The sequence below is a fragment of the Thalassobacter sp. 16PALIMAR09 genome (genome assembly GCF_000765485.1).
In the GTDB taxonomy this organism is placed as follows: domain Bacteria; phylum Pseudomonadota; class Alphaproteobacteria; order Rhodobacterales; family Rhodobacteraceae; genus Thalassobacter; species Thalassobacter stenotrophicus.
Map to the genome: position 1 here is coordinate 57,176 of NZ_JHAK01000006.1, position 112,980 is coordinate 170,155.

Here is a 112,980-nt window from a genome sequence, read left to right on the forward strand (position 1 = left end):
TCCGTTGAGGGCAGAGATACCAACACCGTAAATATCATGCTTCGTCGAAACCACGATATCACCTTCACAAGGTGGCATTATAGGATCAGCATCAGGCCTTTCCAAAAGAATAACACGCAGCTCAGCAGCTTGTGCACGCTCTACAGCCCGAGCAACGCCAAGTTTCTCAATAGGATCATCCGTCTCGCGAACACCTGCTGTATCCAGAAAAGTTACAGGTAGACCTTGAATGTCCATCCTAACCTCAACGATATCTCGTGTTGTCCCTGCAATCTCGGATGTAATCGCGGCTTCGCGACCAGCTAACGTATTGAGAAGTGTAGATTTTCCAACATTTGGTGGCCCAATGATTGCCACCTCAAATCCCTTACGAACAGATTGAGCTGCACCCGATCGAGATATTTCAGACGAGATTGTCTTAGTCGCATCCTTAAGAAGGTTCTCTACCTCAGGATACACATTTTCAGGTACTTCCTCATCGGCAAAATCAATTGTGGCTTCAAGCAAAGCTGCTGCTCGGATCAGGTTTGCCCGCAAACCTTCAATCATATCACGTAGAGCACCATCAAAACTGCGCATCGCCTCGCGGCGCTGGACTTCAGTTTCTGCTTCAATAAGGTCAGATAGCCCTTCGACTTGCGTTAAGTCTAAACGTTCATTCAATAGGGCTCGACGCGTGAATTCGCCGGGCTCAGCCACACGCGCCAAACCTGTATCAGATATGGCCGCCAAAACAGCGCGAACAACAGCAATGCTACCGTGTAGCTGCAGCTCAACAGTCGCCTCGCCAGTAAAACTTTGACCTTCTGGAAACAGTAGAACAAGCGCTTGATCCAAGAGCGTTCCGTCATTTGCACGGATGGAACGCACCCCCATCTTGCGATCTAGGGGAAGTTCACCACACAATATAGTAGACAACTCAAACGACTGCGGGCCGGAAATCCGAATTACCGCAACCCCAGCTTTTCCTTGAGCCGTCGCCAGTGCAAAGATCGTGTCCATAACGCCCCGCTCTAGCGGACCAAACAATTATGAGTTCATGGAATCGAAGAACTCGGAATTTGTTTTGGTCTGTTTCAACTTTGAAATCAGGAATTCGATAGCGTCTGTTGTGCCCATAGGATTGAGAATTCGACGCAACACAAAGGTCTTTTGCAGGTCTTTCTGGTCGACCAACAACTCCTCTTTACGTGTGCCGGACTTCAGGATGTCCATCGCTGGGAAGACGCGCTTATCCGCAACCTTACGGTCGAGCACGATCTCGGAGTTACCAGTCCCTTTGAACTCTTCAAAGATGACTTCATCCATGCGCGAACCTGTGTCGATCAAGGCAGTTGCAATGATCGTTAACGATCCGCCTTCTTCGATATTCCGAGCTGCACCAAAGAAACGCTTTGGACGCTGAAGTGCGTTAGCATCTACACCACCAGTAAGAACCTTACCAGACGACGGAACTACAGTGTTAAACGCGCGGCCTAGACGGGTGATCGAGTCGAGCAGAATGACGACGTCACGCTTATGCTCAACCAAACGTTTAGCTTTCTCAATGACCATTTCCGACACAGCAACGTGGCGTGTTGCAGGCTCATCAAACGTCGAAGAAATGACCTCTCCCTTCACTGAACGCTGCATGTCCGTCACCTCTTCGGGACGTTCATCAATCAGCAAAACCATAAGGTAGCATTCTGGATGGTTGGTCTCGATCGACTTCGCAATATTTTGTAAAAGAACAGTTTTGCCAGTACGCGGCGGTGCCACGATCAAAGACCGCTGGCCTTTACCGATGGGAGCAACAAGATCGATGATACGCGCAGAACGATCCTTAATCGTTGGATCTTCGATCTCCATGTTCAGTCGATCATCAGGATAGAGCGGCGTCAGGTTGTCAAAGCTGATCTTATGACGCGCCTTCTCTGGGTCCTCAAAGTTAATGATCGCAACAGACGTTAACGCAAAATACCGCTCATTCTCATCTGGGGCCTGAATAACGCCCTCAACAGTGTCGCCAGTCCGCAGCGAATACTGTCGGATCATGTCAGGAGAAACATAGATATCATCCGGTCCCGACAGGTAGTTTGCTTCGGGTGAACGAAGAAACCCGAAGCCGTCTTGCAAAACTTCAAGAACACCTACGCCAGAAATTTCCCACCCATCTTCGGCGCGCTCCTTTAGGATCGAGAACATCATCTCGCCCTTGCGCATCGTGGAGGCGTTTTCAATCTCAAGCTCTTCAGCCATCTTCAGCAAATCTTTGGGTGAATTTGCTTTGAGATCGGAAAGATTCAGTTTTTCTTCGGACATACGCGCTCCAACAGCCTGAAAAGGCTGAGGTTGATAGTAGAAATGGGAAGCGGTTCTTGGATCAGGACGATCCTCCGCAGGTGCCCAGTATTGCTTAGGCACCGAAAAGTCAATCAGAACGGGCGAGCGATCACAGAAATGACGATTACGATCAGCAGAACTGTCGGAACTTCATTCATCAATCGATAGTGGCGGCCAGAACGTTGAATTCCCTCTACCATCAAATCCTTGCGTCGCGCACCGCACCACATGTGAAACCATGTCATCCCGATGATTGCTGCAAACTTTGCATAGGGCCATGCAGCAGCCCAATCAACAACACCCGGCGTAGAGATCAACGCGATCCCAAACACCCAAGACGCTATCATTGCAGGATTCATGATCGCTTTTAGCAACCGTCGTTCCATTATTTGGAATAACTCTGCTGTTTCACCATTTTGTCCAACTTTTTCAACATGATAAACGAAAAGTCTTGGAAGATAAAACAATCCAGCCATCCAAGCGATAATTGAGATCACATGTAAGCTTTTCGTCCACGGATAGGCTGCTGCTAAGAAGTCGATCATTATGGTTTTTCCCTCAGTTCGCGGTCTGCCTAACACTAATAAATAATATTAAGAAAGAAGATTGTTGTTGTAGGTTGTACTGGGGAAAACGGGGATAAGTAGACCTGTCCACATGCAGAGTTTTCGTACTGTAAGTTTTTCTTAACGTGTGGAGAAGATCTTGGGTAATCTCTAAAGTCACATGTTTTTCAAGGCCTTGTCTTGTGGATAGCCATTCTGACAACTTTGGGCGGTTTTTTGGGAGCAAAAATCTTATCCCGCCGTTAAGAACTTGTTAGGGGTTGTGAATAGCCACTTTGAAAATATCCTTCAAAGTACCAACTTACCCACGGATAGTGTTATCCCGTACTTATGCCGGGCGCTGCCCACCGGGTTATGCGCCCGCTTTTGCAAAGGGTTTTCCACATGTCTCAGCCACTGATTTTGGCTTCTGGTTCGACGATTCGTCAGCAACTTCTCGAAAATGCGGGCGTGCCCGTAGAGGTTATGAAGGCGGCCATTGATGAGCAAATGATAACAGCCGCTCTTCTCAGTGAAGATGCAAAGCCAAGAGACATTGCCGATACATTGGCTGAGATGAAGGCCCGGCGCGTGGCAGATAAAGGCGTTGCAGGAATGGTTCTAGGCTGTGACCAAGTACTTGAGGTGGATCGCAAGCTTCTTTCCAAGCCAAGAACACTAGAAGAGGCCCTCTCTCAGCTTAAGGATATGTGCGGAAAAACGCATAAGTTGCTCTCAGCGGCTGTCTTGGTTGAAGATGGACAGCCAGTTTGGCGCTTTGTCGGTGAGGTAAAGCTAACGATGGCTCAACGATCTGAGGCTTATCTAGCTGACTATGTTGATCGCAATTGGGACAGTATTCGCGAAGCAGTAGGTGCCTATAAACTCGAAGAAGAAGGCGCGCGACTGTTTCACCGTGTCGATGGGGACTACTTTACGGTTCTAGGTTTGCCCTTGTTGCCGCTTTTGGGCTACCTAACCACACGGGGGATAATCGACGGATGACGGATAAAGTGAAACTCGCAGGTGTTATTGGTCAACCGATTGCACATAGCCGGTCCCCGCATCTGCATGGTCATTGGCTGAAAAGATACGGCATATCGGGCCATTATATCCCGATGGAGGTTGCTCAGTCCGACCTGAAATCGGTGTTGGAAACACTTCCTAAGATGGGGTTCCAAGGGGTTAACGTCACCCTACCGCACAAGGAAGCAGCACTTGAGCTTGCCGATAGTGTGACTGACCGTGCTGCTTTGATTGGTGCTGCTAATACCCTGACGTTCACGGCTGATGGTCGTATCCAAGCGGATAACACGGATGGCGTCGGTTTTTTGGCAAACATCCAAGACTATGTTCCAGAATGGTCGGCAAAGTCCGGTCCATGTGTAGTGTTTGGTGCGGGAGGCGCATCACGGGCGATCATCGCAGCTCTTAGTCAGGCAGGCGCGCCTTTGATCCGGGTGACCAATCGGACGCGCGCACGATCGGACGCGCTCAAGGATCACTTTGGCGCCAAGATTGAGGTCGTTGATTGGGTTCAAGCGGGCAATGTTTTGGGTGACGCGTCCCTATTGGTAAACACCACATCATTGGGCATGCAGGGGAAATCGGCACTGCGCGTCCCTTTGGATGACTTGCGCCCTGAAACCGTTGTGACGGATATCGTCTATACACCGTTAGAGACAGAATTGCTGCGCACAGCAAAGGCGGCAGGCTGCCGGACAGTCGATGGCCTAGGCATGCTATTACACCAAGCATCGCCTGGATTTGAGCGCTGGTTCGGCACTGCGCCCGAGGTGGATATGAATTTGCGCAAGGCTGTCCTAGTCTCATGATCGTTCTGGGGCTCACGGGCGGCATCGGTATGGGCAAAAGCACAACAGCGAACATGTTTCGCGCGCGCGGGGTGCCCGTGTGGGATGCAGATAGCACCGTCCATAGGTTGTATGACGGTGGCGCTGCGGTTGGCCCGATTGGCGCTGCATTTCCGCAAGCAATCCGCGACGGTCGCGTTGACCGAGATGCTTTGCGCACAATTGCGATGAACCCTGATGATCTAAAGCGTATTGAAACGATAGTTCATCCGCTGGTTGCAGCAGATCGGGCCGCTTTTTTGAATGACAGCAAATCGCCTGTTGTTGTGCTCGATATTCCACTGTTGTTTGAAGTTGGTTCAGACGCCGGGGTAGATAAAATCATCGTCGTCTCCGCGCCCGACAGCGTCCAAAAACAGCGTGTGTTAAAGCGTGGCACCATGACAGAGGTTCAATTCGAAGTTATCCGTGCCAAACAGATGCCTGATGCTGAAAAACGAGCCCGTGCGGATTATGTGATTGAGACCACAACCCTCGCCGCAGCCGAGGAACAAGTGGACCGAATTTTAGCAGAGGTAACCCATGCGTGAGATCGTTCTAGACACCGAAACAACTGGGTTTTCGCCGGAAGAAGGCGACCGGATCGTTGAAATCGGCGCTGTAGAGCTGATGAACCAGCTGCCGACGGGCCGCACGTACCACCAATACATTAACCCCATGCGTGACATGCCCAAGGGCGCTTTTGAAGTGCATGGTCTTAGCGAAGAATTCCTGCGTGACTTCCCCGTGTTTGAGGCCATCGCAGATGCGTTTCTCGACTTTGTTGGTGACGCAAAGATGGTCATCCACAACGCGGCTTTCGATATGAAGTTTCTGAATGCCGAGTTGGGTTGGTGCAAACGGCGCATTTTGCCGATGGATCAAGCCATTGATACGCTGATGATTGCCCGCACCAAGTTTCCCGGATCACCTGCATCGCTGGATGCACTGTGCCGCCGGTTCGGGGTCGACAACTCAGCACGTGAAAAACACGGCGCCTTGTTGGACAGTGAAATTCTCGCCGAAGTGTATCTAGAGTTAACGGGTGGGGTGCAGCCCGACTTTGGTCTTTCGACGGCGAGCGGAACGAACACACAGGCAGCCCGTACCGCTGGAAAGCGTCCGCGCCCGTTGGCGTCTAGGATCACCGAAGAAGAGCGCGCCGCCCATGACGCATTTGTGGGCAAAATGGGCGACGCTGCATTGTGGCATAAGCTGGCCTAACAGCCGCTTAGGAAACCGTTGCCTGAGCGGCCTCAGCTTGGGCCCGGCGTGTGATTTCGCTGCGATAAAGGGCTACGAAATCAATGGTTTCTAGGTTCAGCGGCGGATAGCCACCGTCACGTGTGATGTCCGACACAATGCGGCGTACAAACGGGAACAGCATCCGAGGGCATTCGATCAACAAGAAGGGGTGCAACTGGTTGTCTGGCACGTTTTCGATGTGGAAAATGCCGTTGTAATCCAGCTCAAGAACGAAAATCTTGGCGTCGTCCGCTTTGGACTTGGCTTCGATGTTCAGCTTGATGGTGACATCGTACTGGTTCTCAACCGGGCGCTTTTTAGCGTCTAGGCCGACTTGTACGTTGATATCGGGCTCTGCATTGCCTTGCATGCCCTTTTGGGCTGCGATGTTTTCAAACGACAGATCACGGATGAACTGTGCAAGGACTTTCATTTGCGGCGCTGCCTGCTGTTCGGGCGCTGCTGCGGGGGTTTCGTCGGCCATTGATCGCTCCAAGAAAAGGTTGATACCCAGATATCAGAGGACTCTTGGACCCTCAAGCTAGTCGGGCTTGGCCCAACCAGATGGCCGGTCACGGGGCTCTGCATCCACCGTCAAATCAATGATATCATCCTCAGCGCGCGGCGCGGCCTGCGCCCCATACTGGAAGCTTTGGACACGGACCTTGCTACGAACATATCGCAGGATCACGCTCCGCACGCCCGGCACCAACAGGGCAAAGCCCACTCCATCTGTGAAAAACCCAGGCGTTAGCAACAAAAGCCCGGATGCCAGAACCATCGCCCCGTGGGCTAAGGTCTCGGTTGGATCGCGCATCTCCTGAAAGGAGTTTTGCAGCTTTGCCAACTGAGCAAGTCCTTGTGAGCGTACAAGAACAGTGCCCACCGCCGCCGTTAGGATCACAATCCCGAGAGTTGGCCACATGCCCAACCATCCGCCAACCTGTAGGAAAAGCGCTATTTCTAAGACCGGCACGCCGACAAAAAGCAAAAATAGCCACATTGGGACACCTCCTTGGCTGGGGTTTGTGGACTTGACCCCTTGCCGGCCTTACATAGGGATGAGTAACGAAAAATGAAACGCCTTAGGCCCGAGGATGCAAATGGATAACCCCGTGATTGGTTTACTTATACTTGGCGGGATCGCTTTGTTCCTGATTCTCAGGTTGAAAAGTGTACTTGGCACGCGCGACGGGTTTGAAGCGCCTCCCGCAAATACACCCGCGCCACAGGGCCGGTCTGTGCGTCGTGACTTTGAAGTCATCGATGGCGGCCCGGACCGTGACATTATCGACCATGTGGATGACGGATCTGAATCCGCCCGCGCACTTGCCGGGATGAAGCTTGCAGAACCCGGTTTTTCCGTGACTGAGTTCATTGGCGGCGCACGTGGCGCCTATGAAATGATCCTCATGGCGTTTGAGCGTGGCGATGTCGCTGAGATTGAGGATTTCCTCGCCGAAGACGTCTATGAGACGTTCGTTTCAGTCATTGCCGACCGTGAAGACAAAGGCCTGCGGATTGAAGCTGACTTCGTCGGTGTGCGTGAGGTTGGCCTGGAATCGGCAACCTTTGATCGCGACACGAATGAGGCAGAGGTAACGCTCCGCTTTGTGGGTGAGCTGACCAGCGTTGTTCGCAACGAAGCCGGTGAGATCGTTGAGGGCAACCCCAACGAAATCAAGAAACAGCGCGATGTTTGGACGTTTGCACGGACCATGGGCGAGGATGATCCTAACTGGCGTCTCGTCGCGACGGGTGGATGACCGACGTATCCCTAAAAGACACCGAAAAGGCCGGGTCCGACACCCGGCCTTTGTCGTTTGATGCCCTTCCCGGCTGGTCTAACGATGACCATACAGCCGCGTGGGCGTGTTTTGAAAACACGCGTGACTTTAATTACCCCCTAGTGGAAAAGCCCGGTGATGTTTCGGCGCGTGAATTCTTTGAGACGCATTTTGCGTTGAAGCGCCTAGGTAACGGTCGCGGGCATTTAACCGGCTATTACGAGCCTGAAATTGCTGCGTCCCGAGTGCGTACAAATGAATACCCCTGTCCGATCTATGCCTGCCCTCAGGACGCTGCATCGCAAGCATTGACTCGTGAGGCGATTATTCGGGACGGGGCGCTTGATGGGCTAGGACTAGAAATTGCGTGGCTACGGGACCCGGTAGATGCTTTTTTCCTACAAGTGCAGGGATCAGGGCGATTGATGTTTGCGGATGGTCAAAGCCTTCGCGTGGGTTTTGCCGCAAAAAACGGTCATCCCTATGTCAGTATCGGTGCTGAACTGGTCCGCAAAAAAGTCTTCACTGTAGACGAGGTATCGGCGGATAAGGTTAAGGCGTGGTTCCGCACAAACGGACCCGATCTGTTGCTACTGAACCCCTCTTTCGTGTTCTTCAAAGTCCTCGACCTGCCACAAGACAGTGGCCCACTTGGCGCGATGGACCGGCCGGTGACGACTGATCGTACATTGGCGGTAGATCCAGCACATATTCCGCTTGGCACCCCAGTTTGGATCAAGTTTGAAGGTCATAGCCACCTATGCGTGGCCCAAGATATCGGTAGCGCGATCAAGGGCCCTAATCGGGGCGATCTTTATTGCGGAACTGGCACAGATGCCGGCCTGCGCGCAGGGTCACTGAATGCCGAGGTTACCATGACACTCCTTCTGCCGCGCGAGGTATCGACATGAGCCGCCGTCGCAAGGAGCTTAGTTCAGACGATACCGCCCTCTGGCAGGAGGTCGTCAAAACGGCTGAGCCGCTGCACCCGGCTAAGCGGGCAAGCGCGCCGCCGGAGCAACCAAAACCCAAGCCTAGCCCAAAGCCTGATCATACGATCTCACATTTTCAATTGGGTCAGCAGGCACGTGCCAAGCTGCCTTCGCATGATATTGCCCCCGCCCTGCGGGAGCGTGTGAATAGCGCTCCGCTGCGTATGGACAAAAAGACGTTTACAAAAATGCGGCGCGGTAAGGTTCGTCCCGAGGGGAAGCTGGATTTGCACGGCATGACGCTGGCGGCGGCGCACCCCACGCTGATGCGGTTCGTGATGGACGGGCATGCGGATGGCAAACGGCTTCTGCTGGTCGTGACCGGCAAGGGCAAAAGCACCCGCGATGATGGCCCTATCCCAATCCGCCGGGGGGTTTTGCGACACCAAGTGCCTCAATGGCTGGCTATGCCTCCGATGGGTGCAGTGGTGTCACAGGTGACCCAAGCGCACATCAGTCATGGTGGTGAGGGTGCCTACTACGTCTATCTACGCCGGGCGCGCTGACCTTAGGCCGAGCCACGCCAATAGGCCTGCGCCCACAAAATAGACACTAAACAAGGGAAATTGTGCATTGAACGACAATCCGGTGTCGATGAATGCACCGGTGATCCAGGGTCCCGCGGCTGATCCGGCCACCATGACTGCGGTCGCGAGCGCCTTGATAGATCCGACGAATTGCGTGCCATAGTGCTCTGCCCAAAACGCGCCGGGGACAGCCGCGCTCATACCTTGGGTTGCGCCGATTATCACAAATGCAGCACCGCCCACCCACAATGACGTAGCTGACGCCAGCAACATAAAGCCCAACGCAGCCGGGATCAGATAGGTTGGAACAAGAAGCCGCGTGCCAAATCGATCAATAGCCGCGCCTGCGCAGAGCATCGCAACCACAGACGCCACTGTAAAAACGGGAAACAAGAGGGTGAGGTCCGCATGCGTCCAACCCTTAACTTCGGCCAAGTGGACTTGGTGGAAAAACAGCGCTGTCCCCCAAGCCGATAAGCCAAAGATCGAAGGGCAAAAGGCCCAGAATAGCGGGTGTCGTATAGCCTCAGCGCGGGTCCAATGCCGCGCGCCCATACCTGTCGCACCCTTTTCCTCAGCGTGGGATTGTGGCGTGCGTTCCTTTTGCAAAAGCCAAACCAACAGCGGGATGGCGAGAAATGCGAAGCCGGCTGCAATTGCCCACGAAACACGCCACCCCACTGCGTCTTTGATCATGACAAACAGCATAGGCAGGAACGCCTGCGCCACAGCAAAACCAAGGGCCGCAATGGCCAACGCCCGCCCGCGCGAGGCAACGAACCAGCGGGTCATCGCAACAGCGGGGATATGGCTCAGCATGCCCTGCCCCGTCACCCGTAGCGCAAGGATCAAAAACACTAAGGTTCCCGCAAATGGGTTAACCGCCATCGCAATGCACGACAGTGCTAGCAGGATCAGTGTTATCGCGGAGAGTGTCCGCACCCGGAACCTGTCTGTTAATCCGCCTGCCCATACCATGATCAGGGCCGACACACCTGTGCCGATCCCATAGATCAGACCCCAATCCCCATGGCTTAATCCGAAATCACGGCGAATTTCACCGGCAAAGATCGCGATAAAGAAGGTTTGCCCATAGCTGGATGAAAACGCCAACAGCGCCCCCGCCGCCAGCCAGCGGATGTTAGAGAGGAAAAACCCGATCATGGCCAAGCGTTACGGCCCAAGGGTGCATCACGCTAGTGGTTTAGAGCACGTAGCGGCTTAGATCGGTCGATTTCGCCAAAGCGCCGAGGTGTTTGTCAACAAATGCCGCATCAACAGTAACCGTATCGCCGGTCCGATCGGGCGCGGAAAAGCTAAGATCCTCGAACACGCGTTCCAGCACCGTATAAAGCCGCCGTGCCCCGATATTCTCAACGCTTTCGTTCACCTCAGCGGCGATGCGGGCCAAGGCGCCGATACCCTCGGGCGTGAAATCAACGGTGACTTCTTCGGTCGCCATCAGCGCCGTGTATTGCCGCGTCAGCGCGTTGTCGGTTTCCGTCAGAATGCGCACGAAGTCTTCTTCGGTTAGGCCGCGCAATTCGACGCGGATGGGCAAACGACCCTGAAGTTCGGGCAAAAGGTCCGAGGGTTTTGCGATATGAAACGCACCGGATGCAATGAACAGGACGTGGTCGGTTTTGACGGGTCCGTGCTTGGTCGAAACGGTTGTACCCTCTATCAGAGGCAACAAATCACGCTGCACCCCTTCGCGGGACACGTCGCCACCGCGCGCATCAGAGCGGGCGCAAACCTTGTCGATTTCATCAATGAATACGATGCCAGATTGCTCAACCGCACGGATCGCCTCACGATTGACGGCCTCAGCATCGAGCAGTTTGTCAGCCTCTTCGTCGATCAGCAGATCATAGCTGGCTGCGACGGTTAGGCGTTTCGTAACCGTGCGCTGGAATGCTTTGCCAAACATCGCCCCAAGATCCATGCCGCCGGGCATCTGACCGGGCTGGCCCGGAATCTCAAAGGGCATCGGGTTCGAGGTGTCTTGCACCTCAAGCTCAATGATCTTGTCATCCAATTCACCGGCGCGCAGCTTTTTGCGGAACATATCCCGGGTGCCATCGCGGGCGCCGTCACCGGCCAGCACGTCAATCACCCGCTCCTCTGCGGCAGAATGAGCATTGGCCTTAACCTCATCGCGCATGTGTTCACGGGTCATTAGGATGGCGCTGTCCACCAAATCACGAATGATCTGCTCTACATCGCGACCAACATAACCGACTTCGGTGAATTTCGTGGCTTCAACCTTCAGAAACGGCGCGCGCGCAAGCTTGGCAAGACGACGAGAGATTTCGGTTTTGCCAACGCCTGTGGGGCCGATCATCAGGATGTTTTTGGGATACACTTCATCGCGCAAGTCATCGCCCAACTGCTTGCGGCGCCAACGATTGCGGAGCGCCACGGCAACTGCCCGCTTGGCATCCTTTTGGCCGATGATGAAACGGTCAAGCTCGGATACGATTTCACGCGGGGTCAGGTTGGTCATTGTGGTCTCCTTCTTGGTCCTAACTAAGCGCCCGGTCGAAAATCGCAACCAATCGGTCTAGGGCTGCCCAAGGATGATACGTGTTGTTTGGCGGGCGCGGATGACCGAGCCCGGAATAAGGCCCGGCCTCAGGGCGGCATCGCGGCCCAAGGCATCAGCGGTTTTTGACAGTTGGCGGATCAGGCGAATGGCTTCTGGCGATGAGGCTGCAGTAAAGTGCCGAAGCCTGTCGCCCCCTGATGACAATCCGCTGACATCCAGAAACAACAGATCAAATGCCCCCAACTCATCTGAATCCCCCAAGGAACCAACCCGGCTTACTTGGCCCGTCAGCCGGGCAGAGACGGTTAACGCCCGATCGTTCGGAGAGGCAATTACGATAAACGGATCAGGCAATTTGCCAATCCGCATGGCCTGCGCCTTGAACACATCAAGGTCGATATCCGGGGAAATCAGGACGACGCCATCCAACTTGTCCAACACGTCGCGCCGGCCAGAGATTGCCAAGTCTCGTAGGACCTCCATCAACAGATCCGATCCGACAGAATGGGCGACGACGGTGAATTCTTTGGTTGTTAACCCAGACAGGGCCACGATGAGGTCTTGCAGCCCCGCGCGCGATGCCATGATGGATTCGCGGTCAAACGCATAGGCCAAGGCGTTGCCCGCAGATGGCCATGAGTAATGCGCCGACACGCCGTTGAAATCAAAGTCCTCGGCCATTTGTACGGTCCGCAAAACGCCGTCAGCAAAAGTGTTGTTGTAGCCGTGAATATATAGCTGAACGCGTTTTTCATCGCTTTGGGATAAGGCGCGTTTGATGCCGGTGATCAGCGCGCTCTGCGTGCCAAAAGACGTTACACCGCTGACCAGCATGTCGGTTTCAGGGTCAGGCTTGCGGAAAGGAAAGGCAACTTCTCCCTCCGGCCGATTGGGCGGCAGCGTGATGTCGATCTGCATATGGCGGGATTGTGGACTGCGCGCCGCCGTCAGAACGCGAGTATCAGGGTCAATATCGCGCTGTGTCGTCACAAAGACCGACCGGGTCGGTAGATCAAGTCCAGATGGCGCGCTCATGAGGGCCGCGCGTGGTGCGCAGCCCGCTAATAATCCCAAAACGATGAGCGCGCGCCACATGTGTCAGCCGATCGTTTCAACCGTGAGCTTGCCATTGGTGTAAACGCAAATGTCGGCGGCAATGGCCATGGCTTTGCGTGCCAATGTTTCGGCGTCTAAGTCTGTTTCCATCAGGCCGCGCGCTGCCGCGAGCGCAAAGTTCCCGCCCGACCCAATAGCGGCGATGTCATGCTCTGGTTCCAGCACATCGCCCGCGCCGGTGATCACGAACAGGTCGGTGCCGTCCGTGACGATCAGCATCGCTTCTAGCTTTTGAAGGTACTTGTCGGTGCGCCAGTCTTTGGCCAATTCGACGCTTGCGCGGGCCAGTTGCCCCGGGGTGGCCTCTAGCTTGGTTTCTAACCGTTCAAGCAGAGTGAAGGCATCGGCAGTTGATCCGGCAAAGCCCGCAACAACTTCATGCCCGCCGGGTGAAAGCCTGCGCACTTTGCGCGCTGTGCCCTTGATGACCGTTTGCCCAAGCGACACTTGTCCGTCGCCCGCAACAACGACCTTACCGCCTTTGCGCACACCGATGATTGTTGTGCCGTGCCAACCGGGAAATTCGCTCATCTTTTGACCTCCGTTTGGCCCCTGTATGCCGGGGGTCGTTCAAAATTGCCAGCGGGCGCGGCGGGGCACTTTGACCGCGAGCATCGGCTTGATGAGTTTCGTCCCAAAACGGTTGAGGTCAAGCGCCTCATGCACGCCGATGGTTTCATGTCCATCGATCACGGTTTTGACCGCGCTGCGTGAATAAAACGGGGCGTCGAGCATCATTTTGACCTCACGCGGGGTGGTGCCGGGGTCTGCGCGGGTTTCGCGGCGGACCAACCAGCGGGATCTTGCCATGCGGGTGCGCGGGGGGCCGGGAATTTCCTCAACCGACCCATCATCGCCGAACCGCACCGCGACGGACAGCTCGCTGCCATCACGGCGGTCCGCGTCATAAAACGTGACAGATCCGCCCGGCACCGGATACCGGCCCCACGTCCAATAGCTGAAGTCATCCTCTAGGGCTGCGGTCCCAAAGTTGCTGTCGAAATAACCGTGCCCATTCCACCGCCAACCGGGGCGGTTCAGGTCAACTTCAATGTCGCTCGATGGCGCAAAGGGACGCCAAACATGGCGACCGTCGTCCGTTAAGGGCAGCTCAACGGAGGTGAGCGTTTTGGGTCGGATCGTGACCTTACCCGCAAGCCGCTGTGCGTGGGGCGTGCTGATCTCGTTCAGGTCGATCACTAGCTTTTCGCCGTCCCAATGCAGGGACGATGGGCCAACCGTCATTGTTTCATCCGAGAGCTTTAGGGCCGAACGCCCCCTGTCGGTCATGGTCCAGCGTCCGCCCCGCCCGTAGGTCGCGACGTTGATGCAGCAGTGATTGGCCGGGTCTTTACGTCCCGACCACCGGTACCACGGCGAAAAGACCGACCCTATGAAGGCGATGATCGAGATCGCGCGGCTTCCGTCTTCGCTGATGCCGTCAATGTACCACCACGCATAGCCGTTTTCGGGGACGTCGATGTTGAAGCAAGGTCGTTCAAGATCGCCTCTGCCGCGTGCTTGCCGGAGAGAGCCGCCATTGGAATGCCCGCCCCCGGATGCGCCCCCCCGCCCGCGAGATAAAGCCCGGCCAAGGGTGTCCGCGCGGTCGGGCGCTGGAACGCTGCCATCATTCCATGTGGGGATCGCCCGTAAAGGGATCCGTCCGATGCCGGAAATAGACGATTGAACATCTCTGGTGTCGTGAGTGCGGCTGTTGACGGCTGCGGAGAGAACCTGAGCCCCATGCGCTCTAGCGTCTGAAAGGTCACGTGGTGACATTGATCCATCTCCTTTTGGCTCGGTTCGGTTTGGGGGCGCGGTGGACCGTTCATGATGATCTCAAACCGCTCAGGGCCGTCCGGCTGCGCGCCTGTTCCGCGATCTTGGGCACATACATATAGCGTGGCGTCAGTAGGCATTTGCCCGGCCTCGATTGCGGAAAACTCTTGTTTAGGGTCTTTTGCAAAGAACACATTGTGATGCTCCAGGGCGACACCAGACGGTGTTGCGGCGAACGACCAGACAAAGGCTGAAAGGCTTCGTGGTTCTTGGGGTGGAACGGCTTTTTGTGATGAGGCGCCTAAAAGCCCCGCGTTCAACGCCTTTGGATCACCGTTAAAGACGACCACATCGGCGGGGTAGCGGGCATCTTTGGTGTGAACCGCGACAACCTTATCGCCTTGGGTTTCGATACGGATGACAGGGCTGTGTGTCCGAAGGGTTGCGCCTGCTTGCATGGCAACATTGGCCATCGCTTGGGCCAACATATGCATACCGCCTTCAACGCGCCAAACACCCTGCGCCTCTGCGTGCCATATCAACCCAAGGATCGCGGGCGATTGGTAGGGCGACCCGCCAACATAGGTGGCGTAGCGTCCGAACAATTGCCGCAACCGGGGATCTGAAAACGAAAGCGCGAGCTTGCGCGCAAGCGACAAGCCGGGCGCCATCGCGGGGATAAGGCTGGGGTGCCGCATTACATGCCGGGTTAGCGCGTCTTGGGATGGTGCCGCGCTGTGCATCATGGGGCCCTCAAAGGCGTTGAACAGCTGCGCCGCGGTCTTAGAAAACCGCCGAAATTCGCGCACAGCCTTGGCACCGGCGAATGTGCCCACTGCATCCTCGGATGCGCGTTGATCTGCGAACAGGTCCAGTGTGCTGCCGTCTTGCCAATGATGACGCGCGAGTATCGTTTCGGGCACGAGGGTGACATGGTCATCCAGCCGGGCACCTGCGCTCTGGAACAAGTCCTCAAAAACAGGCCGCATGGTCATGACAGTTGGGCCAGCATCGACAGGGCCAGCGTCCGACGGGACCGTTCGCATCTTGCCGCCGGGCGCGCCGTGCGCCTCAAGAATTGTGACGTCACCATGGGCGCACAGCCGCATGGCGGTGGCGAGGCCACCTACCCCGGCTCCGATGATCACAATCTGTCTTGTCATACACAAACAGTTGACTCGGACGGCTCATATGTCCAGTGTGATTTACATGTATGTGTCAGATAATTATGACACTAACGGTACGGAGATCCGATATGCCATTGAAAACTCGCATCGAAAACGCGATTGACGCGGCTCTTTTGCGGGCGCGGCGCGGTTCTGCTCCGACCCAACTTTCTAATGCATTGTTCTACGCAATGAAGCCCGGAGGGGCGCGCATTCGTCCGACAATCTCACTTTCTGTGGCTTTAGCTTGTGGCGATGATGCGCCTGATGTGTCCAACGCGGCGGCAACCTCGATTGAGTTGATCCACTGCGCGAGCCTCGTTCACGATGACATGCCTTGCTTCGATGACGCCGACACCCGGCGCGGCAAACCGACGGTTCACAAAGAATACGGCGAGGCCTTGGCGCTGCTGACGGGTGATAGCCTCATTGTTCAAGGGTTCGACACACTGGCCCAGGTTGCGCGCAAACACCCTGCCCGTGCTGCTGAGCTGATGTCCGAACTCGCCAACTTTACCGGTATGCCAAATGGAATTTGTGCAGGCCAAGGTTGGGAAAGCGAAGAACATATTGATCTGTCCGCCTACCACCGGGCGAAAACTGGCGCATTGTTTACTGCCGCGACCCGCATGGGCGCCATCGCTGCGGGACAAGAGGCTGAACCTTGGACCGAACTTGGCGCGCGCATTGGTGAGGCGTTCCAAGTGGCCGATGACCTGCTTGATGCGCTGTATGATGCGGACACGATTGGAAAACCCGCTGGACAAGACGCTCTGCACAATCGTCCCAATGCCGTCAGCGAATACGGCGTCGGAGGTGCGGTAAAGCGCCTTGAGGATATTCTTGGTGGGGCGATTTCGTCGATCCCATCGTGTCCGGGCGAAGCCATGCTCGCAGAGATGGTCCGCAAAACGGCTGAGCGTCTGACGCCAGTGATGCCGGCATCCACCGCTGCAGAATGACACTCGCTGATCCACAGATGCCCGTGGCTCGCAAGGGGCCGTGGTTGCCGCGTTTGATTGCGTCGCGCCGTTTCCAAAGCTGGGCGGCGCGTTTTCCGTTGACCCGCCGCATTGCGCGTAAGGATGGTGAAAAGCTGTTCGATCTGGTCTCGGGGTTTGTTTACTCGCAAGTTTTACTGGCTGTGGTTGAGTTGCGGCTATTGCCGACGCTGATGGCTGGACCTCTGTCGGCTGCGGACTTGGCCAAAGGAACCGACCTGACTGCGGACCGGATGGAAATCCTTTGCGATGCCGCCGTGGCATTGGGCCTAATGACGAAGAAGCGCGCGCTTTATCGTCCGGGTCGTTTGGGTGCGGCGATGCAGGGTGTGCCCGGGCTAGAGGCGATGATCCGCCATCACGGCGCATTTTACCGCGACCTGGAGGATCCTGTGGCCTTGCTTGCGCAGCAAAAGGACACGGAGCTTGCGCAGTTCTGGCCCTATGTTTTCGGTGCAGCCCAGGCCGAAGATCCCGAAACCGCGCGCACCTATTCCGACCTCATGGCGCAGAGCCAAGTCCTTGTGGCTGAGGATACACTGGCGCGGGTGGACTTGCGCGACGCGCGGATGGTTTTGGACATTGGCGGCGGCACTGGCGCGTTTTTGCGCGCTGTTGGGGCGCGGCACAAAAAGCCCGCGCTTCATTTGTTCGATCTGGCGGCTGTGGTGCCAGATGCGACTGCGCAATTCGCCCAAGCGGGGCTATCCCAGCGGGTGACAATTACGCCGGGCAGCTTTCGCGATAACCCTCTCCCGCAGGGTGCAGACGTGATTTCACTGGTCCGCGTTCTCTATGATCATGCGGATGAAACGGTGGCAGCACTACTGTCTAAAATATATGACACTCTGCCCGAAGGCGGGCGCCTGATCGTGTCCGAACCTATGGCCGGTGGCGAAAATCCCACGCGTAGTGGGGATGGGTATTTCGCGTTCTATACGCTGGCGATGCAAACTGGGCGCGCCAGAAGTCCTCATAAAATCAAACAGTTGCTGCTTGATGCTGGGTTCTCGACGGTCACGGATCAAGGCAGTTCGCGGGCGTTTGTGACCCACGTGATCGAAGCACGTAAGCACGCTCAGAGCTAATGCAATGCTGAGTGTCAGTTTTAATTGACATTATTAACTGTCAGTTTATTCTTACATCACGACAAATCGACACACCTTGAGTCTCCGAAGGAGAGTCGAGGCGAGTGAAGGAACTCACAGACGTGGACGCGACCGCAGTTATCTTGACCGGCCCGAAGGAGATCGACGTGCAGACCGTTGCGCTGTCCGATCCTGGTGCTGCCGACATTGTGGTCGAAATTGCGCACTCCGGCATTTCCACAGGCACCGAGAAACTGTTTTGGTCCGGCAATATGCCGCCCTTCCCCGGCATGGGGTATCCTCTGATCCCTGGGTATGAGGCCTCTGGCGAGGTCGTCGAAGCGGGCCCAGACGCGTACTTCGCTGTTGGCGATCACGTGTTTGTCCCGGGTGCGAATTGCTACGGCGACGTGAAGGGCCTGTTTGGCGGCGCCTCCAACCGATTGGTGTCCGACAGCGCGCGTGCCGTAAAGGTTGACAGCCAGATGGGGGCCGAAGGCTCCCTCTTGGCGTTGGCCGCCACCGCGCGGCACGCCATCTGCGCCCCTATTGCCGAATTGCCTGACCTAATTGTGGGTCACGGCGTTTTTGGTCGCCTACTGGCTCGTATCTGCATCGCCTCTGGCAAAACACCCACCGTGTGGGAGGTTAACACCGATCGTATGGCCGGGGCTGACGGGTATGATGTGATCCATCCCGACGCCGACCCGCGCCACGACTACGGTTGTGTGATCGACGCATCGGGCAACGGCGACCTTTTGAATACCTTCGTGTCGCGCATCGCCAAGGGTGGTGAGGTCGTTCTGGCCGGGTTTTATCCCGAACCGCTGACCTTTGCTTTCCCCCCTGCATTCATGAAGGAAGCCCGCCTGCGCATCGCCGCAGAGTGGACCTCAGACGACCTGATCGCCACCCGCGATCTTATTGAAACCGGCGCGCTTAGCCTTGCCGGGCTTATTACCCACCAATCTTCACCAGCAGGGGCCGCGAGTGCGTATCAGACCGCGTTCAATGACCCAACCTGCCTGAAGATGATCCTTAATTGGGAGCACTAGAATGACCCTTGATGTACCGAACCTGAAGGAATTCAACGACCGCCTGCGTGACGAAGCGGCCGAAGAACCCACACTGGAAGTGCCCCAGGGCGAACCGACCAAAAAGACCCAGATCATTGCGATCTATGGCAAAGGCGGGATCGGCAAATCCTTTACGCTCGCGAACCTCAGCCACATGATGGCTGAGCAGGGCAAACGGGTTCTGCTCATCGGGTGTGACCCAAAGTCCGACACCACATCGCTGCTGTTTGGCGGCAAAGCCTGCCCCACGATCATTGAAACCTCGACCAAGAAAAAGCTCGCGGGTGAAGAGGTCAAGATCGGTGATGTGTGTTTCAAGCGCGGCGGTGTGTTCGCGATGGAACTGGGCGGCCCCGAAGTGGGTCGTGGCTGTGGCGGCCGCGGGATTATCCACGGGTTTGAACTGCTCGAAAAGCTAGGGTTCCACGATTGGGACTTTGATTACGTTTTGCTCGATTTCCTCGGCGACGTGGTATGCGGCGGCTTTGGTCTGCCAATCGCCCGGGACATGGCGCAAAAGGTGATCTTGGTTGCCTCGAACGACCTGCAATCCTTGTATGTGGCCAATAATGTCTGCTCAGCAGTGGAATACTTCCGCAAGCTGGGTGGCAACGTCGGTGTGGCTGGTCTTGTGATCAACAAGGATGATGGTTCCGGTGAGGCGCAGGCCTTTGCTGAGGCCGTGGATATCCCGATCCTCGCCTCGATCCCGCAAAACGATGATCTACGCAAGAAATCTGCAAACTACCAAATCGTCGGCACCGCCGAGAGCGAGTGGGGCGCCCTGTTCGCGGCCCTTGGCGACAACGTTGCATTGGCCCCTCCTCAGCGGCCTACAGCCCTGAGCCAAGATGGCCTGTTGGAGCTGTTTGACGGCTCCGAAACCGGCGCGGGCGTCAAACTTGAGCCTGCCACAGACACCGACATGCGCGGCAAGAATGCCAAGCCCGTCGAAAGCTTGGAGGTCATTTACGACAATGTTTGATCTTCAAGAACTGTCTCAGTGGGATGAGGCCGAACGCGCCGCAACGCCCATCGCGGAAACGGTCGCAGAGGACCGCTCTATTCGCACGCTTCAACGCATGATCGCCCGTGATGATCAGGTGCAATGTCCCTTCGGCTTCACAAAAGAGGTGCACGATGGACAAGCATGACACGCGCGGCTCAGAGGTCAGCTATGATGACACGGCCGAAGTAGAGGTCACACTCGGCCAAGATCGGGATGAAGCACCTGTGGGTGCTGCACCGGTTGATGGCATGGGGTGTCACGCGGGCGCCGGTGAAATGGAAGCGGCAGCCCGGATGGCGGGTAAATCCGACATTCTGGATCAATACGCCAAAGACTATCCCCAAGGCCCTCACGATAAACCCCAATCCATGTGCCCAGCGTTTGGGTCGCTGCGCGTGGGTCTGCGGATGCGCCGCACGGCTACGGTTTTGTCCGGGTCGGCGTGTTGCGTTTATGGCCTGACATTTGTCAGCCACTTTTATGGGGCGCGCCGCTCGGTCGGATATGTGCCCTTTAATTCCGAAACCCTCGTAACCGGCAAACTGTTCGAGGATATCCGGGACGCCGTTCATGAAATGGCTGATCCCGAACGGTATGACGCTGTTGTCGTGACCAACTTGTGTGTGCCCACCGCGTCCGGTGTGCCGTTGCGGTTGCTTCCCGATGAAATCAACGGAGTGCGGATCGTCGGCATCGACGTCCCCGGCTTTGGTATTCCGACGCACGCGGAGGCCAAGGATGTTTTGGCCGGCGCGATGCTCAACTACGCCCGCAAGGAAGTGGAGGCCGGACCGGTCGCTGCGCCCGTAGCGGGCAAAGCGGATCGTCCGACAGTGACCCTGTTGGGCGAAATGTTCCCTGCAGATCCGATAGGAATTGGAGGGATGCTCGCGCCACTCGGTCTGGCGGCAGGTCCGGTCGTTCCCTGCCGTGAGTGGCGTGAGCTCTATTCAGCCCTGGATTGCGGCGCCGTCGCCGCGATCCACCCGTTCTACACCGCCGCGATACGCGAGTTTCAGGCAGCGGGACGGAAAATCGTGGGCTCAGCCCCGGTTGGGCATGACGGCACCGCCGCGTGGTTGTCGGCCATTGGCGATGCGTTCAACGTAAAACCAGACATGGTTGCGGCGGCACAAAACGCGTTTCTTCCCGCGATCAAAAGCGCGCTGGCCGCGACGCCGGTCAACGGTACGATCACGCTTTCGGGTTACGAAGGTTCAGAGCTGTTGGTCGCCCGCCTATTGATCGAAAGCGGCGCAAACGTGCCCTACGTTGGCACCGCCTGCCCCAAAACGGAATGGTCGCAGTCGGACGTTGAGTGGCTGGAAGCCAAGGGCGTTAAGGTCAAATTCCGAGCCTCGCTTGAGGATGACTGCGCCGCGATGGAAGCGATCAAGCCGGACCTTGCGATCGGCACCACGCCCGTTGTGCAAAAGGCCAAAGAGCTTGCGATCCCCGGCTTGTATTTCACCAACCTGATCTCGGCTCGGCCTTTGATGGGGCCGATGGGTGCAGGCAGCCTGCAACAGGTGGTGAATGCCGCGATGGAAAACAAACATCGCTTTGATCACATGAAAGAGTTCTTTGAGGGCGTTGGCCACGGTGACACTGCTGGTGTCTGGGAAGGCGCGCCAAACCTGCGTCCCGATTTCCGCGCGACGCAGCAAAAGAAGCTCGACAAAGCGGCCCGCGCTGCAAAAGCGCAGGAGATGATCTGATGCTTATTCAAGATCATGACCGCGCTGGCGGATACTGGGGGGCTGTTTACGCGTTTTGCGCCGTAAAGGGCCTGCAAGTGGTGATTGACGGCCCTGTTGGCTGTGAAAACCTGCCCGTGACCTCTGTTTTACACTATACGGATGGCCTGCCGCCCCATGAACTGCCCATCGTAACGACGGGTTTGGGCGAGGAGGAGTTGGGCCGCGACGGCACCGAGGGCGCGATGAAACGCGCGTGGGGCACGTTGGACCCTGCCCTGCCCGCCGTCGTTGTAACAGGCTCCATCGCCGAGATGATCGGCGGCGGCGTGACGCCCATGGGCACCAACATTCAACGGTTCTTGCCGCGCACCATCGATGAGGATCAATGGGAGTGTGCCGACCGTGCGATGACTTGGATCTTTACCGAGTTTGGCATGACCAAGGGCCGGATGCCCCCTGAGAAAAAGCGCGAAGAAGGTGCGGCTCCTCGGGTGAATATCCTTGGGCCGATGTATGGCACGTTCAACATGCCCTCGGATCTGGCTGAAATCCGACGTTTGGTCGAAGGTATCGGCGCCGAAGTGAACATGGTGATGCCGCTTGGTGCGCACCTCGCAGAAATGCGCAATCTGGTGAATGCCGATGTCAACATCTGCATGTACCGTGAATTTGGCCGGGGGCTGTGCGAAGTTCTGGGCAAGCCCTACCTGCAAGCGCCCATCGGGATCGAAAGCACGACGGCGTTCTTGCGTACCTTGGGCGCGCAGTTGGGCCTTGATCCTGAGCCGTTCATTGAGCGGGAAAAGCATTCCACGATCAAACCCGTTTGGGATTTGTGGCGCTCTGTGACGCAGGATTTCTTTGCGACGGCCAGCTTTGGCATTGTGGCGAACGAGACTTACGCGCGTGGTATCAAGAAATTCCTAGATGTTGACCTTGGCCTGCCTTGCGCCTTTGCCGTGGCTCGGACCGCTGGCAAAAAGACGGACAACGACGAAGTGCGCGCAATGATGCATTCAAAGCGCCCACTGATCGTTATGGGGTCGATCAACGAGAAAATGTATATGGCCGAGATGGCTGCGGGACATGGGCCAAAGCCCGCGTTTATTCCCGCCAGCTTCCCCGGTGCCGTCATTCGTCGTGCCACGGGCACGCCCTTTATGGGCTACGCCGGGGCGACGTATATGCTGCAAGAGGTCTGCAACGGCCTATTTGATGCCCTGTTCCACATCCTGCCCTTGGGCAGTGAAATGGACAGCGCCGCAGCCACCCCCACGACCCTGCGCCAAGATTTCCCTTGGGATGCCGACGCGCAGAAACTGTTGGACCGTATCGTAGAAACTCACCCCGTTTTGACCCGGATTTCCGCGGCCAAAACACTGCGCGATGCCGCAGAGAAATCCGCGCTGGAATCCGGCGCAGAGCGGGTTGTGCGCGAAACAGTCGAGGCGCTTGCGCCGAAAGAAATCTTTATCAAGGATGAGGAGAACAGCCATGTCTGATCAAACTTCGAATGCCCCGCATTTGGCGCGCCACTCCAAGGCACCCACTGCGGAATATTGGTTTTATTTCGGGGTTATCCTGATGGCTGCTCTGCCGATCGCCGCCATTGGCACCGCGATCGCCCTGCTGACCTGTAACCGCGAGGCGGTGCGGGAAGGTGTCCTGCGCAAAGCGTGGGCACAGGCGCAGACAGCCACATCCCTTATATTCTCGGCCTAAACCCCGAGTACGTATTTCACCCCTCTGACAGGGGAGAAAGGCCGACAACGCAATGAGGTGTTGTCGGAGCCCGGCCGCAGGGTTTGCGGTGTCAGCTAACCACTGGAGATCTCCATGGCTGATAAATCTGATCTGTCCTTCACAGGTCTCACTGATGAGCAGGCTCAGGAGCTGCACTCGGTCTACATGAGCGGGCTCATCCTGTTCACGATCGTAGCGTGCGTCGCGCACTTCCTGACGTACATCAAGTTCCCTTGGTTCGCAGGTTAAGGATATGGACGTGTCGAAATTTTACAAAATCTGGCTCGTTTTTGACCCCCGTCGCGTTTTCGTGGCTCAGGGCGTCTTCCTTTTCCTCCTGGCTGCGATGATCCACTTGGTTCTTCTCAGCTCAGGCCTGAACTGGTTTGAAACTGCAGCTGGCATGTAAGCCGCTGCCCACGACATCGGTTGCGGGCGGCTTTGGTCGCCCGCACCTATCTATCCAATTTTAAATACGACGGCCCGATGACGATATCGATCAGATGATCGCCTAACGCCGGCATAAAAACGCGGAGAAAGAGTATGGCACTGCTCAGCTTCGAGAGAAAATACCGCGTCCGCGGAGGGACGCTGATCGGTGGCGATCTGTTCGACTTCTGGGTCGGTCCATTCTACGTGGGCTTCTTTGGGGTAACGACGATCTTCTTCGCCGCTCTCGGGACAATTCTAATATTCTGGGGGGCTGCCATGCAGGGCACGTTTAACCCCTGGATCATCAATATCGCCCCCCCCGACTTAAAGTACGGGTTGGGTATGGCACCGCTCATGGAGGGCGGGCTTTGGCAAATTATCACGTTCTGTGCGGTCGGCGCCTTCGTAAGTTGGGGTCTGCGCGAGGTCGAGATTTGCCGCAAACTGGGCATGGGCTACCACGTCCCCGTTGCATTCGGCTTCGCTGTCTTCGCCTACGTGACGCTGGTTGTTTTCCGCCCGTTGCTGATGGGCGCGTGGGGTCATGGCTTCCCGTACGGGATCTTTAGCCACCTCGATTGGGTGTCTAACGTTGGCTATTCCTACCTCCACTTCCACTACAACCCTGCGCACATGTTGGCGGTGACGTTCTTCTTCACCACGACCCTTGCGTTGGCGTTGCACGGCGCGCTGATCTTGTCGGCGGCCAACCCTGAAAAGGGCGAGGAAGCCAAAACGCCCGATCACGAAGACACGTTCTTTCGGGATTTCATCGGGTACTCCGTTGGCACCTTGGGCATTCACCGTGTTGGCCTGTTGTTGGCGCTGAACGCAGGCTTTTGGTCGGCGATCTGTATCATCATCTCTGGCCCGGTCTGGACCAAAGGTTGGCCTGAGTGGTGGAATTGGTGGCTTGATCTGCCGATCTGGCCCTCTGTCCGCGCAGCAGCTGCAGCAGGAGGGATGTAATCATGACCATGTGGCCTGAATATCAAAACATCTTCACGCAAGTGCAGGTGCAAGCCGAGCCCGAAATGGGCATGGATGACAGTGGCGAGATGTCGGCAGAGCGGACCAAATCCGCGACGTTCAGCACTCTTGTCGGTATCCTTGGGAACGCCCAGTTGGGCCCGATCTACCTTGGGTTCTACGGGATTATCTCACTCGCGACTGGTTTGTTGTGGTTCAACATCGTTGGCTTCAACATGCTGTCTCAGGTGGGTTGGTCGATCCCCGAGTTCATCCGTCAGTTGTTCTGGTTGGCGCTTGAGCCGCCCTCGCCGGAATACGGCCTGCGGATGCCGCCGCTGAATGACGGTGGTTGGTACATCATCTCCAGCTTCTTCTTGCTGGTGTCGGTGTCGTGCTGGTGGTTGCGGACCTACTCGCTGGCCGAACAGCACAAGATGGGCAAACACGTCGCTTGGGCATTTGCCGCTGCGATCTGGTTGTTCCTCGTGCTGGGCCTGTTCCGTCCCATCCTGATGGGGTCGTGGTCGGAAGCTGTGCCTTATGGCATCTTCCCGCACCTTGACTGGACCACGGCGTTCTCGATCCGCTACGGCAACTTGTACTATAACCCCTTCCACGGCCTCAGCATCGTGTTCCTCTATGGCTCGGTTCTGTTGTTCGCCATGCACGGCGCGACCATTCTGGCCGTGACCCGCTACGGCGGCGACCGTGAGCTAGAGCAGATCTATGACCGCGGCACTGCCTCGGAACGGGCTGCCTTGTTCTGGCGCTGGACCATGGGTTTCAACGCTACGATGGAAGGTATTCACCGCTGGGCTTGGTGGTTTGCTGTTCTCACCCCGATCACGGGTGGCATCGGTATCCTGCTGACAGGCACGGTCGTGGACAACTGGTTCATCTGGGCACAGGAGCACTACTTCGCCCCTGAATATCTCGAACCCTATGGCTACGAGTCATACGTTGAGGGAGGACAATAAGATGTTTCCCAAGTGGTTTACTGAATGGAACTCTAAAAACCCCACCAACATCTATGGCCCCGCCATTGTTGTTGGGGCCGCAGGGTCCGCCGTTTTCGCGGCAGCCCTTCTGGTGAGCTTCGGCCAACCCTTCGCGACGGACTCGATGCAAACGGGTCCCCGCGGAACGGGGATGCACGTGGCGAAGTACGTGACCGACATCAACACACCTGATCCCACGATCGAGGATTATTACACGGATGAGCCTTATATCCCCGAAGAGGGTGAAGAGCTGGCCGGTGATATCTATGAGAACGTGCAGGTTCTGGGTGATTTGACGGATGCGAACTTCAACCGTCTCATGAACGCGATGACCCAGTGGGTCGCGCCGGATGAGGGGTGTGCGTATTGTCACTCCGGTGCGGATGAGGGGATCTATGCGGACGATGATCTGTATACCAAGGTCGTTGCCCGGAACATGATCCAGATGACGCAAAGCATCAACGAAAACTGGGTTGGACACGTCCAAGCGAACCAAGAGGTCGGTGTGAACTGTTACACCTGCCACCGTGGTGAGGCTGTGCCTTCCGAGGTTTGGTTCCGGATCGACCCTGTGAACGAAAATGCCCAAGGCTGGAGCGCGAACCAGAACCGCGCAACGACCCTGTCGCAGTTCACCTCGCTTCCGTCTGATGCGTTGTACCAATATCTCATCGAGTATGAGACGATTGGCGTGCATGACCTCGAAAGCCGTGTGGCCGGTTCCATCGCAGAAGGCGAAGTTGCCTCGATCCAACAGACCGAGCGTACCTATTCCTTCATGAATTATTTCTCCAACTCGTTGGGCGTGAACTGTGTGTTCTGTCACAACAGCCGTGCCTTCTATGACCCCGGTCAGGTGACGCCCCAATGGGCCACTGCCTCGCTTGGGATCTCGATGGCGCAAGAGATTAATGCCGATTGGATCCTGCCGATCAAAGACGTCCTGCCAGATCACCGGCTTGGACCTCTTTATGCGGATGCACCCAAAGCCGCGTGTAAGACCTGCCACAAGGGGTACCAGAAACCCATGGGCGGCCTGAACGTGATCGCGGATTGGCCCGAACTCGCGACAACCGGCACACCGGTTTACGAGTAAACTATCCCTCCGGCGTCCCCGTATCTTGGGGGCGCCGGTTCCCAAAGCCCTATGGCGTCCCTTTGACTGTAGGCACGACTGACGCGTCGCGAGGGGCACACCCGAGCGGCGCGTTTTTTTACTTACGACACTGGGAGGAACGACCATGTCCAACCCGCGCCCCAACACCCCCTTGTTGGACAAAGTCCATTCACCCGCCGATTTGCGCCGGATGTCCGATGGCGATCTTGCCCGCTTGTCAGATGAGCTTCGTGCCGAGACGATCTGGACCGTATCTGAGACTGGCGGTCACCTTGGATCATCCCTTGGGGTGGTCGAGCTGACGACCGCGATCCACGCTGTGTTTCAGACCCCCCATGACAAGCTGGTCTGGGATGTGGGTCACCAGTGTTATCCGCACAAAATTCTGACTGGACGGCGCGACCGTATGCTGACGCTTCGTCAAAAAGACGGCCTGTCCGGTTTCACCAAACGCTCCGAGAGCGAATATGACCCGTTCGGTGCGGCGCATTCCTCCACCTCGATTTCCGCAGCCCTTGGCTTTGCCACCGCGCGCGATTTGGGTGAGGCAACGGGCGACGCAATCGCCGTCATTGGGGACGGGTCTATCAGCGCGGGCATGGCCTATGAGGCGCTCAACAACGCCGGAAGTGAGGGACGGCGTTTGTTTGTCGTCCTCAACGACAACGAAATGTCCATCGCCCCACCCGTTGGCGCGATGTCTCGCTACCTGAGTGAATTGTCAAAATCCCCGTTTGGCCAAATGGCCGATGAGATCGCCAAACACCTGCCCGGCCCGTTTCGTGAAGGTGCCGAGCGCGCCAAGGCTCTGATGACGGGTGCAACCGGTGATGCGACGCTGTTCGAACAACTTGGCTTTACTTATGTGGGGCCGATTGATGGCCACGATATGGGACAGCTTCTGAGTGTTCTGCGTGCCGCAAAGGCACAGGCCACCGGGCCGGTTCTAATCCATGCGGTGACCGTGAAGGGCAAAGGCTACAACCCTGCGGAATTGTCGGATTGTTGCTATCACGGGGTTGCGAAGTTTGATGTCGCGACCGGTCAACAACAAAAGTCAGCGCCCAATGCCCCCAGCTACACTGGTGTGTTCGGAAAACGTCTTTTGGCGGAGGCGGAAGCCGACCCCAAGATTGTCGCCGTCACGGCCGCCATGCCCGGTGGGACGGGTCTGGATGTGATGCAAAAGGTCTATCCAGATCGGGTGTTTGATGTTGGTATCGCAGAACAACACGCCGTGACGTTTGCGGCCGGGATGGCGGCCAGTGGTCTGAAACCATTCTGCGCTGTCTATTCCAGCTTTCTGCAACGCGGGTACGATCAGATTGCCCACGATGTGGCGCTGCAAAATCTGCCGGTGCGGTTCTGCATCGATCGGGCAGGGCTTGTCGGTGCAGATGGCGCGACACATGCGGGGGCGTTCGATATTTGCTTCCTCGCGACGCTGCCCAACATGACCGTCATGGCCGCCGCCGATGAGGCCGAGTTGGTGCATATGATGGCCACAATGGCCGCGCACGATAGCGGCCCCATTGCTCTGCGGTATCCGCGGGGTGAGGGCGTTGGCTGCGATATGCCCGAACAAGGCGAGGTCCTACCAATCGGCAAGGGCCGTATCGTGAAACAGGGTGACCGCGTGGCGCTGCTCAGCTTTGGTGCTCACTTGAATGAAACGCTTGCCGCCGCAGAAGAACTAGATGCTCGTGGGCTAAGCACGACTGTGGCCGATGCCCGATTTGCCAAGCCGCTGGACACAGATTTGATCGCGCAATTGGTCGAAACACACGATGCGCTGATCACAGTAGAGCAGGGGTGTGAGGGTGGTTTTGGTGCCATGGTTCTGCATTGGCTGGCCAAAACCGGGCGTCTGGACGGGGGCGTTGCCATTCGGACGATGACCTTGCCGGATCGCTTTATTGATCAGGCAAGCCCTGCGGATATGTACGCGGATGCCGGACTGACAGCGCGTGATATCGCAAAGGCTGCGCTTGATGCTGTTGGGGTCCGAATTTCGCCACAAACGGCCAAGGCCACGTCATAGTTTAAACAAAGACCTGTGGGAGGTTGATGCGTCTGCCAACCACGAGGTTATCATGTTTAAGAAAGCATTTGTTGCGGCCCTTATGACGGCCACCGCCTTCGCCCCCGCATTTGCGGATGAAAACGAAGCCGAAGAGATCGAGACGATTTCTGAGATTACGCTGTCCGATGTGGCTGGCGTTCAGCTTCAGATCGTTTGCAACATCGAGATTTGCAAAGTCCACAGCCTGCAACCGGGATCTGAGGTGTGGGACCGCGAAGAGGTGAAGCCTTCGACCGAGGGTGTCTTTACCGAGCTGGTGAACAAATACACGGCCATCGGGTATTCCTGATCTGCGCTAAGCGCGGATCAGATCGCCGAAAATACGCTCTTTGTGTTCCGTCATGTAAATGCGGAGCCATGCGGTAAACTGGTCCGGGTTACGAGCAATATCATCTGTCAGGGCGTCGGTGTGAACCCAACGCACGGCCTCAACCTCATCCGGGTTGAGGTCCCATGTGACGTCAGGCGCATTTGCAACAAACACCTCGACGACCTCATGCTCAATCATGCCGCCGCCAACGGGCGCGCGGTATTCCAACGTCTCGCGTTGATCAAGCGTCAGGCCGGTGATGCCCAGCTCTTCCTTAAGCCGCCGTTGGGCGCAATCCATCCCGCTTTCGTTCCACTCGGGGTGGGTGCAGCAGGTGTTCGCCCATAGACCCGGCGTGTGATATTTGCCCGCCGCGCGTTTTTGGATCAGCAGATGATCCCCATCCATCACAAACACCGAAATGGCCTTGTGCCGGAGCCCTTTGACATGGGCCTCCAGTTTTTCAACGGGGGTCAACGTGCCGTCGACCCAAGCGGGGATCATAATTGTCATGCGCGGGTCGCCGGAATAACACCCATCAGGTGCATAAGGTTTTTGATGCCGATTTTGATATGCGCCATGGGACGGGCTTTCACCAATTCCTTGTTCATATAGGCCTCAAACGTGAGCTTTTGAACGTCGATGTCGTGACAGAGCGACACAAATCGTTCGCGACGCTCGTCGCTCCTATAATAGGCGTTTTGCATTGCGCCAAGGATTTTGAACACCGCCTTGTGGTCCTTCATGAACAGTTTGCGCGCGATCCGAAGGTCTTTGACCTGACCAGACGCAAGGCAGGCAGCCGCCGCTGTGGCGGCGACACGGCCACCGACCATGGCATAGAAAATCCCCTCGCCAGAGGAGGGCGCCACGACACCCGCAGCATCACCCGCAAGTACGACATCCTTGCCATTGTCCCAACGGTCCATTGGTTTTAGCGGGATGGGCGCGCCCTCTTTGCGGATGGTTTCACAGTCCGTCAGGCCCGAGGCGGCACGCAGATCAGCGGTCGCTTGTTTAAGATCAACGTCGGGGTTTTCCGTACCCATGCCGACACTGGCGGAATCGCCGTGCGGGAATACCCAGCCATAGAAATCGGGGCTGATCTTGCCGTCATAAATCACGTCACAGCGGGCTGGGTCGTAACTGCCGATCTTACCGGGGGCTTTAATGATTTCGTGATAGGCGATCACATATGGGATTTTGTCGCCGCCGGGGACCTCCTGTTTGGCCACGTTGGACCGTGCGCCATCTGCGCCGATTACCAGTTTGGTCGAAAGGCGGACTTCGTCGCGCGTTTGTTTGTCGCGATAGATGACGTGGGTACCGTTACTATCGCGGTCAATCCGCAGGAAAGTCCCAGTGTGCCGTTCAGCACCCGCATCCGCGGCGCGCACGCGTAGGAATTCATCGAAATGTTCCCGATCGACCATGCCGACGTAGCCATCCTCAATTGGGATATCGACTTGGCGCAAGGTGGGGGAAATCATCCGAGCGGTGTTGATGCGCGCGACAATCTGGCTGTCGGGAATGTTGAAATCACGCACGGCGCGGGGCGGAATTGCGCCACCACAGGGTTTGATCCGGCCTGCACGGTCGATCATCGCAACCTTGCGGCCTTCGCGCGCTAGGTCTTCGGCGGCTGTGGCGCCCGACGGGCCCCCTCCAATGACAACAACGTCATACATGGTCATTCCCCTGGTTGAAGCGCGGGTGTTTCGCGCCGTTTGTCTAGAATTTGCAGCGCCATAAGCGCGGCCATCAAAAAGAGCACGGCCTCTAGCGTGAAGACGGTGCCATAGGCGGCAGCGTCCGTCATAAAGGCCCGCGCGATGTCGAGGGTGCCGGTGGCAACCAGTCCAGCAAGGCCTGCTGCGATGGCTTGGGCCGCGCCGAACACGCCCATTCGCGTGCCGGTTTCGCGTTCGTGGTTTGAGGCGAGTGTCATCATGGAACCCACGGCCCCCACAACGAACAGGCCGTTACCAAGGCCAAGCATGACCGTCGATGGGATCAAGGCAAAGCCGCCGCCCAAGCCCAAAAGACCGAGCGCCGAGATCACACAACCTGTCACGGCCCAGAACCGCAAAGTTCCGTATCCAAGGGTTGAAAGCAGGCCAGCCGCGATCATGCCCATAAGGGCTGCGCCGTCTTTGCCGCCCGATAGCTTGGTTGAATCCTCGGGGCCAAGGCCGTGGACGTGGCCGGCGAAGGGTTCGAATATCAACTCCGACAGATAGAATGCGAGGATTGAGAGAAAGACAAAGCCGGTAAAGCGGCGCGCCGATGGGTCGGCCCAGACGCTGCGAAGTGCGGCTTTGAAATTGGTGTCTTGCTTGAGTGGGGCAGGGCCAAGCGCTGCCTCCACCCGGAATGTCGCGATAATGCTGAGCGCGAAGGCGACGATTGAGACGACTGTCACTACGGTGATCAGGCGGTCTGGGCTATAGGGTTCCAGCGCGATGCCGGTCCCGATGGATGCCATGATTGCACCTGCGATGAGGAACAGCCAAGCCAGTGTTGCGGCCGCACCTTTGCGCGCGGCTGGTGCCGCGACAGCCAGTAGGGCAAGGAACGAAGTTCCCGCCGCGCCGACGCCGATCCCGATGGTGCAATACGCCACAAACCAGATACCAAGAGCGAGGGGCGTTGAGGTTTCACCCGCTTTGATACCGATTGCAGCGAGCACTACGCCTAGGCCGACAACGGCAATGCCGCCGATGATGAAAGGTGTCCGGCCGCCCTTTGCGTCAGACCTATGGCCCCAGACGGGACGGGTCATTTGCACGCCGTAGTGCAGAGCCACCAGAAGTCCGGGCAGTAGGGCGGGTAGGGCCAGCTCAACAGTCATCAACCGATTGAAAAGATTGACGGGCAGGGCGGCGAGGCCCCCAATCGCCATGTTCACAAGGCACAGCCGTGCAAGGGTGAGCCAGCCGATGTTCATGCCAGCCCCCTAACGGCAACGGCGGCCACCATCATTCCCAACACGTATAGTGTGACGCCTGTGCCATTGTACCAAGGCGCGCGGCCTTTTGGATCCTTGAGCAGGGTTTGCATGGCCATGAATTGCACGATCAATGAGAGGAAGATCGCAAAGGCAAACCATTCGCGGCCCCAGTGCATGAGCAGGCCGATGACGATGCATTGCGGGATCGCCATGATCCAGCATGCTACTCGTGCGGCGCGTTCTGGGCCCAGCGTGACGGGCAGGGAGTTGACGCCCATCTGGCGGTCGCCCTCAAGGGCTTTGAAGTCGTTGAGTGTCATGATGCCATGCGCACCGATCCCATAAAGGAGCGCGAGCAGGATGACCTCGGTCGATGGCAAGCTTGCGGCGACAACGGCTGCACCTGTGAACCACGGCAGGCTTTCGTAGGATAGCCCGACCAATCCGGGCCCCCACCAGCCAGAGCGTTTGAGGCGGATAGGTTCGACCGAATAGGCCCACGCCGCGAGTACACCCACGACGGTTGCGACAAAGCCCCATGTGCCAAGAAAGGCGCCCACAAATAGCGATAGCGCAGACATTGCCAGAGCAATCCATAGGCCCCAGCGCCCGGGAATACGCCCCGAGGGAATGGGGCGATCAGGCTCGTTGATGGCGTCAACATGGCGGTCGCACCAATCATTTGCGGCCTGTGACATCCCGCAAACCACTGGCCCTGCGAGAAAAATTCCTAGGATCACAAGAACTGGATGTGAAAGCGGGGAAACCCCGGATGAGACGACGCCGCACAAATAGGCCCACATCGGCGGAAACCACGTGATCGGTTTGATCAGTCGAAGCATCGCCGCTGGTTCTGGATAGACACGGTCTGAGTGTAAATCTAAACTGACAGTCATGATGTCAGCATAGCTTAACAAATTAGAGTCGGGCAAGTGAAACCAATCACCTGCTGCGCAAAAGTGTCTAGTTTGGTTGACGGGTTTAGGAGTCGGCGTCTTTGTGCAGCAGCCCGTATTTACGGAGCTTCACATAAAGAGACTGGCGTGACAGGCCCAGCATTTCGGCAGCAGCGACGCGGTTGTTGTCGGTCAGCTCAACAGCCGTCTCGATGCACATCTTTTCTACAACGTCTGTTGTTGCGGCAACGATGTCCTTGAGCGGCGCAGAGCCGACCAAATCCATAACGTTGTGCATCGCCTCATCGGACACGCCGGGCACGGGTGGCATTCCGCCAGATTCCCGCACGACCTCAAGCCGCGATGTGTCGCGCAGCACAAAGGCAAAGCCGGGGGACGTGGTGCCCGCAAGGTGCGTGGCTGACACCTCGACCGAGACTTGTGTGCCGAACGTGCTTTCGAGCCGAGTGGAATAGACACGCATCTTGCCGGTGCGCGCCGCGTTGTCGGTCAGCACTTTTAGGTCAACCGAGCCGCGCGCCATGAAGTCGCCAAAGCTTTTGCCGCGCACGTCCGACAGCGCGCCTGCATCGCAAAGCGATAGGAACGCATCGTTTGCATAGCGGATTTGGCCGTGACTGTCGGTGAACACCATCGCATCAGCGCCGTCGCGGTACAGGCCCGACAGCGTCAGCGCGAGGTCTTCGGCGATAAACTCTGCGCTTTCGGCGGTTTCGATCCGGCACAACAACACGCGGTCGCCAGCTGCGCGGAAAAGGGTGGGGTGGATCACAACGGATTTGCCGCCGCGTTTCGTTTCGGCGGAAACGGGGCCTGCGCCAGAAACGCTTGCGCCATTGCTAAGAGCTTCGATGAACTCGCCACGACGACGGCCTTCAAACTCTTGGGTGAATGCGCCGCCCGACAGGCTGTCTTGGTTGCCGCCTAGGACCTGAGCCGCCGCAGAGTTAAGATCAATGATCCGACCTGTGTTCACATCCACTAGCGCAAAGGGATCGCGCACGGCCTCCATGATGACGCGGTAGCGCGTCTCAAAATCACGGTGGGTCTCGTAGTCTTTCTCAAGGGCGAGTTGCGCCTTTACGAGGCGATGCTGCAGCTCTGCTACGGGGCGCAGATCGCGCCCAAGCATCAAAATAACGCCCTCTTGGCCGGTCCGGTGTAGCGTATAGCGAATCGGGAATTCCCAGTTCGCATTGTCGAAATGGTTCACTTCAATGGCGTCGACGGGGTCTGCCGCACCGCCTTTGTGTGCCTCAAGTTGGGCCTCAAGCTTTGAAAGCGAGTCCTCTGCAAGGAATTCACGGATGTCGCGATTGGCCCAGTGATCCAGCCGCCCAAGGGTCGGGTTCAGTGGGTTCACGACCACCGAACGCACCTTGCCGGTGATGTCTAGAATGATTGCCAGGTCGGCTGCCGTCGCAACAATATTATTGAAGTGCTCGGGCGCAATCCGGGGGCCGGAACGCTCATTCCAAAAATCGGTTTCGCGGGTGTTCATCCCTGTACGTCCATCCATGCTTGGCGCAATGTTAAGTGAAGCTCACTACACATTTTGCGCCTCCAAGTTGTACGAAGTTTCAAGTCCGCACAAGTCTATGACTGTTTCGGGATCAGATGAAACGTGGTCTGCGCCCGTAATTTGCTTAATATCCAGCGGTAGATTGGTTACCCCACCACCAATAACAATTGGTGTTATCTTTGGCACGGCTTTTCTGACGGCATCTACTAGCTCCCTTGCGGCACTAAGGCTGCGCCGTCCGGAGGACGTAATCCCAACTGCCGGAAAGCGATATTTTTTAACCATTTGCGCGACTTGAGCGGGGTGCATGCCAACGGCGAGTTGGACATCAACGCCTAGCGCGCGAAATTTGTGTGCGGCAACAAAAACGCCAAGCGTGTGATGTTCGTTGCGCGGTACAACCAAAAGGATGCTGTCTCCGCTCAAGACTTGGTCGTGGGCCACTTTGGCGTTCAGCGCGCGAATGGTTTCCTGCAAGCGGGCGGCGCCAATCGTGACGTCGGCAAAGCTAAGATCGTTCGCGAACCACCGATCACCCAATAGTTGGGCGGTGGTGGGGATAATGTGTTCGATGATGTCTGTGTTCGAAAGGCCGTGTGATTGTAGAGCGGAAATCGCTTCGTGCCGCTCAGCCTCATCGGGTGCAACAAACGCGTCACAAATCGCCTCTAGCTGAGGGCTTTTGTAATCGGGCGCAATTGCGCCGCCCTTCGCCTTGAGTACGGACAACGCCTGCACGGCCAAGCTGTTTACGCCGCCGCGGTGGTTCAGTCCAGAAGATGTCAGGGCCGTAGTTTTCGGTCCGTTGACCATAATTTCACCTCTCCGCAGTCACCCCCTGCGCCACAAACTTGGCGATACCGGGGCCGGGAGACCTTCAATCCCGTAATTACGCTTTTTTAACCCAAATGTCAATGAAAGCTGACACTCTGAGCGGTCCTTTGAATAGGGCTTCGTGGGCGTGAGTGGCGTAAATAGCCGTTAGCACCCCCATTTTTCCCGCTAAGAAACCATAGCGTGATATTTCAAGTGTCAACAAGAGCAGTGTAAGTTTTAGTTGACACTTAGGTCCTGCATGGCGAAGATTGGAGATTACACGAAGAAGGGAGAGTCGCTCGTGATGGACCCACGGACGCCGAACCGCAAAGAGCCTTTTAGGCTCTATACGCCGGAAGAGAGAACGCGCCGCGACAATACCATTTGGACCTTGATCCAAGGGGTTTTGGCGCCTTTGCAGTTCCTCGTGTTCGCAGTTTCCGTGGTGTTGGTGGCGCGCTACCTGTGGACAGGTGAAGGCTATATGGCTGCCACCATCTCCATCGTGGTAAAAACTCTCTTTCTTTATGCGATCATGATCACTGGCGCGATTTGGGAAAAAATCGTTTTCGGCCAGTATCTTTTTGCAAAGGCATTCTTCTGGGAAGACGTGTTTTCCTTTGTCGTGATCGCTTTGCACACTGCCTACATTTGGGCGCTCTTGACGGGCAGTCTGTCGCCAGTGGATCAAATGTGGCTCGCCCTGGCGGCATATGTTGCCTACGTCATCAACGCCGGACAGTTTCTATTGAAGCTGCGCATGGCCCGTCTCGAAGGGGAGGCGGTCGTTTGAACAAACCGTCCAACATTCAATCCGCTAGCTGCGCTGATGCTCCGGTCCTTAAGGAGCGTGGTCAGCGCGAAGTCTTTTGTGGGCTGACAGGTATTATCTGGCTGCACCGCAAAATGCAGGATGCGTTCTTTTTGGTCGTCGGATCACGTACTTGCGCCCATTTGCTGCAATCAGCCGCTGGTGTGATGATCTTTGCAGAACCGCGGTTTGGCACGGCTATTCTTGAGGAAAAAGACCTCGCGGGGATGGCGGATGCGCATCAAGAGCTTGACCGTGAGGTTGCGCGCCTACTGTCAAGGCGGCCTGACATTAAGCAGCTTTTCCTTGTGGGTTCCTGCCCGTCGGAGGTCATCAAGCTCGACCTTCAGCGTGCAGCTGAGCGACTGACCGAAGAGCATGCCCCCCACGTACGGGTTTTGAATTATTCCGGCTCCGGGATTGAGACGACCTTTACCCAAGGCGAAGATGCTTGCCTTGCTTCGATGGTCCCTGGCTTGCCCAAAACGGATGCACGTGAGTTGCTGTTGGTCGGCGCCTTGCCTGACGTTGTTGAAGATCAGGCGATCGGTCTGTTGTCCGATATGGGCATTGGTCCCATTCGGGTTTTGCCTGCCGCCCGTGCCGATGGCGCGCCGGGTGTTGGTGACAACACGGTCTATGCACTGTTGCAGCCGTTCCTAGGTGACACTGACGCAGAGCTGTTAAAGCGTGGGGCCAAGGCCATTCGCGCCCCGTTCCCATTTGGCGAAGAGGGTACGACCGCCTGGCTCAAGGCCATTGCGGATGAATTCGGTGTGGATGAAGCCACGTTCGACCGTGTGACTGCGGCACCACGTGCCCGTGCTCGCAAGGCGATCAGCCAAGCGGCCGAAGCGTTGCGCGGCAAGTCGGTGTTCTTTTTCCCTGACAGTCAGTTGGAAATTCCTCTGGCCCGCTTTCTGACCCGTGAATGCGGGATGGAGGCGATTGAGGTTGGCGCACCGTATATCCACATGGGCCTTGTCCGCCCCGACCTCGAGCTGATGCCCGCCGGCCCCACGATTTCAGAGGGGCAGGACGTTGATCTGCAACTTGATCGTGCCCGAGCCGCGCGCCCGGACCTGACGGTTTGCGGCCTTGGCCTCGCCAATCCGCTAGAGGCCGAGGGCCTGACGACCAAGTGGGCCATCGAGTTGGTTTTCACCCCTGTGCATTTTTACGAACAAGCCGGTGATCTTGCAGGTCTGTTTTCGCGCCCCGTTCGGCGCAAGGAGATCTTGGCCGTATGAAACTGACTGTTTGGACATATGAGGGCCCGCCCCACGTTGGTGCAATGCGCGTTGCAACGGGCATGAAGGGTTTGCACTACGTGCTGCACGCGCCGCAGGGTGACACCTACGCCGACCTCTTGTTTACGATGATTGAGCGGCGCAACCATCGCCCGCCGGTCACCTACACCACGTTTCAGGCGCGCGATCTGGGTGCGGATACGGCTTACTTGTTCAAGGATGCCTGCCGCCAAGCCTATGAGCGGTTCAAGCCCGAGGCTTTGATCGTCGGCGCGTCTTGCACCGCCGAGTTGATCCAAGATGACCCCGGCGGCCTGGCCGAAACCATGGGCTTGCCCGTGCCTGTCATCGCGCTGGACCTGCCGAGTTATTCCCGCAAGGAGAACTTTGGTACAGATGAGACATTTTACCAACTGGTTCGGGCCTTGGCCAAGCCAATGGAGCGTACCGCGCGCCCCACTGCGAATATCATCGGGCCCACCGGTTTGGGCTTTCGCCACCGTGACGATGTCGAGGAACTGACCGGGTTGTTGTCCGAGATGGGTGTCGACGTGAACGTCGTGGCGCCAATGGGTGCCACACCCACGGATTTAACCCGCTTGGGTGCCGCCCATTTCAACGTGCTGCTTTATCCTGAACATGCTGAGACGGCTGCACGGTATATGGAAAAAGAGCTTGGGCAGCCGTTCACGAAAACGGTTCCGATTGGCGTGAATGCCACCCGTGAATTTCTGGCCGAGGTTGGAGAAATCACTGGTCTAGACCCTAAAGTTGACGAAAGCCGTCTACGCCAGCCTTGGTGGAGCAAATCTGTCGATTCAACCTATCTGACCGGCAAACGCGTGTTTGTGTTTGGTGATGCGACCCATGTGAAGGCGTCCGTTCGGATTGCCCGTGAGGAAATGGGTTTCGAGGTTGTGGGGCTAGGCTGCTACAATCGTGAGTTCGCGCGTGACATCCGCGCGCTGGGCAAGGAAATCGGTGTGCCTGCTTTGATCTCGGATGATTATCTTGAGGTTGAAAAGGCGATTGAGGATGCATCACCTGAGATGATCCTTGGCACTCAGATGGAGCGCCACATTGGTAAACGGTTGGGTATTCCCTGTGCCGTAATCTCTGCGCCCGTTCACGTACAAGATTTCCCCGCGCGATATTCCCCGCAGGTGGGGTTTGAGGGCGCGAATGTTATCTTTGATACATGGATCCATCCGCTTGTGATGGGTCTGGAGGAGCATCTTTTGGCGATGTTCCGCGAGGATTTCGAATTTCATGATGAAGCGGGGCCGTCGCACCACGGTGGCCACGCGCCGCGCCCCGAGGAGAAGGTACACACTGGGGGCCAGCCCCCAGCCCCCCGGGATATTGAGGAACCAAAGAGCGACAACCTTGGCTCTGATGTGATGGTTTGGTTGGCGGATGCTGAGAAAGAGTTGAAGAAGATCCCTTTCTTTGTGCGCGGCAAAGCCAAGCGGAACACTGAGAAATATGCCGCTGAAAAGGGGATGACCCAGATCAGCAAAGACACCCTTTATGAAGCGAAAGCGCATTATGCGCGATGACCGGCATATCCCCGGCTACCGCGTTGTGGTGGTTACGTTGGACAGTCACGCGCTGGGCTCTGCGCAGCGTGTATTGGACCGCGTAAGTGATGAGATGCCCGGCCTGACGGTCGAAATTCATGCGGCCGCTGAGTGGGCGGAAAATCCCGAAGCGCTTGAAGAAGCCAAGATCGCGGTGGCGCATGCTGACATCATCGTTGCGAACCTTATCTTTTTTGAGGATCAGGTGAATGCGATCCTGCCCGCGCTAGAGGCGCGTCGCCCTGATTGTGATGCCATGATTGGGGTCATTGCGGACCCGCAGATTGTTGCGTTGACGAAGATGGGGGAGTTGGACATGTCCAAGCCCGCATCCGGCGCGATGAAGTTTATGAAAAAACTTCGGGGATCGAAAAAGCCGTCTGGTGCAAGTGGTGAAAAGCAGATGAAGATGCTGCGCCGCTTGCCGAAGATCCTCAAGTTTATTCCCGGTAAAAGCCAGGATTTGCGCGCCTGGTTCCTGACTATGCAATACTGGTTGGGCGGCAGTGATGAGAACATCGAGCAGATGGTCCGCTTTTTAGTCGGGCGTTATGCGTCGGATGCCACGCTGCGCGGTGGGCGGTCCAATCCGCCGATTGAGTACCCGAATGTTGGGGCCTACCACCCTGATCTTCCGGAGCGTATCACGATCGACGTAGAGGCACTGCCCAAGCCGGACAACTACATTGTAACTGTTGGGCTGTTGCTCATGCGGTCCTATGTTCTGAGCGGTGACACCGCGCATTACGACTACGTGATCCGTACGTTTGAGGCGAAGGGCATTCGCGTCATCCCGACCTTTGCAGGGGGGCTTGATGGTCGCCCTGCAATTGAGGAATTCTTTCTCAATGAGCATGGGGCCACCATTGATGCGATGGTTTCGCTATCGGGTTTCTCGCTTGTTGGGGGGCCTGCATACAACGACAGTTCTGCCGCAGTTGAGACCCTATCAAAGCTGGATGTGCCCTATCTGGCCGCGCATCCGCTAGAGTTTCAGACGCTGGGTCAGTGGGCTTCTGCGCCGCAGGGGCTAGGGCCGGTTGAGACAACCATGCTGATCGCATTGCCCGAACTTGATGGTGCGACCAACCCAACCGTATTTGCGGGGCGTCATGGCGCCGAGGGGTGCAATGGCTGCAACATGGGGTGCGATGGTGGCGACGTCACCAAGGCGATGGCGCCGTGCAAAGAGCGGGTCATCTCGCTTGCGGAAAAGGCACTGCGGTTGGCCCGTTTGCGGCGTAAGGAAAACGCCGAGAAGAAGGTCGGTGTGGTACTATTTGGCTTTCCGCCGAATGCTGGTGCCGTCGGAACCGCTGCGTACCTCAGCGTTTTTGAGAGCCTCTACAATACTCTGCACGCCATGAAGGCGCAGGGCTATAGCGTAGATGTTCCCGAAAGCGTTGATGTTTTGCGCGCCTCGATCCTTGAGGGTAATTCCAAGCAATACGGTCAGCAGGCCAACGTTGCGGCGCATGTGGATGCGGATACGATCGTGCGCACGACCCCGCCGCTTGCCGCAATCGAAAGCGTTTGGGGCCCGGCGCCGGGTAAAGTGCAATCCGATGGACGGGGTGTCTTTGTTCTGGGTGAGCATTTTGGCAATGTCTTTGTCGGGGTGCAGCCCACGTTTGGGTACGAAGGCGATCCGATGCGTCTTTTGTTTGAGGCCGGCTTTGCCCCGACCCACGCGTTCACGACGTTTTATTTGTGGCTGCGCAATCAGTATCAAGCCGATGTGATCTTGCATTTTGGGATGCATGGCGCGCTGGAGTTCATGCCGGGCAAGCAATCGGGCCTAGGGGCCTGTGATTGGCCAGACCGCCTGATTGGTGAGCTGCCGAACGTCTATCTCTATGCGTCCAACAACCCGTCCGAGGCGACCTTGGCTAAGCGTCGGTCCGGGGCTGTGACGGTTACGCATTTGACGCCTCCGTTGGCGTCTGGCGGGTTGTACAAAGGTCTGGCGGAGCTGAAAGACAGCCTGACCCGTTGGCGCGGTCTTGCCCCTGATGCGGCCGAGCGGGCTGAGTTGGAGGACCTGATCCGTGTGCAGGCTGAGGCCGTTGATCTAACCGATTGCGACCCGCAAACGCTGTGGCTGAAGCTGTTGGAAACCGAAGATGCGCTGATCCCTGATGGGCTGCATATTGTGGGCCGTCCGATCACGGATGCGGAGCGGGCCGAACATATCCGCGTCATGCCCGACTTGGATAGCGAGACGCGCGCAAAGATCGACCATCTGCTTCAGCAAGAAACCGAGATTGACGGCCTGATGCGCGCGTTGAGCGGCCAGTATATCAAGCCTGTTCCGGGCGGTGATCTGATCCGGTCGCTGGATGTGTTGCCGACGGGGCGCAATATTCACGCGTTCGACCCGTTCCGGATGCCCACCGCTTTTGCGTGTCAGGATGGGTGGAAACAGGCGGATGCCCTGCTGGCCACCCACGCCGAACTGCCTCGGTCTATTGCGTTGGTGCTTTGGGGTTCTGACAATATTAAATCTGATGGCGGCCCGATTGGTCAGGCGCTTGCGTTGATGGGCGCTAAGCCTCGGTTCGACAGCTTTGGTCGGCTAAGTGGTGCTGACCTGATCCCGCTGGAACAGCTGGGCCGTCCGCGCATTGACGTTGTGATGACCCTATCTGGTATTTTCCGCGACCTGTTGCCGTTGCAAACCCGGATGTTGGCAGATGCTGCCTATCAGGCCGCTGTCGCTGATGAACCAGTTGAGATGAACTTCGTTCGGGCCCATGCGTTAGACTATGCAACCAAGATGGGCTGCAACATGGAACAGGCCGCTCTGCGGGTCTTTTCCAATGCCGAAGGCGCATATGGCGCGAACGTTAACGCATTGGTCGACTCCGGTGCGTGGGACGATGAGGGTGAACTGGCCGACGCTTATGAGAACCGCAAAAGCTTTGCGTATGGTCGCAATGGCAAGGCGTCCAAGGCGACGGATCTCCTCCATAATGTGCTGAGCGACGTTGATATCGCCTATCAGAACCTTGAGTCCGTTGAACTGGGCGTGACGACGGTTGATCATTATTTCGATACGCTTGGCGGGATTTCCCGCGCAGTCAAACGCGCCAAGGGCACAGAGCCGCCAGTGTACATCGGCGACCAAACCCGTGGCGGCAACAAGGTCCGCACTCTGCAAGACCAAGTCGCGCTGGAAACACGTTCGCGCAGCCTGAACCCCAAGTGGTTTGAGGGTCTTTTGAAGCATGGCCACGAAGGCGTGCGCCAGATTGAGGCGCAATTCACCAACACGCTCGGATGGTCTGCGACGACCAACGCAGTGGACCCGTGGGTCTATCAGCGGTTGAGCGAAACATTTGTGCTGGATGAGGACATGCGCCGTCGTCTGGCCGACCTGAACCCACAGGCAAGTGCTCGGATGGCCAACCGCCTGTTGGAAGCAAACGACCGTAATTTCTGGCAGCCGGATGAGGCAACGCTCGCGGCCCTTCAGGACGCGGCGGACGAGCTTGAAGACCGGCTAGAGGGTCTCACGACCATGGCTGCCGAATGAGACAACTGAATCGTAAGGGCGCGCAAAACAATGCGCTTCCAATAGGAGGAAAACACTGATGGCATTGGACAAAGCGCCCCCCATCCTGCGTGGCCAAGACGGCGAAGGCTCCGTACAGGTACACCAGGACGACCAGCTCAAGATCGAAGGCGCCAAGGTGTTTTCTGTCTATGGCAAAGGCGGCATCGGCAAATCGACGACGTCGTCGAACCTGTCTGCGGCGTTTACCAAAATGGGTAAACGGGTTTTGCAGATTGGCTGCGACCCCAAGCATGACAGTACCTTCACCCTGACGGGCAAGCTGCAACCAACGGTGATCGATATCCTCAAGGATGTGGATTTCCACTCTGAGGAACTGCGCCCCGAGGATTTTGTGACCGTGGGTTACGGCGGTGTGCAATGCGTTGAGGCCGGTGGCCCCCCCGCAGGTACAGGTTGTGGCGGCTATGTCGTCGGTCAAACGGTCAAGCTGCTGAAACAACACCATATGTTGGAAAACACCGACGTCGTGATCTTTGACGTGCTGGGCGATGTGGTCTGCGGTGGCTTTGCCGCGCCGCTGCAACACGCCGACCGGGCGCTGATCGTGACCGCGAATGACTTTGACAGCATCTATGCGATGAACCGCATCATCGCCGCCGTCCAAGCAAAATCTGCGAACTACAAGGTCCGGCTTGCGGGCTGTGTGGCCAACCGCTCCAAGGACACGGATGAGGTGGACCGCTATTGCGATACCGTCGGCTTTAAGCGCATCGCGCACATGCCTGACGTGGATGCGATCCGTCGCTCGCGGCTCAAGAAAAAGACGCTGTTTGAGATGGGCGATGATGAAGACATCATCCAGTGCCAAAAAGAATACATCCGCATGGCCGAAACGCTGTGGGCTGGCACTGATCCACTGGCGCCCGCGCCGCTTGAAGACCGTCATATCTTTGAATTGCTGGGGTTCGACTAAGTGGCTGATTACGCATCCACCCGGGCGCGCGTCGAAACGTATTTCGACAAAACCGCCACCAAGACATGGGAGCGTCTGACCTCGGACGCGCCCGTTTCGGGCGTACGCAAAACCGTACGCGCGGGCCGGGACCGGATGCGTGAAATTATGCTATCGCGCCTGCCCCAAGACCTGACGGGCGCGCGTGTGCTGGATGCAGGCTGTGGCGCTGGCCAAGTGACCGAGATCCTTGCGGATCGCGGCGCGGATGTGGTGGCGATTGATATCTCACCCTCGTTGATCGAGATCGCCAAGAAACGCGTGCCACACCATCTGCACCCCAACGTGCAGTTCAAATCCGGCGATATGTTCGCCCCCGAGCTTGGGGCGTTCGACTACATCGTCGCGATGGATTCCATGATCTACTATGAGGCAGGCGACATCGGCCAAAAGCTGGCGGCCTTGGACGCGCGTGTGTCCAAGTCGTTGGTGTTCACGGTGGCCCCGCGCACGCCGTTCCTGATGACATTCTGGACCATGGGCAAGGTTTTCCCCCGCTCAGACCGGTCGCCCATCATGATCCCGCACGCCCCGGCCAAGCTGCAACAGGCGGCATCCCACGCAGGTGCCACCGGCGCCCTAAGCGAGATCGAGCGCGTGACCTCCGGCTTCTACATCTCCACCTGCATGGAGTACGCGACGTGACCAAAGAAGCGCATCCTTTGACCAAGTTCACACTTGAGATGCTGCCCTTCTCGGATGCGGGGTCTGAAGACCTGCCTATGGCAAAACTGCTGCGTTTGTCCCTGTTCCAGATTTCGGTCGGGATGGCGGCGGTGATGCTTCTGGGCACGCTGAACCGGGTGATGATCGTTGAGCTGAATGTGCCTGCGTTGCTGGTCGCGATGATGGTGGCGCTGCCGGTTCTGGTCGCGCCCTTCCGCGCGCTTTTGGGGCACCGCTCCGATAACTACCGCTCCGCGATTGGCTGGAAGCGGTTGCCGTACCTTTGGTTCGGCACGCTTTGGCAGTTTGGTGGGCTGGCGATCATGCCGTCTGCTTTGTTGGTCCTGTCGGGCAACAATGCCTATGACATCCCTTTTGCGGGCGAAATTGCCGTTGGGCTGGCGTTTGTGATGACTGGTTTGGGCATGCACATGACCCAAACAGCGGGCCTTGCGCTGGCGGCGGATCGTGCGACTGATGAAACCCGGCCCCGTGTTGTGGCGTTTTTGTACGTGGCGTTCCTGCTGGGGATGCTCGTATCGGCTGTTATCCTTGGTGCGCTTTTGCGCGACTTTACCCCCGTCAAGCTGATCCAAGTTATCCAAGGCACCGCCGTTGTGACTTTGCTGCTGAACGTCGTGGCCTTGTGGAAACAAGAAAGCGTGCGCCCCATGACCAAGGCCGAGCGCGACGCGCCAATGCCACGGTTCAGTGACGCTTGGAGCGATCTGGCCGCTGGTGGGAGCGCTGGCCGTTTGCTGGCTGTCGTGTTCCTTGGGACTATGGCGTTCAACATGCAGGACGTCCTGCTAGAGCCCTACGGCGGTGAAATCCTTGGCCTGTCGGTGTCGATGACGACGCTTCTGACAGCGTCTTGGGCGGTGGGCGCGCTAGTGGCGTTTGGCATGGCGGCCAAATGGCTGGGCGCAGACATGAACCCCTACCGGCTTGCGGGGCGCGGCTGCCTTGTGGGCCTTGCCGCATTTTCAGCCGTGATTTTTTCGAACCCAATGATGTCGATGCCCCTGTTCTTTACAGGTGCGGCGTTGATCGGCTTTGGCGGCGGGTTGTTTGCAGTTGCGACATTGCACGCAGCCATGACGATGCCGGCGCAGGGTTTGGCGGGGCGTGGCCTCGCACTCGGAGTTTGGGGGGCTGCGCAAGCGACTGCGCAAGGTCTCTCGACAGCTATCGGTGGCGCCACGCGCGACACCGTCAACCAATTCGCAACCTCTGGTGCCTTGGGAGAGGCGTTGGCGAGCCCGGCAACCGGCTATTCCGTGGTGTACCACATGGAAATAGCCCTGCTGTTCGTCACGCTCATCGCCCTAGGCCCGCTGGTGCGGACCATCACTACAGACACAACCCAATCCCTGGAAAGCGGCAAGATCGGACTCGCCGACTTCCCGACATAACGCCCAACAAGGAGGTCATCCCATGGTGGAACCATTCTTCGGCAACTTCGATCTCGCCAGTCTCTCGATCTGGCTATTCTGGGGCTTTTTCGCGCTCCTGATTTACTATCTGCAAACGGAAAACATGCGCGAAGGCTACCCGCTCGAAAACGACGACGGGACCGAATCCGCAAACCAAGGGCCGTTCCCGGTCCCTAACCCCAAGACGTTCAAGCTGCCCCACGGCCGCGGTGACGTCACACTGCCTGGCCCAGATGTGCAGTCCCAGCGTAACGTTGCACTCAAGCAGTCGGCCGTCCCAAACGGTTTCCCGTTTGAGCCTACCGGCGATCCGATGGTTGATGGCGTTGGCCCCGCATCTTGGGCTGCGCGCCGCGATCTGCCCGAACTGGATGGCCACGGCCACACCAAGATCGTGCCTATGGGCGCCTCTGAGACGTTCCGCGTTTCGGCTGGTCGTGACCCCCGTGGTCTGCCGGTTCAGGCAGCCGACGGTTCTATCGTCGGGATGATCAACGACATGTGGATCGACGCCCCCGAACAGCTGGTCCGCTATTTGTCCGTTGAATTGGACGAAGACGGTTCCTCGCGCCTGATGCCCATCCAGCTGACCCGCATTCACGCCGACCGCGTGGAAGTGAAGTCGCTCTATGGCAAGCATTTCACAGGCATTCCTCTGACCAAGTCGCCCAATCAGGTGACCTTGCTCGAGGAAGACAAGATCTGTGGCTACATCGGCGGTGGCAAACTTTACGCGGACCCGGCGCGTCAAGAGCCTCAGATCTAAGACGACGACTTAACGACAAGGACCAGACCCATGTCCCACGACGATTTTGACCAAGAACCCATCCGCGGCCTGCCCGAGATGCTCCCCGAGGGGGAAACCATCCTGTGGCAGGGCGCACCCAACTGGTGGGCGCTGACCAAGGAAAGCCTGTCCTTCAAATGGGTGGCAGGCTACTTCCTCATCCTGTTTGGGTGGCGGGCAATCGTTGCGGGATCAACCATGTCTGTGATCGAGGCGATGACTGCCGCCTCGTTCTACCTTGTGCTTGGGGCGGTGGCCTGCATCATGTTGATCCTGACGGGATGGGCGCAGGCGAAATCGACCGTCTATACCATCACGAACCGTCGGGTGATCATGCGCGTTGGCGCTGCTCTCACCATGACGTTGAACTTTCCGTTCACACAAATCGCTGCTGCCAACCTGACCACTCGCAAGGATGGCAGCGGCACCATCGCTCTGCAAACGCTGGGCGAGACCCGCTTTGGTTACCTGACGCTTTGGCCGCATTTGCGTCCTTGGCGGATCACCCGCACAGAACCCGCGCTGCGCTGTATCCCACAGGCCGCAAAGGTTGCGCGCCTTATGGCCGAAGTCGCTGAACCCGAAATTTCGCAACCCCGTGTCGCGCGGATAGACCCCGCTCATGCGACGCCCAACGTAGCCTCTTTGGCTGCGGCAGAATAAGGAGCCGTCAGAATGACCCCCGAACAGAAACTCGTAGAGCGCGACAAGGAGATGATCCCTGTTTTGCTGCTGCGTGCGTTGCTGGTTCTTGTGATCTGTGCGCTTATCATCGTGGCCTATGCCCGCCTGACCGATCGACCGCTTGAAGCCATGCCCATGATGGAAGGTTCCGATGTGGGCGTTGTCAAGGAACGCGTGCTGTTTATCAGCGCGGATGGCATGTCTGGAGCGGCCCGTGTGCTGGACGCAAACGGATCGCTGATTGCGGACCTCGATGAGACCCAAGGCGGCTTTGTGGCGGGCGTGTACCGCGTGCTCAAGCGGACCCGGACCCAAGCGGGACTTAGCCCTGATTTGCCCGTTCGCCTTGTTCTGTTCGAAAATGGCCAACTGTCCCTGCGGGACGATCATACGGCATGGCGTGCCGAGTTGATTGGATTTGGCGCAACCAATGCGGCCACGTTCGCCGCGATGTTGGAGGAGTAGACCCATGGGATTTTTTACACGCACCACCGAGACGGCGCCTTGCACGGTTGAAATCAGCCACAAATTCGAGAGCCTCCACGCGCACGTAAAATTCAACAACGGCGCGGTCATCTTTCCCGGCGATGAGGTCCAAGTCCAAGGCCCCGAGATTATGGCGCCCTACGGCGAAATCGTCTCTGAGGACCGGATCGCAACCATCACCCGCGCGTCGGGTCTTGAGCGTCTTTGGACGCGGATGACCGGCGATCTGGAGTTCATGGAACTCTGCGAGTTTTCCTTCTCTGAGGAGGCAATGTCATGAACGTCCACAACACACACTCCGCCGACGCAAGCACCGTCGAAGAGGCCCTTGCCGCCGACAACCACAACGTGGTCGATAGCGAAGGTGCGACCGCGCTGGCGATGCAAAACACGCTGCTGACCCCGCGGTTCTACACCACCGATTTCGAAGAGCTAGACGCCATCAACGTAGAGCCTGTCCGCGAAGATTGGGATCACCTGATCGCGCAGATGAAGGCAGACCCGAACAAAGGGCATTTCAAGAAAAATGCCGATTGGGACACCGTCGATTGGGATGGGATGGAGCCGACGCTCAAGCGTGAGTTCATCGACTTTCTGATCTCAAGCTGTACGGCCGAATTCTCTGGCTGCGTTCTGTACAAAGAGATGAAACGCCGGGGGTCCAACAAGGATGTGACCGAGCTGTTTCAGCTAATGGCCCGGGATGAAGCCCGCCACGCAGGCTTTATCAATGATGCTCTGCGCGAAGCGGGTATCGCCGTGAACCTCGGGTTTCTGACCCAAAAAAAGAAGTACACCTACTTCCGGCCCAAGTTCATTTATTATGCGACGTATCTGTCGGAAAAGATCGGCTACGCCCGCTACATCACGATCTTCCGCCATCTCGAAAAGCACCCCGAAAAGCGTTTCCACCCGATTTTCAAATGGTTTGAGGAATGGTGCAACGATGAGTTTTCGCATGGCGAGGCGTTTGCCCTGCTGATGAAAACCGATCCCAAGCTGACGGAAACGTGGCAAAACAAACTGTGGATCAAGTTCTTTTTGACCGCTGTGTTTGGCACGATGTATGTGCGTGACCACCAACGCCCCGCCTTCCATGACGCGCTGGGTGTTGACGTGGATTGGTACGGCCAAGAGGTGTTCCGCAAGACCTCTGACCTTAGCGCGCAGATCTTTCCGATGATGCTGGATATCGATCACCCCAAGTGGCTTCCAACGCTTAAGCGGCTGCAAAAGGCGAACGCGGATCTGGCAGTGGCCGAAAAGAAAACCGGCCTCGCCCGCATGTTGGGCAAAGCTTCCGGCACCACCCGTGCGGCTGCTGCGTTTGTGACGCTGTTCATGATCCCGGTCGTGAAAAGCACCCCCCCTGAAAACGTGCGGATGGAGCCCAGCTACTGATGCTCGAAAACGTCTGGATCGCAGCCCTTGTGGCCATTTTCGCCTGGTGGTTCGCCACCGGTGTGATCCTGCTCGTTGTGCGTCGTGCTGATAATTCCGACGGCCATCTTTGGGCGACCCTTGGCAACGTGCCCCTCTTGATCCTTGGGGGCACCGGGGCGTGGATCACGTTCACGGACACTTCGCTATTTGGTGTCTATGGTGCGTTTTTCTCGGCTCTGGCGATCTGGGGCTGGATTGAGCTGGCGTTTTTGACGGGCGTGATTGCGGGGCCAAACCGCTATCCGCTGCGCGCCGGCGTCCCCGAGTGGGAGCGGTTCATTCGCGCTTGGGGCACAGTCGCCTACCACGAAGTGGCACTTGTGATGGCGCTTATGGCATTGTCGCTCTTTGCTTATGGGATGCCCAACAAATTCGCCTTTTGGACCTTTGCGATCCTGTATGTCGCCCGGATTAGCGCCAAGCTGAACCTGTATCTGGGCGTGCGTAAGGTGAACACGGAGTTCATCCCCAAACCATTGGTCCATGTGCCCAGCCATTTCCGGGAATCCCGGATCAACTGGCTGTTTCCGACCTCTGTCACAGGCCTCAGCTTTGCGGTTGCCTGCTTCATGGAACGCATCGCTGATGCGCCCACCCCCGCGGCCGCGATCGGCTTTACCCTATTGGCTGTTATGACTGCGCTGGCGCTTTTGGAGCACTGGTTCATGGTCGTGCGGCTGCCCGACGAAAAACTCTGGCGGTGGATGCTGCCCAAAGAACAAGACACGACATCTGGAGGACCCGAAAATGCCCTTTGACAACCTGTTTCAAGCCCAACTCGATAAGCTCAAAGAAGAGGGCAATTACCGCATTTTCGCCGAGTTAGAGCGTAAGTGCGGGTCCTTTCCCACGGTTCAAAACCACGGCGAAGGCGCGGATGATGTGACAGTCTGGTGTTCCAACGACTATCTGGGCATGGGTCAACACCCCAACGTGGTTGACGCGATGGTCGAGGCCGTCAAGGCGCACGGCACGGGTGCGGGTGGCACGCGCAACATTGGCGGCACGGCCCGCCACCATGTCGCCCTAGAGGCCGAGCTGGCCGATTTGCACGGTAAGGAAGCGGCGCTGCTTTTCACCTCGGGTTACGTGTCCAACTGGGCTGCGCTCAGCACGCTGGGGTCTCGCCTGCCGAACACGGTGATCCTGTCGGATGCGCTGAACCACGCCTCCATGATTGAGGGCATCCGCCACGCCAAATGCGACCGCGTGATCTGGAAACATAACGACCCCGAAGATCTGGACCGCAAGCTGGCCGCGCTGCCTGCGAATGCCACCAAGATCGTCGCGTTTGAGAGTGTTTATTCAATGGACGGCGATATCGCCCCCATCGAAGAGATCCTTGATGTGTGCGAAAAGCACGGCGCGATGTCCTATATCGATGAGGTCCACGCCGTTGGCATGTACGGCCCGCGCGGTGGTGGCGTCGCCGAGGAACGCGGCCTGATGGACCGGATCACCTTGATCGAAGGCACTTTGGGCAAGGCCTTTGGATGCGTGGGTGGCTATGTCACTGGCTCTGCCGCGATGGTGGATTTCTTGCGCAGCTTTGCGTCGGGCTTTATCTTTACCACCGCGCTGCCCCCCGCAGTTGCCGCGGCTGCGGCTGCGTCCATTGCCCACCTCAAGCAAAGCGCGGCTGAGCGTGATGCGCAAAAGCGTCAGGTTGCCAAGTTGCGCGCCAAGCTTGATGCCGCCGGCATCCCGCACATCGATAACCCCAGTCACATCATTCCTGTGATGATCAAGGACCCGGTTAAGTGCCGCCAGCTCAGCGATATCTTGATGGATCAGTACGGAATTTACGTTCAACCCATCAATTATCCGACCGTTCCCAAAGGAACAGAGCGTCTGCGCTTTACCCCCGGGCCGCTTCATACGGATGCCGATATTGATAAGCTGGTTTCCGCTCTTAAGCAGTTGTGGCAGCAATGCGCGATCGCCCACGCCGTCGCGTGATTGTGATATGTGAAGTTTTTTGTGGAACCTTGAGGCCTTGCGTCTAATTCTTCTATCAAGTGCGATATCCAATTAAGGGAGTAATCCAAATGAAAAAACTAGCAATTCTTGCTGCTGGCCTGATGGCTATGCCCGCCTTTTTTGCAGGCGCAGCCATGGCAGATGGTCATGCTGCAACCGGTGACGCCGCAGCGGGCGAGAAGGCGTTCCGCCAGTGCGTATCCTGCCACGTTGTGGTCAACGACGCGGGCGAAACGCTGGCTGGCCGCAAAGCCAAGACCGGCCCTAACCTGTACAACATCGCTGGCGCGACAATGGGTTCCGTCGATGGGTTCCGTTATTCCAAGCTGCTTGAGGCCGGTGCTGAGCAAGGCGTCGTGTACACCGAAGAGTTCTTTGTGAAGTACGTGATGGACCCAACTGGCGCATCCCAAGAGGCCACAGGCGAAAGCGGCCGGGGCAAGATGTCCTTCAAGGTGCGCAAAGCGGAAGACGCTGTAAACCTGTACGCCTATCTCGCTAGCCTTTCGGCTGACGGCTCCTAAGCTCAACTGGGGTTTAGTAACACTGAGGGCAGTCAGGCGGTCGCTTGGCTGCCCTTTTTGTTGTCTGCAAGAAAACTGAGAATGCGATCGGCCACGGTTTCGGGGTCTTCTTCGTGCAGAAGATGCCCGCGATTGGCATAGGTTATGTGCGTAGCGGTTGGGATGCGCGCGGCTGCGGCCTCTGACACGCTAGGCGGCACTGCACCGTCATTTTCACCCGTCAACAGCAGGGTGGGGCAGGGTACTTTGGGCAGGTCCCTCAGCAACCGTTCTAGCCGCCATTGTGCCATCATCGACAGCGTCCCCTCGACATGGGATCGGTCCGAAATCAGGGCGTGGTAAAGCCGTATACCTTCGGCGTCGACCTCGCTCCCGGTGGATTGCAGCAGCTTGCGAACACGGGCCTCATTCCCGGCAGTGACCGAAAATATCATGCCCGTGAGCGGGTTGAGCGATAGCATCTTAGCCATCATCGGAAACAGCCATCCAGCCATTCCGTCGAACATCTCAAACGCGCCGTTGATCGCGATAAGCGCGTCGGGCGGCGTGTGCATATCCAGCGCCATCCGGGTGGCAACAGCGGCTCCGGCAGAATGGCCGACGATCACTTTGGGCCGCACGCCTATATGGCGCAAAAGAGCGCGCATATCCTCTGCGATGCAATCAAGTGATGCCCGGCTGCGCGCACCTGATACCGTGAAACCATGCCCGGGCAAGTCAACGGCCAGCACCCGATGAGAGGCCGCAAGAAGGGGCATCAATGCCCGGAACGACTGCGTTGACGCGCCTGCCCCATGCAGCAGCAGCATCAGGGGGCCTTCGCCCATATCTTGGACATGCCAGCGATGGGGACGCACGTTATGAAAAGACGAATGCGTCGCATGGGGCCACGACGCCTGATGCTTGAGCCAATTCATGCGTCCAGCGCGACAGACACAGCCGTAGACAAACGCTGCGCATCGGCGCGGGGCAGTGGCAGGTAAGTCGCGCCCATCGTGCTGGCCAAATCCTTTAGGCCGGGCTGTGGACGATTGCCCATATCAATAACTAATGCGGGGATGTCGCGGCTACGGATGACACGGCCCAACGTTTGGGCGTCTTCGGCGGCTTGCGGCCTGTTTGCGGCTCCGTCCAAGGCGACATTGGCGCGACCGTCGGTGATGACCGCGATGGATGGTGTCATGCCCCGGCCCTTGGACTGTTCGGCCAGCTCCATTGCCGCGCGTAGTCCTGCCGCAAGCGGGGTGCCACCGCCGCCGGGCAAGGCGCCAAGGCGACGTTTGGTTTGAACCAGCGACCGTGTGGGCGGCAAAAGCACTTCGGCCGCCTCCCCTCGGAATGAAATCAGCGCGACCTGATCGCGGCGCGCGTAGGCCTCTGCGAGCAAAAGCTCGATCGCGCCCTTTGCTTCTGCCAGTCGGGTCATCGCGGCGGAGCCTGAGGCATCGACGGCAAAGATCAAAAGCCGGTCCGATTTTTCCTCGAACTGGCGAATGCGGATGTCATCGGGCCGGATGTGCAGGCCTGTGCGATTGGGCTGTTGCTTGGCGCGCACAGGCTGCCATGGGGCTGCTGCGCGCAGGGTCGCGACCATGTCGATCCGCTGTTCTCCGTCCAACGCGCCAGGACGCGAGGGCAAGGGGCGACCGCGACGGTTGCCGCGTTTTGCAGCGCCCGTGCCACCAGCGGATGCCGTGCGCCTCGGCGCTTTGGAGGCTGCGAGTTGTGCCAGCAGATCGGTGGGCAAAATGGCCTTCACGGCTTCAAGCAAGATGTCCTCAGGGATGGGCATATCCAACTCGGATTGCTCGGTGGTGTCCTCTGGGTCAGTGGGGGCGTCCGGTGTCTGCTGCTCTGGTTCTGCTTCGGGCTCAGCGGTTTCTGATTGGGGTAGGACTGTTGCGCGGGGGGCCAAAACCAGTTCCGCCGCGAGGGTCAGGTCCTCTTCATCCACAAGCGTTTCGCCCATCAATGCCGCAGATGTCCGCGCCAGCCGCAGTGCCAAAAGCGGCGCGCGCAGGGATGTAATGCCAAGCCGCGCGGACAGGCGGGTCAGTGTATCCAGCGCCTCAGGCAGGGCCTGCACATTGGGCAACAGCGCCCGCGCTTGTGTAATCGCGTCAAAATCAGTCTCTAACAGGGGGCAATCGCCCACGGCCAAAGCATCCAGGTCAAGATGTATCGCGACCCGATCCGCAAGCGACGGGGCTAAGCGCTCATCCGGTTCCGCGCCTTCGTCCATCGCAATCAGGGCATGTCCGCTTTGTGCATCTAATGCCAGGGCAAGTCGCGCCGATAGTCCCGCTGTCGCCCGCTCAGCCATAGGGAGCAGCATGGCGGTTGGAGTACCAAGGATGCCACTGGAACGGACCAATTTGCCGGATGACAGAGTGGCGCCCAGATCAACGCCGCCAAAAAGCTGTTCATCAGAAATATTGGGGTGCAGCCGTCGCAATCCCATGGGCGGAAGCCCCGCAAGAATGCCCGCGATCAGCCGATCACGCACGGGGCCGGACCGCGCACGCACCCAAATGCCGCCCAATCCCGCGGGGTCGACGGAAAAACAGGCAACCGCAAGGGCCGCCCGTGACCAGATATCGCTGGCATCGCTCACGCGAGGACTTCTTCGACCACGCGCGTTACACGGGTGGTTGAGCCTGCTTCGTCCAGCGGATCACGGCGTAGGCGGTGGCGCAGTGCAGAGGCTGCGATGGATCGCAGATGTTGGCGGGTCACGGCATTCGCACCCTCAAACGCCGCAAGCGCGCGGGCGGTCCGCAGCAGGGTCAGCTCCCCCCGCAGACCATCGCTGCCGAGGGTAACACACAGCTCAGCGCAGTCGCGCAATACGGCGTCGTCGGTTTTCATGGTTTTGAGCGTTTCACGCGCCGCGAGGATACGCGCACGTAGGGCGCTGTCCTCAGCATTCCAGTGCTGCATGAACGTGGCATGGTCGTTTTCAAACGCATCGCGGCGGCGGATTACCTCGACCCGAAGGTCGATGTCGTTGGGAGAGGCAACCTCAACCGACAGGCCGAACCGATCCAGCAATTGCGGGCGTAGTTCGCCTTCCTCTGGGTTGCCAGAGCCGACCAACACAAACCGTGCGGGGTGGCGGATAGAGAGGCCCTCACGCTCGACCACGTTTTCGCCGGACTGGGCGACGTCCAGCAAAAGGTCGACGATGTGGTCTTCCAGCAGGTTGACCTCATCGATATACAGGTAGCCGCGGTTTGCGCGGGCCAACAGGCCGGGCTCAAACGCTTTTTCCCCACGTGTCAGCGCACGCTCAATGTCTAGCGCGCCAACCACGCGGTCCTCGGTTGCACCGAGGGGCAGGTCAATGACAGGTGTAGGTTTGGACACGATTGTGCGGTCTTCAACCTGCGCCCAATCTGGAATTTCCGCCTCGGAGGCGGCGTTTACGGGGCAACCTGCAACCGCGTCGATCGAAGGCAAAAGGGCGGCCAACGCGCGCACAGCCGTGGATTTTCCCGTGCCTCGGTCGCCAAACACCAAGACCCCGCCAATGCCGGGATCAATCGCGGTCAGAACCATGGCCTGTTTCATTTCGTCTTGGCCGACGATCGCGGAAAATGGAAAAACACGTGTCATGCTGCGTCCTCAAAATGCGGGAGAGGCGTCTGCCCTTCCCATGTGCCCTCGGCATCCAAAACATGGAAGCGGGCGTATAGTTCTTCGGAAAACCATCCCTCATCGCGGACGGCCTGAATGGCCTCGGAATGGGGGCCGCCCCGGCGGGCGAAGTTGGCCATTGCGTCTGTGTCGGGCCAGATCGAAAAGGTGATCTGGTGCAGGAGAGGCACTTCGCCAATCCCGATTTTGAACATCACGTTCGGGTCTGAGCCGATGACCGTGCTGATGTCAGGCACTCGCCCCCAGAACCGTGTGGCAACCGATGGCTTGACCGTTGCACGCGTTAGCGCGGCGATGGGGCCAGTGGGCGTATCGGGCGCGGGGGTCGCGCGGAACGGTTGCTGGTTGCTCCAACTGCCACGAGCGGCTGTGGGGCTAAGGTAGAGGGTGAAAGCCTCATCCGCGTGTTTGCGATAGTTTTGGAACACCGAGGCCGTTTGGCCCGCGCGCGCGCTGCCCATGTCATCCCAAGTGGAAAGGATAGCGTAAACGGCTGTGTTGGGAATTGGCGTAAAACCTTCGCCCGTGCCCGAGCCGCATAGCTTCCAAAATCCGATCCCCGGAATTTTGGGCATGCTGAACCGCGCGGCACCCATCTGCGCAAACGCCCAAAGACGCTGCGAGATGGGTCCGAAACGGAAAAAGTTGAGCGTAACGGTCTGAATCACGACTCTCCTTCGCCTTAGTGTCAACTTAGTGTGACACATGTTTTGTCAAATATGAAGGTATTATATATTTTGGGAGAGACAAGTTAGCCCGCAATATGTAAAGTAAACTAGACATATAGAGTGACAAATAAAATGACCGTAGTCGATTCCCGTATTCAAGCTGACCCTAATGCCGCTGGCCGTCCTCATGCTATTGTGGTGGGCGCTGGGCTTGGCGGGCTGGCCGCCGGTATGCGCTTGGGCGCCAAGGGATACCGTGTGACGGTCATTGATCGGCTGGATGTTGTGGGGGGGCGAGGGTCCTCAATCACATCAAATGGACACCGTTTTGATCTTGGGCCGACGATTGTTACCGTGCCTCAGGTCTATAGGGATCTGTGGGCTGCGTGCGGGCGCGATTTCGACAAAGACGTTGATCTGCGCCCCATGGACCCCTTTTACGAAATTCGGTTTCCCGACGGCGAAACATTCACCGCGCGCCAAAGCACTGAGGCGATGGAGGCCGAAGTTGCGCGCCTTTCGCCCAAAGATGTGCCCGGTTATCGCAGGTTTCTGAAGGATGCCGCGCGGCGCTATGTCGTCGGGTTTGAGGGTATGGTCGCCAAGCCGATGCACAAGGCATGGGACACGATCAAAGTTCTGCCGACCTTTGGGCTGTTGCGGGCGGATCAATCTATTCTGAAGCTCGCGCAGAAGCGGGTCAAAGATGAACGTCTGCGCATGGCGTTGTCGTTTCACCCGCTGTTCATTGGCGGGGACCCGGCGCATGTGACGTCGATGTATGCGCTCGTGAGCCATCTCGAAAAAGAATACGGCGTGCACTACGCGATGGGCGGTGTGCAGGCGATGGCGACCGCGATGGCGAATGTGATCCGGGATCAAGGCGGCCGTGTTCGGTTGGGTGAAGAGGTCGATGAGATCCTCATCAAGAATGGCCGGGCCGCTGGTGTGCGTCTGTCGGATGGTGCAATCGAAGCGGCTGAGATTGTTGTGTCCAACGCGGATGCCGGGTTCACCTACACCCGGCTCTTGCGCAATCACAAACGTAAACGCTGGACGGATCGTAAGGTCCGCTCGCGGCGTTGGTCCATGGGATTGTTCGTTTGGTATTTTGGCACGTCCGGCACCAGCGATATGTGGAAAGACGTGGGGCACCACACCATTCTTAGCGGTCCGCGCTATGAAGGGCTGCTCAACGACATCTTTATCAAGAACAAGCTGGCCGATGACATGAGCCTGTATGTGCACCGCCCCTCGGTCACCGACCCGAGTGTGGCGCCGGAGGGGGGCGATACGTTCTATGCCCTGTCGCCGGTTCCGCACTTGGGTGGCAAAGACCCGGTGGATTGGACGCAAATGGCGGAAACCTACCGCCAAAAGGTTCAAGACGTGTTGGAAGAAAAGATGCTTCCCGGCTTGTGGAAACATCTTTCTGCGAGTGCGGTGTTCACGCCTAATGAATTCCGGGATCGGTATTTATCACCCTTTGGCGCAGGCTTCTCGATTGAGCCGCGCATCCTGCAAAGCGCATGGTTCCGGCCTCACAACGTAAGCGAAGAAGTGCCGGGCCTGTTCCTTGTGGGGGCGGGCACACATCCGGGCGCTGGCTTGCCGGGTGTTGTTTCCTCGGCGGAGGTGTTGGGCAAACTGGTGCCCGCTGTGCCGCCCATGCACATCACCGAAGACATGCGTGAAGCCGCCGAATGAACCCCGTTGACCTAGAGCATTGCCGCGAAGCCATTCGCACAGGGTCGCGCAGCTTTTGGGCGGCGTCGAAACTTTTGCCTTCGGACATTCGGGACCCAGCATTGGCGCTGTATGCGTTTTGCCGATTGGCGGATGACGCCGTGGATGAGGTTGAGGACAAAGCCCCCGCCGTTTTACGCCTGCGCGATCGGTTGGAGCGTGCCTATGCAGGGCGACCCTTTGATGCGCCTGCGGACCGGGCCTTTACCGCGATGATCGAAGAGTTCGAGATGCCACGCGCCCTGCCCGAAGCCCTGTTAGAAGGCCTCGCATGGGACGGGATGGAGCGGCGGTATCAAACATTGTCCGACGTGCGCAGTTACTCGGCCCGTGTCGCCAGCGCGGTGGGTGCGATGATGTGCGTGTTGATGCGTGTACGCGACCCTGATGCGTTGGCGCGGGCCTGTGATTTGGGCGTTGCGATGCAGCTCACCAACATTGCCCGCGATGTCGGAGAGGACGCGCGCGCACGGCGCATCTATTTGCCGTTGGACTGGCTGGAAGAGGCGCAGATCGACGTTGAGGCCTTTTTTGCCAACCCAACTCCGACGCCAGAGGTCCGGCGCATGGTCAAGAAGCTGTTGGCAGAGGCACATCGGCTCTACATTCGGTCCGAGCCAGGCATCGCCAAATTGCCGGTTAAGGCGCGCTTGGGGATATTTGCAGCGCGCAACATATATGACGGCATCGGCCGGGAAATACGGCGCGCAAAATTCGACAGTATCACCCAGCGGGCCCATACGAGTGGCCGCCAAAAGATCGGCTGGATCGGTCAATCTATGTTACAGGCCAGTTTGGCGAGCGTTATGCCTTATTCATCGGTGGTTTACGCGCGCCCCTTAGATGAGGTTGCGTTTTTGGTGAACGCCGCCGCGCATCCGCGTGCAGCGGTTGGCTGGGGCGAGTCTGTGCTGACGGTTTTGGCGCAATTGGAGGCGCGTGATCGGGGGTTATTGGAACCCGGAGAAATGCGCCCTAGTTAAGGGTCATGGATTGGACCCTTTTCGCAATATTTTTCGGTGCTTGTTGCGCCGCCGCCGCCACGGGGAGCATGTTTGCACCCGGTGCCTGGTATCGTGGCCTCGATAAGCCAACGTGGACACCGCCCGACTGGCTTTTCCCGTTGGCTTGGACGGTGCTCTATATCTCAATCGCATTTGCGGCAGCGCGCGTGGCACCGATGGAGGGCTCTGCGTATGTCATGGCCTTTTGGGCGCTGCAAATCGCGCTCAACACGTTGTGGACGCCGGTGTTCTTTGGGTTGCAGCGGTTGGGCGCAGGACTTGTGATCATCGGTTTGCTGTGGCTGTCGGTGCTGGGAATGTTGGCGATGCTTTGGCCGATGGACACACTCGCGTTTTGGATCACGGCGCCCTACCTCGTGTGGGTTTCGGTCGCCGCGGCGTTGAACCTGAGCATCTGGACGCGCAACCGCACCGTGCAAATCGCTTGATCCAATAGAAAAGGGCCTTCCGAAGAAGGCCCTTTGTTTCATTCTTTATTGGCACCCAGCTTAGAGCGCACGTTCGACTTCTTCGCGCTCGAAGATTTCGATCACGTCGCCGGGGCGGATATCGTCGTAGTTTTCAAATGCCATACCGCATTCTTGACCAGACTGGACCTCTTTGACTTCGTCTTTGAAGCGCTTGAGCGTCTTGAGCGTGCCTTCGTGGATAACCACGTTGTCGCGCAGAAGGCGTACACCGGCGGAGCGGCGTGCCACACCTTCGGTGATAAGACACCCAGCAACTTTGCCGACACCAGAGACTTTGAAGACCTCTTTGATCTGCGAGTAGCCGATGAAGGTCTCTTTGATCTCTGCGGACAGAAGGCCCGATGCGGCGGCTTTTACGTCGTCAACCAGATCGTAGATCACCGAATAGTAACGGATCTCAACGCCCTTTTGGTTGGCCGAGTTCCGCGCAGGCGCGTTGGCCCGAACGTTAAAGCCGATGACTGGCGCGCCGGAGGCTTCGGCCAGACCGATATCAGATTCCGTGATCGCGCCCACACCGGAGTGAAGCACACGAACGCGGACTTCATCGTTACCGATTTTTTCCATGGCTTGGATGATCGCTTCGGCAGAACCCTGCACGTCAGCCTTCACCAAGATGGGCAGCTCGGACACGTTTTGATCGTCTTTGGCCTTTGCAAGCAGCTGATCAAGGGTCGTTGCGGCACCAGCGGCGGCGCGTTTATCCTTGGCAGCTTTTTCGCGGTATTCAGCGATTTCGCGTGCTTGGCCTTCGGTGTCGACAACGTTCAGAACGTCGCCAGCTTCGGGCGTTCCGTTCAGGCCTAGCACCTCAACAGGTACGGAAGGTCCGGCTTCGTCGACGCGTTGGCCTTTGTCATCCACCAGTGCGCGGACTTTACCCCATTGCTCACCGACGACGAAGATGTCGCCTTTGCGCAGGGTCCCGTTTTGCACGAGGACAGTCGCGACGGGACCGCGGCCCACGTCAAGCTGTGCTTCGATCACGGCGCCTTGGGCGGCACGTTTGGGGTTAGCTTTAAGCTCTAGGATTTCAGCCTGAAGCGCGATGGCTTCTAGCAGTTGATCCAGACCTTGGCCGGTGTGCGCCGAGACTTCTACGTCTTGGACTTCACCTGACATCGCCTCAACCACGACTTCATGTTGCAACAACTCGGTGCGGACACGCTGTGCGTCGGCTGCGGGGCGGTCCATTTTGTTGATCGCAACGATCATGGGCACGCCAGCGGCCTTGGAGTGGTTAATGGCCTCAATCGTTTGAGGCATCACGCTGTCGTCAGCGGCAACCACCAAGACCACGATATCCGTGACTTGGGCGCCGCGGGCACGCATGGACGTGAACGCCGCGTGGCCAGGGGTGTCGAGGAAGCTCAACACGGTGCCGCCTTCGGTTGTCACCTGATAGGCGCCGATGTGCTGGGTGATCCCGCCGGCTTCGCCAGCAACAACCTTGGCGTCGCGGATCGCATCCAGAAGGGATGTTTTACCGTGGTCAACGTGGCCCATGATGGTGATGACGGGCGGACGAGACTTGAGGTCTTCGTCTTTGTCGTCAACTGTCTGGATCACGTCCTCAACGTCAGCGTCGGAAACGCGCACAACTTTGTGGCCGAATTCTTCGATGATCAGTTCCGCAGTATCCGCGTCGATCACTTGGTTCTGCGTGGCCATGATGCCAGCGTTCATTAGCGATTTTACAACGGCTGCGACACGCTCTGCCATACGGTTGGCCAGTTCCGAGACGACAATCGCCTCAGGCAGCTGAACTTCACGCACGATTTTTTCACGCTCAACCGAGCCGCCCATCGCCTTTTGACGCTGACGCTCTTGCTTGCGCTTCATCGCAGCCATGGACCGTTGACGTCCACCTTCGCCACCGGTCAGGGCTTGGTTCACCGTCAGTTTGCCAGAGCGACGACGATCGTCGGCGGCAGTCTTGGCACGCTTGTCGCCACGGTCTTCTTCTTTGCGGCGAGGCGGCATTTCGGTGCGCGGGCCAGAGGGCGCAGGGCGACCTTCTTTGGCGGGCGCAGGTGCTGCGGCTGCTGCGGGTGCGGCTTTTGCTTCCGCGGAACGCTTGGCGTCGGCGGCTGCTTCTTCTTTGCGGCGCTTTTCGTCTTCTTCGCGCTGCTTGATGGCTTCTTCACGCTCACGCTCAGCACGCTCTTTGGCCTCGGCCTCGTCGCGGCGGCGCTGACGCTCTTCGGCGCGCTCTTGCTCTTCGCGGGCGCGGCGCTCGGCCTCATCCGCTTCGCGGGCTTTGGCTGCTTGCAGCGCCTTTAGCCGGCGGTCCATTTCGGCATCAGTTGCCGTGGGGACTGTGGGGGCAGTGGCATTGGTGCCGGCGTTGCCAGCTTTTGGTACCATAACACGTTTACGCTTCGTCTCGACGACGACGCTTTTGGTGCGTCCGCGGGCGAAGCTTTGCTTCACTTGGCCGCTACGTGCGCCACCAGAAAGTCCGAGGGGTTTTTTACCGTCTTGATCGCTCATGCGTCTGTCTGTTCCTTCCCGGCGGACCCATTCCCGCCGATATCCTTGCGGATGCTTTGAAGCCTTGCGGCTTCCTCTACAACACGTTTGCTGAGTCCACCAGCGCTTAGGGCTGCGTGGATGACTCTGTCGCGTCCGAATGCCAGTCCCAGCTCTTCGGCTGAGAGGTGGCCAATGAATGTATCAGGCCCGCCCGGCTTTTGAATGGGGGCCTTCAGTTTGGTCTTGCCGCGCTCTGAACCGTCGCGGGCTTGCATCAGCACACGGGCGCGTTCCAGTTCAAGCCAGCCACGGACCTTTTCGTAACCCGTGATCGCCTGACTTGCCTTGCGTGCAAGGGCAAGACTGTCTTGCACCCGGCGCAAAAGGCCCGTCTCGATGCGGTCGACCATCCCTTCGGGGATCGTCAGCTGTGTCTTTGCCGCACGCGAAAATAGCTTTTTCTTAACGGCCAGTTCCACCGCACTGCGGTCGGACGAAACCCAAATGCCCCGACCCGGCAGTCGCCCTGCCAAGTCCGGAACCACTGACCCATCTGGGCCAGCGACGAAACGGATCATGCGCGACGTTGGGCGCACTTCTCCTGTTGCGATGCAGCGACGTTCTTGAACGTCGCGTGATTTAGCTTTGCCACCTCGGCCCAAGCGCGAAATCCGAGGCCATTAGACCTCGGCCTCCTCGTCGGCTTGTGCCTCATCGTCCGCGCCTTCGGCATCGGGGTCAGCAGCAGCGTCTTCGGGGTCGATCCAGCCCAGCATGACGCGGGCGGTCATAACCATATCGCGGGCCTCTTCGAGGCTTACGTCGAATTTCTCCAGCAGGCCGTCGTCCTTTACGCGTTGGCCATCGATGGTTGTCCAACCACCGGCAAGTTCCCAATCCGCACATGTTGCGAATTCTTCGAGGTTCTTAACACCGTCCTCGGCCAGAGCTTCGAGCATTTGGGGCGTCAGACCTTCGAAGTTCACGAGGCTATCTTCGATGCCCAGTTCGGTCGCGCGCTCCATGGCCTTCTTGTTTTGTGCTTCGAGGAAGTCACGGGCACGGGCCTGAAGCTCATCTGCTGTGGACTCGTCCACACCATCGATGCTCAGCAGTTCGTCTTGCTCGACGTAGGCGACTTCTTCCAACGAAGTGAAGCCTTCGGCCACCAGAAGCTGGGCAAAGAATTCGTCCAGATCGAGAGTGTCCATGAAGAGCTGCGTGCGTTGCGCGAATTCTTTCTGACGACGCTCGGATTCTTCGGCCTCGGTGAGGATGTCGATGTCCAGCCCGGTCAGCTGCGATGCAAGCCGCACGTTCTGACCACGACGGCCAATCGCGAGCGACAGCTGCTCATCAGGGACCACGACTTCGATGCGCTCGGCTTCTTCGTCGAGAACAACCTTCGACACTTCAGCAGGCTGAAGCGCGTTCACGAGGAATGTAGGCGCGTCTTCATTCCATGGGATGATGTCGATTTTCTCGCCCTGAAGCTCGTTCACGACGGCCTGCACACGGCTACCGCGCATACCAACACAGGCACCGACGGGGTCGATGGACCCATCGTACGAGATCACAGCGATTTTCGCACGCGAACCGGGGTCACGGGCCACAGCTTTGATCTCGATGATGCCGTCATAAATCTCGGGCACTTCCATCTTGAACAGTTCGGCCATGAATTCTGGCGCTGTCCGGCTTAGGAAGATCTGCGGGCCACGCGGCTCACGGCGCACGTCTTTGATAAAGACGCGGATACGATCATTCGGGCGATAGCTTTCACGGCCGATTTTCTCATTGCGGCGCAGCACTGCTTCGCCCGCGCCGATATCGACGATGACGTTGCCATACTCTTCGCGCTTGACCAAACCGTTGATGATCGTGCCGGCGCGGTCTTTGAATTCTTCGTACTGACGATCACGCTCAGCTTCGCGCACCTTTTGCAGGATCACCTGTTTGGCGGATTGCGCAGCGATGCGGCCCATTTCAACGGGGGGCACTTCGTCGATCAGCATATCGCCAACCTGCGGGTCTTCTTTGTAGACGCGGGCTTCTTTGACGGTCAGCTCGGCCTGCATGTTTTCAACGGCGTCGTCTTCGACAACTGTCCGCACGCGGGTAAAGGTTGCGCGGCCGGTCTTGCGGTCGATGCTGACGCGGATATCCATCTCGGCGCCGTAGCGGGACTTTGCGGCCCGTGCGAGGCTTTCTTCCATGGCCTCAATCACAAGGCCGGGGTCGATCATCTTCTCGCGGGCAACGGCGTCAGCGGTTTGCAGCAGTTCCAGCTGGTTGGCGGAGGTAATGGCCATGTCTCAGGACTCCTCGTCGTCTAGGACGGTTTCAACATCATCGAATTGGGTTTCATCAATCGCACCTGCATCCTTGCGGGCACGCAAAACATCACGGATCAGCTCATCGGTCAGCACCAGTTTGGCGTCCGAGAGCCATTCGAACTTGAGGCCAATGGTGCCTTGTTCGATTTCCAATAGAACTTCATCACCTTCTGTGCCGGCGATCGTGCCTTTGAAACGGCGCTGGCCATCAATCATCTCGGTGGTTTCGATCTTGGCGACGTAGCCGTTCCAAGCATCAAAATCTTTCAGCCGTGTCAGGGGGCGGTCGATCCCGGGGCTGGACACTTCAAGCGTGTACTCATCCACAATCGGGTCTTCGACATCCATGATGGCGCTGATAGCGGTGGAAATCTGGGCGCAATCGTCGACCTCAATCCCGCCTTCGGGTTTTTCGGCCATGATTTGCAGGATCGGCGTTTTGCCTGACATCAGCCGCAGGCGCACCAGTTCAAAGCCCATGTCTTCGATGACTGGGGTGACGATGTCAGCAAGACGGACATCCATTGCGGTTTTGGCGATTAGTTCAGACAAAAAGGGTCCTCAAAACAAAAAAAGCGAGCCAAGCGGCCCGCTGCATATTCCGGTGGGCGCCAGGGGCGCGCCGCTGTTGAAGGCGGATATAGGGGAAGGATGGCCCTGATGCAAGACAATTGCATTGGACCGCGATTTGACGGAAGGTTCCCGCAAATCGGGAGGACAGATTATGCGCACAAAAGCCGCCGTGGCCATCGCCGCGGGAAAACCCCTAGAGATCATGGATGTGAACCTAGAAGGCCCCAAAGCGGGTGAGGTTTTGGTCGAGATCAAAGCCACAGGTATTTGTCATACGGACGAATTTACGCTGTCGGGTGCGGACCCAGAGGGGCTGTTCCCGGCGATCTTGGGCCACGAAGGTGCGGGCGTTGTGCTAGAGGTCGGGCCCGGCGTGACGTCTTTGAAGCCGGGTGATCACGTCATCCCGCTGTATACGCCCGAATGTCGGGAGTGTGAGTATTGCCTCAACCCCAAGACCAACCTGTGCCAATCGATTCGTTCCACTCAAGGCGCGGGCCTTATGCCTGATGGGACCTCACGGTTTTCGACGCTGGATGGAGATCCAATCCTGCATTACATGGGCTGCTCGACGTTTTCCAATCACACCGTCTTGCCCGAAATCGCGCTGGCAAAGGTGCGCCCCGACGCGCCGTTCGACAAAATTTGCTACATTGGCTGTGGTGTCACGACGGGCATCGGCGCGGTGATCAACACGGCCAAGGTTGAAATCGGCTCGCGCGCGATTGTGTTTGGGCTGGGTGGCATCGGGCTTAACGTGATCCAAGGGCTGCGGCTTGCGGGCGCGGATCAGATCGTGGGCGTGGACCTGAACCCAGCCAAGGTCGAAATGGCGACGCGGTTCGGCATGACCGACTTTGTGAACCCCAACGAAGTTGAGGGTGATTTGGTCCCCTACCTTGTGAACCTCACAAAGGGTGGGGCGGACTACACATTTGATGCGACGGGCAATGTGAATGTGATGCGCACAGCGCTTGAGTCTGCACACAAGGGCTGGGGCGAGAGCGTCATTATCGGGGTGGCACCTGCGGGGGCCGAAATTTCAACCCGGCCATTCCAGCTCGTAACCGGGCGGGTCTGGCGTGGGACCGCCTTTGGCGGTGCGCGCGGTCGGACAGACGTGCCTCAGATCGTGGATTGGTACATGGATGGTAAGATTGAGATCGACCCCATGATCACCCACACCATGGGCTTGAATGACATCAATAAAGGGTTTGACCTGATGCACGCGGGCGAAAGCATCCGCTCCGTCGTGGTCTACTAAAGTGCGAGGGGCGGGAGCAATCTCGCCCCTTTGCTAGGCGGCTGTGCCGTAGCGCGTCAGAAACATCTCAACTGCGCTGTCGACAACCCGCTTGATATCCTCGGCTGAAACGCTGGACTTGATCCCCAAAAGCACCTCGAAAAAGCAGTCCGCCTTACACAGCTCGGCGAATTGATGGGCGGCAAGGTGCGGGTCCTCGACCTTTAGCTCACCCCGATCTTCGGCATGTTTGAAAAACGCCATCATGCGATCGACGGTCACGCAGGGGCCTTGGCAATAGAACTGCTGCCCAATTTCGGGGAAACGCCCGGCTTCGGCGATCACAACACGGTACACGCTGATCCCGAACTTCGACATCAGGAGCGTCGCTAGATTTGTCCCGATTTGGGTCAAAACCTCACGGGCGCTGAGGCCATCGTGATCGATTTCCGCAATCAGGCTGGCTTGGCGCGTTATCTCACGCTGCGCGACCTCGATGAACAGTAGCTTTTTGTCGGGAAAGTAGCTGTAGAGCGTGGCTTTTGACACGCCAGCCTCGCGGGCGATGGTGTCAACGCTTGCGCCTTCAAACCCTTCGGCCATGAACACACGCGATGCGCCGTCGATCACCTGATCGAATTTTCGGCCGCGCTTGATCAGGCTCTCTACTTCCATCGGTCTCTCCCTCTTCTTGGGGTTGATTGTAAACGACACGGTTCACTTCAAGCAAGCGTTCGCCGGTGGAAAGCCACGCAATACGAAAAGAGGCACCCGGAGCGGTAACTCCGGATGCCTCTTTGTGACCTTGAGAGTGGGCTATTTGCCCGTGGTTTGGGGTGTCTGTCCGGTCCGGCCGGATTTGACGATGGGGGCGCTGTCTTGTTGGGGGAAAACAAGCGGCGTGTCCCAAGCCGTGCCTATCAAGGTCGAGGCCTGCACCGCGGGAGCGACGGCGGCAAGCCCAAGGGAGAGAGCAATCAGGAGGGGGAGGAGTTTCATATGAATGACCTTTCGCGTGCAATTGTCGGTGTGTTGTGCCGAGAGTTGAGTAAATACTGAACTGTTCAGTTCGTATTTGGTTGGATAATTTGAACCGATCCGTTTAGCAACATAAAAATGAACTCAACGGTTCACTTTTTCGCGCAGCCCGATGTGCACACCCACACAACCGCTTTTGCCATCAGCAAGCCTAGACGCCCCCCGCGCACTGGGATAGCTCTCGGTTAATGTTGGACATATTCCTCAAAACGCTTCCCTTTTTTGGGATTATTGGCCTGGGCTATCTTGCCGGGCGTCGGGGCTTTTTCACGCCTGAGGCGACGGCATACCTCACGAAGTTCGTGTTTTTCTTTGCCCTATCCGCGATGCTGTTCAACTTTGCGGCGAACCTGTCGCTGTCGGATATCTTTGATCCCGGGTTTGTGGGGGCGTACCTTTGGGGGTGTGGCGTCGTTTACTTATTGGCCACGGCGGTTGCGTTTTGGCGGGGGCTATCGGTCGCTGAAGCCGCGATTGAGGCGCAAGTGGCGATCATCGGCAACGTCGGCTTTCTCGGCATCCCAATGCTCGTTTTGCTGTTGGGAGAAGCCGCAGCAGGCCCAATGTTGATGGTCTTGGCGACGGACTTGATCGTGTTCTCATCGCTCATTGTGATCCTGATCACGGGTTCGCGCGATGGGCGCATGTCGTTGGGTGTATTCAAAACTGTGGGCCTGGGGCTTTTGAAAAACCCCATGATTGTCTCGATCGTGTTGGGATTGATGTGGTCCTACTCGGGCCGAGAGCTGTACGCCCCGGTGAACGAATTCCTGTCCTTGCTGGGGGCGGCTGCCACACCCGGTGCGCTGTTTGCAATCGGTGCATCATTGGCGAGCAAGTCGGCTGAACGTATTGAGGTCGCGGCTTGGCTCAGCTTTTGTAAACTGGTGCTGCATCCGTTGTCTGTCGCGTTAGCCGCCCTCGTGTTGTTCCCGGTCGAGCCCTTTGCCGCCGTGGTGATGATTTCCGCCTCTGCGCTGCCAGTTGCAGGCAACGTCTATATGTTGGCACAGTATTATAACGTGGCACCCGCACGTGTATCTGCCGCGATTTTGGTCACGACGGCTGTGTCCATCGTGACCGTCTCGCTCGTGATCGGCTGGCTCAGCCCACTCTCCTAACGCTATTCCGCCGCAATCGGCTGCTTGGTCTTTGACATTTTCCCGATGCCGGGATTGAACGTATTGGTAGGGTCCAATGTTTCATAATGCTCTTTTAACGCGGGCTCGGCTTCATACAGGTGCCCGACATTATGCTCCGCAGGGTACTTTGCACCCCGTTCCGACAGCAATTCCAGCATTGCGGCCTTGATCGCTTTGGGGTCACCGTGGGCTTTGACGATGTAGTCTTGGTGAAACACGTGGCACAGGAAATGCCCGTAGTAGAGCCTGTGGCTCAGGTGCTGGTTGATCTCATCGGGCAGTTCCTCAAACCAAGCCTCATCGTTGCGGCGCAGCGCGATATCCAGCGCGAGGATATCCTCAACCGGGCCGGGGTGTACGGCGGCGTAGCGGGCTGCGGCACCTGCGGCGGCAAACCGGTGTAGCAGTGCCTTTTTGCCCTCTGCTTCGGTACATTTGCGATAGGCGCCTTCCTCTGCAAACACCCGCTCTAAGATCGCCTCAGCCTCTGCAATGCCCGGACCTTCGACCTTTAGGATCAGGTAGTGCTCATAGGTCTGACGCATGTCGCGCATAAACTTGGGCAGGTGCGACGGGAACAGCGCAAAGGCGAATTGCATCAACCAATCGCTCACGTTGTTGGGCACAAACGGCAGGCGATTACCGATGGCATCCACACGCCCCTTCATCGCAAACAATTGCGGAAGGCGGTCTGTGCCCAGCCATTCGATCATGCGGAACGTGTCGCGCCCGTGGCTTTCGGAAATGTCGTAGATGTCTTTGTGCATGTATTCCGCCAGCACGGGCAGGTCGCTCATCTCTGTCAGAAGGGCGCGGCGCAGATTGGTCAGGCGCGCGGTTTCATTCGTGCCGATGTAGAAAACCTGCGTGGCATCGGCGGTGGGGAATGTGTCCAGCCGCACGGCAAACACCGCGACCTTTCCTGCGCATCCCGACGCTTCATGCAAGCGTCGCGGGTCGGCGTTGTAGCGGGCGGGGGTCTCTGCATCGACCTCCCGGACGCGCGCGGCGTATTCCCGGTCTGAGGCCAGTTTTTGCGGGCGCTGCACATCGCGCCACTTGCCTGCTTCTGCGTTGTTCAGGATCTCTTCGGGCGTATCGCCAAGGTCGATGCCTAGGTTGTTCACAAGATGCAATGTGCCGTCCGCAGTGCGCTGGGCGTACAGCGCCAGTTCGGTGTAGGCGGGGCCGCGTTTTACCAATGCGCCGCCAGAATTGTTGCAAATGCCGCCGATCACAGAGGCGCCCAAACAGGATGAGCCAATCTCAGAATGCGGAACACGGCCCAGCGGCTTTAGCGCGTTTTCCAGGGTGAAAAGGGTGGCACCCGGCAGGGCCACGACCTGTTCTGCCCCAGGCAAGACGTGAATGGTGTCCAGCGCGAGGGTGCTGATGATCACCACATCCCGGTCATAGGTGCCGCTTGGGGTTGAGCCTTCGGTCAAGCCTGTGTTGGCGGCTTGCATGATGACAATCGTGTCGGCATCCACGCAGGCTTCGATCACCTGCCATTGTTCAAACAGCGTCTGGGACAGGCAAACCGCAAGCGCGTCGCCCCCACCGGATCGAAAACCTTGGCGGTACCGTTCCGTGGCGGAGGGGCTGGTTAACACACGTTTTGTGCCAAGGATTTCGGTCAAACGGGCGATCAGATTTGCGGGCATGGGGTATGGTGTCCTTTGGTTAATTGAATTTACCAAGGGGCGGCGGGCTGACGGATGTGACAGATCGCGCAAAGCCTGTGGCTGCGCGTATCGACATCAAACCGCCTATGAAATGGGCGAAAATCATTGGTTGAACGCTTGCATTTGTTGAAATTGCTGCGCCGCAGCATTGGTTAATGATTTTCTAATGGTTCCGTGGGAGGCTGTTCCCGGGAGGTTTTTGATCACGGGCTCATCGTCGGAAGAACACTTGGGCCCTCTGAAAGGAACCTGATTATGTGTTTAACGACAGAAGCCCTCGCGGTCTTTTTGAACCTGATTATTCCAAGCAGCGGCATGACCATGAGCGAGGATCGTATTATTATTCACGCCACTGATCGAGATACCCACTGGGTTTTGGCCGAGGGTGAGTGGTGCACAATGGCCCCGCAATTCGACCGGTTTGAACGGGTTGCGGCATTGCGCCAAAGGCCCCAATGACAAAAGGCCCCAGCGTTTGCCAGGGCCTCTCGATTTATCTGATGGGACCTAGACCGCGATCTTGCCGCCGCCTTCTTTTGTGACCACGACCACTGAGGGGCGAGGCGGCATGTTCGGCTCAAAATCAGGCCAGCGTGTGGCTGGGTCCTCAAAGGTCGAGTCGCGCTCAAAGCCTACCAAATCCTTGGTGCCGTCGGTTCCGGGGTGCTGCACCGCAAGGAACAGCGTCTCGGAGTTGTCGGCAAAGTAGGGGCCGCACAACTCTCCGCCCACAGGGCAGCGGAAAAACAGCTTGGAGTGACCGCGCAGGTCGCCCTCTGTTTCCAAGGAATACAGGCCGTCCGATTTCCCAGTACGTCCCCAGCCAGAGCCTTGGTCGGTCGAAATCCAAAGCCGCCCGCTGTCATCAAACGCGCAGTTGTCGGGCGATGAGAACCAGCCATTTTCGCTTGTCTCAGGGTTCCAACGTGCACCAACTTCGGCAATTGTTGGATCGCCGCAAAGAACAACGATGTCCCACGTGCCTTTGGTGGCTGAGTGGTTTTCGCCGTCTTCCTTGATTTCGATGATGTGACCAAAGTTGCTTTGTGGACGCGGGTTGGCGGCATCCACCTGCTCTGGCTTGCGACGCGAGTTGTTGGTGAGCATCAGGTACGCGGTGCCGTTTGGACCGGGTTGCGCATCCTCAGGGCGATCCATCGGAGTGGCCCCCAACGCGTCTGCCGCCATGCGGGTGTCAATTGCGATATCCGCTTGGCTGTCGAACCCGTTTTCCGCCGTAAGCGGCCCTTGGCCATGAACCAACGGCAGCCAATCCACCACGCCATCGGCGTTAAAGCGCGCGACATACAATGTGCCTTCGGACAAGAGCGTGGACCCAAAGTGGCTGTTTTCGGATGTTACGGCCTCAGCTGAGACCCATTTGTATTGGTAATCGAACCGATTATCGTCGCCAGAATAGATCACTAATTTGCCATCAGCGGCGACAATGGCTTCGGCACCTTCGTGGCGGAACCGCCCCAAGGCCGTGTGCTTGATGGGCATCGCATCCGGGTTCAGGGGGTCGACCTCAACGATGTAGCCAAAGCGGTTCGGCTCATTCGGTTCTTTGTCGATGTTGAAACGGTCGTGGTGCTGGCCCCAAGCGTACCAACGCCCGGGCACACCGTAGCGTTTCATGCTTTCGGCCTCGGGCTGGGCCGAGATGTCGACCTTGCCTTCGCTGTCTACGACATCCGACCAGAAATAGCCGTGAAAGTTCTCCTCGGCCATCAGGTAGGTGCCCCATGGCGTCATGCCGCCGGCACAGTTGTTGATTGTCCCCAAGACGGTCATCCCGGCAGGGTCGGCAGAGGTACGAAGACGTGGGTTGCCCGCAGCGGGGCCATCAAAGGTCATCGGGGTGTTAGCTGTGATCCGGCGGTTGGCGGGGTTATTTCGGTTCACTGACCACGCGCCCTCTGCGGATTTTACGATTTCAAACACGGACCCACCGTGGGCGGCCATTTCGATATCCACCAGATCACGGGTCATCCCCTTGAAGCCGTCGCGGTCCTGACGGCCAAGACCGGGGAACATGACTTCTTCGTTGGTGTATTCATGGTTCACGCACAACATGCCGCGGCCGGGCTCAATCTCGGCGAAACCAACGTAATCGTTGTTGTAGCCAAACTGCTGGGACTGGGCCGCAGCTGTCTGGTTCATCACGTCGAATTCAGGGGCATCTGCGGTGATCGGGTCACCCCAGCGCACCAGAACGTCGGCGTTATAACCCTCTGCGATGTGGTGGGCTTCGTCGTTGCCCCATTGCAGCTCATCAAAAATATAGCGGCTGTCGGCGGCGGTGCTGGCGTTGGCGGAGGTAGGCGCCACAAGGGCCGAGGTCCCGAAAAGGGCGGTCGTCGCAGACACACCCAACGCACCGCGCAACACGTCACGGCGGCCATAGCGCGTGTTGATCACATCGCCGATGGTCGAGGACAGGTTGGGGTTGGTGGGAATGTCGTCAAAGGCTTCGAAGGCTTCGGCTTTATTGCCGAATTCATCAGAGTGGATGATCTCGTCACGAGGAGACATGGCAGCGTCCTTCTGCTGGAATAACTGCGCACCGAAATGGCTACGCAAATGCATCGTTAACTATACGGTGTGACGAGAATGATACGTTGGCGTAACAGTTCTATGACGGATTTCACGCAATGGTATTCCGGCACAAAATCGCCCAAAATGCGTGGGATTTCGGCTCGTATCTTGTGGGTAAATCCCTATGTATAGAGCATGACTATCAAAGCAATTGCCGTACTTGGCCTGACACTCGCGTTCTTCATCTCTCCGGTTTTTGTGCCGTTTGATGGGTTCAATCCTACCCTCTATCCGATCCCGCAGTTTACGCCGCCGGTGCTGCCTGCGGGCTATGCGTTTTCGCTGTGGGGTATCATTTACCTTTGGCTGTTGGTGATGGCCGCTGTCGGGCTGTGGCGGTTTCGAGAGGACCCTGCGTGGGACGCGACGCGCCCCGGTTTCATCCTGAGTATGATTGCTGGCGTGCCATGGTTGGCAGTGGCAGAGGTCTCGCCCGTTTGGGCCACGGTTATGATTTACATGATGCTTGTGGGCGCGCTTTGGGCGTTGATCCGTGCGCCGCGCAAGGATGCTTGGATGTTGGCGGGGCCATTGGGCTTGTACGCGGGTTGGCTGACAGCTGCGTCCAGCGTGGCGTTGGGCCTTACCGGTGCGGGCTGGGGCCTCGGCGGGCTTAGCGATGTTGTTTGGGGGTTAATCGCCCTGTGCGTCGCGCTCAGCATCGCGCTTGTCGTGCTGTGGAAGCGGCCCAGCCTGACCTATGGCGCAGCGGTGGTTTGGGCTTTGGTCGCGATTATGGTGCGCAATGATTTCGGCGGGCAGGTTGCAATGCTGGCGGGTGTTGGTGTCGTCATTGTTGCTGGCACAACCCTTTGGTTCCGGGCCCGTCGTCCTGCCCTAGCAACTCACTAAACGCAAAAGGCCCCGGCGTTTCCACCGGGGCCTTTCTTAAGAAACGCGTGGGGCTTAGCCCTCTGCGGCTTCTTCTTTTACTTCTTCTGCGCCAGTTTCCTGGTTCACCATTTTCATGGCGAGCCGGACTTTGCCGCGATCGTCAAAGCCGAGCAGCTTGACCCATACTTCTTGACCCTCTTTGAGGACATCCGAAGGATGGTTCAGGCGACGGTTTTCGATCTGGCTGACGTGCACAAGGCCGTCACGCTTGCCAAAGAAGTTCACAAAGGCGCCGAAGTCGACGATCTTGACGACTTTACCTTTGTAGACTTTGCCTTCTTCGGGCTCTGCGACGATCGAGTGGATCATGTCGTAGGCTTTTTGGATGGCTTCAGCATTCGGCGAGGCGATCTTGATGATGCCGTCGTCGTTGATGTCGACCTTCGCGCCCGAGACTTCCACGATTTCGCGGATGACTTTACCGCCCGAGCCGATCACTTCTCGGATCTTGTCGGTTGGAACCTGCATCGTTTCGATGCGGGGGGCGTGCACAGAGAATTCCTGCGCGCCAGTCAGTGCCTTGGCCATTTCGCCGAGGATGTGGATACGGCCTGCTTTGGCTTGCTCTAGAGCTTTTTCCATGATTGCGGGCGTGATGCCTGCGACCTTGATGTCCATCTGAAGCGATGTGATGCCTTCTTCGGTACCAGCCACTTTGAAGTCCATGTCGCCGAGGTGATCTTCGTCGCCGAGGATGTCGGTCAGGACCGCGTAGTCACCGTCGTCTTCTAGAACGAGGCCCATGGCCACGCCTGCAACGGCGGCTTTCAGGGGCACACCAGCGTCCATCATGGACAGCGAACCGCCACAGACGGAAGCCATCGACGAGGAGCCGTTCGATTCCGTGATCTCGGAGACCAAGCGCACGGTGTACGGGAAGTCGGTTGCGGCGGGCAGAACGGCCTGAAGGGCGCGCCATGCGAGTTTACCGTGACCGATTTCACGACGACCGGGAGGGCCGAAACGCCCAACTTCACCCACCGAGTAGGGAGGGAAGTTGTAGTGCAGCAGGAAGTTCGACTTAAAGTTGCCGTGCAGCGCGTCGATGAATTGCTCATCGTCGCCGGTGCCGAGCGTCGTAACAACCAGACCTTGCGTTTCACCGCGTGTGAACAGCGCCGAGCCGTGGGTCCGTGGCAGGATGCCAGTCTCAGAGACGATCGGACGCACTGTATCAAGGGCACGCCCGTCGATCCGCTTGCCGTTTTTGACAACGTCGCCGCGCAGAACAGCCGATTCCAGCTTTTTCAGTGCGGTGCCGAGGTTCTCGTCAGCCAGTTGCTCTTCGGTCAGTGCGGCTTTGATCGCGTCTTTTGCAGCGGCAACAGCGGCGGTGCGCTCTTGCTTGTCGGTGATCGCGTATGCGGCGCGCATTTGCTCTTCGCCAGCGGCTTTTACAGCGGCCGAGAGGTCGCTGAAATCAGGCGCTTGGAAGTTGAAGGGCTCTTTTGCGGCATCTTCGGCCAGATCAACGATCAGGTCGATGACAGGCTGCATTTGTTCGTGACCAAACTTAACAGCACCCAGCATTTCGGCTTCCGACAGCTCATAGGCTTCGGATTCGACCATCATCACGGCGTCTTTGGTGCCGGCGACAACCAGATCGAGACGCTGCTCGGGGTTGTTGCGCAGGTCCTGCATGTCGTCCACGGCTGGGTTCAGCACGTATTCGCCATCCACGAAACCAACACGTGCGCCAGCGATGGGGCCCATGAATGGTGCGCCAGAGATCGTCAGAGCAGCGGATGCCGCGATCATTGCAACGACGTCTGGGTCGTTTTCAAGATCGTGGGACAGCACGGTGCAGATCACCAGAACTTCGTTTTTGAAGCCGTCCACGAACAGTGGGCGGATCGGGCGGTCGATCAGACGCGAGGTCAGTGTTTCTTTTTCGGTGGGGCGGGCCTCACGCTTGAAGAAACCACCGGGGATTTTACCCGCAGCGTAGTATTTTTCATTGTAGTGCACGGTCAGGGGGAAGAAGTCCTGGCCGGGCTTTTGCGCCTTTGCAAAGGTGACGGCCGCCATGACGGACGTCTCACCGTAGGTGGCGATTACGCAGCCGTCTGCTTGGCGCGCAACTTTACCTGTTTCCAGAGTAAGGGTGTCGTGACCCCACTCGATTTCTTTCTTAACAACGTTGAACATTCATCGTTTCCTATGAGGGAGCACTCCCGGGCCTTCCCGGGTCTCCCGTGGCTTGGCGGCCCCATTGCCGCCGACCCCAATCCTTTTGCACAACGCCGGGGTCTGCTGCGTTACGTCTCAGATGGTGCGCGCATACAGTGTTTGGTGCCGTTTGGGAAGGGTCTTGCTGGCGCGCGGGTTTTGGGCGCGCGTGACTGATTGCTCCAAGTTGATTTGGGTCAAGGCAATCTCGGGGAGACGCGTCAGGTTGGGCGGTGCCCGGTTGGTGAATGGTCCGGGCGCACCAGACATCCCGGAGGACACATGAGCAACACACCCCACGAATTGGCCGAAGAATTTCCCGAAAGCGCGGACCACATGAGCACGCTCAAACAGTCGGACGCCCATTTTGCGAAACTGTTTGAGGATTATCACGAAGTGAACCGTGCCGTGCATCGGGCCGAAACAAATGTGGAGCCTACCTCGGATGAGCATATGAATATGCTGCGCAAGCAACGCATGGCTCTAAAGGATCAGATCGCTCAGTACTTGAACTGACAATCCGCGCCTAGACCGGCACCCCACAACGAAAAACGCTCGCACCAAGATGCGAGCGTTTCTTTTAACTATCGAAGCGACTTAGCGGCGGATGCCGAGACGCTTGATGATGTCTTGGTAGCGCGCTTCGTCTTTGCCACGTGTGTAGTCAAGAAGCTTACGGCGCAGAGCAACCATCTTCAGAAGGCCACGACGGCCGTGGTTGTCTTTTTTGTGTGTTTTGAAGTGCTCAGTGAGCGTGGAGATCCGCGAGGTCAGGATCGCAATCTGCACTTCGGGCGAACCAGTGTCGCCTTCTTTGGTTGCGAATTCTTTGATCAGGCGGTTTTTTTCTTCAACTGTGATCGACATCGGGGTCTCCTATGGTTTGAGTGAATGGCACAAGCCGGGATGTCGTCCAGCAGGGCCCTTGGAGAAGTGAGGGCAGTTAGGACGATTCCACATCCGATGCAACCCATTGCGCGCAGCCGCGGCAGCGACCTTTGTGCGAAAATGCACGTGCGGTGCGTTTTCGCGGCAGTGGCGCTTTGGCGTTTTTACATCATATGGTTAACAAATTCCCTACGGCCCCGCAGTCAGAAAGGTGACCCAGATGAGTTGGAACCCGACCCAAAGTCCCGAATGCCCAAGCGCCGCCGGTGCGTTGGAAACACTGATCGTTCCCCGTGCGCGGGATATCGGCGGGTTTGATGTGCGCCGCGCGCTGCCATCGCCCAAGCGCCAGATGGTTGGGCCGTTCATCTTTTTCGATCAAATGGGTCCGGCGGAATTCATCACCGATGGCGGGATCGATGTGCGCCCGCATCCGCACATTGGTCTCGGGACCGTGACATACCTTTATCAAGGTGAGTTTGAGCATCGCGATAGCATCGGCACCCATCAAATGATTTATCCCGGTGAGGTGAATTGGATGACGGCTGGCCGAGGTGTCACCCACTCGGAGCGGACCTCAGAAGAGACACGCGCCACCCGCAACAAGCTGTTCGGCATTCAGACGTGGATCGCCCTGCCAGAGGACAAAGAGGACATCGCCCCCGATTTTGAGCACCACAAAGAGGCTGCTCTCCCGGTGATTGCGGACACAGGTGTGACTGCGCGGCTGATCCTTGGGGATGCCTACGGCGAAACCAGCCCTGTCACGATGCATTCTGAGACGTTTTATGCTGACGTTGTATTGGCTGCTGGGGCCTCCTTCCCCCTGCCGGATAATCATGAGGATCGCGGGATCTACGTGACCGAGGGCAGCATTGAGGTCGCGGGTGATACGTTTCCAGCGGGTCGGATGATGGTGTTCCGCCCCGGCGATTCCATTTCCGCCAAAGCAGGTCCTCAGGGCGCGCGGCTGATGGTGCTGGGCGGCGCGACGATGAATGAAAAGCGCTATATTTGGTGGAACTTCGTGTCGTCCTCAAAGGACAAGATCGAAGAGGCCAAAGAGGCGTGGATGGCGGCCGATTGGGAAAACGGCCCGTTTCAGCTGCCACCCGGCGATGATGATGAACACATCCCAATCACGCCTGAGTATGCGCGCACCACGCCCAAGGACTAGGGTCTAGGCGGGGTGCCACGGCTCTGGCTGGGTCGTGTAGCTGATGTAAAGCGGGTGTTTCGGATGGCCCGCTTTGCTCAGCCCTAGGTGCAACAACGGCACGCCCGTTGGGCGCAACAGCGCCTCAACCGCAATCCCGCGCCCCATATGTGCGCCGTGCGTGCCCCAAGCGCAGACCACCTGTGTGGCCCAATCCGCGGCCTCTAGGATGGCGGCGTCATTACCTGCACCGATGGGATCGGCAGCGGCGCGCATGTCGCGCGGGTCTGTGGCGCGAAGTGCAAAGATATTCGTGACCCGAAATGCGCCGAACCCCAAGGCCCGCGCCCGGCGTTCGCAGCGTTCCACCGTGGGGTCGTTTTGCACCTCCGTCGCGGTGGAGGGGTTGAGCATCAGGAAATTCACCCGCGCGCCGCTGTCGTCCCATGTGCGGGTCAACGCGTAGCGGTATGTTTCACAATTCGAATAGGTCGCCACGGAGGGGGCGTCGTCTTTGATATGTGTGCGTGTGATCATGACGGGTGGCATATACGAACGGCCACCCCTGAGGAAAGGGGCGGCCGCGTGTTGGTCTGTTTAGGCGTGTGCGGGTTCTTCGGCCTCTCGCTCTAGCACCCATGCGGCGACAAGCGCGAAGAGGATATGCCCCCAAAGCGCGACCCAAGTGATGCCCGTAAACCCGAGGAAGGGTTTCAGCCCGGCCACAAGATGCGCCATACCATACAGGGCAAAAACCCACAGCCCGATGCCATAGCCAATGGCGACACCGCTCCAATGCAGGTTTGGCAGAATTTTTCCAGCAATGGGCCGTGCGACGAGCAGATAGCCCAGCGGATAGGCAAGCAGCCCCGTCATGATATGCAGCGCATCAGCAGCGCCTTTGGGTGAGCTACCAAAAACCGCGTTGAGCGTGCCATTGGCAAGGCCCACAGGGGCAAGTTTTGCAAAGCCAAAAAGCGGGGAAAGCCCTTGGCCGAATAGGTCAAACGCGATGGTCGCGAGCGCACCTGCGGTGAGGATTTGAAAGAAAGAGCGGTTCATTGTGCAGTCCTAAAAATGGTGGACCGTGCGGTGTGTGTTATGTGTGTGTGACGCACGGCCCGTTGATGTGATTGCACTTAGGATGCAGGCAAAACGCGCAGCGGGATACACGCCTCACGGCGAGGTGTAGGCGCGTTCCTATCACCGTGATTGGCTGTAACAATTAGACGGTGTTTGGGGGGCAACGGGCTGCGACTGACATGCCTGTCCCCCCAAATGTTTCAACTTTGGAAGGTTTGAAACACCTTCGAGGGGTGCAATTCACCGCTCCGGTAGGTTCCGATGGCAACGGCTTTGCCATCTAGCGCGGCCCACGCCTCTTCGCCGTAGTCAACGTCAGAGGAAAAGACCATTCCGGGATTGCCGTTGCGCAGTTTCGCGGCGCCGTCGGCGGCGCAAGGCAGCATTGGCAAATCCTCTAGGCCTAATTCCAAGGGTTGGATGTGGGTGTCTAGCTCGGGTGTTTGTGCCAAGGCATCGACTTGGTCAAAGGGCAGCGCGGCTTCGGCCTCAAACGGGCCAGACCATGTGCGGCGCAACCACGCGACATGCCCCAAGCAGCCCAAATCCGCGCCCAGATCGCGCGCGATTGACCGGACATAGCCGCCTTTGCCGCAGACCATCTCAAGCAGGACAGTATCAGGGCCCGTCCGCTCAATCAGATCCAGACTATCCACCCAAAGGGGGCGTGCGGCCAGTTCCATCACCTCACCCTCGCGGGCGATGTCATAGGCGCGTTCACCATCGACCTTTACGGCGGAAAACTGCGGCGGGACCTGCATGATATCGCCACGGTAGGCGGCAAGTGCAGATTCGATTTCAGCGTCCGTGGGACGGGCATCAGACGTTTCAATCACTTCACCGCTTGCGTCGTCGGTGGTGGTAGAGGCCCCCAACCGCACTTCGAACCGGTAGCATTTCAGCGCATCGGTAATGTAGGGCACGGTTTTTGTGGCCTCACCCAAGGCGACGGCCAGAACGCCTGTTGCGTCAGGGTCCAAGGTCCCTGCGTGGCCGGCTTTCTGAGCGCCCAACGCCCAGCGAACCTTGTTGACCACAGCGGTTGAGGTCACGCCCGCAGGCTTGTCCACAACCAGCCATCCGTGCACTGCGCGACCCTTGCGTTTGCGTCCCATGTGTTTTGATCCGTCCTGAAAGATGAAGGCCGCGTGCTACTGCGCCCGTGTAAGCCCGTCAATCCGCGATCACGGCGACGATCGGCCCCAGAGGCAGGCCAAAGTCATTGCGCCCCACCGCGGGAGCATACAGCCGTGAGATCCGGCCATCGAAATATAGTGCATTCGGCAGGTCCAGAGCATCGCGGAAAAGGGTTCCGAATTCGTGAAAGGTGACCGCATCATCCGAGATGGCAAAAACAACGCGTTGCCCATCGGCCGAAGTGCCCACCCCGTTGCGAATGTTGCGTGACGTGCTGCCGGGCAGAAACCGTGGGTGCAGTGCGCCGTCGATCACCAACATCGGCCCCGATTGCGTGGCATCGGTGCAAGCGGGTTGGTTTGCGGCAAATGCGCGGCTTTCGATCACATCTGAGCGATCCGCGCGCAGGCAAAAGACCCCGTTGGGAAGAAGGCCAAAGTTCCCCGGCCCAGCGCGGGTGACGATCGGGGCTTCTTGGATGCCGTCCTCAATGTACAGGCCCACGGGGCGGCGATCATCGTGATACATGCCCGCGTTCATCGCCATGACAATGGTGCCGTCAACGCGGGATTTCACGGATGAGAACGCACCAAGGATGTTTCCCGCTTCATCACGCAGGAACAGTTCCACACGGGCGTCTGGCGCGACTTCGCATACGGTAAAGCGCGCATCACGGTGCGTGATCTGCTCACAGGCCACTGCGGGCGCGGTCAACAAGCAAAGAAGTGCAATGGCCGCGCGCAGTATCATTCGGTGTCGGGGTCTTGGGGGGTATCCGGCTTGAGGTCTTGGGCCACGTGGTCGCTTGCCAAAAGCCGTTTGGTTTCGTCCATCTTGTCGAATGTCTCATCGATCAAAAAGCGGATCTCGGGCGAGTGTTTGATGGTCAGACCTTTGGACACGGCCCGGCGAATTTCACCCTTGTTGCGCTTGAGTGCTTCGATTGCGGCGGTCTTGTTGTCACCACCCAAGGGCAGGACGTAGGCCGTTGCGATCCGCAGATCGCCGGACACACGCACCTCGGACACAGTGATCGACAGCGCGTTTAGGTCGGGGTCATGCAGATCACCGCGCAACAGCAATTCCGACATGGTGCGTCGGATTAATTCGCCAACACGTAGCTGGCGTTGCGAGGGTCCGGCCCCATCAGAGAAAGTCGACTTGCCCATGGCGCGCCCCTTGGTTGTTTCGCCTCAGATAGGCCCGCAAGCGCAAGGGCGCAAGCAACCCGTTGCCTTTGGGCTGCGGATTGCGCATCAACGGGGCTCAATTCCCAGGAGGCAAAAACATGGTCCAATCACAGTCACAGACGCCCGGTATCGTTGTGATGGGCGGCTCGGGTCGCATGGGGCGGATGCTTATCGACGTGGTGCAAGCGTCCCCCGATTGTCGCCTTGTGGGCGTGACGGAACGTCCAGGCCACGACTGGGCGGGCCGGGATCTGGGCGCGTGTCTGGGTGGGGCGGATATCGGCGTGCCGGTGACGGATGATCCCATTGAGGTGGTCGCCAATGCGCAGGCCGTGATCGATTTTACAACGCCCGCCGCAACCCTCGCGATGTCCGAACTGACCGCACAGGCCCGTGCCGTGCATGTGATTGGCACCACGGGGCTATCGGATGAGGATATCGCAGCCCTCGGCCCTGCCGCGCGTCACGCTACGATTGTCCGCGCAGGCAACATGAGCCTCGGGGTTAACCTGTTGACCCAGGTGGTGAAACAGGTCGCCGCTGCGTTGGACGCCGACTACGATATTGAGGTCATTGAGGGCCACCACCGTCACAAAGTCGACGCACCCTCTGGGACTGCGCTGATGTTGGGTGAAGCGGCAGCCGAAGGGCGCGGCGTTTCACTGGCGGATGTTGCGGACCGTGGCCGGGACGGGATCACTGGCGCGCGGGAACGCGGGGCCATAGGTTTTCACGCCATCCGCGGCGGCGACATCATTGGTGAACATGACGTCCTCTTTGCCGCCGAGGGAGAGCGTTTGACCCTGCGCCACGTTGCCAGCGACCGTTCAGTTTTTGCCCGCGGGGCACTGAAGGCCGCCCTTTGGGGGCAGGACAAAGGCCCCGGTGCATTTGATATGCTCGACGTTTTGGGGCTGAAATAAATCCAAATGTCATAGTCCTGCGTATACTCTGCATCACCAAGGAGTGATGTTATGGTTAAACGTTGGACGGCTTTGGCAGCCTTTGGGGCGGTCATGCTGATGTTGCCGGTGACGGCGCATGCATTTGAGAAAATAGATTCGCGGACGGATTTCGTCTCTTTGATTGATGGCAAGGCGCTGACACGCTTTGGGATCAAACTGGATGTCACCGGGCAGGGGGGCATCCTTGGCCGTGGCTTTGGGCGTGATGTCACGGGCGCTTGGCAATGGCAGGGCAACTACTTTTGCCGGTCGCTTTACTGGGGCACCTATGACCTTGGCTACAATTGCCAAGAGGTCCGCGTGAACGGAGATACGCTGCGGTTCACGTCCGATCAGGGTGCTGGAGATTCCGCCGATCTGAAGTTGCGCTAGGCGCAATCAAAAATCGATCGCGATGCCCTTTTTCTCCCAATCGCCATAGCGGACGGGTTCCGGCCCGTCGCGTCCGCCCAATTCTGTCGGCATCTCGGCGGCGGCTTGCGCGGCTTTGCGTGCGTCGGCTTCCTCAAGGGCGCGGCGCGCGACTTCGGGAAGCTTGGCGCGACGCTCAGCTTCGGTTTCCCGTGGGGTGTCGGGATCAACTTCGGGCGGGGTGGGTGTTGTGTCAGCCATGGCCTTTGATATACGCGTGACTTCCGCAGACTCAAGAGAAAGCGCCATGTCCGCAACGCCCATCGCCTCAGGTCAGGACGCCCGCAACGGCGCGCTCAGGCTGCTTCACGCTGTTCTTATCGAAAAACGGATGCTCACCGAGGCGCAATCCGACCTTTCCATGTATGGGGCCGATGCCGCGCGCGCCGGCCGTTTGGCGGGGTTGGTGCTGCGCCACCTCAGTCGGATTGACGCCTTGTTGCGCCCGCACCTCAAACGCGCCCCCGCGCTTCGGACGCAGGCAATTCTGCGGCTGGCCGTGGCGGAATTGATGCTGGACGACGCCGCTCCGCATGGTGTGGTCGATAGTGCGGTGTCCCTTGCCGGGGCAGTGCCCAAAACGGCCAAGCAATCGGGTCTTGTGAATGCCGTTCTGCGCAAAGTGGCACAGGACCGCGCCGGGTGGGATGCGTTGCCCAGTGCAACCCTGCCGCCGTGGCTGCGCAAACCTATCGCCAAGGCCTATGGCCGGGACCGGCTTGAGGCGATTGAGGCCGCGCATTTGGCGCAAGTGCCGCTAGATTTAACGATGAAAGCCGCGATGCCAGATGGGCTGCCCGGCACCGACTTGCCCACCGGTTCGCGCCGCATTGAGGGCGCGCAAGTGACGGCCCTTCCGGGGTTTGAGACCGGCGATTGGTGGGTGCAGGATGCGGCTGCCGCAACCCCTGTGCGCACTTTGGGCGATATTTCGGGGCTTCGGGTGTTGGACCTATGTGCCGCCCCCGGCGGCAAAACCATGCAAATGGCAGCGGCTGGCGCGCACGTGACTGCACTTGATATCTCTGAGGGACGCGTGCGGCGTCTGCGGGACAACCTCGCGCGGACCGGTCTTGCGGCGGATGTTATCGTTGCCGACGTGATGGAGTGGGAGCCCGAGGCCCCCTTCGATGTGGTCGTTCTGGATGCGCCATGTTCGGCCACGGGAACTATTCGCCGTCACCCGGACTTGCCGCATTTGCGGAAACCCGCCGAGATTGAGACCCTCACTCAGCTGCAGTATCAGATGCTCGACAGGGCGCTGGGCTTTGTCGCGCCGGAGGGGCGTTTGCTGTATTGCACATGCTCGCTTCTGCCCGTGGAGGGAGAATTCCAAGTCAAAGCAGCGCTTAAGCGTCACGCAGGCTGGAACGCGCTGCCGCTGGACCCCACCAACCTTGGCCTACCGGAGCAAGCTCAAAGCCCCCATGGCCTGCGGCTTTTGCCTGATCTTTGGGCGGAGCAGGGCGGCATGGACGGCTTTTACATCTCGGTGCTGCGTCGCGATGGGTGACAGGTTGCGCGTCAGCCCCTAGGATTGTTGCAAAACAAGACTGAGCAGACGCGCCATGGTGGCTTTCCCCACCTCACATCCTCGCTGGCCCAGACCGGGTACGGCCCGCAGGTTGCGGGTTTTGCTTGCGCATCCGGGGCGCGGCGCGCGCGCCTTTGTTAGTCATCCTCAGCCGCAGGCCATCGGGTCCTATCCCAAGGGGCGTCAGATCATGGCGGGTAACCTGCTGTTTGCAGGCGCACTGGTTGAACATCCCATATCCACATCTGTTTGGGCGGTTGATCCCCCGTCTGATGCCTTTGCCAACGCTTTGCACAGTTTCGAGTGGCTTGAGGATATTGCGGCCATTGGTGACACCGCCGCGCGAGAGACGGCGCAGGCATGGACGCTCGACTGGATCGCGCGGTTTGGCACCGGAAAGGGGCCGGGCTGGACCCCTGCGGTGACGGGTCGGCGGTTGGTGCGGTTGATCACGCATGCGCCAATGCTGCTGATGCATATGCCGCCCAAATCGCAGGCTTTGCTGTTTCACAGCCTCTCCCGACAAACGCTGTTTTTGCGCCGTGAATGGCCGCGTGGTCCGCAGGGGTTGCCTCGGATCGAGGCGTTGACCGGGTTGATCTATGCGGGTCTCACGCTTGAGGGGTATGAGCCCATCCGTGAAATCGCCCTCAAGGCGTTGGCGCGCACGGTTGCGGCCTGTGTGACGCCGGATGGTGGCGTGGCATCGCGCAACCCGGATGAGTTGCTTGAGGTCTTTACCTTGCTGGGGTGGGTTCGGTCCGCCCTAAGCGAAGGGGGCAAAGAGCCGGTATTTGAGATCGAGGCCGCGCTGCAACGGATCGCGCCCACCCTGCGGGCATTGCGCCATGTGGATGGTCAGTTGGCGCGGTTTCACGGCGGCAGTGGCGGCGCGCCGGGGCAGTTGGACAAGGCGTTGGTTCTCTCGGACATCCGCACACCCGCTGCCAAGGTTCAGGCAATGGGATACGACACGCTGCACCATGGCCGCACGACCGTCATTGTGGATGCGGCTGCCCCACCTACGGGTGAGGCTTCGGGTGCGGCCCACGCCAGTACGCTTGCGTTTGAGCTGAACTCCGACGGACACGGCGTGATCGTGAATTGCGGAGCGGGCTCTGCGTTTGGCCCCGATTGGGCGCGGGCCTGCCGGGCCACGGCAAGCCATTCGACAATGGGGTTGGATCGATATTCCTCGGCCCGCATCGGGCCCGAGGTGATTGGCGCAGAAGGGCCCATCGCACCGCTGGTTCAGGCCCCGCACAAAGTCATCGCCCAAAAGTCCGAAAGCCGCAAAATGACGACCCTAATCATGAGCCATGATGGGTATGTGCGCGGCCAAGGGTTGACCCACCTGCGCCGCCTCGCGCTAAGCTTGGATGGGCGCACATTGACGGCTGAGGATAGCCTGCGCGCCCTGACACGTGCGGACAAAGCACAGTTTGACAGGGTCATGGATGCCACCGGATTAGAAGGCATCGCGCTAAGCCTGCGGTTTCATCTGCATCCGGATACCGAGGCTGAAGTGGATTTGGGCGGTCGCGCCGTCTCGATCCAATTGCCCAACTCTGAGGTTTGGATTTTCCGTCCCGGTGAGGGCCGATTTGCCAGCCTTGCTCCCTCCGTGTATCTGGACCCGGCGCGATTAAAGCCACGCGCGACAAAACAGATCGTTTTATCCGACCGATTGGTGAAGTATGCCGCCACCATTGACTGGACCCTGACCAAGGCGCAGGACGCGCATGTGTCGCCCTAAGCCTAGGGCGTATCATCGCCGGGGCCGCCCGACCAAAGACCCAAGAGGACACCTCCTATGACCAATCTCGTGCCACTGCGCCGCGCGCTTATCTCCGTTTCAGACAAGACCGGGCTGCTGGACCTTGCACGTGCGTTGCACGCTCGGGGCGTTGAATTGCTGTCCACCGGGGGATCGGCCAAGACAATCCGGGACGCAGGTATCGCGGTGCGGGACGTGGCGGATGTGACAGGCTTCCCTGAAATGATGGATGGCCGGGTCAAGACGCTTCACCCCAAAGTGCACGGCGGCCTTCTTGCGCTGCGCGACAACCCCGAGCACACTGCGGCGATGGCAGAGCATGACATTGGGGCCATCGACCTGCTGGTCGTGAACCTTTATCCGTTTGAGGCCGCCCTTGCCCGTGGCGCGGACTACGGCGAAATGATCGAGAACATCGACATTGGCGGCCCCGCCATGATCCGTGCTGCTGCGAAAAACCACGGCTTTGTCACAACGATTGTCGATGTTGAGGATTACAGCGCCCTTTTGGCAGAGCTGGACGCCCAAGATGGTCAAACCAGCCTCGCATTCCGCCAGCGGCACGCGCAAATCGCTTATGCCCGCACGGGTGCCTATGACGCTGCGGTCTCAACCTGGATGGCCAGCGCCATCGGTGAGGAAACCCCCCGCCGCGTCGTTGTTGCCGGTGAGTTGACCCAAAGCCTGCGGTATGGCGAAAACCCGCACCAACAGGCTGCGTTCTATGTGGATGGCTCTGCGCGCACCGGCGTCGCCACCGCCGAGCAACATCAGGGCAAAGAGCTCAGCTACAACAACATCAACGACACCGATGCGGCGTTTGAGTTGGTCGCGGAGTTTGACCCCGCCGATGGCCCTGCCTGTGCAATCATTAAGCATGCAAACCCTTGCGGCGTGGCACGCGGTGCGACACTGGCCGAAGCCTACAGCAGCGCATTTGACTGCGACCGGACCTCAGCCTTTGGTGGGATCATCGCGCTGAACCAACCGCTGGACGGTGCCACGGCCGAACTGATTGGCGGCATCTTTACCGAAGTGATCATTGCCCCCGGTGCCGATGCCGATGCGCGCGAAATCTTGGGCAAAAAGAAAAACCTGCGCCTGTTAACCACGGACGGCTTGCCCAACCCACGCACCGCCCTGCGCAGCTACCGTCAGGTTGCAGGCGGGATGTTGGTGCAGGACAAGGATGCGGGCCACATCGGGCTTGATGACCTAAAAGTTGTGACCAAACGCGCGCCTTCTGATGCGGAATTGGCCGACCTGCTGTTCGCATGGAAAGTCGCCAAACACGTGAAATCCAACGCTATCGTATACGTCAAAGATAAGGCCACCGTCGGTGTCGGCGCAGGCCAGATGAGCCGTGTGGACAGCGCGCTTATCGCGGCCAAAAAGGCCGAGCGTATGGCTGAGGCACTTTCGTTGCCACAACCCCTGACCATTGGGTCGGCTGTGGCTTCGGATGCGTTCTTCCCGTTTGCCGATGGTCTGTTAGAGGCCGCTGCCGCCGGTGCCACCAGTGTGATCCAGCCGGGCGGTTCCATGCGCGACGATGAAGTCATCGCTGCCGCCGATGAGGCCGGTCTTGCGATGGTGTTCACTGGCATGCGCCACTTCCGGCACTAAGGTCCAAAACATGCGATTGATCTTCATATGGGCCACCGTGGCCTTTGCCATCGACCAGATGTCCAAGGTTGCCGTGGTTCATATGCTGGACCTCAAGACGCGGTTGGCGCTGGATGTGGTGCCGCCGCTGTTGAATTTTCGCATGGGGTGGAACCGGGGCGTGAACTTTGGGCTTTTTGCCCAAGACAGTGATATGACGCGCTGGGTTTTGATCGCGCTGGCGCTGGGCATCTCGGGGTGGCTGGTCCACTGGGCGCGTCGTTTGCCGCGACCCATCGCGCGGGTGTCGGCAGGGATGATTGTGGGCGGGGCATTGGCCAATGCGCTGGACCGGGTGATTTACGGCGCCGTTGCGGACTTTCTCAACATGTCCTGCTGCGGCATCCAAAACCCGTTTACCTTCAACATTGCCGATATCTTTATCTTTGCTGGCGCATTCGGTTTGGTGTTCTTTGCCGACGAGACGAAAAAGCCCGCGTGACGGCGTCCGTTCTTTGCGGTAAACGAACTCACGAGTAGCAGGAAAGTCTTGGACCAATGGGAAAACTTCGGGTCAGCCTAATGAGCCTTGCCGCCCTTGTGGCGTTGTCAGCCTGTGGGGACCGGGATGCGGCCCCTAACCTGATGAACCTGCGCAACACGGACAGAACGCCGGATGAATTTTCGATCCTGCCGACGACCCCATTGCTACAGCCCGAAACCTTTGCCGAACTGCCTGTACCGACGCCCGGTGGCGTCAATCGGACCGACCCAACCCCCGCAGCTGACGCAGTGGCCGCATTGGGTGGTCGCGTGGATGCGAGCGTTGGCGGTGACCGTGGGCTGATCGCGACCGTAACGCGCTACGGCGTGGGGTCCGACATTCGCACGACCCTCGCCACCGAGGATGAGGCGTTTCGCCGGGCCAATGATGGCCTGACGTTGGAGCGTTTGTTTAACGTTAACGTTTATTACAAATCCTACCGGCCCCAGTCGCTGGACAAGTACCGCGAACTGCAACGTTTGCGTGACGCAGGTGTTCGGACACCCGCCGCTCCCCCAAATCCTGCCCTGCTAGAGCAGTAGCCGCGCCCTCACGAGGTCGTCAGGAATAGGTACTGTCCGTTGACTTCGCGGCATCGGTGCCCATCTCCTATGCAATAGCCCTGACCTTCGGAGGCCCTATGCGCCGCTTTGCTCTCGCTACCCTCGCATGTTTCGCGTTCTCTGCCGCCGCACAGGCGCAAACCGCTGATCGCGTGACGACCTTTACCCTTGATAACGGGTTGGAGGCGGTCGTGATTGAGGACAACCGCGCCCCCGTCGTCGTCCACATGATGTGGTACAAGGTCGGCTCAGCGGATGAAACGTCCGGCAAATCCGGTATCGCGCATTTTCTGGAACATCTGATGTTCAAGGGCACCGAAACGATGGAACCCGGTGAGTTCAGTCGCGTGGTTGCGGCCAATGGCGGCTCTGACAACGCGTTTACCAGCTATGACTACACCGCGTATTTCCAGCGCGTCGCCTCGGACCGCTTGGAGCTGATGATGCGCATGGAATCGGACCGCATGCGCAATCTGGTGCTGGACGATGAAGACATGCTGACCGAGCGCGATGTTGTGGTCGAAGAGCGTGCCCAACGCACCGACAGCAATCCGGGCGCCTTGTTCAGCGAACAACGCCGTGCGGCGCAGTTTTTGAACCACCCCTATGGCCGCCCGATCATTGGGTGGCGCGATGAAGTGGCCGCACTGACACTCCAAGACGCGCTTGATTTCTATGCGCTGCATTATGCGCCCAACAATGCGGTGCTTGTGGTGGCGGGTGACGTTGACCCCGATGAGGTCCACGCGCTGGCTACGCAGTATTATGGCCCCGTGCCGCCGTCCGAAAACCTACCGCCTCGGGCACGCCCCGCGGAGCCTGAGCATTTGTCGGCTCGCCATATGGAAATGGTCGATGATCGCGTGTCCAACCCGTATGTGATCCGCACGTGGCTTGCGCCTGAACGGGATGCCGGCGCGCAGCAGGATGCGGCGGCCTATACCCTTTTGGCCGCGCTGTTGGGGGGCAATTCCGCGACTTCGCACATGGGAAACCTGCTAGAGCAGACTGAGAAATCCGCGCTTTACACAGAGGCGTTTTATAGCGGCATGTCGCTGGACGACACGACGTTTGGTATGTTGGTCGTGCCCGTCCCTGGCCGGACTCTCGAGCAGGCCGAGGCTGACATGGAGCGTTCGCTCAAAACCTTTATTGAGGCCGGGATCGACAGTGCCAAGCTGGAACGGCTCAAGGCGCAGGTGCGGGCCTCTGAGATCTATGGGCAGGACAGTTTGCAGGGGCGTGCGCGCAGCTATGGCGCGGCTTTGACCTCGGGCTTGACCGTAGAGGACGTGCAGATGTGGCCAAGTATCCTTGAGGCTGTGACCGAAGAACAAATCCTTGCCGCTGCCCAATCGCTGCTCGATCTGAACACATCTGTCACGGGTTATCTGACCAACCCATCCGCCGAGGAGGCCACGCAATGATGCTCCGTTTCGCTCTGATCATCGCCGTACTCGTGCCCTTCGGCGCACGCGCGGCCGTTGAAATCCAGGAGGTCACCTCACCCGGTGGGATCACAGCATGGCTGGTGGAGGAACCGTCGATCCCGTTTGTGGCGATGGACATCCGCTTCAAGGGCGGCAGCTCGCTTGATCCCGAAGGCAAGCGTGGCGCGACCTATATGATGATGGGCCTCCTAGAAGAGGGCGCCGGTGACCGCGACGCCCGCGCCTTTACCGAAGCGACCGAAGCCGTTGCTGCTAATTTCGGCTTTGATACCTTTCGGGATAGCGTCCAGATTGAGGCGCAGTTCCTGACGGAAAACCGTGAAGAAAGCCTCGCGTTGTTGCGTGACGCGATCAAGTTTCCCCGTTTTGACCAAGACGCGATCGACCGCGTTCAAACACAGATTGTGTCGATTATTGAGGGCAACGAAACCGATCCAAACGACATCGCGGGCACGACGCTGGCCGCGCTTAGCTATCCGGGGCACCCCTATGCGACTGCGCAAGAAGGCACCGTTGAAAGCGTGAATGCGTTGACGCGTGCAGATTTGATCGCCGCGCATCAGGCTGTTTTTGCCCGCGACAGGGTCTATATCGGCGTGACGGGCGATATTTCTGCGGCAGAGCTTGGGCCGTTGCTGGATACGTTGCTGGGCGATTTGCCTGCGACCGGCGCGCCTATGCCTGTTGAGGCAAAGCTTGCGCTGGAGGGTGGGCAGACCATCGTTGACTATCGCTCACCCCAATCGGTGGTTTTGTTCGGCCACGCCGGGGTGGATCGTGACGATCCCGACTTTTTCCCGGCCTTTGTGGCGAACCACATTCTTGGTGGCGGCGGGTTTGAATCGCGCCTGATGGTGAACGTGCGCGAACGGCGCGGGCTGACCTATGGGATCAGTTCGTTCCTTGCTTCGCGCGATTATGGCAACCAGTGGCTGGGGCAGTTTTCGACCTCAAATGAAAACGTCGGGCCTGCCATCGACTTGATCCAATCCATCTGGGCCGACATGGCCGAAAACGGCGTCACCCCAGAGGAGCTAGATGCCGCTCAAACCTATCTCACCGGGGCCTATCCACTGCGGTTTGATGGCAACGGGCGGATCGCGGGTATCCTTGCGGGGATGCAGGCGCAGGGGTTGGGCGTGGACTACATCGAGACCCGCAATGATCAGGTAAACGCCGTCACGCTAGAAGACATTCAGCGCGTTGCCGCTGAGCATTTGGTGGTTGAGGACATGCATTTTGTGATCGTTGGGCAGCCGCAAGGCTTCAACTAACACACTGGCAGAATCGGGCGTGAACATGCTACTTCTAGCGGTATGAACGCGCCCGACCGCAATATATCCCTTCCGACGATCCGTCAGCTTGATGAAAGCGCGGTCAACCGCATCGCCGCAGGCGAGGTGATCGAGCGCCCCGCTTCTGCCGTTAAGGAATTGGTGGAAAACGCGCTGGATGCTGGCGCGCGGCGCATCACTGTTGATATCGCGGATGGCGGTAAAACACTGATCCGCGTCACGGATGATGGCCACGGGATCGCGCCTATGCAGATGCCCTTGGCCGTTTCACGCCACGCCACGTCCAAAATCGACGGCTCGGATTTGACCAACATCCATTCCTTCGGTTTCCGAGGAGAGGCGCTTGCCTCTCTTGGGGCTGTTGGGCGGCTAACGCTGACGTCCCGCACGGCTGGTGAAGAAGCGACGAGCCTGACCGTCACAGGCGGTGCACTTGGCGTCGGCAAGCCCGCCGCGCTCAGCAGCGGGACCGTGATGGAGCTGCGCGATTTGTTCTATGCAACGCCTGCGCGGCTCAAGTTTTTGCGCACCGACCGGGCGGAGATGCAGGCGATATCGGATGTCATCAAACGCCTCGCTATGGCCGAACCCTTCGTTGGGTTCACTTTGCGCGATGTGTCTGCTGATGCGGCGCGGGTTACCTTTCGCGCGGACCCGCAAACCGGTGATCTGTTTGATGCGCTGCATGGGCGGCTTGCTACCGTGTTGGGCAAGGATTTCGCCGAAAACGCTTTGCCCATTGATGCAGAGCGGGATGGAATTGGCCTGACCGGTTATGCCGCCCTGCCTACCTATTCGCGCGGGGCAGCAGTGGCGCAGTTTTTGTTCGTGAATGGGCGACCTGTGCGGGACAAGCTGCTACTTGGGGCGTTGCGCGGCGCGTATCATGATTTTTTGAGCCGGGATCGGCATCCGGTTGCGGCACTGTTCATCGACTGCCCGCCGGAATTGGTGGACGTCAACGTGCATCCTGCCAAGTCGGAGGTCCGCTTTCGGGAACCGGGCATGGTGCGCGGCCTGATCGTCAGCGCACTGCGGCATGCCTTGGCCAATGCGGGGCACCGTGCGTCGACCACTGTGGCCGACGCCACGCTTGGGGCCATGCGCCCCGAAGCCCCGACCGCGCCGGTCTATCAGATGGAGCGTTCCCCGAGCCTCCGCCCCCAAAGCTATCAGATCGAAACGCCCGCCTTTGCCGAGCCAACAGCGCGGTTTGAGCCGGTCATCGACGCGGCCCCCGATACGCCTCAGGCGACTTATGGCCCCTTGGGAGCAGCCCGCGCGCAGGTGCATGAAAACTACATCATTGCCCAGACGCAAAATGGCATGGTTATCGTGGACCAGCATGCCGCCCATGAAAGGCTTGTGTACGAAAAGCTAAAGCGTCAGATGGCAGAAAATGGTGTTCCGACGCAGGCCCTTTTGATCCCGGATATCGTTGAATTAGGGACGGATGCGGACCGTCTGTTGGAGCTTGATCTGGGACGATTTGGCCTTGTGCTGGAACCCTTTGGCCCGGGCGCGATTGCCGTGCGCGAAACCCCTGCCATTTTGGGCACTATCAACGCCGAGGCGCTGTTGCGGGATATTCTGGATGAGTTGGACGACACCGGTGATACGCTGACGGTGCAATCCCGGATTGAGGCTGTGCTCAGTCGCATTGCCTGCCACGGGTCCATCCGTTCTGGCCGCCAAATGCGTGCAGAGGAAATGAACGCGCTGCTGCGCGAGATGGAAGCCACGCCCCATTCCGGCCAATGCAACCATGGACGACCCACCTATGTGGAGCTGAAACTGTCTGACATCGAACGGCTGTTTGGGCGCACATGATCCGTCTGGGCAGCATTGAGATTACGTTGGATGATCCGGTCACCTTGGCCCTGATCGGGGCGGGTGCGCTGGTCATCCTGCTGGTGTTTCTATCCTTGCGAACCGCCGCCCGTACCGCCCGCGCGTTAGAGCCTATCGCGGGGCAGATGACCTATTTCAGCACTCGTGTCCAAGCTCTGTCCGATGGTCAGATGCAGATCACTGGTGCGCTTGCAGCCGTGTCAGAGGCACAGGCCACAGCCCAATCCGCCATGCTAGCCAATATGGAACGGCGGTTGGAAGACGTGCAAAAATCCATGGGTGAGACGCTGCACGGCACCTCAAACCGTACGGCGCGTTCGCTGGGTGCGTTGCAAGAACGTTTGGAAACCATCGACCGCGCGCAGGCCAAGATCGAAAAGCTATCGGGTGATGTTCTGTCGCTGCAAGATATCTTGTCGAACAAACAAACGCGCGGGGCGTTTGGTGAAATCCAACTGAATGATATCGTGTCCAAGGCGCTGCCAGCAGACAGCTATTCGCTGCAAGCAACGCTTTCGAACGGCAAGCGCGCGGATTGCCTGATCCATTTGCCGAATCCTCCGGGGCCTATCGTGATTGATAGCAAATTCCCGCTAGAGGCGTATGAGGCCTTGGTGCGCGCGGACACGCCGCAGGCTAAAACGGAGGCTGAGCGCGCCTTTCGTGTGGCCATCCGCACCCACATCAAGGCGATCTCTGAGCGGTACATTCTAGAGGGTGAAACTGCGGACGGCGCGTTGATGTTCCTGCCCTCAGAGGCTGTTTACGCCGAGTTGCATGCGCATTTCCCTGAGGTCGTGCGCGATGGGTTCGTCGCGCGGGTTTGGATCGTATCGCCCACGACCTGCATGGCGACGTTGAATACGATGCGCGCGATCCTCAAGGATGCGCGGATGCAGGCGCAGGCGGGCGAAATCCGCAAACAGATCTCGGCGTTGCACCGCGATGTGGAATTGGTGGTTGAGCGTGTGGGCAAGCTGAACACACATTTCGGCCAAGCTCGGCGCGATGTTGAAGGGATCAATATCGCAGCGGAACGCGCGGGCAAGCGCGCCGGTCAGCTTGAGAGTTTCGAGTTCGAGCCAAGCGCGCCAGATACTGTGGTTCCTTTGACCAAGGCCGCGACCCCGCCCGCTGAGTAGCCGATAAGGACGGCCCCGCCGCTTTCGGGCTGGGCGTACACCGGGCCGCGTGCTAGCTGGATGCCTATGACACAGGTACCCACCAAGCCGCAGATCCTACAATGGATCGCCGATAACCCATCGCTCACTTCTAAGCGTGACATCTCCAAGGCCTTTGGGATCAAGGGGGCCGCGCGGATTGATCTAAAACGCGTCCTGCGCGAGTTGGAGGCTGAGGGGCATCTGCAAAAACGTTCTCGCAGTTATACGGACCCTGATACGCTGCCACCGGTTGCGGTGGTTGAGGTCACGGGGACTGACGCAGACGGTGACCTGTTTGCCCGGCCTTTGCAGTGGAAGGGTGAGGGCGATGTCCCGCGCATCCTGATGGAGCTAAAGGCCTCGGACCCGGCAATGGGGCCAAGCGATCAGGCGCTTGTGCGGTTGCAGGCTGTACAGGACGAAACGCACGAATACATCGGTCGGTTGATCCGCCGCATTGGCACCAACCCCAAGCGGATTTTGGGGGTTTACCGTGCGGGGGCCGAGGCCGGTCGCATCGTGCCGATCGATAAGGGTGCAGACCGCGAATGGCACGTGCCTGCCGGTGCCCGAGAGGGCGCGCAGGACGGAGAATTGGTTGAGGCCGAACAGACCGGGCCCAAAGGGCGCATGGGTATGCCCCGCGCCCGTGTGGTGGCGCGGTTGGGTGATCCGGGTGCGGCCAAAGCCGTTAGCCTGATTGCGATCCATCAACATGGTATTCCCGATCACTTTCCTGATGCGGTCATGGAAGAAGCCGACGCCGCAACGCCTGTCGATCTGGGCAAGCGCGAAGATCTGCGCGAGCTGCCGCTGATCACGATTGATCCCCATGATGCGCGGGATCACGACGATGCCTGTTTTGCGCACGCCGATGATGATCCTAAAAATCCTGGCGGTCATATCATCTGGGTCGCCATTGCGGACGTTGCGCATTATGTGCGCCCCGGCTCCAAACTCGACCGAGAGGCGCGTCGGCGCGGCAACTCAACATACTTCCCTGACCGTGTGGTGCCGATGCTGCCGGATCGGCTTTCGGGGGACCTATGCTCGCTTCACGAAGGGGTTGAGCGGCCCTGTATCGCGGTGCGGATGCAGATTGATGCGTCAGGTGAAAAGATTGGTCAGCGGTTCACGCGGGGCCTTATGAAATCACATGCGTCGCTGCATTACGAAGAGGTTCAGGCCGCTATAGATGGCGCGCCCACGGACCGTACTGAGCCGTTTCTTGAGGATGTTTTGCGTCCGCTTTATGCGGCCTATGACGCGCTCAAGACCGCGCGGGCTTCACGGCAACCGCTAGAACTTGATCTGCCGGAGCGAACCATCCAGCTGAGCCCCGAGGGGGAGGTGACAGCCGTCGCCTTTAAGGACCGCTTGGATGCGCACCGTCTGATCGAAGAATTCATGGTGCTGGCCAATGTCGCCGCCGCCGAAGAGCTTGGCACCCGGGGCCAAGCTCTGTTGTACCGTGCCCACGAAGAGCCCAACGCCGACAAGCTGGAGGCCCTGCGGGACACCGCGCAGGCCAGTGGCTTTTCGCTGGCCAAAGGGCAGGTTCTGCAAACCCGGCAGTTGAACAAATTGCTCAATGACGCGTCCGAGAGCGACTTTGCCGAGCTGATCAACATGTCCACGCTGCGTAGCATGACGCAGGCCTATTACACGCCCAAACACATTGGGCACTTTGGTCTCGCGCTGAAGGCCTATGCGCATTTCACGTCGCCCATTCGGCGCTATGCCGACCTGATCGTGCACCGCGGTTTGGTTGCGGCGCACAAATGGGGCGATGACGGGTTGAGCGTGCAGGACACCGAAACGCTGGATGACACGGCCAAGCTGATCTCTGACACAGAGCGGCGGTCGATGGTGGCCGAGCGGGACACCTCGGACCGTTACCTCGCGGCCTTTCTGAGCAACCATGTTGGCGCAGAATTTACCGGGCGCATTAGTGGCGTGCAGGCGTTTGGCGTGTTTGTACGGCTGGATGAGACGGGCGCGGATGGGATGATCCCGGTTCGCAGTCTGGGGCGTGAATATTTCCGCTATGACCGCGATGCGCAGGTGCTTGAGGGCACCGAGAGCGGCCTGCAAATTGGAATTGGGCTGCGCGTGACCGTCAAACTGGCCGCAGCCGTGCCCGTGACGGGGGGGCTGACCCTTGAAATGCTTGAGATCGATGGCGCGGTGACCAAACAGTTCACCAAGCGGCGCGGAAAAGGGCCTGTTCGGCACAAAGGTAAGCGTGTCAAAAAGTCGACGCGCCGTCGATCCACCAAGTAGCACAGACCCGCTTATCCTCTGCGAACTGTCTTTGTGATTTTTCCCATTCGCGTTACGCTCTGCGTGCGAACAGTCAAATGGGAGACACCATGCGCGGCGCAGCAGCAGTCATCGGATTTGTTCTATTATGTGGAGGCGTAGAGGCCAGCCCTTTGGCTGTGGACACTTCTGAGCGGCCAGCGCCTCGCGTTCAGGTTTCGACGGTCACACTCTCAACGTTAAGCCCCGTGCCACGCCCGAAGGCCCCGACGCTCCAAACGCCGGTAATTGAGGTTGCTGCGAATGCGCGATTTGACCGCTGGGTGGGGGCGTTCAAGCGTCGTGCGCGGGGGCAGGGTATTTCGCAACGTACATTGGATCAGGCATTTGAAGCGGCGCAGTATTTGCCTGACGTGATCCGCCGGGATCGCAACCAAGCCGAGTTCACCAAGACGCTCTGGGAATATTTGGACAGTGCTGTGTCTGCGACGCGTGTGCGCAACGGTAAGGCCGCTTTGCGCAAACATGCCCGTGTTTTAGACCGGATTGAGGCGCAATACGGCGTGCCGAAAGAGATCGTTGTGGCGGTCTGGGGGCTAGAAAGTGCCTATGGCACCTTCCGCGGCTCCGAGCCGACTATTTCCGCATTGGCTACTCTCGCTTTTGATGGCCGCCGCGCGCGCTTTTTCGAAAGTGAATTAGTTAACGCGTTAACAATTTTGCAAAACGGCGATATTGCGCCGCAGAATATGACCGGGTCTTGGGCGGGTGCTATGGGGCATACGCAATTCATGCCCTCTAGCTACAACGCTTATGCCGTTGATTTTACCGGGGACGGCCGCCGTGATATCTGGTCGGACGATCCGAGCGATGCCCTTGCGTCAACTGCCAATTATTTGGCGCGGTTCGGATGGCAGAAAAGCATGCCTTGGGGTGTAGAAGTCGAATTGCCCAATGGATTTGATTACGGTCAAACCGGTGACCGAATTCGCAAATCCGCGAATGCGTGGCGTCAATTGGGTGTGCGTCCTGCACGCGGCGGACAATTGCCCAACAGTGATCGCGTTTCGATTTTGGTGCCCGCTGGTGCAAAGGGCGTGGCCTTTGCGATCTATCAAAACTTCCAAGTGATTGAGCGATATAACCCAGCAGATGCCTATGTGATTGCGGTGGGCCACCTAGCAGACCGCATTGCAGGTCGGCCGGATTTTAAGGCGTCTTGGCCCCGTGGAGACAGGGGGCTGCGGTTTGTAGAGCGGAAGGAAGTTCAGCAATTGCTGGCGCGCAGGGGGTTTGATCCCGGCGCTGTGGATGGGAAAATTGGGCCCAACACGTTGTCTGCCGTGAGGCGGTATCAAGCGAGCATCGGAGCGACGCCCGATGGATATGTCTCGCTTGATTTACTAAATCAATTACGCCGTTAAATGGCGAAGGATTCGAGGTCTTTTCCAGCGTCGAGAGCCTCAACAATCCACTTTGGTTTACGTCCACGTCCGGTCCATGTGAGGGCTGAATCTTCGGGGTGGCGATATTTTGGTGGATTAACGCTTTTCGTTGTTTTCTTCATGCCGGCAACTTCGTTCAAATCAACGCCAATTTCCTTAGCGTAATCTTCGAGCTTTTTGCGTGCTTCAAGCAGGCGCCGTTCCTCAAATGAAGTGATGGCTTTTTCTACATCACGTTTCAGCTTTTTTAGCTCGTCGAGCGAAAGTGTATTCAGGTCCATGATAGCTCCCTTCTGAATAGGTGAGGCCGCTAACAGTAAATAGAGCACCTATCAAGAAAAATCATGATTTCTATTGTATTTCGCGAAATACGCGCAGGTCTAAGTGTGAGTTGATCGTACTTAGGCACGAGAAAGATCGCGATCCGCGTTAAGGGCGGGTAAAAACATCTCGGAGCAAGCGTTCCAACTCGGCCGCATCTTGGGCGGTAAATGCGTCTGGCTGATTGCTGTCGATATCAAAAACCGCAATCAGCTTGCCTGCGTTATCATGTACCGGCAGGACCAACTCGGATCGGGTGGAGCTGGCGCAAGCAATATGGCCTGGAAAGGCGTCCACGTCCGGTACCAATTGCGTCGTCTCGGTGCGTGCAGCGGCCCCGCATACGCCACGCGAAAAGGGGATCACAAGGCAGCCATGCCCGCCCTGGTAGGGTCCAATTTTTAGCAGTTCAGGGGCGACAACGCGGTAAAATCCGGTCCAATCAAATCTGTCGTCGGCGTGATGCACCTCACAGGCGACGGTCGCCATCAGAGCGACTAAATCATCCTCGCCTGCCGTTAGCGCGGCGGTCGTTTGATGCAGCATTGCGTAGTCGGCCATGATCGTCCTTTGGGATGTAAGTGCCACAAGATGTGAGGCTACAGATACTCATGTGTCTTCGTAGGGTCGAGCGTTTTGATCGATGGAAACGGATTGGTAATAATTGTGGCGTACGGTTTTCGAAATGTGTGAGAGTTTGAAGGGAAGCCGTGATGCAGTTGACGACCCAGATAAAGCCCGATGCGCTTTGCGTAACGGTTGAGGATGAGCGCATTGATGCGGCGATTGCTGTGCAGTTCAAGGATGCGTTTCGCAAGCTTTTGGTCGGCCATAAGGGTCGTGTGGTCGTTGATTTGGAAAAGGTCGCATTCCTTGACAGTTCGGGCCTTGGGGCACTTGTTGCCGTGATGAAGATGCTGCCGAGTGGACAGAAACTTGAGCTCGCGGGGTTACAGGATGCCGTGCAAAAGGTGCTCAAGCTCACGCGGATGGATAGTATTTTCGTCCTTCACTTAGATGCCAAAACCGCCTTCGGCTCCGAGCAAAGCGCCGCATAAGCTTTGGGAGCGGGTCATGTCACCTCAAACTCTGATCGACTGTGCATTTCCGGGCACGTTCGCTCATGTTTCGGATCATCTGAAAAAGCTACAGGTTGAGTTGGAGCGTAATGCGGTTGAGCCTGAGCCCAAAGACGACATTTTAATTGTATTGGCTGAACTGCTTAATAATATCGTGGAGCATGGGTATTGCGCGTCGGGGAAGGGCAATATTCACCTCACGGTTCATGCGCACAAGCGGCCCGACAAAAATGCGGTCTACATCCGAACCGTAGATCAAGGTCCGCCTGTCCCCGCCGATGCCTTGATCGGTGCGTCCCTGCCCAGCTTGACCAAAGACATCCAAGACATGCCCGAGGGCGGGTTTGGCTGGTTCATGATCCATACGTTGACCGACAGTATCAATTACGAACGAATTGATGACGAAAACAGGTTCACGTGCTGTGTGGGGTTTTAGGGTGCGACCTCGAAAGTGACCAAAGCCTGTTCCGCTCACTTGGCTCGCTGAAATCCCCATCTTGGCTTCTGAAATTCTCGCGCTAAAGTCACGCTTCACACTGAGCGGAGAACAAAATGCGCGACTTACAACTTCCGGGCCGGTCCCCAGTACTCGCTTCCCGGGGCATGTGTGCGACCTCGCACCCATTGGCGAGCCGGGTGGCAATCGAAACCCTGATGCGGGGCGGCAATGCGGTTGATGCCGCAATTGCGGGCGCTGTTTTGCTTGGGCTCTGCGAGCCACAGATGACCGGGTTGGGCGGCGACTGCTTTGTGCTGCTCAAACCAGCGGGGTCTGAAGATGTGATCGCACTAAATGGCTCGGGCAAGGCACCGGCAGGCGCGTCTGCTCAATCGCTGCGCGACCGGGGTCTGACAGCCGTGCCGCTCTATTCCGCCGATGCGGTCACGGTGCCCGGCGCAGTCGATGCGTTTTGCAAACTGTCCTCCGATCACGGCAAGCTAGGCATCGCCGATACCCTTGGGCCGGTTATTCCATATTTCCGCGATGGGGTTCCTGTCGCACCTCGGGTCGCTTTTGATTGGGCCGAAGCCGAAGAAACGCCGCAGGGTCGCGCCCGCGAACTGTTCTTGCCATGGGGCAAAGCGCCCAAAATGGGCACACACTTTGCCCTGCCGGATCAGGCAAACGCACTAGAGGCTATTGCCAAAAACGGCCGCGCCGGATTTTACGAAGGCTCGGTCGCCGAAGACATGGTGAATAGCCTGCGAGCCTTGGGTGGTCAGCATACCTTGGACGATTTTGCGGCAACATCTGCGGATTACACAACGCCTGTAAGCGGTATGCACAACGGGCTAGAGCTGGTCGAGCATCCGCCCAACGGCATGGGCGCGACGGCGATTTTGATGAACGCGATTCTGTCGCAATTTGATATCGCGAGCCTTGATCCATTCGGCACCAAACGCGCCCATATTGAAGCCGAGGCCGCGAAGCTTGCCTATGATGCGCGGGACCGGTTCATTGCGGATCCTGACCACACGACTGCTTTGGCGCATATGCTGGCCCCAGAAACGGCTTCGGGTTTGGCCGCGCTGATAGACCCAAAGCGCGCCGCGCAAGAGGTCCACACACGGACCGAAGCCGTGCACAAAGACACCATCTACATCACAGTTGTCGACAAAGACGGAATGGCTGTGTCGCTGATCTACTCGGTTTTCCACAGCTTCGGCAGTGGTTTGGCATCTGATAAATATGGTATTTTGTTCCAAAACCGCGGTGCTGGCTTCACTCTGCAAAGCGGGCATCCCAACGAATATGGTCCGGGCAAACGCCCTATGCACACTATTATTCCGGCCATGCTCAAGCAGAACGGCAAAGTTATCATGCCCTTTGGTGTGATGGGCGGCGCGTATCAGGCGAACGGACACGCGCGGTTTGTTTCCAACCTGACGGACTTCGGAATGGATGCACAATCGGCCATCGATGGGCCACGGTGTTTCTCGGACACGGGCGTGCTAAAGGTTGAGCGGGGCTATAGCGATGCTGTCCGCGCTGAGCTGCAAAGCATGGGCCACAATGTCGAAATTCCGCATGGGCCGATTGGCGGCGCGCAAGCGATCCGCATTGATGAAAGCGGTTATCTTGAAGGTGCCTCTGATCCCCGCAAGGACGGTTGCGCGCTCGGCTACTAAGCGCGCAACAGTTTAGCGTTACAGGCGTTCAATCGCCAAAGCGATGCCCTGACCGCCGCCGATACACATGGTGATCAGGGCACGCTTCCCGCCAGTACGGATCAACTCATACAGCGCTTTTACGGTGATAATCGCACCCGTCGCGCCGACGGGATGACCCAGCGCGATCGCGCCGCCATTGGGGTTAACACGCGCGGGGTCGAGCCCAAGGCCTTTGTTGACCGCCAGTGCTTGGGCGGCAAAAGCCTCATTGCTTTCAATCACATCGAAGTCAGCAATCGTAAGGCCGGTTCGTGCGCACAATGCCTCAACGGCTGGGATCGGACCAATGCCCATCACGTCGGGGCGGACGCCCGCGTGGGCATATCCCAGCACGCGGGCCATCGGCTTGTGCCCGCCTTTCGCGGCGGCTTCTGCGGTGGCAAGCACAAGTGCGGCTGCCCCATCATTGATCCCGCTAGCGTTGCCCGCAGTCACGGTCCCGTCCTTTTGAAACACCGCGCGCAGACCACCAAGTTTTTCTATGGTGGTCGCTTTGGGGTGTTCATCGCGGGCAAATTCGACCGTATCTCGTTTGACGCGGACCTCAACCGGCACGATCTGGCTGTCAAAGTAGCCTGCATCGATCGCGGCGGCTGCGCGGTTTTGGCTTTCTAGCGCAAAGGCATCTTGCTCAGTGCGGGTGATGCCATGTTCACGCGCGACGTTTTCCGCGGTGACACCCATATGCCCGGTTCCGAATGGGCAGGTCAGCGCGCCGAGCATCATGTCAGTGGCCCCGATGTCGCCCATTTTCTGGCCAAACCGAAGGGAGGGAACGGTATAGGGGGCGCGGCTCATATTCTCGGCTCCACCAACCAGCGCAAATTCGGCATCGCCCAATTGCAGGGCCTGAACTCCCGATACAATCGCTTGCACGCCCGAACCGCACAGTCTGTTGATGTTCATCGCGGGAACGGTTTCCGGCACGCCCGCCTGCATTGCAGCGACCCGCGATAGGTACATGTCGCGGGGTTCTGTGTTGATGACATGGCCGAAAACGGTGGTGCCGATGGCCGTGCCCGCAACGCCCGCGCGGTCCAGTGCGGCTTTGGCCGCAACGGTGCCCAGGTCAATGGCTGAGGTTCCCGCCAGTGCGCCGCCAAACGTCCCGATTGCGGTTCGCGCGCCTGATAATATTACGATTTCTTGCATTCTATCCTCCGCATTGCTTCGATCACCGTGCGGCAAATAAGCAGTTAATCCCCCTGCTGCCGCATGCATTGAAGTGTGACTTGTCAATGGATAGGTGGCCCGCAACATCGCGTCCAGCGTAACGTGACGGTGTTGCGCTTAGGGCCAGACTTCAGGCTTCGCAAAGATGTTTGGGGGGCGTGACGCGGATTAACGGGCCGCTAAGACGCGGCCCGCAATGATCTTTTTTAGCTGAGGATTAGGCCACGTTGAAATGCAGCGGAGCAACCGACTGGAACAGACCCGTGGCGCGCAGCTTTTCAAGGACGGCGGCAGGCGGTGGACCATCAAGGTACAAAAGCGCAATCGCATTTGCGCCCGCAGCCGAACGGCCCAGCGTAAAGTTCGCGATGTTCACGTCGTTTTCGCCCATCGTTTGACCCAGCGTCCCGATGATGCCGGGAACGTCGGTGTTGGTGGTATAGAGCATGTGAGCGCCCACCTCGGCGTCGATGTTGATGCCTTTGATCTGGATGAAACGCGGCTTGCCGTCAGAGAATACGGTGCCGGCGATGGAACGTTCACGCTCTGCGGTTTTGACCACCAGCTTGATGTAGCCATCAAACGCGCCGGATTTGTCTTGGCTCGTGGTCGAGATTTGGATGCCGCGTTCTTTGGCGATCACTGGTGCCGATACCATGTTCACATCAGGGTTTGTGGCCTTCATGATGCCTGCGACGGCTGAACAGTTCAGCGCCTCTAGGTTCATTGCGGACACGGTGCCGTTGTAGATGATTTCGATCGATTGGATCGGCTCATCGGTCATTTGACCCACGAATGATCCCAAATGCTCGGCCACTTTGACCCAGGGGCCCATGACTTTGGCTTCCTCAGCTGTGACCGATGGCATGTTGAGCGCGTTTTCCACGGCCCCCGTGAGGAGGTAGTTGGACATTTGCTCGGCCACTTGCAGGGCCACGTTTTCCTGTGCCTCTGTGGTTGCAGCCCCAAGGTGTGGGGTGCAAACCACGTTGGGCAGGTTGAACAGGGGGCTGTCGGTGGCGGGCTCAACCTTGAATACGTCAAATGCAGCACCTGCGACGTGGCCGGATTTCAGCGCTTCGGCCAGCGCGTCCTCATCCACCAGACCGCCGCGGGCACAGTTGATGATACGAACGCCTTTTTTCGTTTTGGCGATGTTTTCGGCGCTGAGGATGTTGGCGGTTGCATCGGTGAATGGCACGTGCAGCGTGATGAAATCAGCGCGGGCAAGCAGGGCATCCAGCTCAACCTTTTCAACGCCCATTTTGTCGGCACGCTCTTCCGAGAGGAAGGGGTCATAGGCGACAACCTTCATTTTCAGGCCACGTGCACGGTCACATACGATACCACCAATGTTGCCTGCGCCAATCACGCCGAGCGTTTTGCCGGTCAATTCAACGCCCATAAACTTAGACTTTTCCCATTTGCCCGCATGCGTGGATGCGCTGGCTTCTGGGATTTGGCGTGCAACGGCGAACATCATGGCGATGGCGTGTTCGGCGGTGGTGATCATGTTGCCAAAAGGCGTGTTCATAACGATCACACCTTTTTTCGAGGCGGCCGCTTTGTCCACGTTGTCGGTGCCGATACCAGCGCGACCCACCACTTTGAGGTTGTCGGCAGAGGCGAGGATTTTCTCGGTCACTTTGGTGGCTGAACGGATGGCGAGACCATCGTATTGGCCGATCACTTCGGCAAGGCGGTCTTTGTCTTTGCCAAGATTGGGTTCGAAATCCACATCAATGCCGCGATCGCGGAAAATCTGAACGGCGGTTTCGGAAAGTTTGTCGGAGACGAGAACTTTGGGCATATCATTGTACCTTCTGAGAGCGGATGCGCCTGTGCACACCCTACGGGTCAGTGAAAAAAGGGGGGTGAGGCGCGCAATCAGCGCGCCGGAATTGGATTAGGCTGCGACGGTTTGTGCCGCGATCTCGGCTTCGAACGCCCATTCGATCCAAGGCATCAACGCCTCAACATCTGACGTTTCAACCGTGCCGCCGCACCAGATGCGCAGACCAGCGGGCGCGTCGCGATAGGCGCCAACATCCAGTGCGACACCTGCCTTTTCGAGGCGCTTAGCGACGGCTTTGGCGAATGTTGCGCCGTCTTGGATACGGGCATCCGCGAACTTGAGGCAGACGGACGTGTTCGACCAAGTCGCCGGATCTTCGGCGAGGTTTTCGATCCAATCGTGCGCGGCCACAAAGTCATGCACTGCCTGCGCATTAGCGTCGGCGCGTGCAATCATGCCAGCAGCGCCGCCCTTGGATTTGGCCCAATCCAGTGCCACGAGATAATCCTCAACACACAGCATCGAGGGCGTGTTGATTGTCGCGCCGGTAAAGATACCGTCGATCAGCTTGCCACCTTTGGTGAGGCGGAAAATCTTGGGCAGGGGCCACGGGGGCGTGTAGCTTTCAAGGCGTTCTACGGCGCGGGGGCTTAGGATCAGCATCCCATGCGCACCTTCGCCGCCTAGTACTTTTTGCCAAGAGAAGGTGGTCACATCCAGCTTGTCCCACGGCAAATCCATCGCGAACGCGGCCGAGGTGGCATCGCACAGCGTCAGCCCCGCGCGGTCCGCGGGGATCACATCTCCGCTCGGGAGGCGCACGCCCGATGTCGTGCCGTTCCAAGTGAAACAAACGTCATTGTTAAAATCGACCGTGGTGAAATCGACGATCTGACCATAGTCAGCGGTTTTAACCTCTGCGTCGATCTTGAGCTGTTTGACAGCGTCGGTCACCCAGCCTGAGCCAAAGCTTTCCCAAGCGAGCATCTCAACCTTGCGTTCGCCCAGCAGGTTCCACATCGCCATCTCATAGGCGCCGGTATCAGATGCGGGAACGATGCCGATTTTGTAATCAGCGGGAATGCCGAGGATCTCACGAGTCGTCTCAATCGCGGCTTTGAGTTTTTCTTTGCCAACGGCCGCGCGGTGCGAGCGGCCCAGTGGCGCATCGGCAAGCATCTCTAGCGAAAAGTTGGGGAGTTTGGCGCAGGGGCCAGAAGAAAAACGCGGATTATCGGGCTTAATGCCCGGTTCGATCATACCCATGATGGATACCCTTTCAGATATTTGCCTCGCGTTGGGGCGAGGTGTCCCGCCACTGCACCTATCGGGGGAAACCGACTCGCACAAGCGGCAATCCTGCGCTAAAGCGCCGCTCATTGGATCAAATGCGACACGCCCTGACGACGATCGGAAACTTTGATGAAGTGTGTAACCCTGCTGACCGCGCCCGCGACCCCCGTGCTAGAGCCTGCTTTGGTGGAAAATCTCCGCAACGCGTGGGGTGGGGGGGCTGTGCAATGGCTTATGCCTGATGTCGCCGCTGAGTTTGAGGTGAACGAGGTGCCGGGCAACCGTTGGGATGTGTGGGAAAGCTTGCAATCGGTCGGCGTGGACCTTGTGGTGCAGCCAAGTGCGGGGCGGCGCAAAAAGATGCTGTTGGCGGATATGGACAGCACCATGATCCAGCAAGAATGCATTGATGAATTGGCCGCTGAGGCGGGTGTGGGGCCTCGCGTGGCTGATATTACCGCGCGCGCGATGAACGGTGAATTGGATTTTGAGGGGGCCCTGATTGAGCGTGTCGGCCTGTTAAAGGACCTGCCCGTTGCCACGATCGATCACGTGCTTGCCACGCGGATCACCCATATGCCCGGCGGTGCCGCCCTTGTGGCAACGATGAAGGCGAATGGTGCCTATGCGGCATTGGTGTCGGGCGGTTTCACGGCATTCACCGCGCAGGTTGCGGCCGCGCTGGGCTTTGATGAAAACCGGGCCAATACGCTGTTGGCAAATGGTGACAAATTGACGGGCGATGTGGGGCGGCCAATTTTGGGTAAGGAAGCCAAAGTTGCTGCGCTGCAGCAAATCACTGCCCGTTTGGGAATTTCTGAAGAGGATGTGCTGGCTGTAGGAGATGGTGCAAACGATTTAGGAATGCTGAGTCGCGCAGGTCTTGGGGTGGCTTTGCACGCCAAACCATCGGTTCAGGCCCAGTGCGATGTGCGCATTAATCATGGCGATTTGACAGGTTTGTTGTTCATTCAGGGGTATAGCGTTGCAGATTTTGCCTAGTGGGTTGATTTATTAATGCTGCAAGTGCGAAATTGTTAACATGACGGAGCGTTCACTAGAAACGGCATATCGCCTTAGGACACCCGAAGACTCGCGCAAGCTGTATGCGGCTTGGGCGCGGGACTACGACTCCAGTTTTGCTGCTGCGATGGATTATCAACTGCCGTTTTCAGTGGCCCAGACTTTTGTCGAGCTTGGTGGCAAAGGTCCTGTTCTGGATGTGGGTGCGGGCACTGGGCTCGGTGCATTTGCGTTGCGGCAGCAGGGTGTGCATCAGATTGATGGCACTGATATTTCTGCCGAAATGCTGAGCGTTGCAGATGAGAAAAACCTGTATGAGCGGACATTTATCGCCGATATCACAGCTGGTATGCCTGTGCCTGACGGTGCCTACCGCGGTGTGATCAGCAGCGGCACCTTTACCCTTGGCCACCTTGGTCCGCTCGCCCTGCCAGAGGTCCTGCGGGTTATTGCGCCGGGTGGTTTGGGTGTGATCTCTGTCGGGTTGGCGCACTACCGCGCGGCTTCGTTTGACCTTGCGATTGCGGACCTGCCCGAGAACATTCGCGTGACCGAAATTGAGGTGCCGATCTATGGCCCCGATCACCAGGGTAGCAATGGGACCGATGCCGCGATCCTAATCTGCGCCTACGTCAGTTAACACTCGTTAAAAATTCGCTAACTGTCGTCAGCCTTGCACGCACCGCCCTTGCGGACTACCTCAGGGAAGACCTCGATCAAGGACTTCCCATGACGCAATCGCTCTCTGACCTGACCAAAGCGCTCCTTTCGGCTGCAAAGGCTGCGGGGGCTGACGCCGCTGATGCCTTGGCCGTGGATGGCACATCCGTGAGCATTGATGTACGTGGCGGCGCGTTGGAACATGCCGAGCGATCCGAGGGGATCGAAATTGGCCTGCGGGTTATGATGGGCAAGCGGCAGGCCTGTGTGTCGGCATCGGATACGTCCGCCGCGACACTGGCGCAGATGGCTGAGCGGGCGGTTGCTATGGCCAAAGAAGCCCCTGAAGACCCCGTAATCGGACAAGCAGACCCGGACGATCTGGCGAAAAGCTGGGATTTGGACGCGCTTGAATTGGCGGAAAGCGCGGAGCCACCAACTCCTGCTGAGCTTCAGGATATGGCCGCGCGGGCTGAGGCTGCGGCGCTCGCGTATGATGGTATTGCGCAGGTATCGGACGCTGGTGCGGGATACGGTGGCCGCCGGCTTCACCTCGAAATGTCGAATGGTTTTTCAGGTGGTTATCAGCGCACAGGCACCAGCCTAAGCGTCGTGGCCATCACCGGGACGGGCACCGAAATGGAGCGTGACTATTACGGCGACAGCCGTATCCATGCGGCCGATCTGGATGCGCCCGAATTGATCGGCCGGATGGCTGCTGAGCGGACATTACAACGTGCAGGCGCGCGCAAACCGCCAACCGGGGCCTACCCGGTGCTGTACGATGAACGCGTCGCCAACAGCCTGATCGGTCACCTGATGGGCGCAATTAACGGCAGTTCCGTGGTGCGCGGGGCATCGTTCCTGCGCGATGCCATGGATACGCCGGTTCTGCCGGACGGCATGACCCTGTGGGAGGATCCCACCCTTGCGCGGGTCAACGGCTCGCGTCCCTTTGATGGTGAGGGCCTGCCCGTTTCACGTCGCGATATTGTTGCTGACGGGGTCCTCAAGGGCTGGGTGCTGGACCTGGCCACTGGCCGCAAGCTTGGCCTGGCCTCAACGGGCAATGCCTCACGCGGGACGTCCGCACCGCCCAGCCCCTCTGTGTCGAATTTGCGGATAACGCAGGGCACCCAAACGCAGGCAGAGCTACTGGCTGAAATGGGGACAGGGCTTTTGATTACCTCGATGATCGGGTCCTCGATCAACGCGACTACGGGTGATTATTCCCGCGGTGCCTCGGGGTTTTGGGTGGAAAACGGTGAAATCACCTATCCGGTGAATGAATGCACGGTGGCCGGTAATCTGCGCGATATGCTGCGGACCATGACGCCGGCGAATGACGCGCGGATGCATCTGACCCGCGCGATCCCGTCGATGCGGGTAGAGGGGCTGACGATTGCCGGAGCCTGATCTCGCGCTCCTGCGCGATGCCGCAAAGGCCGCGGGAGAGATAGCCGCCAAGCACTTTTGCAAAGACCCCGAGGCGTGGGACAAGGGCGCGGGCCAAGGCCCCGTGACCGAAGCCGACATTGAGGTCGACACCATGCTGCGCGAGGAACTAACCGCCGCGCGCAGCGACTATGGCTGGCTGTCAGAGGAAACCGCCGACAACGCGACGCGCCTTGATCGGAGCCGCGTTTTTGTTGTCGACCCGATTGATGGCACCCGCGCGTTTATGAATGGCAAAACCGGGTTTTCCCATGCACTCGCGGTGGTTGAAGACGGGGCGCCCATCGCCGCAGTCGTCTACTTGCCGATGTTGGATTTGATGTTCACCGCTGCGCGCGGGCAGGGTGCGATGTTGAACGGTATGGCGCTGGGCACATCATCGCGTACTGCGCTTGATGGGGCGCAATTGTTGGGCAACAAGAAGATGTTCGCGGAAGAGCATTGGGGCGGTCCACTGCCCGTTACGCAACACTTTCGGTCTTCGCTGGCCTACCGCATGGTTTTGGTGGCTGAGGGCGCATTTGACGGGATGATCACGCTGCGCCCGTCATGGGAATGGGACATTGCTGCGGGTGATTTGATCGCGCGCGAGGCGGGCGCCACCGTGACCGACCAAAGGGGCACACAATTGCGCTTTAACAACCCGCACCCACAGGTCAACGGCGTGCTTGCCGCGCCCGCAAATGTACATCAGGGGTTGATGGCGCGTTTGGTCCCCGCGACCTGAGCGCTTCTTGACGTACCAAGGTCAACGCCTATGGTGCCCGCAAAGTGACCCGAAAGGAGCCTCCTATGGTTCAGCGACTACATCTCGTCTTTGGCGGCGAACTGGTGGACCCGACTAAGAATGTCTTCAAAGACGTGGAAGCCATTCACATCGTTGGGATGTACCCGAACTATGCCTCGGCCTACGATGCGTGGAAATCTGAGGCTCAGAAGACCGTCGATAACGCGCATATGCGGTACTTCATCGCCCATATTCACAGGCTTCGGGATGAGGAGGCAGCAGCCTCCCCCACCGAGGAGCTGGACACCTAAGCTGATGGCACGCTCACTGGCTTTGGCCGCTTATCTCGCGTGGTCCGCCCGCGCGGCCCCTTTTGCTGAGGGCAAGCTGAAGGCTCGCCTCGCTGATGGTAAAGAGGACGCCGACCGGCTGCCTGAGCGTAAGGGCATTCCAGGGAGAGCGCGCCCCAAGGGGCGTTTGATTTGGATCCACTGCGCCTCCGTGGGCGAGTCAATTTCTGTGTTGGATGTAGTGCGAGGGCTTATCGAACAGGACCCAGACCTGAATATCTTGATGACGACCGGCACCGTAACGTCGGCACAATTGATGGCCAAACAACTGCCTGAGCAAGTAATCCACCAATATGTGCCGCTGGATGCCACGCTCTTTGTGCGCCGTTTTCTGGATCATTGGCGCCCGAACCTTGCCGTCTGGACCGAGAGTGAGCTGTGGCCATCGCTGATTCATCACACGCACGCACGCGGCATCCCCTTGGCGTTAATCAATGCGCGCATGTCTGATCAGAGCTTTTCCAAGTGGAAATGGTTTTCTGGTGCGGCAGCTAGCTTGTTGCAACGGTTTGACCAAATCCGTGCCCAAGATCGAGAAACCGCTCGTAAACTTCGCCGTCTCGGGGCGAAAGGCAGTGCGGTTCGTGTGACCGGCACGCTCAAGGAAGGTGCCGCTCCACCACCTTGCGCAGAGGTGGAGCGGGCGGCGTTTGCCGCGCAACTGGCGGGACGACCCTGTTGGCTCGCGGCCTCTACGCATCCCGGTGAAGAGGCGGTGGTGGCGCAGGCGCATAAGTATGCGCGCCGCGCGTCATTGCGGCTTTTGTTGATCCTCGTGCCTCGGCATCCGGAGCGTGGCGATGCGATTGCCGCCGACTTGCGCGCAGACGGGTGGAACGTCGCGCAACGCTCTGCCGATGAGAATTTGACCGAGGACACCCAGATTTATCTGGCTGATACGCTGGGTGAAATGGGCCTGTGGTTCCGGGTTTGCCCGGTGACGTTTCTGGGCGGATCATTGGTGCCGATCGGTGGGCACAATCCGTTCGAGCCGGCGGGTTTGGGATCTGCGATCCTGACAGGGCCGCACACGGATAATTTTCGCGAAATCTTTGGGCGCTTGGCGGATGGCAACGCGATGCGACTTGTGTCCTCGGCTGATGATCTGGGCCAGCAAGTGGATGCTGCCCTGTCCCCAGAGGAAGCCGCGCGTCTTGCACATGCCGCGTGGGAGGTCGTGTCCGACGGGGCCGAGGTTGTCGATGAAACGGTGAACGCCCTTTTGGCAATGATAGAAAAGGCGAAACGCTGATGCGCGCGCCGGGTTTCTGGACGCGCCCCCCGGGCCTTTGGTCTGCGTTGTTGTCACCACTTGGTGCCATCTATGCGGCAGCGACAGCGCGGCGGTTGGCTAAGGGCACGCCCTTGCGATTGCCCGTACCTGTTGTGTGTGTTGGCAACCTAAACGCGGGCGGCACGGGTAAAACGCCGACCGTGATTGCATTGATGCAGCGCCTTACGGAATGGGGCGTTGCGGTGCATGTCGTTTCACGTGGGTATGGCGGATCGTCGATAGGGCCAGTGCAGGTCGACGTACGCAAACATCGTGCCGAACTTGTTGGGGATGAGCCACTTTTGATGGCGGCCTTTGGTCCCGTTTGGGTGGCCAAGGATCGCGCCGCGGGGGCCAAGGCGGCCGTCGCGGCTGGTGCGCAGATTATCCTGCTAGACGATGGGTTTCAGAACCCTGCGCTGGAAAAGGACTTGAGCATCGTGGTTGTCGACGCCCGCCAAGGGTTCGGCAACGGCAAGGTCATTCCGGCGGGCCCTCTGCGTGAACCCATCGCAACGGGCCTTGCGCGGGCTGACTTCACGCTCAGCATCGGGGCTGCTGAGGATCATGTGAATATCCCCGGCCCACCCCAGCTGCGCGGGACACTTGCGCCCCTGCCCACGGGTATGAGTTGGCAGGGCGTGCCTGTCTTCGCCTTTGCGGGCATCGGCCAGCCGGAGAAATTCTTTCGCACTTTGAAAGCGCTTGGCGCGGACCTGCGCGGGACCGAAGCCTTGTCGGACCACCAGCCGTTGACCCAAGCGCTTTTGACTCGTTTGGGTGATAAAGCCGCCAAACTTTCCGCTCAGCCGGTCACAACGGAAAAGGATGCCGTCCGACTGCCACCCGCCCTGCGGGGGCGGGTGATGACGCTGCCGGTTCGGCTAGAGATTGAGGACTGGGCCCCGCTAGAGGCCCGCCTGCGCGCGCTGCTTTAGCTGGCGGCGTCGACCAATTCACCCAGCCTGCTCAGCGACATGTTGCCGGAATGCATAGTGCCGTTAATCACGAAGGATGGTGTGGATTCAATGCCATCGCGGCCCGCGTTGTCCTGAAACCAAGCCACAAGCGATTGAGCCATGTCGGCGTCCTGCATGCAGGCGTCTAGCGTTGTGCTGTCCATACCGGCTTGCAGGCCAATTTTCTTAAGCGCATCTGCTACCAGCGCGGGCTGGGATTGGCGCGCCCAGTCACTTTGGGTGGAGTAAACCAAATCGATCAAGCCGAAATACCGGTCTGCCCCGCCACACCGCGCCATCATCGAGGCCCACAACCCGTACCGGTCAAAAAAGACTTCGCGGTGTGTGAAATGTGCTTTGCCGGTGTCGATGTATTCCGCCTTGAAATCCTTGAACGTATCGCGGTGGAAATTCGCGCAATGTGGACAGGTGAATGAGGCGTACTCGACCACTTTGACCGGTGCGTTCGGGTCGCCAATGGTCATGTCTTCGATGGTGATCGACCCTTCTTGGGCATTGGCGCGCAGGTCAAACGCTGGGGGCGTCGTGCCCTCGGCGCGGGGCCAATAGCTGTATGCGACGCCAGCGGCAGCTGCGGGGATCATGATCATGAGCGAACGACGGTTCAGCATCGGGGGGTCTCCGGTTCTTTAGGGGGCCGCGTTACCGGCTTTGTTTTGAGATGATGTTTGCGCCAAGGTGTTCAAGGGCGGCGCGCAATCCTTCGTCTTGCACATCTGAGGTATGGACGGCGGCTTTCGTGCGGTTGGCATGTTGCTCTTGGGCCGAGAGGCTGGGTGTTTTGGGGCGCGCTTGGAATGAAACCTGACCTTCGGCAAAGCCGGTGGGGGCCGTTTGAGTGATGCGGATT

113 protein-coding genes (2 of these 113 only partly in view) are annotated in these 112,980 nt (G+C 58.4%); 69 read left to right on the forward strand and 44 right to left on the reverse strand.

Features of this window, described 5'->3' with window-relative positions:
- From mnmE to hemJ, 3 genes are all read right to left on the reverse strand, one after another.
- Positions 1-1,002 carry the 5' portion of a tRNA uridine-5-carboxymethylaminomethyl(34) synthesis GTPase MnmE gene (gene mnmE, locus PM04_RS12530; RefSeq protein WP_038007352.1) on the reverse strand. 273 nt of this gene lie to the left of the window's left edge, so only the first 1,002 of its 1,275 coding nucleotides appear in the window; its start codon is at positions 1,000-1,002; the stop codon falls past the left edge of the window.
- 27 nt (positions 1,003-1,029) lie between these two features.
- Positions 1,030-2,301 (reverse strand): transcription termination factor Rho, encoded by a 1,272-nt coding sequence (gene rho / locus PM04_RS12535; protein WP_038007353.1) that lies wholly within the window; start codon positions 2,299-2,301, stop codon positions 1,030-1,032.
- 113 nt (positions 2,302-2,414) lie between these two features.
- Complete coding sequence (hemJ, locus tag PM04_RS12540) at positions 2,415-2,867, reverse strand: protoporphyrinogen oxidase HemJ (RefSeq protein ID WP_038007354.1); 453 nt, start codon at positions 2,865-2,867, stop codon at positions 2,415-2,417.
- A 405-nt stretch (positions 2,868-3,272) separates the two neighbouring features.
- On the opposite strand from hemJ, the gene PM04_RS12545 reads away from it, so the two are divergent.
- Genes PM04_RS12545 through dnaQ form a run of 4 tightly spaced genes read left to right on the forward strand, consistent with a single transcriptional unit; the run spans position 3,273 to position 5,944 of the window.
- Positions 3,273-3,872, forward strand: coding sequence for a nucleoside triphosphate pyrophosphatase (locus PM04_RS12545; RefSeq protein WP_038007356.1), 600 nt, complete (start codon positions 3,273-3,275; stop codon positions 3,870-3,872).
- Positions 3,869-4,702: a shikimate dehydrogenase gene (locus PM04_RS12550; RefSeq protein ID WP_038007357.1), complete on the forward strand. Its 834-nt coding sequence runs from the start codon at positions 3,869-3,871 to the stop codon at positions 4,700-4,702. Before PM04_RS12545 ends, PM04_RS12550 begins: the two co-directional genes overlap by 4 nt.
- A complete protein-coding gene (gene coaE, locus PM04_RS12555; RefSeq protein WP_038007359.1) occupies positions 4,699-5,271 on the forward strand; it encodes a dephospho-CoA kinase in 573 nt (190 codons plus the stop codon). Before PM04_RS12550 ends, coaE begins: the two co-directional genes overlap by 4 nt.
- Positions 5,264-5,944, forward strand: a complete 681-nt coding sequence (gene dnaQ / locus PM04_RS12560; RefSeq protein ID WP_038007360.1) for a DNA polymerase III subunit epsilon — start codon at positions 5,264-5,266, stop codon at positions 5,942-5,944. Before coaE ends, dnaQ begins: the two co-directional genes overlap by 8 nt.
- 7 nt (positions 5,945-5,951) lie before the next feature.
- Here the strand turns inward: dnaQ and secB are convergent, their stop codons facing one another.
- Both secB and PM04_RS12570 read right to left on the reverse strand, forming a co-directional pair.
- On the reverse strand, positions 5,952-6,449 hold the full coding sequence (gene secB / locus PM04_RS12565) for a protein-export chaperone SecB (RefSeq protein ID WP_038007361.1): 498 nt from the start codon (positions 6,447-6,449) through the stop codon (positions 5,952-5,954).
- A 57-nt stretch (positions 6,450-6,506) separates the two neighbouring features.
- Positions 6,507-6,968: an FxsA family protein gene (locus tag PM04_RS12570; RefSeq protein ID WP_038007362.1), complete on the reverse strand. Its 462-nt coding sequence runs from the start codon at positions 6,966-6,968 to the stop codon at positions 6,507-6,509.
- A gap of 100 nt (positions 6,969-7,068) precedes the next feature.
- Between PM04_RS12570 and PM04_RS12575 the strand changes: the two genes are divergently transcribed.
- The 3 genes from PM04_RS12575 to PM04_RS12585 are packed head-to-tail and all read left to right on the forward strand — an operon-like array spanning position 7,069 to position 9,250.
- The gene (locus PM04_RS12575) at positions 7,069-7,731 is read left to right on the forward strand and encodes a Tim44/TimA family putative adaptor protein (RefSeq protein ID WP_038007648.1); all 663 of its coding nucleotides are present in this window, start codon (positions 7,069-7,071) and stop codon (positions 7,729-7,731) included.
- Positions 7,728-8,663 carry a murein transglycosylase A gene (locus tag PM04_RS12580; RefSeq protein WP_038007363.1) on the forward strand — a complete coding sequence of 312 codons (936 nt, stop codon included), beginning with the start codon at positions 7,728-7,730 and terminating at the stop codon, positions 8,661-8,663. The genes PM04_RS12575 and PM04_RS12580 overlap by 4 nt, the downstream gene beginning before the upstream one ends.
- Entirely contained in the window at positions 8,660-9,250 is a 591-nt protein-coding gene (locus PM04_RS12585) for a Smr/MutS family protein (RefSeq protein ID WP_038007364.1), read from the forward strand. The genes PM04_RS12580 and PM04_RS12585 overlap by 4 nt, the downstream gene beginning before the upstream one ends.
- Here PM04_RS12585 and PM04_RS12590 read toward each other — a convergent pair.
- The 6 genes from PM04_RS12590 to crtD all read right to left on the reverse strand — a co-directional run bounded on the left by PM04_RS12590 (position 9,233) and on the right by crtD (position 15,880).
- Positions 9,233-10,435, reverse strand: coding sequence for an MFS transporter (locus PM04_RS12590; protein WP_038007366.1), 1,203 nt, complete (start codon positions 10,433-10,435; stop codon positions 9,233-9,235). The two genes, PM04_RS12585 and PM04_RS12590, sit on opposite strands and share 18 nt — an antisense overlap.
- Positions 10,436-10,475: 40 nt before the next feature.
- Complete coding sequence (hslU, locus tag PM04_RS12595; RefSeq protein WP_038007367.1) at positions 10,476-11,777, reverse strand: ATP-dependent protease ATPase subunit HslU; 1,302 nt, start codon at positions 11,775-11,777, stop codon at positions 10,476-10,478.
- A gap of 57 nt (positions 11,778-11,834) precedes the next feature.
- A complete protein-coding gene (locus PM04_RS12600; protein WP_161785707.1) occupies positions 11,835-12,854 on the reverse strand; it encodes an alpha/beta hydrolase in 1,020 nt (339 codons plus the stop codon).
- A gap of 63 nt (positions 12,855-12,917) precedes the next feature.
- Positions 12,918-13,466, reverse strand: a complete 549-nt coding sequence (gene hslV, locus PM04_RS12605; RefSeq protein ID WP_038007373.1) for an ATP-dependent protease subunit HslV — start codon at positions 13,464-13,466, stop codon at positions 12,918-12,920.
- A gap of 39 nt (positions 13,467-13,505) precedes the next feature.
- Positions 13,506-14,372 (reverse strand): carotenoid 1,2-hydratase, encoded by an 867-nt coding sequence (gene crtC / locus PM04_RS12610; protein ID WP_081946120.1) that lies wholly within the window; start codon positions 14,370-14,372, stop codon positions 13,506-13,508.
- Complete coding sequence (crtD, locus tag PM04_RS12615; RefSeq protein WP_038007377.1) at positions 14,327-15,880, reverse strand: 1-hydroxycarotenoid 3,4-desaturase CrtD; 1,554 nt, start codon at positions 15,878-15,880, stop codon at positions 14,327-14,329. Before crtD ends, crtC begins: the two co-directional genes overlap by 46 nt.
- Positions 15,881-15,972: 92 nt before the next feature.
- On the opposite strand from crtD, the gene PM04_RS12620 reads away from it, so the two are divergent.
- From PM04_RS12620 to PM04_RS12685, 15 genes are all read left to right on the forward strand, one after another.
- Positions 15,973-16,845, forward strand: a complete 873-nt coding sequence (locus tag PM04_RS12620) for a polyprenyl synthetase family protein (RefSeq protein WP_116904392.1) — start codon at positions 15,973-15,975, stop codon at positions 16,843-16,845.
- The gene (locus tag PM04_RS12625) at positions 16,842-17,972 is read left to right on the forward strand and encodes an acetylserotonin O-methyltransferase (RefSeq protein WP_234702873.1); all 1,131 of its coding nucleotides are present in this window, start codon (positions 16,842-16,844) and stop codon (positions 17,970-17,972) included. The genes PM04_RS12620 and PM04_RS12625 overlap by 4 nt, the downstream gene beginning before the upstream one ends.
- Positions 17,973-18,094: 122 nt before the next feature.
- Positions 18,095-19,027, forward strand: coding sequence for a chlorophyll synthesis pathway protein BchC (bchC, locus tag PM04_RS12630; protein ID WP_038007652.1), 933 nt, complete (start codon positions 18,095-18,097; stop codon positions 19,025-19,027).
- A gap of 1 nt (position 19,028) precedes the next feature.
- Entirely contained in the window at positions 19,029-20,033 is a 1,005-nt protein-coding gene (locus PM04_RS12635; protein ID WP_038007379.1) for a chlorophyllide a reductase iron protein subunit X, read from the forward strand.
- Positions 20,026-20,202, forward strand: a complete 177-nt coding sequence (locus PM04_RS18010; protein WP_158508590.1) for a hypothetical protein — start codon at positions 20,026-20,028, stop codon at positions 20,200-20,202. Before PM04_RS12635 ends, PM04_RS18010 begins: the two co-directional genes overlap by 8 nt.
- Positions 20,189-21,775: a chlorophyllide a reductase subunit Y gene (gene bchY / locus PM04_RS12640; protein ID WP_038007380.1), complete on the forward strand. Its 1,587-nt coding sequence runs from the start codon at positions 20,189-20,191 to the stop codon at positions 21,773-21,775. Before PM04_RS18010 ends, bchY begins: the two co-directional genes overlap by 14 nt.
- Positions 21,775-23,259: a chlorophyllide a reductase subunit Z gene (gene bchZ, locus PM04_RS12645; RefSeq protein WP_038007383.1), complete on the forward strand. Its 1,485-nt coding sequence runs from the start codon at positions 21,775-21,777 to the stop codon at positions 23,257-23,259. The genes bchY and bchZ overlap by 1 nt, the downstream gene beginning before the upstream one ends.
- Positions 23,252-23,479, forward strand: a complete 228-nt coding sequence (gene pufQ / locus PM04_RS12650; RefSeq protein ID WP_038007385.1) for a cytochrome PufQ — start codon at positions 23,252-23,254, stop codon at positions 23,477-23,479. The genes bchZ and pufQ overlap by 8 nt, the downstream gene beginning before the upstream one ends.
- 114 nt (positions 23,480-23,593) lie before the next feature.
- Positions 23,594-23,749 (forward strand): light-harvesting antenna LH1, beta subunit, encoded by a 156-nt coding sequence (gene pufB, locus PM04_RS12655; protein ID WP_038007388.1) that lies wholly within the window; start codon positions 23,594-23,596, stop codon positions 23,747-23,749.
- 10 nt (positions 23,750-23,759) lie between these two features.
- A complete protein-coding gene (pufA, locus tag PM04_RS12660; protein ID WP_038007653.1) occupies positions 23,760-23,909 on the forward strand; it encodes a light-harvesting antenna LH1, alpha subunit in 150 nt (49 codons plus the stop codon).
- A gap of 134 nt (positions 23,910-24,043) precedes the next feature.
- A complete protein-coding gene (pufL, locus tag PM04_RS12665; RefSeq protein ID WP_038007390.1) occupies positions 24,044-24,901 on the forward strand; it encodes a photosynthetic reaction center subunit L in 858 nt (285 codons plus the stop codon).
- A 2-nt stretch (positions 24,902-24,903) separates the two neighbouring features.
- On the forward strand, positions 24,904-25,881 hold the full coding sequence (gene pufM / locus PM04_RS12670) for a photosynthetic reaction center subunit M (RefSeq protein WP_234702872.1): 978 nt from the start codon (positions 24,904-24,906) through the stop codon (positions 25,879-25,881).
- 1 nt (position 25,882) lies between these two features.
- The gene (gene pufC, locus PM04_RS12675; protein WP_038007392.1) at positions 25,883-26,998 is read left to right on the forward strand and encodes a photosynthetic reaction center cytochrome PufC; all 1,116 of its coding nucleotides are present in this window, start codon (positions 25,883-25,885) and stop codon (positions 26,996-26,998) included.
- A 145-nt stretch (positions 26,999-27,143) separates the two neighbouring features.
- Positions 27,144-29,060: a 1-deoxy-D-xylulose-5-phosphate synthase gene (dxs, locus tag PM04_RS12680; RefSeq protein WP_038007394.1), complete on the forward strand. Its 1,917-nt coding sequence runs from the start codon at positions 27,144-27,146 to the stop codon at positions 29,058-29,060.
- Between the two features lie 52 nt (positions 29,061-29,112).
- Positions 29,113-29,391 carry a hypothetical protein gene (locus tag PM04_RS12685; protein WP_038007397.1) on the forward strand — a complete coding sequence of 93 codons (279 nt, stop codon included), beginning with the start codon at positions 29,113-29,115 and terminating at the stop codon, positions 29,389-29,391.
- A 6-nt stretch (positions 29,392-29,397) separates the two neighbouring features.
- Here the strand turns inward: PM04_RS12685 and idi are convergent, their stop codons facing one another.
- From idi to PM04_RS12715, 6 genes are all read right to left on the reverse strand, one after another.
- Positions 29,398-29,925 carry an isopentenyl-diphosphate Delta-isomerase gene (idi, locus tag PM04_RS12690; protein ID WP_038007400.1) on the reverse strand — a complete coding sequence of 176 codons (528 nt, stop codon included), beginning with the start codon at positions 29,923-29,925 and terminating at the stop codon, positions 29,398-29,400.
- Positions 29,922-31,100 (reverse strand): geranylgeranyl diphosphate reductase, encoded by a 1,179-nt coding sequence (locus PM04_RS12695; protein ID WP_038007402.1) that lies wholly within the window; start codon positions 31,098-31,100, stop codon positions 29,922-29,924. The genes idi and PM04_RS12695 overlap by 4 nt, the downstream gene beginning before the upstream one ends.
- 2 nt (positions 31,101-31,102) lie before the next feature.
- Positions 31,103-32,359, reverse strand: a complete 1,257-nt coding sequence (locus PM04_RS12700) for an MFS transporter (RefSeq protein WP_038007404.1) — start codon at positions 32,357-32,359, stop codon at positions 31,103-31,105.
- Positions 32,356-33,258, reverse strand: coding sequence for a chlorophyll synthase ChlG (gene chlG / locus PM04_RS12705; protein WP_038007406.1), 903 nt, complete (start codon positions 33,256-33,258; stop codon positions 32,356-32,358). The genes PM04_RS12700 and chlG overlap by 4 nt, the downstream gene beginning before the upstream one ends.
- Positions 33,259-33,343: 85 nt before the next feature.
- Positions 33,344-34,798 (reverse strand): transcriptional regulator PpsR, encoded by a 1,455-nt coding sequence (ppsR, locus tag PM04_RS12710; protein ID WP_233486444.1) that lies wholly within the window; start codon positions 34,796-34,798, stop codon positions 33,344-33,346.
- A gap of 27 nt (positions 34,799-34,825) precedes the next feature.
- A complete protein-coding gene (locus tag PM04_RS12715) occupies positions 34,826-35,614 on the reverse strand; it encodes a B12-binding domain-containing protein (RefSeq protein WP_038007410.1) in 789 nt (262 codons plus the stop codon).
- A gap of 307 nt (positions 35,615-35,921) precedes the next feature.
- On the opposite strand from PM04_RS12715, the gene bchF reads away from it, so the two are divergent.
- The 15 genes from bchF to PM04_RS12790 all read left to right on the forward strand — a co-directional run bounded on the left by bchF (position 35,922) and on the right by PM04_RS12790 (position 51,793).
- On the forward strand, positions 35,922-36,410 hold the full coding sequence (bchF, locus tag PM04_RS12720) for a 2-vinyl bacteriochlorophyllide hydratase (RefSeq protein WP_038007657.1): 489 nt from the start codon (positions 35,922-35,924) through the stop codon (positions 36,408-36,410).
- A complete protein-coding gene (locus tag PM04_RS12725; protein WP_052068475.1) occupies positions 36,407-37,678 on the forward strand; it encodes a ferredoxin:protochlorophyllide reductase (ATP-dependent) subunit N in 1,272 nt (423 codons plus the stop codon). The genes bchF and PM04_RS12725 overlap by 4 nt, the downstream gene beginning before the upstream one ends.
- Positions 37,675-39,237, forward strand: a complete 1,563-nt coding sequence (gene bchB / locus PM04_RS12730) for a ferredoxin:protochlorophyllide reductase (ATP-dependent) subunit B (protein ID WP_038007414.1) — start codon at positions 37,675-37,677, stop codon at positions 39,235-39,237. Before PM04_RS12725 ends, bchB begins: the two co-directional genes overlap by 4 nt.
- Complete coding sequence (locus PM04_RS12735) at positions 39,227-42,793, forward strand: magnesium chelatase subunit H (RefSeq protein WP_038007661.1); 3,567 nt, start codon at positions 39,227-39,229, stop codon at positions 42,791-42,793. The genes bchB and PM04_RS12735 overlap by 11 nt, the downstream gene beginning before the upstream one ends.
- Before the next feature lie 55 nt (positions 42,794-42,848).
- Entirely contained in the window at positions 42,849-43,748 is a 900-nt protein-coding gene (gene bchL, locus PM04_RS12740; protein WP_116904390.1) for a ferredoxin:protochlorophyllide reductase (ATP-dependent) iron-sulfur ATP-binding protein, read from the forward strand.
- Positions 43,749-44,432 (forward strand): magnesium protoporphyrin IX methyltransferase, encoded by a 684-nt coding sequence (gene bchM, locus PM04_RS12745; RefSeq protein WP_038007418.1) that lies wholly within the window; start codon positions 43,749-43,751, stop codon positions 44,430-44,432.
- Positions 44,433-44,470: 38 nt separating this feature from the next.
- A complete protein-coding gene (locus PM04_RS12750) occupies positions 44,471-45,868 on the forward strand; it encodes a PucC family protein (RefSeq protein WP_052068485.1) in 1,398 nt (465 codons plus the stop codon).
- 22 nt (positions 45,869-45,890) lie between these two features.
- Complete coding sequence (puhA, locus tag PM04_RS12755; protein WP_038007424.1) at positions 45,891-46,655, forward strand: photosynthetic reaction center subunit H; 765 nt, start codon at positions 45,891-45,893, stop codon at positions 46,653-46,655.
- Positions 46,656-46,685: 30 nt separating this feature from the next.
- Positions 46,686-47,339, forward strand: a complete 654-nt coding sequence (puhB, locus tag PM04_RS12760; protein ID WP_052068474.1) for a photosynthetic complex putative assembly protein PuhB — start codon at positions 46,686-46,688, stop codon at positions 47,337-47,339.
- Positions 47,340-47,351: 12 nt separating this feature from the next.
- The gene (gene puhC / locus PM04_RS12765) at positions 47,352-47,825 is read left to right on the forward strand and encodes a photosynthetic complex assembly protein PuhC (RefSeq protein ID WP_038007427.1); all 474 of its coding nucleotides are present in this window, start codon (positions 47,352-47,354) and stop codon (positions 47,823-47,825) included.
- A gap of 4 nt (positions 47,826-47,829) precedes the next feature.
- On the forward strand, positions 47,830-48,126 hold the full coding sequence (locus PM04_RS12770; protein ID WP_038007429.1) for a hypothetical protein: 297 nt from the start codon (positions 47,830-47,832) through the stop codon (positions 48,124-48,126).
- A complete protein-coding gene (acsF, locus tag PM04_RS12775) occupies positions 48,123-49,247 on the forward strand; it encodes a magnesium-protoporphyrin IX monomethyl ester (oxidative) cyclase (RefSeq protein WP_038007432.1) in 1,125 nt (374 codons plus the stop codon). Before PM04_RS12770 ends, acsF begins: the two co-directional genes overlap by 4 nt.
- Positions 49,247-50,047: a putative photosynthetic complex assembly protein PuhE gene (gene puhE, locus PM04_RS12780; protein WP_038007435.1), complete on the forward strand. Its 801-nt coding sequence runs from the start codon at positions 49,247-49,249 to the stop codon at positions 50,045-50,047. Before acsF ends, puhE begins: the two co-directional genes overlap by 1 nt.
- On the forward strand, positions 50,037-51,248 hold the full coding sequence (gene hemA / locus PM04_RS12785) for a 5-aminolevulinate synthase (RefSeq protein ID WP_038007438.1): 1,212 nt from the start codon (positions 50,037-50,039) through the stop codon (positions 51,246-51,248). Before puhE ends, hemA begins: the two co-directional genes overlap by 11 nt.
- A gap of 89 nt (positions 51,249-51,337) precedes the next feature.
- Positions 51,338-51,793 carry a cytochrome c family protein gene (locus PM04_RS12790; protein ID WP_038007441.1) on the forward strand — a complete coding sequence of 152 codons (456 nt, stop codon included), beginning with the start codon at positions 51,338-51,340 and terminating at the stop codon, positions 51,791-51,793.
- A gap of 32 nt (positions 51,794-51,825) precedes the next feature.
- On the opposite strand, the gene bchO is transcribed toward PM04_RS12790, so the two are convergent.
- From bchO to crtA, 4 genes are read right to left on the reverse strand one after another with little or no spacing between them, the layout of a single operon-like run.
- Entirely contained in the window at positions 51,826-52,710 is an 885-nt protein-coding gene (gene bchO / locus PM04_RS12795) for an alpha/beta fold hydrolase BchO (protein WP_038007444.1), read from the reverse strand.
- Positions 52,707-54,407: a magnesium chelatase subunit D gene (locus PM04_RS12800; protein ID WP_081946106.1), complete on the reverse strand. Its 1,701-nt coding sequence runs from the start codon at positions 54,405-54,407 to the stop codon at positions 52,707-52,709. The genes bchO and PM04_RS12800 overlap by 4 nt, the downstream gene beginning before the upstream one ends.
- Positions 54,404-55,408 carry a magnesium chelatase ATPase subunit I gene (bchI, locus tag PM04_RS12805; RefSeq protein ID WP_038007448.1) on the reverse strand — a complete coding sequence of 335 codons (1,005 nt, stop codon included), beginning with the start codon at positions 55,406-55,408 and terminating at the stop codon, positions 54,404-54,406. Before bchI ends, PM04_RS12800 begins: the two co-directional genes overlap by 4 nt.
- The gene (gene crtA, locus PM04_RS12810) at positions 55,405-56,118 is read right to left on the reverse strand and encodes a spheroidene monooxygenase (protein ID WP_038007451.1); all 714 of its coding nucleotides are present in this window, start codon (positions 56,116-56,118) and stop codon (positions 55,405-55,407) included. The genes bchI and crtA overlap by 4 nt, the downstream gene beginning before the upstream one ends.
- Before the next feature lie 132 nt (positions 56,119-56,250).
- Here crtA and PM04_RS12815 point away from each other — a divergent pair, with 132 nt between their 5' ends.
- From PM04_RS12815 to PM04_RS12825, 3 genes are read left to right on the forward strand one after another with little or no spacing between them, the layout of a single operon-like run.
- Complete coding sequence (locus PM04_RS12815) at positions 56,251-57,825, forward strand: phytoene desaturase (RefSeq protein WP_038007454.1); 1,575 nt, start codon at positions 56,251-56,253, stop codon at positions 57,823-57,825.
- Positions 57,822-58,847 (forward strand): 15-cis-phytoene synthase, encoded by a 1,026-nt coding sequence (gene crtB / locus PM04_RS12820; RefSeq protein ID WP_038007457.1) that lies wholly within the window; start codon positions 57,822-57,824, stop codon positions 58,845-58,847. The genes PM04_RS12815 and crtB overlap by 4 nt, the downstream gene beginning before the upstream one ends.
- A 5-nt stretch (positions 58,848-58,852) precedes the next feature.
- Positions 58,853-59,317 (forward strand): TspO/MBR family protein, encoded by a 465-nt coding sequence (locus tag PM04_RS12825; protein WP_038007461.1) that lies wholly within the window; start codon positions 58,853-58,855, stop codon positions 59,315-59,317.
- 60 nt (positions 59,318-59,377) lie between these two features.
- On the opposite strand, the gene infB is transcribed toward PM04_RS12825, so the two are convergent.
- From infB to rimP, 4 genes are read right to left on the reverse strand one after another with little or no spacing between them, the layout of a single operon-like run.
- Entirely contained in the window at positions 59,378-61,852 is a 2,475-nt protein-coding gene (gene infB, locus PM04_RS12830) for a translation initiation factor IF-2 (protein ID WP_038007464.1), read from the reverse strand.
- A complete protein-coding gene (locus PM04_RS12835; protein ID WP_038007467.1) occupies positions 61,849-62,496 on the reverse strand; it encodes an RNA-binding protein in 648 nt (215 codons plus the stop codon). The genes infB and PM04_RS12835 overlap by 4 nt, the downstream gene beginning before the upstream one ends.
- An 18-nt stretch (positions 62,497-62,514) precedes the next feature.
- Positions 62,515-64,143: a transcription termination factor NusA gene (gene nusA, locus PM04_RS12840; protein WP_038007471.1), complete on the reverse strand. Its 1,629-nt coding sequence runs from the start codon at positions 64,141-64,143 to the stop codon at positions 62,515-62,517.
- A gap of 3 nt (positions 64,144-64,146) precedes the next feature.
- On the reverse strand, positions 64,147-64,719 hold the full coding sequence (gene rimP, locus PM04_RS12845) for a ribosome maturation factor RimP (RefSeq protein ID WP_072936780.1): 573 nt from the start codon (positions 64,717-64,719) through the stop codon (positions 64,147-64,149).
- Between the two features lie 172 nt (positions 64,720-64,891).
- Here rimP and PM04_RS12850 point away from each other — a divergent pair, with 172 nt between their 5' ends.
- The gene (locus tag PM04_RS12850) at positions 64,892-66,004 is read left to right on the forward strand and encodes an S-(hydroxymethyl)glutathione dehydrogenase/class III alcohol dehydrogenase (RefSeq protein ID WP_038007474.1); all 1,113 of its coding nucleotides are present in this window, start codon (positions 64,892-64,894) and stop codon (positions 66,002-66,004) included.
- A gap of 33 nt (positions 66,005-66,037) precedes the next feature.
- Here PM04_RS12850 and PM04_RS12855 read toward each other — a convergent pair whose 3' ends face one another.
- Together PM04_RS12855 and PM04_RS12860 are read right to left on the reverse strand one after the other, a co-directional pair.
- A complete protein-coding gene (locus PM04_RS12855) occupies positions 66,038-66,658 on the reverse strand; it encodes a TetR/AcrR family transcriptional regulator (protein WP_038007477.1) in 621 nt (206 codons plus the stop codon).
- Positions 66,659-66,799: 141 nt separating this feature from the next.
- Positions 66,800-66,982, reverse strand: coding sequence for a hypothetical protein (locus tag PM04_RS12860; RefSeq protein ID WP_038007480.1), 183 nt, complete (start codon positions 66,980-66,982; stop codon positions 66,800-66,802).
- 227 nt (positions 66,983-67,209) lie between these two features.
- Here PM04_RS12860 and PM04_RS12865 point away from each other — a divergent pair, with 227 nt between their 5' ends.
- The gene (locus PM04_RS12865) at positions 67,210-68,142 is read left to right on the forward strand and encodes an AEC family transporter (protein ID WP_038007482.1); all 933 of its coding nucleotides are present in this window, start codon (positions 67,210-67,212) and stop codon (positions 68,140-68,142) included.
- Between the two features lie 2 nt (positions 68,143-68,144).
- On the opposite strand, the gene dld is transcribed toward PM04_RS12865, so the two are convergent.
- Positions 68,145-69,827, reverse strand: coding sequence for a D-lactate dehydrogenase (dld, locus tag PM04_RS12870; protein ID WP_038007484.1), 1,683 nt, complete (start codon positions 69,825-69,827; stop codon positions 68,145-68,147).
- A 276-nt stretch (positions 69,828-70,103) separates the two neighbouring features.
- Here dld and PM04_RS12875 point away from each other — a divergent pair, with 276 nt between their 5' ends.
- Positions 70,104-70,307: a hypothetical protein gene (locus PM04_RS12875; RefSeq protein ID WP_038007486.1), complete on the forward strand. Its 204-nt coding sequence runs from the start codon at positions 70,104-70,106 to the stop codon at positions 70,305-70,307.
- A gap of 48 nt (positions 70,308-70,355) precedes the next feature.
- Here the strand turns inward: PM04_RS12875 and PM04_RS12880 are convergent, their stop codons facing one another.
- Entirely contained in the window at positions 70,356-72,383 is a 2,028-nt protein-coding gene (locus tag PM04_RS12880) for a PhoX family phosphatase (RefSeq protein ID WP_038007487.1), read from the reverse strand.
- A gap of 198 nt (positions 72,384-72,581) precedes the next feature.
- Here PM04_RS12880 and PM04_RS12885 point away from each other — a divergent pair, with 198 nt between their 5' ends.
- Positions 72,582-73,298 carry a hypothetical protein gene (locus PM04_RS12885; protein ID WP_038007488.1) on the forward strand — a complete coding sequence of 239 codons (717 nt, stop codon included), beginning with the start codon at positions 72,582-72,584 and terminating at the stop codon, positions 73,296-73,298.
- 54 nt (positions 73,299-73,352) lie between these two features.
- Here PM04_RS12885 and pnp read toward each other — a convergent pair whose 3' ends face one another.
- Positions 73,353-75,488 (reverse strand): polyribonucleotide nucleotidyltransferase, encoded by a 2,136-nt coding sequence (gene pnp / locus PM04_RS12890; protein WP_038007489.1) that lies wholly within the window; start codon positions 75,486-75,488, stop codon positions 73,353-73,355.
- Positions 75,489-75,791: 303 nt separating this feature from the next.
- Between pnp and PM04_RS12895 the strand changes: the two genes are divergently transcribed.
- Entirely contained in the window at positions 75,792-76,025 is a 234-nt protein-coding gene (locus tag PM04_RS12895; protein ID WP_038007490.1) for a YdcH family protein, read from the forward strand.
- An 81-nt stretch (positions 76,026-76,106) separates the two neighbouring features.
- Here the strand turns inward: PM04_RS12895 and rpsO are convergent, their stop codons facing one another.
- On the reverse strand, positions 76,107-76,376 hold the full coding sequence (rpsO, locus tag PM04_RS12900; protein WP_038007491.1) for a 30S ribosomal protein S15: 270 nt from the start codon (positions 76,374-76,376) through the stop codon (positions 76,107-76,109).
- Between the two features lie 241 nt (positions 76,377-76,617).
- Here rpsO and PM04_RS12905 point away from each other — a divergent pair, with 241 nt between their 5' ends.
- Positions 76,618-77,574, forward strand: a complete 957-nt coding sequence (locus PM04_RS12905) for a pirin family protein (RefSeq protein WP_038007492.1) — start codon at positions 76,618-76,620, stop codon at positions 77,572-77,574.
- 3 nt (positions 77,575-77,577) lie between these two features.
- On the opposite strand, the gene PM04_RS12910 is transcribed toward PM04_RS12905, so the two are convergent.
- From PM04_RS12910 to rbfA, 5 genes are all read right to left on the reverse strand, one after another.
- Positions 77,578-78,090, reverse strand: a complete 513-nt coding sequence (locus PM04_RS12910) for a DUF1643 domain-containing protein (protein WP_038007667.1) — start codon at positions 78,088-78,090, stop codon at positions 77,578-77,580.
- 60 nt (positions 78,091-78,150) lie between these two features.
- Complete coding sequence (locus tag PM04_RS12915) at positions 78,151-78,615, reverse strand: hypothetical protein (RefSeq protein ID WP_038007494.1); 465 nt, start codon at positions 78,613-78,615, stop codon at positions 78,151-78,153.
- A 221-nt stretch (positions 78,616-78,836) separates the two neighbouring features.
- Entirely contained in the window at positions 78,837-79,751 is a 915-nt protein-coding gene (gene truB / locus PM04_RS12920) for a tRNA pseudouridine(55) synthase TruB (protein ID WP_038007495.1), read from the reverse strand.
- A 58-nt stretch (positions 79,752-79,809) separates the two neighbouring features.
- Positions 79,810-80,523: a phosphodiester glycosidase family protein gene (locus tag PM04_RS12925; RefSeq protein WP_038007498.1), complete on the reverse strand. Its 714-nt coding sequence runs from the start codon at positions 80,521-80,523 to the stop codon at positions 79,810-79,812.
- Positions 80,520-80,942, reverse strand: coding sequence for a 30S ribosome-binding factor RbfA (gene rbfA, locus PM04_RS12930; protein WP_038007501.1), 423 nt, complete (start codon positions 80,940-80,942; stop codon positions 80,520-80,522). Before rbfA ends, PM04_RS12925 begins: the two co-directional genes overlap by 4 nt.
- Before the next feature lie 119 nt (positions 80,943-81,061).
- Between rbfA and dapB the strand changes: the two genes are divergently transcribed.
- Positions 81,062-81,886: a 4-hydroxy-tetrahydrodipicolinate reductase gene (dapB, locus tag PM04_RS12935; protein WP_038007504.1), complete on the forward strand. Its 825-nt coding sequence runs from the start codon at positions 81,062-81,064 to the stop codon at positions 81,884-81,886.
- 51 nt (positions 81,887-81,937) lie between these two features.
- Complete coding sequence (locus PM04_RS12940) at positions 81,938-82,300, forward strand: hypothetical protein (RefSeq protein WP_038007506.1); 363 nt, start codon at positions 81,938-81,940, stop codon at positions 82,298-82,300.
- A gap of 6 nt (positions 82,301-82,306) precedes the next feature.
- On the opposite strand, the gene PM04_RS12945 is transcribed toward PM04_RS12940, so the two are convergent.
- Positions 82,307-82,540 (reverse strand): DUF1674 domain-containing protein, encoded by a 234-nt coding sequence (locus PM04_RS12945; RefSeq protein ID WP_038007669.1) that lies wholly within the window; start codon positions 82,538-82,540, stop codon positions 82,307-82,309.
- Between the two features lie 46 nt (positions 82,541-82,586).
- On the opposite strand from PM04_RS12945, the gene PM04_RS12950 reads away from it, so the two are divergent.
- From PM04_RS12950 to PM04_RS13000, 11 genes are all read left to right on the forward strand, one after another.
- Positions 82,587-83,852: an RsmB/NOP family class I SAM-dependent RNA methyltransferase gene (locus tag PM04_RS12950; protein WP_038007507.1), complete on the forward strand. Its 1,266-nt coding sequence runs from the start codon at positions 82,587-82,589 to the stop codon at positions 83,850-83,852.
- Between the two features lie 55 nt (positions 83,853-83,907).
- On the forward strand, positions 83,908-85,629 hold the full coding sequence (locus PM04_RS12955) for a heparinase II/III family protein (RefSeq protein WP_081946104.1): 1,722 nt from the start codon (positions 83,908-83,910) through the stop codon (positions 85,627-85,629).
- Between the two features lie 57 nt (positions 85,630-85,686).
- The gene (purH, locus tag PM04_RS12960; RefSeq protein ID WP_038007510.1) at positions 85,687-87,276 is read left to right on the forward strand and encodes a bifunctional phosphoribosylaminoimidazolecarboxamide formyltransferase/IMP cyclohydrolase; all 1,590 of its coding nucleotides are present in this window, start codon (positions 85,687-85,689) and stop codon (positions 87,274-87,276) included.
- 10 nt (positions 87,277-87,286) lie between these two features.
- On the forward strand, positions 87,287-87,757 hold the full coding sequence (lspA, locus tag PM04_RS12965; RefSeq protein WP_038007513.1) for a signal peptidase II: 471 nt from the start codon (positions 87,287-87,289) through the stop codon (positions 87,755-87,757).
- Between the two features lie 56 nt (positions 87,758-87,813).
- A complete protein-coding gene (locus PM04_RS12970; RefSeq protein ID WP_038007514.1) occupies positions 87,814-88,341 on the forward strand; it encodes a DUF3035 domain-containing protein in 528 nt (175 codons plus the stop codon).
- A gap of 98 nt (positions 88,342-88,439) precedes the next feature.
- Positions 88,440-89,789, forward strand: a complete 1,350-nt coding sequence (locus PM04_RS12975) for a pitrilysin family protein (protein ID WP_038007516.1) — start codon at positions 88,440-88,442, stop codon at positions 89,787-89,789.
- The gene (locus PM04_RS12980) at positions 89,789-91,087 is read left to right on the forward strand and encodes a pitrilysin family protein (RefSeq protein WP_052068482.1); all 1,299 of its coding nucleotides are present in this window, start codon (positions 89,789-89,791) and stop codon (positions 91,085-91,087) included. Before PM04_RS12975 ends, PM04_RS12980 begins: the two co-directional genes overlap by 1 nt.
- Positions 91,088-91,129: 42 nt before the next feature.
- Positions 91,130-92,938, forward strand: coding sequence for a DNA mismatch repair endonuclease MutL (mutL, locus tag PM04_RS12985; protein WP_038007521.1), 1,809 nt, complete (start codon positions 91,130-91,132; stop codon positions 92,936-92,938).
- Entirely contained in the window at positions 92,935-94,101 is a 1,167-nt protein-coding gene (locus PM04_RS12990; RefSeq protein ID WP_038007524.1) for a DNA recombination protein RmuC, read from the forward strand. The genes mutL and PM04_RS12990 overlap by 4 nt, the downstream gene beginning before the upstream one ends.
- Positions 94,102-94,167: 66 nt before the next feature.
- Complete coding sequence (gene rnr / locus PM04_RS12995; RefSeq protein ID WP_038007525.1) at positions 94,168-96,405, forward strand: ribonuclease R; 2,238 nt, start codon at positions 94,168-94,170, stop codon at positions 96,403-96,405.
- Between the two features lie 89 nt (positions 96,406-96,494).
- The gene (locus PM04_RS13000; RefSeq protein WP_038007526.1) at positions 96,495-97,808 is read left to right on the forward strand and encodes a lytic murein transglycosylase; all 1,314 of its coding nucleotides are present in this window, start codon (positions 96,495-96,497) and stop codon (positions 97,806-97,808) included.
- Here PM04_RS13000 and PM04_RS13005 read toward each other — a convergent pair.
- Together PM04_RS13005 and PM04_RS13010 are read right to left on the reverse strand one after the other, a co-directional pair.
- Positions 97,805-98,110, reverse strand: coding sequence for an H-NS family nucleoid-associated regulatory protein (locus tag PM04_RS13005; RefSeq protein WP_038007528.1), 306 nt, complete (start codon positions 98,108-98,110; stop codon positions 97,805-97,807). The genes PM04_RS13000 and PM04_RS13005 overlap by 4 nt on opposite strands.
- A 148-nt stretch (positions 98,111-98,258) precedes the next feature.
- Positions 98,259-98,711: a GAF domain-containing protein gene (locus PM04_RS13010; protein WP_038007529.1), complete on the reverse strand. Its 453-nt coding sequence runs from the start codon at positions 98,709-98,711 to the stop codon at positions 98,259-98,261.
- A 152-nt stretch (positions 98,712-98,863) separates the two neighbouring features.
- Between PM04_RS13010 and PM04_RS13015 the strand changes: the two genes are divergently transcribed.
- From PM04_RS13015 to PM04_RS13025, 3 genes are all read left to right on the forward strand, one after another.
- Positions 98,864-99,208 carry an STAS domain-containing protein gene (locus tag PM04_RS13015; RefSeq protein ID WP_038007530.1) on the forward strand — a complete coding sequence of 115 codons (345 nt, stop codon included), beginning with the start codon at positions 98,864-98,866 and terminating at the stop codon, positions 99,206-99,208.
- A 16-nt stretch (positions 99,209-99,224) separates the two neighbouring features.
- Positions 99,225-99,665 (forward strand): ATP-binding protein, encoded by a 441-nt coding sequence (locus PM04_RS13020; protein WP_052068470.1) that lies wholly within the window; start codon positions 99,225-99,227, stop codon positions 99,663-99,665.
- A gap of 116 nt (positions 99,666-99,781) precedes the next feature.
- Positions 99,782-101,359, forward strand: a complete 1,578-nt coding sequence (locus PM04_RS13025) for a gamma-glutamyltransferase family protein (protein ID WP_038007532.1) — start codon at positions 99,782-99,784, stop codon at positions 101,357-101,359.
- Between the two features lie 18 nt (positions 101,360-101,377).
- Here PM04_RS13025 and PM04_RS13030 read toward each other — a convergent pair whose 3' ends face one another.
- From PM04_RS13030 to PM04_RS13040, 3 genes are all read right to left on the reverse strand, one after another.
- Positions 101,378-102,553 carry an acetyl-CoA C-acyltransferase family protein gene (locus PM04_RS13030; RefSeq protein WP_038007533.1) on the reverse strand — a complete coding sequence of 392 codons (1,176 nt, stop codon included), beginning with the start codon at positions 102,551-102,553 and terminating at the stop codon, positions 101,378-101,380.
- Positions 102,554-102,791: 238 nt separating this feature from the next.
- Positions 102,792-104,384, reverse strand: a complete 1,593-nt coding sequence (gene serA / locus PM04_RS13035; protein ID WP_038007535.1) for a phosphoglycerate dehydrogenase — start codon at positions 104,382-104,384, stop codon at positions 102,792-102,794.
- A gap of 96 nt (positions 104,385-104,480) precedes the next feature.
- Positions 104,481-105,635, reverse strand: coding sequence for a phosphoserine transaminase (locus PM04_RS13040; RefSeq protein ID WP_038007537.1), 1,155 nt, complete (start codon positions 105,633-105,635; stop codon positions 104,481-104,483).
- Between the two features lie 156 nt (positions 105,636-105,791).
- Here PM04_RS13040 and serB point away from each other — a divergent pair, with 156 nt between their 5' ends.
- From serB to lpxK, 7 genes are all read left to right on the forward strand, one after another.
- Positions 105,792-106,664 carry a phosphoserine phosphatase SerB gene (serB, locus tag PM04_RS13045; protein WP_038007539.1) on the forward strand — a complete coding sequence of 291 codons (873 nt, stop codon included), beginning with the start codon at positions 105,792-105,794 and terminating at the stop codon, positions 106,662-106,664.
- A 40-nt stretch (positions 106,665-106,704) separates the two neighbouring features.
- Positions 106,705-107,325: a class I SAM-dependent methyltransferase gene (locus PM04_RS13050; RefSeq protein ID WP_038007541.1), complete on the forward strand. Its 621-nt coding sequence runs from the start codon at positions 106,705-106,707 to the stop codon at positions 107,323-107,325.
- A gap of 89 nt (positions 107,326-107,414) precedes the next feature.
- Entirely contained in the window at positions 107,415-108,761 is a 1,347-nt protein-coding gene (locus PM04_RS13055) for a TldD/PmbA family protein (protein ID WP_038007544.1), read from the forward strand.
- Positions 108,748-109,527 (forward strand): 3'(2'),5'-bisphosphate nucleotidase CysQ, encoded by a 780-nt coding sequence (locus tag PM04_RS13060; RefSeq protein ID WP_038007545.1) that lies wholly within the window; start codon positions 108,748-108,750, stop codon positions 109,525-109,527. The genes PM04_RS13055 and PM04_RS13060 overlap by 14 nt, the downstream gene beginning before the upstream one ends.
- Before the next feature lie 65 nt (positions 109,528-109,592).
- Positions 109,593-109,838 (forward strand): DUF4170 domain-containing protein, encoded by a 246-nt coding sequence (locus PM04_RS13065; RefSeq protein WP_038007547.1) that lies wholly within the window; start codon positions 109,593-109,595, stop codon positions 109,836-109,838.
- A 4-nt stretch (positions 109,839-109,842) separates the two neighbouring features.
- Positions 109,843-111,129: a 3-deoxy-D-manno-octulosonic acid transferase gene (locus tag PM04_RS13070; RefSeq protein WP_038007549.1), complete on the forward strand. Its 1,287-nt coding sequence runs from the start codon at positions 109,843-109,845 to the stop codon at positions 111,127-111,129.
- On the forward strand, positions 111,129-112,088 hold the full coding sequence (gene lpxK / locus PM04_RS13075) for a tetraacyldisaccharide 4'-kinase (protein WP_038007551.1): 960 nt from the start codon (positions 111,129-111,131) through the stop codon (positions 112,086-112,088). Before PM04_RS13070 ends, lpxK begins: the two co-directional genes overlap by 1 nt.
- Here the strand turns inward: lpxK and PM04_RS13080 are convergent.
- Together PM04_RS13080 and PM04_RS13085 are read right to left on the reverse strand one after the other, a co-directional pair.
- Positions 112,085-112,741: a DsbA family protein gene (locus tag PM04_RS13080; protein WP_038007553.1), complete on the reverse strand. Its 657-nt coding sequence runs from the start codon at positions 112,739-112,741 to the stop codon at positions 112,085-112,087. The genes lpxK and PM04_RS13080 overlap by 4 nt on opposite strands.
- 31 nt (positions 112,742-112,772) lie before the next feature.
- Positions 112,773-112,980 carry the end of a DUF721 domain-containing protein gene (locus PM04_RS13085; protein ID WP_038007554.1) on the reverse strand. It continues 302 nt past the right edge of the window, so only the last 208 of its 510 coding nucleotides appear in the window; its start codon lies off the right edge, out of view; the stop codon is at positions 112,773-112,775.

Excerpts from the sequence above, each read along its gene's own strand:
- rho (WP_038007353.1), bottom strand. The coding sequence starts at position 2,301 with ATGTCCGAAGAAAAACTGAATCTTTCCGATCTCAAAGCAAATTCACCC.
- hemJ (WP_038007354.1), bottom strand. The coding sequence starts at position 2,867 with ATGATCGACTTCTTAGCAGCAGCCTATCCGTGGACGAAAAGCTTACAT.
- PM04_RS12545 (WP_038007356.1), top strand. The coding sequence starts at position 3,273 with ATGTCTCAGCCACTGATTTTGGCTTCTGGTTCGACGATTCGTCAGCAA.
- PM04_RS12550 (WP_038007357.1), top strand. The coding sequence starts at position 3,869 with ATGACGGATAAAGTGAAACTCGCAGGTGTTATTGGTCAACCGATTGCA.
- coaE (WP_038007359.1), top strand. The coding sequence starts at position 4,699 with ATGATCGTTCTGGGGCTCACGGGCGGCATCGGTATGGGCAAAAGCACA.
- dnaQ (WP_038007360.1), top strand. The coding sequence starts at position 5,264 with ATGCGTGAGATCGTTCTAGACACCGAAACAACTGGGTTTTCGCCGGAA.
- secB (WP_038007361.1), bottom strand. The coding sequence starts at position 6,449 with ATGGCCGACGAAACCCCCGCAGCAGCGCCCGAACAGCAGGCAGCGCCG.
- PM04_RS12570 (WP_038007362.1), bottom strand. The coding sequence starts at position 6,968 with ATGTGGCTATTTTTGCTTTTTGTCGGCGTGCCGGTCTTAGAAATAGCG.
- PM04_RS12575 (WP_038007648.1), top strand. The coding sequence starts at position 7,069 with ATGGATAACCCCGTGATTGGTTTACTTATACTTGGCGGGATCGCTTTG.
- PM04_RS12580 (WP_038007363.1), top strand. The coding sequence starts at position 7,728 with ATGACCGACGTATCCCTAAAAGACACCGAAAAGGCCGGGTCCGACACC.
- PM04_RS12585 (WP_038007364.1), top strand. The coding sequence starts at position 8,660 with ATGAGCCGCCGTCGCAAGGAGCTTAGTTCAGACGATACCGCCCTCTGG.
- PM04_RS12590 (WP_038007366.1), bottom strand. The coding sequence starts at position 10,435 with ATGATCGGGTTTTTCCTCTCTAACATCCGCTGGCTGGCGGCGGGGGCG.
- hslU (WP_038007367.1), bottom strand. The coding sequence starts at position 11,777 with ATGACCAACCTGACCCCGCGTGAAATCGTATCCGAGCTTGACCGTTTC.
- PM04_RS12600 (WP_161785707.1), bottom strand. The coding sequence starts at position 12,854 with ATGAGCGCGCCATCTGGACTTGATCTACCGACCCGGTCGGTCTTTGTG.
- hslV (WP_038007373.1), bottom strand. The coding sequence starts at position 13,466 with ATGAGCGAATTTCCCGGTTGGCACGGCACAACAATCATCGGTGTGCGC.
- crtD (WP_038007377.1), bottom strand. The coding sequence starts at position 15,880 with ATGACAAGACAGATTGTGATCATCGGAGCCGGGGTAGGTGGCCTCGCC.
- PM04_RS12620 (WP_116904392.1), top strand. The coding sequence starts at position 15,973 with ATGCCATTGAAAACTCGCATCGAAAACGCGATTGACGCGGCTCTTTTG.
- PM04_RS12625 (WP_234702873.1), top strand. The coding sequence starts at position 16,842 with ATGACACTCGCTGATCCACAGATGCCCGTGGCTCGCAAGGGGCCGTGG.
- PM04_RS12635 (WP_038007379.1), top strand. The coding sequence starts at position 19,029 with ATGACCCTTGATGTACCGAACCTGAAGGAATTCAACGACCGCCTGCGT.
- PM04_RS18010 (WP_158508590.1), top strand. The coding sequence starts at position 20,026 with ATGTTTGATCTTCAAGAACTGTCTCAGTGGGATGAGGCCGAACGCGCC.
- bchY (WP_038007380.1), top strand. The coding sequence starts at position 20,189 with ATGGACAAGCATGACACGCGCGGCTCAGAGGTCAGCTATGATGACACG.
- bchZ (WP_038007383.1), top strand. The coding sequence starts at position 21,775 with ATGCTTATTCAAGATCATGACCGCGCTGGCGGATACTGGGGGGCTGTT.
- pufQ (WP_038007385.1), top strand. The coding sequence starts at position 23,252 with ATGTCTGATCAAACTTCGAATGCCCCGCATTTGGCGCGCCACTCCAAG.
- pufB (WP_038007388.1), top strand. The coding sequence starts at position 23,594 with ATGGCTGATAAATCTGATCTGTCCTTCACAGGTCTCACTGATGAGCAG.
- pufL (WP_038007390.1), top strand. The coding sequence starts at position 24,044 with ATGGCACTGCTCAGCTTCGAGAGAAAATACCGCGTCCGCGGAGGGACG.
- pufM (WP_234702872.1), top strand. The coding sequence starts at position 24,904 with ATGACCATGTGGCCTGAATATCAAAACATCTTCACGCAAGTGCAGGTG.
- pufC (WP_038007392.1), top strand. The coding sequence starts at position 25,883 with ATGTTTCCCAAGTGGTTTACTGAATGGAACTCTAAAAACCCCACCAAC.
- dxs (WP_038007394.1), top strand. The coding sequence starts at position 27,144 with ATGTCCAACCCGCGCCCCAACACCCCCTTGTTGGACAAAGTCCATTCA.
- PM04_RS12685 (WP_038007397.1), top strand. The coding sequence starts at position 29,113 with ATGTTTAAGAAAGCATTTGTTGCGGCCCTTATGACGGCCACCGCCTTC.
- idi (WP_038007400.1), bottom strand. The coding sequence starts at position 29,925 with ATGACAATTATGATCCCCGCTTGGGTCGACGGCACGTTGACCCCCGTT.
- PM04_RS12695 (WP_038007402.1), bottom strand. The coding sequence starts at position 31,100 with ATGTATGACGTTGTTGTCATTGGAGGGGGCCCGTCGGGCGCCACAGCC.
- PM04_RS12700 (WP_038007404.1), bottom strand. The coding sequence starts at position 32,359 with ATGAACATCGGCTGGCTCACCCTTGCACGGCTGTGCCTTGTGAACATG.
- chlG (WP_038007406.1), bottom strand. The coding sequence starts at position 33,258 with ATGACTGTCAGTTTAGATTTACACTCAGACCGTGTCTATCCAGAACCA.
- ppsR (WP_233486444.1), bottom strand. The coding sequence starts at position 34,798 with ATGGATGGACGTACAGGGATGAACACCCGCGAAACCGATTTTTGGAAT.
- PM04_RS12715 (WP_038007410.1), bottom strand. The coding sequence starts at position 35,614 with ATGGTCAACGGACCGAAAACTACGGCCCTGACATCTTCTGGACTGAAC.
- bchF (WP_038007657.1), top strand. The coding sequence starts at position 35,922 with ATGGACCCACGGACGCCGAACCGCAAAGAGCCTTTTAGGCTCTATACG.
- bchB (WP_038007414.1), top strand. The coding sequence starts at position 37,675 with ATGAAACTGACTGTTTGGACATATGAGGGCCCGCCCCACGTTGGTGCA.
- PM04_RS12735 (WP_038007661.1), top strand. The coding sequence starts at position 39,227 with ATGCGCGATGACCGGCATATCCCCGGCTACCGCGTTGTGGTGGTTACG.
- PM04_RS12750 (WP_052068485.1), top strand. The coding sequence starts at position 44,471 with ATGCTGCCCTTCTCGGATGCGGGGTCTGAAGACCTGCCTATGGCAAAA.
- puhA (WP_038007424.1), top strand. The coding sequence starts at position 45,891 with ATGGTGGAACCATTCTTCGGCAACTTCGATCTCGCCAGTCTCTCGATC.
- puhB (WP_052068474.1), top strand. The coding sequence starts at position 46,686 with ATGTCCCACGACGATTTTGACCAAGAACCCATCCGCGGCCTGCCCGAG.
- puhC (WP_038007427.1), top strand. The coding sequence starts at position 47,352 with ATGACCCCCGAACAGAAACTCGTAGAGCGCGACAAGGAGATGATCCCT.
- PM04_RS12770 (WP_038007429.1), top strand. The coding sequence starts at position 47,830 with ATGGGATTTTTTACACGCACCACCGAGACGGCGCCTTGCACGGTTGAA.
- acsF (WP_038007432.1), top strand. The coding sequence starts at position 48,123 with ATGAACGTCCACAACACACACTCCGCCGACGCAAGCACCGTCGAAGAG.
- puhE (WP_038007435.1), top strand. The coding sequence starts at position 49,247 with ATGCTCGAAAACGTCTGGATCGCAGCCCTTGTGGCCATTTTCGCCTGG.
- hemA (WP_038007438.1), top strand. The coding sequence starts at position 50,037 with ATGCCCTTTGACAACCTGTTTCAAGCCCAACTCGATAAGCTCAAAGAA.
- PM04_RS12790 (WP_038007441.1), top strand. The coding sequence starts at position 51,338 with ATGAAAAAACTAGCAATTCTTGCTGCTGGCCTGATGGCTATGCCCGCC.
- bchO (WP_038007444.1), bottom strand. The coding sequence starts at position 52,710 with ATGAATTGGCTCAAGCATCAGGCGTCGTGGCCCCATGCGACGCATTCG.
- bchI (WP_038007448.1), bottom strand. The coding sequence starts at position 55,408 with ATGACACGTGTTTTTCCATTTTCCGCGATCGTCGGCCAAGACGAAATG.
- PM04_RS12815 (WP_038007454.1), top strand. The coding sequence starts at position 56,251 with ATGACCGTAGTCGATTCCCGTATTCAAGCTGACCCTAATGCCGCTGGC.
- crtB (WP_038007457.1), top strand. The coding sequence starts at position 57,822 with ATGAACCCCGTTGACCTAGAGCATTGCCGCGAAGCCATTCGCACAGGG.
- PM04_RS12825 (WP_038007461.1), top strand. The coding sequence starts at position 58,853 with ATGGATTGGACCCTTTTCGCAATATTTTTCGGTGCTTGTTGCGCCGCC.
- infB (WP_038007464.1), bottom strand. The coding sequence starts at position 61,852 with ATGAGCGATCAAGACGGTAAAAAACCCCTCGGACTTTCTGGTGGCGCA.
- nusA (WP_038007471.1), bottom strand. The coding sequence starts at position 64,143 with ATGGCCATTACCTCCGCCAACCAGCTGGAACTGCTGCAAACCGCTGAC.
- PM04_RS12850 (WP_038007474.1), top strand. The coding sequence starts at position 64,892 with ATGCGCACAAAAGCCGCCGTGGCCATCGCCGCGGGAAAACCCCTAGAG.
- PM04_RS12855 (WP_038007477.1), bottom strand. The coding sequence starts at position 66,658 with ATGGAAGTAGAGAGCCTGATCAAGCGCGGCCGAAAATTCGATCAGGTG.
- PM04_RS12860 (WP_038007480.1), bottom strand. The coding sequence starts at position 66,982 with ATGAAACTCCTCCCCCTCCTGATTGCTCTCTCCCTTGGGCTTGCCGCC.
- PM04_RS12865 (WP_038007482.1), top strand. The coding sequence starts at position 67,210 with ATGTTGGACATATTCCTCAAAACGCTTCCCTTTTTTGGGATTATTGGC.
- dld (WP_038007484.1), bottom strand. The coding sequence starts at position 69,827 with ATGCCCGCAAATCTGATCGCCCGTTTGACCGAAATCCTTGGCACAAAA.
- PM04_RS12875 (WP_038007486.1), top strand. The coding sequence starts at position 70,104 with ATGTGTTTAACGACAGAAGCCCTCGCGGTCTTTTTGAACCTGATTATT.
- PM04_RS12880 (WP_038007487.1), bottom strand. The coding sequence starts at position 72,383 with ATGTCTCCTCGTGACGAGATCATCCACTCTGATGAATTCGGCAATAAA.
- PM04_RS12885 (WP_038007488.1), top strand. The coding sequence starts at position 72,582 with ATGACTATCAAAGCAATTGCCGTACTTGGCCTGACACTCGCGTTCTTC.
- pnp (WP_038007489.1), bottom strand. The coding sequence starts at position 75,488 with ATGTTCAACGTTGTTAAGAAAGAAATCGAGTGGGGTCACGACACCCTT.
- PM04_RS12895 (WP_038007490.1), top strand. The coding sequence starts at position 75,792 with ATGAGCAACACACCCCACGAATTGGCCGAAGAATTTCCCGAAAGCGCG.
- rpsO (WP_038007491.1), bottom strand. The coding sequence starts at position 76,376 with ATGTCGATCACAGTTGAAGAAAAAAACCGCCTGATCAAAGAATTCGCA.
- PM04_RS12905 (WP_038007492.1), top strand. The coding sequence starts at position 76,618 with ATGAGTTGGAACCCGACCCAAAGTCCCGAATGCCCAAGCGCCGCCGGT.
- PM04_RS12910 (WP_038007667.1), bottom strand. The coding sequence starts at position 78,090 with ATGATCACACGCACACATATCAAAGACGACGCCCCCTCCGTGGCGACC.
- PM04_RS12915 (WP_038007494.1), bottom strand. The coding sequence starts at position 78,615 with ATGAACCGCTCTTTCTTTCAAATCCTCACCGCAGGTGCGCTCGCGACC.
- truB (WP_038007495.1), bottom strand. The coding sequence starts at position 79,751 with ATGGGACGCAAACGCAAGGGTCGCGCAGTGCACGGATGGCTGGTTGTG.
- PM04_RS12925 (WP_038007498.1), bottom strand. The coding sequence starts at position 80,523 with ATGATACTGCGCGCGGCCATTGCACTTCTTTGCTTGTTGACCGCGCCC.
- rbfA (WP_038007501.1), bottom strand. The coding sequence starts at position 80,942 with ATGGGCAAGTCGACTTTCTCTGATGGGGCCGGACCCTCGCAACGCCAG.
- dapB (WP_038007504.1), top strand. The coding sequence starts at position 81,062 with ATGGTCCAATCACAGTCACAGACGCCCGGTATCGTTGTGATGGGCGGC.
- PM04_RS12940 (WP_038007506.1), top strand. The coding sequence starts at position 81,938 with ATGGTTAAACGTTGGACGGCTTTGGCAGCCTTTGGGGCGGTCATGCTG.
- PM04_RS12945 (WP_038007669.1), bottom strand. The coding sequence starts at position 82,540 with ATGGCTGACACAACACCCACCCCGCCCGAAGTTGATCCCGACACCCCA.
- PM04_RS12950 (WP_038007507.1), top strand. The coding sequence starts at position 82,587 with ATGTCCGCAACGCCCATCGCCTCAGGTCAGGACGCCCGCAACGGCGCG.
- PM04_RS12955 (WP_081946104.1), top strand. The coding sequence starts at position 83,908 with ATGGTGGCTTTCCCCACCTCACATCCTCGCTGGCCCAGACCGGGTACG.
- purH (WP_038007510.1), top strand. The coding sequence starts at position 85,687 with ATGACCAATCTCGTGCCACTGCGCCGCGCGCTTATCTCCGTTTCAGAC.
- lspA (WP_038007513.1), top strand. The coding sequence starts at position 87,287 with ATGCGATTGATCTTCATATGGGCCACCGTGGCCTTTGCCATCGACCAG.
- PM04_RS12970 (WP_038007514.1), top strand. The coding sequence starts at position 87,814 with ATGGGAAAACTTCGGGTCAGCCTAATGAGCCTTGCCGCCCTTGTGGCG.
- PM04_RS12975 (WP_038007516.1), top strand. The coding sequence starts at position 88,440 with ATGCGCCGCTTTGCTCTCGCTACCCTCGCATGTTTCGCGTTCTCTGCC.
- PM04_RS12980 (WP_052068482.1), top strand. The coding sequence starts at position 89,789 with ATGCTCCGTTTCGCTCTGATCATCGCCGTACTCGTGCCCTTCGGCGCA.
- mutL (WP_038007521.1), top strand. The coding sequence starts at position 91,130 with ATGAACGCGCCCGACCGCAATATATCCCTTCCGACGATCCGTCAGCTT.
- PM04_RS12990 (WP_038007524.1), top strand. The coding sequence starts at position 92,935 with ATGATCCGTCTGGGCAGCATTGAGATTACGTTGGATGATCCGGTCACC.
- rnr (WP_038007525.1), top strand. The coding sequence starts at position 94,168 with ATGACACAGGTACCCACCAAGCCGCAGATCCTACAATGGATCGCCGAT.
- PM04_RS13000 (WP_038007526.1), top strand. The coding sequence starts at position 96,495 with ATGCGCGGCGCAGCAGCAGTCATCGGATTTGTTCTATTATGTGGAGGC.
- PM04_RS13005 (WP_038007528.1), bottom strand. The coding sequence starts at position 98,110 with ATGGACCTGAATACACTTTCGCTCGACGAGCTAAAAAAGCTGAAACGT.
- PM04_RS13010 (WP_038007529.1), bottom strand. The coding sequence starts at position 98,711 with ATGGCCGACTACGCAATGCTGCATCAAACGACCGCCGCGCTAACGGCA.
- PM04_RS13015 (WP_038007530.1), top strand. The coding sequence starts at position 98,864 with ATGCAGTTGACGACCCAGATAAAGCCCGATGCGCTTTGCGTAACGGTT.
- PM04_RS13020 (WP_052068470.1), top strand. The coding sequence starts at position 99,225 with ATGTCACCTCAAACTCTGATCGACTGTGCATTTCCGGGCACGTTCGCT.
- PM04_RS13025 (WP_038007532.1), top strand. The coding sequence starts at position 99,782 with ATGCGCGACTTACAACTTCCGGGCCGGTCCCCAGTACTCGCTTCCCGG.
- PM04_RS13030 (WP_038007533.1), bottom strand. The coding sequence starts at position 102,553 with ATGCAAGAAATCGTAATATTATCAGGCGCGCGAACCGCAATCGGGACG.
- serA (WP_038007535.1), bottom strand. The coding sequence starts at position 104,384 with ATGCCCAAAGTTCTCGTCTCCGACAAACTTTCCGAAACCGCCGTTCAG.
- PM04_RS13040 (WP_038007537.1), bottom strand. The coding sequence starts at position 105,635 with ATGGGTATGATCGAACCGGGCATTAAGCCCGATAATCCGCGTTTTTCT.
- serB (WP_038007539.1), top strand. The coding sequence starts at position 105,792 with ATGAAGTGTGTAACCCTGCTGACCGCGCCCGCGACCCCCGTGCTAGAG.
- PM04_RS13050 (WP_038007541.1), top strand. The coding sequence starts at position 106,705 with ATGACGGAGCGTTCACTAGAAACGGCATATCGCCTTAGGACACCCGAA.
- PM04_RS13055 (WP_038007544.1), top strand. The coding sequence starts at position 107,415 with ATGACGCAATCGCTCTCTGACCTGACCAAAGCGCTCCTTTCGGCTGCA.
- PM04_RS13065 (WP_038007547.1), top strand. The coding sequence starts at position 109,593 with ATGGTTCAGCGACTACATCTCGTCTTTGGCGGCGAACTGGTGGACCCG.
- PM04_RS13070 (WP_038007549.1), top strand. The coding sequence starts at position 109,843 with ATGGCACGCTCACTGGCTTTGGCCGCTTATCTCGCGTGGTCCGCCCGC.
- lpxK (WP_038007551.1), top strand. The coding sequence starts at position 111,129 with ATGCGCGCGCCGGGTTTCTGGACGCGCCCCCCGGGCCTTTGGTCTGCG.
- PM04_RS13080 (WP_038007553.1), bottom strand. The coding sequence starts at position 112,741 with ATGCTGAACCGTCGTTCGCTCATGATCATGATCCCCGCAGCTGCCGCT.